Below are 114583 nucleotides of genomic sequence, written 5' to 3'. Positions count from 1 at the left end.
CTTTATTGTAGGTGGGCCAGTTGGAGATTTTGAACTTTTGCTTTGCCACGGAACGGTCTGCGTTGTCGGGAAGATGCGTGATCTGATCCTTCAACTCAGCAAAAGTTCGATTTATTCAACAAAGCCCATCAGAAGTGCATACAGGCCGTTACACTGGCTCAGAGTTTGAATACAAGATTATCGACCGTGCTCGTGAGTATGCATCATTTGGTGCATGGATCGTTCCACAAGGCTCTTCTGGTTTTGTGTACAGTGGTGCACAGTACTATGACAATAGTAAGCCATCTACTAAGTACCTACGTTTCATTAATGACACAGGTTTAGAATTGCATCCGGGTGTGGGTATCGATACTAGCATTTACAAAGATGAATGGAACGGTACTAAGGTTATATGTGAATCTGTTACTGTAGAATATTAAAAACGTGAGCATAAGCAAGTGGAACGCAAGATATTGTGTCTATAATTACTTATTGCACCACATGGTGTATTTCACACAGCAGGTAACTTGTATGGGTAAGAACCAACATGTAGTAACGCATCCTGATGGATGGGCTGTAAAAGGTGAAGGTAATGAACGAGCAACTTCTGTACATTCAACACAAGCTGAAGCTATCGAAGCTGCTCGTGAGATAGCTCGCCATCAACAAAGTGAATTGTTAATTCATGGGCGTGATGGTCAGATACGTGACAGAGATTCTTACGGGAATGATCCGTTCCCGCCAAAGGGTTGATTTACAAAAAGAGGCCATTCGGCCTCTTTTTTTACGTCGGTTTGAATGTTCCCATTGATAAACATATGCGTCCTTTCGTTTTTTAGCACAGGTTGAGAGCCGTTCATATGAATAGTGGGGGCCCCCGGAAGACATAAGCTGAACATCGCTCTCCTGGTATCCAGCAACCCTTATGCCAGGTTGCGGGTGGGGTAGCGTGAATGTGCCCTGCAATTACACCTTCTAAATTTAAGCGTAGATGCATTTAGAAATCTTGCATGACGCAGAAAATCAATTTCAATGACATATCAATAACTCATCCTGAAAAAGACGCTTTTTGCTTCGCCGGGACGTGAAGCTGTCATCGGGCTGTCACCAGATGGTAAGAGAAGGGTGGGAAAGTGAACGATTTGTGTCATATCGGGTAAAGAATTTGAGGCATGAGACCTACGACGGTAAACTGCACGGGCTGATTATTTGACAACGGGAATATGGATTGTGACTAAAATCAAACTTCTGGCACTCGGCGTGCTGATTGCGACCTCCGCCAGCGCGGCGCATGCCGATGGGAAGTTCACGCTTGGCGCTGGCGTCGGCATCGTTGAGCATCCGTACAAGCAGTATGATGCGGATGTTTATCCGGTGCCGGTCATTAGTTATGAGAGCGATAACTTCTGGTTCCACGGTCTGGGTGGGGGTTACTACCTGTGGAATGACACCAATGATAAGCTGTCGATAACGGCTTACTGGTCGCCGATGTACTTCAAGCCGGGCGACAGCGATAGCGAACAAATGCGTCGCCTGGATAAACGTAAATCAACCGTGATGGCCGGTCTTTCTTATGTCCACAACACGCCCTATGGTTTCCTGCGCACGACGATTGCCGGCGATACGCTGGATAACAGCAACGGCATCAACTGGGATCTCGCCTGGCTGTACCGCTACACCAACGGGAACCTGACGCTGACGCCGGGCATCGGCGTGGAGTGGAACAGCGACAATCAGAACGAATACTATTATGGTGTCTCGCAGCATGAGTCCCGTCGCAGCGGCATGCGCAGCTACGATCCGGACAGCAGCTGGAACCCGTATCTGGAGCTGTCGGCCAACTATCGCTTCCTCGGCGACTGGAGCGTATACGGTATTGCGCGCTACACCCGTCTGTCGGATGAAATTACCGATAGCCCGATGGTGGACAAATCCTGGAGCGGTCTGATCTCAACCGGGATCACTTACACCTTCTGATTGTGCATTATTACAGTGCGCTTTATGCATCAAAACAGGGCTTCGTGCCCTGTTTTGTTTTATGGTGGTGCAGGGCGCTAAGGAGGAGACGATGGTGAAAAAAACAGTATGCTTTGGCGAGCAGGCGGCAGTTCCGGCCATCGGGCTGGGGACCTGGTATATGGGCGAGAACGCGGCGCAGCGTCAGCAGGAGGTGGCTGCACTGCGCGCGGGCATCGACCATGGCCTGACGGTAATCGATACCGCTGAGATGTATGCCGACGGCGGGGCGGAGGAGGTGGTGGGCCAGGCGGTCCGCGGCCTGCGCGACCGGGTGGTGCTGGTCTCCAAAGTCTATCCCTGGCACGCCGGCGGCGCGGCGATGCGCCGCGCCTGTGAAAACAGTCTACGCCGGCTGCAGACCGACTATCTGGATATGTATCTCCTGCACTGGCGGGGCGATATCCCGCTAGAGGAGACGGTCGAGGCGATGGAAAGGCTGGTGGCCGAGGGTAAAATCCGCCGCTGGGGCGTCTCCAATCTGGACACCGACGATATGCAGGCGCTGTGGCGCACGGCGGGTGGCGAACGCTGCGCCACCAATCAGGTGCTCTATCATCTCGCGTCGCGGGGCATTGAATACGATCTCCTGCCCTGGTGCCAGCAGCACACCCTGCCGGTGATGGCCTATTGTCCGCTGGCGCAGGCGGGGCGCTTACGTGATGGACTTTTTCAGCATACCGATATCATCAAAATGGCTAACGAGCGGGGCGTGACGGTGGCGCAGCTGCTGCTGGCCTGGGTGATTCGTCATCCGGGAATGCTGGCGATCCCGAAAGCGGCCAGTATTGAACATGTGGTGCAGAATGCCGCCGCGCTTGATCTCGTTCTCAGCCCGCAAGAGCTTGCGCAGCTGGACCGCCTCTATCCACCGCCGCCGCGGAAAACCCGGTTGGATATGGTTTAACCCACAGCGCATCCTGGTGGAGAAGAGAAAAAGCCCCGTGATAAACGGGGCTTTTTGCGCTTAGCGTTTTTTCACGCTGATGGTTTGCGCCAGGCGAGACGGGGTCTCTTCACTGGCTTTCTGCGGCTGGGTCACGCAGCAGGTTTCGACGCACACGAAGGTTTTGTAGCCATCGTCCGGCATGTCGCCCATGCTGACGGACAGCGCCGGGCCCGGGTTCCAGGCCACCACGTTGTGCTGATGATGATGCACCACGTCGATAGTGCGACTGAGCGCGTCGTCGTGGATCACGCTGCAGCCTTCGGCGTCGAGATAGACGCGGTCGGTACGATCCGGGAAGGTCTGCACGCCGTTGCTCAGAACGCCTTCTTCGGCATTTTTCACTTTATCGATATAGCGCTCGCCAAGACCGCTCACTTTCACCGCCGCGATATCGCCGACGTTGAAGTAGCTGTGCAGGGCAGAGGTGGTCTCAAATTCGCCGTGGGCTTCCAGCTCGATTTCGCAGGTCTTGCCCAGCTTGAAGCGGGCATAGAGGGTGAACTCATGCGGCCACAGCTTCATGGTTTCGGCGCTGTTCTGCAGCGCAAAGGTCAACATCACGCCGCCGTCGTCTTCATCATGGCCTTCCAGGGTCCACGGCAGGTTGCGGGCAAAGCCGTGCGACGGCAGGCCCTGCTGCGCCGATGGGCCAAACCAGGGCCAGCAAATCGGCACGCCGCCGCGCAGGGCGACGCCCTGTTTAAACGGGGTGTTGTTGCTCAGCCACAGGACTTCTTCTTCACCGGCGGGTTTCCAGGAGAGCAGATGCGCCCCCTGCAGCGCCACAGAGGCTTTCACCTGCGGATGGTCGATGACAATCAGCTCCAGGTCGTCCAGCTGGCGACGGGAGATAACGGGCGAAATGGTTTCATTCACCGGGAGAGCAAAAATTTTATTTATCATTGTGCAATCCTATCTCTGCAGACAAAAAAAAGAGCGACCGAAGTCGCTCTTACAGATTACTTTTTCATCTCAACTTATTTGGAGATGTGGGCAATCAGATCCAGAACTTTGTTGGAGTAGCCAGTTTCGTTGTCGTACCAGGAAACCAGTTTAACGAAGTTGTCGTTCAGTGCGATACCCGCTTTAGCATCGAACACGGAAGTGCAAACTTCGCCGTTGAAGTCGGTAGAAACAACGTCGTCTTCGGTGTAACCCAGAACGCCTTTCATTGCGCCTTCAGAAGCGGCTTTGATAGCTTTCTTGATTTCTTCGTAGGACGCTGCTTTTTCCAGACGAACGGTCAGGTCAACAACGGATACGTTCGGAGTCGGAACGCGGAACGCCATACCGGTCAGTTTGCCGTTCAGTTCTGGCAGTACTTTACCTACTGCTTTAGCAGCGCCGGTAGAGGACGGGATGATGTTCTGAGCTGCGCCGCGGCCGCCGCGCCAGTCTTTGTGAGACGGGCCATCAACGGTTTTCTGGGTAGCGGTGGTAGCGTGGACGGTGGTCATCAGGCCTTCAACGATACCGAAGTTGTCGTTGATGACTTTAGCCAGCGGCGCCAGGCAGTTGGTGGTGCAGGATGCGTTGGAAACGATGTCCTGGCCAGCGTAAGTGTCGAAGTTAGCGCCGCGAACGAACATCGGGGTGTTGTCTTTGGACGGGCCAGTCAGAACGACTTTTTTCGCGCCAGCGGTGATGTGTTTACGAGCGGTTTCGTCGGTCAGGAAGATACCGGTTGCTTCAGCAACAACGTCAACACCAACTTCGTCCCACTTCAGGTTAGCCGGGTCACGTTCAGCGGTAACACGGATTTTTTTACCGTTAACGACCAGATGACCGTCTTTCACTTCAACGGTGCCGTCGAAACGACCGTGAGTGGAGTCATACTTCAGCATGTAAGCCATGTACTCTGCGTCTAACAGGTCGTTGATTGCAACGATCTCGATGTCAGAACGTTTCTGAGCAGCACGGAAAACAATGCGACCGATACGGCCAAAACCGTTGATACCTACTTTGATAGTCATATATTCCACCAGCTATTTGTTAGTGAATAAAAGGTTGCCTGTAAAATTACAAAAACCTTACGCAGCGTCAAGCGGAATCGTGTCAATCATTGCGACAAATCAATCCTGAGCAGACCTTTGCGCGATTGATTTGCCTCACTCTCCCTTTGAGCCCAATTCCATATGGGGGCTGCGCGCGGAATTTTAAAGGGCATTTAAGATAAAAACGTGATTTAAGTCACAATTATCTGGCTGCCTGTGGGCACCGGATAAGTTTAGAACAAAAGTGTACGCTTCATTGTTAATGTTTTGTTAGAATTGGGGCGAAAGTTGTCCATTGCAAAGCGAGATGTAAGCCCATGGCAAATAAACCCTCCCCGGAAGAGCTGAAAAACGGCTTGAGCGAAATGCAGTTTTACGTGACCCAACATCATGGCACCGAACCGCCTTTCACCGGACGGCTGCTGCACAACAAGAAAAATGGCGTGTATCACTGCCTGGTGTGCGATGCGCCGCTGTTCAACTCCCAGACCAAGTACGACTCCGGCTGCGGCTGGCCGAGCTTCTACGAGCCGGTAAGCGAAGAGGCCATTCGCTATCTGGACGACAGCTCCCACGGCATGCAGCGCATAGAGATCCGCTGCGGAAATTGTGATGCCCACCTCGGTCACGTGTTTCCGGATGGCCCGCAGCCGACCGGCGAGCGCTATTGTGTGAATTCGGCGTCGCTCAGCTTCACCGATGAGCAGAACGGCGAGCAGATCAAGGGTTGAAGAAACGATTCAGCAAATTATTCCAGGTGGAGGTGAGCGGAAGATGGATATTGAGCAAATTATCGACAGCATGACCCCGGAAGTGTATCAGCGTCTGGCGACGGCGGTGGAGCTGGGAAAATGGCCGGATGGCGTGGCGCTGACGCCGGAGCAGAAGGAAAATAGCCTGCAGCTGGTGATGCTGTGGCAGGCCCGGTATAACACCGACGCCCAGCATATGACCATCGATACTCGCGGGCAGATGGTGATGAAGAGCAAACAGCAGCTGAAGGAAGATTTCGGTATCGTGCCGAAGCCGATCGCCACCGTGAAGCTGCAATAAACCGCCGGCCGGCGGGGAGTCGTTCCGGCGTCAGGTGATCCGGCGCCGGAAGGGTCAGCGTCTACGACCGCGCCCGGCGGTCAGCCGCTTCGCTTACTTTTTGTTCATCATCGCTTTCAGGTCGGCAAACGGATTGTAGGTGGCCTCGCCGACGCTCTTTTGCGCATCTTCGCCGGCCACCACCGTGGAGCCATACTGATCGGCTTCGGTGTACTTGGAGTGTTCGTGATCGTGACAGTAGAGGCACAACATCTCCCAGTTACTGCCATCTTCCGGGTTATTGGAGTGGTCGTGATCGATATGGTGCACCGTCAGCTCGCGCAGATTGGAGTAGACAAACTCCCGCGAGCAGCGTCCGCATACCCAGGGAAAGAGCTTGAGCGCCTTTTCGCGGTAACCCACTTCCAGACGTGCGTAATTTTTGGGGATATAGGCCATGGCCCCCTGCCTCCTGTCAAACGGTTAAGCTGCGCCAGCCCCTGGCGCAGCGGATAACAGGCATCATAACCTATCCCGGGCGGCGCGATATACCTGCATTGCAGGCGATGCTGCCTGCGTCACGCCGCCCGGCGGCGACGATGCGGCGAAACAGCCGCGATTAGTGTTTGATCCCCAGGGATTCCGCCAGCTGGCGGGCCAGCTGGTTCTGGTCATCGGCGCCATACTCCCAGAACATCGCCCCGGCGAGGCCCTTCGCCTTGATGTAGTCCGCCTTGATGGCTACCGAGCGCGGGTTCTCATAGGAAAGGGCGAACAGCGGCTTGCCCTCCGCGGACTGCACCGACAGCCACGGAACTTTCGCCTCATCGTCCCAGTGCTCGGTAAAGCGTTTCTGCGGATCGTTGAGCAATTTGCCCACGATATCATTGTATTTCACGTAGGTGTCTTTGCTCAGGTCATAGCCCAGCGAGGCAAACAGCGCGATCTGCTGTGGACCAAAATAGGGCTGGGTGACCGGGTTCTTTTGCGCATCCGCTTTACTCCAGTCGATCCCCGGCTCGACCGCCCGTTTTGGTACCCGGCCATAAAAACCAATCCCGAGGTTCATCTGGCTGGGTTTAAGCCCGGCGGCCAGGTAATTGTTGACCACAAAATCGGCGCTGTATTTATCCGCCGCGGCGACCGTCGGCCAGTGGCTGGAGTCATACAGGTTCGAGTTGAAGTACTGCGTGCCGTAGGCCATGTCGTAGGTCATCAGGTTGATGTAGTTCAGCACCGGGGCCACCGCTTTGACATCCACCCAGCTTTTCGGGCTCTCGGCGTTGGCGCCCACGGCAATAGTAACCAGTTTCTTCGTACCAAACGCTGCGCGCAGCTCTTTTAACAGCGCGGTGAAGTTATCGCGATCGGCCGGTTGACTGGCAACCAGCCCCCACGCGCCGTTGACCGGAAACTCCCAGTCGAGGTCAATCCCATCCAGACCATATTTTTCAACAATTTCCTGCGCAGACTGAATAAACACCTTACGGGTTTCTTTGCTTGCCGCCGCGCCGGAGAAACCGCGCGCCCCCCAGCCGCCGACCGACAGCAGGACCTTGAGGTCCGGGTTCTGTTTACGCAGGGCAGGGAGCTTTTGCAGATCCGCCTGCACCTTTGGCGACAGCCAGATCTCGTGCAGATGGTCAGGATCCTTCAGGGCCGCATTGGTCTCGTCTTTTTCATCGTTATAGATAAGGCCAAACGAGTAGTTGAGATGGGTGATCTGCCGGACGTCCAGCTTGTCGATATCCCCGCCCGGCCCGGCAGTGACGTCGCCGCCGCCGTTGAAATAGCCGACGGACATCAGCGGTTGGGCAGAGAGCGCGGAAGCGCAAAGCAGGGGCAAGGCTGCCAGCAAGGGCAAACGTTTCATAGTGGTTCCTCTTTGACATAAAAAAATAACCGCGCCACGGAAATGGCGTGGCGAAAAAACAGCCTTGCCAGACTACCAGCAATAACTTGTTGAAACTGCGAGAGAGTTCAATTTATGGACGATAACGAAGCGGCAGAAGAAGACCCGGCGCGGAAGCGCCGGGTGAAGGATCAGGCGTGGGTTTCCCGCCAGTCATCAAGGGTATAGAGCGTGGCGCCTGCGGCGGCCATCTCCATAAACGCCTGGCTGCTGTCCTGCGGCTGAAGGTTCACCCCGCGGCAGCCGTCGGTAATGACGTTGACCGCGTAGCCGAGCGCCAGAGCATCCAACACGGTAAACTTCACGCAATAATCAGTGGCGAGGCCGAGAACGGTCAGCTCCACGATCCCCTGACCACGCAGCCAGCCGTCCAGTTCGGTTTTCTGCCGGTGACCGTTGTCAAAAAAAGCGCTGTAGCTGTCGATGACCCGGTTTTGCCCTTTGTGGAACACGGCGGCGATCGCCTGCTGCTTGAGCAGGGGATGCAGCGCCGCGCCTTCGCTGTGCTGAACGCAGTGATCCGGCCAGAAAGTTTGCGCCAGGCCGTCCAGGTCGCCCACAGTGTAGGGCTCCACCTGGTGCTGGCTGGCGAAGCTGCCGTGATCCGCCGGATGCCAGTCCTGACTGGCGACGATGGGCTCGCCGCGCGCCAGGCTCCAGTCGATAAGCGCGTTGGCCACCTCGACGGTGCTGTCGCCTTCGGGAACCGCCAGCGCGCCGCCGGCGCAGAAGTCGTTCTGCAAATCAACCAGTAACAGCGCTCGATGTGCCATACGTCCTCCTTAAGCTTCGTCAGGGGTCAGTTCGCCACGCAGATTCTGCTGCATCGCCGCGCGAATGGCGTCAACGTCCAGCTGCTGGCTCAGCAGATAGTGTAGCTTGGTCAGCGTCGCTTCCACCGTCATATCGAAACCACTGATGACTCCCGCCTGGGCGAGGGCATTGCCGGTGGCATAGCCGCCCATGTTCACTTTGCCGGACATACACTGCGTCAGATTGACCACCACAATGCCGCGCTGGCTGGCTTCCGCCAGCACCTGAATAAACTCGCCATTCTGCGGGGCATTGCCGACGCCGTAGGAGCGGAGGATCAGCGCTTTCACCGGCTGGCGCAGGAAATTACGCACCACGTCGGCGGAGATGCCGGGGTAAATCGTCACCACGCCAATCGGCTGCGGGGTAATGGGGTGGACAATCAGTTCCCCACGGCCCTGCGGCGCCGGCGGGGTACCGAGACGGCGAATATGGATCCCGGCCTCCAGCAGCGGCGCGAGGTTGGGCGAGGCGAAGGCGTCAAAGCCGTCGGCATGGGCTTTAGTGGTACGGTTGCCGCGGAACAGTCGATTGTTGAAGAACAGCGCCACTTCGTTAATCGGATAGTTGGCGGCGACGTACAGGGCATTGAGCAGGTTGATCTGGCCGTCGGAACGCAGCTCGGCCAGCGGGATTTGTGACCCTGTCACAATCACCGGTTTGCCGAGATTTTCCAGCATGAACGACAGCGCTGAGGCGGTAAACGCCATGGTGTCGGTACCGTGGAGGATCACAAAGCCATCATACTCCGCGTAATGGCTGCGGATATCGTCGGCGATGTGCTGCCAGTCCTCAGGGGTCATATCGGATGAATCCATCAGCGGATGGTATTCATGGATCGTGAAGTCCGGCATCTCCGGACGATGGAACTCCGGCATCAGCGCCAGCTGACGCTGCAGATGGCCGGAAACGGGTACATAGCCGTGTTCGGAGCGCTGCATACCGATGGTCCCACCGGTGTAGGCAACGTAAATCGATTTTTTTTGCATAGCATCGCTTAGGTTGGTCGTAGACAGGCGCAGTATAAAGAGACGGAGGAAAAAATACAGTGTTGGCCGCTCGCTTTGTGGCGGCGCTGGCAGGTGCGGAAAAAAGGCTGCCCCGTGAGACGGGGCAGCCGCTGCATATTAACGGATGTTGGCGCAGGTCAGGCAGAAGGCATATCGGTTCTGCGGGTCGTTGAACGCCGCCAGCTTGTCGCTTTCCGCTTTCACCGTCTCGGCCGCCGCGGCCACCGGCGCAGGCAGCCAGGCCTGAATGGCGGCCGGCAGTGAAGCGCGTACCGAGCCGGTCAGGCTGTCCAGCACCATCGAGAAGAAGGTTGGCTCTTCCTGATAGTAGTTAAGGTGCCAGGTTTTTAGCTTCGCCAGCTCGGCGGCTTTGGCCACCGCGTCGTCAAAATCGCCGAGGCTGTCGACAAGACCGTTGGCTTTGGCATCTTCCCCGGTCCAGACGTGGCCCTGGGCTATCTGGTCGATTTTCTCCGGCGTGCTCTTACGGGCGTTAGCCACCAGGGTGATAAAGCGCTGATAGCCGTTCTCAATACTCAACTGCATCAGCTGCTGCACTTCCGGCGGCAGCGCTTTGGTGCTGGAGATATCCGCCAGCGGCGACGTGGCGACGCCGTCGGTGTGGACGCCAATCGACCCGAGGGTATTTTCCACGGTGTTGATCACCCCAAAGATGCCAATGGAGCCGGTGAGGGTGCTTGGGTTCGCCACGATGTAATCCGCGGGGGTGGAGATCCAGTAGCCGCCGGACGCCGCCATGCCGCCCATTGAAACGACCACCGGTTTACCCGCGGCTTTGGCTGCCGCCAGCTCTTCACGAATGATTTCCGAGGCGGTCACGCTGCCGCCAGGGCTGTTCACGCGAAGAACGATGGCCTTAATTTTCGGATCGAGGCGCGCATCGCGAATTTGCGCTGCGGTGGTGTCGCCGCCGACGTTGCCCGGGGTCTCCTCGCCGTCCATGATGGCGCCGTTGGCGAAGATCACCGCGATAGCGGAACCCTGGTCAGACGGCGTCTTCACGTTGTAGTCGTAATAGCTAATCGCCCGATAATTGTTATCCGCTTTGCTCCAGCCAAACTGTTTGGTCAGCGCTTTTTCCACTTCCGTGGAGGTCGCCAGCTCATCCACCAGCTTATTGTCCAGCGCATATTTCGCCGTATCGCCGCCCACTTTACGCAGGCCATCGATAATGCCCTGGGCGCCCGGGAAGAGCTGCTGGGCGGTGATCTGCCGGTTGGCGGCAATGGTGTTGAGGTAGTTCTGCCACAGTTCGCCAATCCAGCGGCTGTCCGCTTCGCGGGCGGCAGGGGACATGTCATCGCGAATGAAAGGCTCGACGGCGGATTTATAGGTGCCGACGCGGAAGACATGGGTGGAGACTTTCAGCTTATCCAGCAGCGACTTGTAATACAGCCCGTTGGTGGCGAAGCCGTGGAGGTCTACCTCGCCCTGCGGCGAGAGCCAGATTTTGTTGGCAAAGCTCGCCAGGTAGTACTGGCCCTGGCTGTAGCTGCTGCCGACGGCATAGACCGGTTTGCCGCTGTCGCGGAATTCGCGCAGCGCTTTACCGATGTACTGCATGGACGGCTGATCGCCGCCGACGAAGTTTTTCAGATCCAGCACAATACCGGTGATATTACGATCATCCTTCGCCTGACGGATGGTCTGCACGATATCGAACAGAGAATTCTCCTGCAAACGGTCCGAGCTGGCGCCAAACAGCTGGCGGCCTATCACGCCGAGTTTGCTGCTGGCGGAAGGTTTATCCACCACCACGCCGGTAATATCCAGGAGCAGCGCGCCGCGGGCGGTATGTTCGCTGGTGGTGCTGCTGAACTGGCTCCAGATGCCGATACACACCAGCACCAGCACCAGGAAGATCGCATTGAGGGCCAGTTTGCGAATAAAGTTGAGTATCCGCCACGTCCATTTAAAAAAGCTGGCAATCAGTCGCCAAAGGGTTCGCATGTCTTCTCCCTAACGTTATCTAAAAATGGGCAGGCCGCAGGGGCCGCCGCGTCTGGCTATCCTAAAGAGTGAGCCGTCGGTTGTCAGCAGGAATCACCGACCGCGCTGTAACAAAATCCTTGTGCATGTTAATTTTATGAAAAATGACATCACAGGAGTTATACAGATGGATGCTCTCGACCTACTGCTTAATCGCCGCAGCGCTTCCCGCCTGGCGGAACCGGCCCCGGCCGGCGAACAGCTGGAAAACATTCTGCGCGCCGGGCTGCGCGCCCCGGATCATGGCACCCTGCAGCCGTGGCGCTTTTTCATTATCGCCGATGACGGCCGCGAACGCTTCAGTCAGCTGCTGGAAAAGGGGGCCAGGGAGGCCGGTCAGGATGAGAAGGGCATAGAGAAAGCCCGAAATGCGCCGTTCCGCGCGCCGCTAATCATTACCGTCGTGGCGCGTTGTGAAGACCACCCGAAGGTGCCGCGCTGGGAGCAGGAGATGTCCGCTGGCTGCGCGGTGATGGCGATGCAGATGGCGGCTCTGGCTCAGGGATTCAACGGCATCTGGCGCAGCGGAGCATTGACCGAGAGCCCGGTGGTGCGCGCCGGTTTCGAGTGCCGCGAGCAGGATAAAATCGTCGGTTTCCTCTATCTGGGCACGCCGCAGCTGAAAGCCTCAACCACCATTGCTCTGCCGGATACCGCGCCGTTTGTGACGCGATTCTGAGTCAGCGGGTGTTATGCCGGGATGCGGCTTGCGCCATACCCGGCCAACGCATCCGGCTCTGACTGTCTGTAGGCCCGCGCAAGCGCAGCGCCGCCGGGCAAGGACAGCGGGCACGGAGCCGATTTTGTGCCGGGTGGCGGCTGTCGCCTTACCCGGCCTACGTTCGTACGACCTGTCGTTAATTTATTCACTTTTCTTGCTGAAACTGCCGGTGCTGGCCGGAGCCCGGGGGTACAGGGGGCGGCGGCGACTGGCCGCCCCCTGTGCGCTCCCGGCGCCATGAGTGACATAACGCAGACGATTAACCGGGAGCGCAAACTACGCTGAAGCCACAGATAACATAAACAACCACACTGCAGTGCTTCCCCTCACCCTGGCCCTCTCCCGCAGGGAGAGGGAACCATCCGGCTGGCCGCGCAAGCGCAGCGCCGCCGGGCGATGGCAGCAAGCTCGGAGCCGCATCTATGCCGGGCGGCGGCTGGCGCCTGACCCGGCCTTCAAACCCTACCCTTCGAATCTATCGCGGTGTTTGTCGCCCGGACAAGGCGCGCCAGGCGCCGTATCCGGGAGTTCAACGGTGATGACGTTACTTCTGCGTTTTGGCGAATTCGTCTTTGGCTTTCTGCAATTGCTGCTGGAAGGCCGGGTTGGTGTGCAGCGTGGCGACCACCGCGGAGCCGACGATGCGCGCCGCATCGACATCGCTCTGCCAGTGATAGCCGCAGATCACCCGGCTCTCGCCAAGCTCATAGCCGCGCTTCAAAATTTCGTTCTGCCGCTGCGGGTTGATCTCCGCCAGCACCAGGGCGGTGGCCCAGCCGATGGAGGTATGCCCGGACGGGTAAGAGCCGTTTTTCGCCAGCTTGTCCTGCTCGGTGGTGTTGCAGGTGGAGACGCCGTAGAAGGCAAACGGCCGAATGCGCATATACTTCTCTTTCGCGCCGCGGGTCGCCAGATCGCCGGCGTCTTCAATCATATTGGTCAGCAGCTTATGGAGCTGCGGTGCGTCTTTTTCGGTGATCGGCGAACCGAAGGCGCTGGAGAAGGCGTTAGCCACGCCGCCCGCGCTGAGGTTGGCATCCTCTGCCGCCAGCTTCCCGCGCTCGGTGTTGCGCAGCAGGCGCCCCTGCTCATACATCGCCTGATCGTTTAAGAACGCAATACTGCCCACCGCCGGCGGCGGCGGCAACAGCGCCAGGCTGTCGATGGCCTGGGCATTGGTCAGATAGTAGAGATCGGGCTTGGTGGTGACATCGTTACCGGGGGGAACCAGTGCGAAGGCGTTAACGGAGAAAAAACTGGCCAGGCAAAGGGCAAGAACACGCTTTTTCATTAGAATTTCCTTACGTCATAATCATTCCAGAGAAGACAGTCCTGTGTTGTCACATTTCTGTCATCTTTAAGTAAAAGTGAAAATGGTCGGGAAAAAATTGCCGCGTCTCGCAAAAACGGCTTTTTGTCTGCTTAATGAGCAACCATACGCGATTTCAGACTGTCGTACTTACCACCCTGGCGTTTGGGCGCTAACATAGCGGGATTGCAATGACAGGAGATGTCCATGAGCGAGCAAGCCATTCGTTTAACGCAATACAGCCACGGAGCCGGTTGTGGTTGTAAAATTTCCCCGAAAGTGCTGGAAACCATCCTGCATAGCGAGCAGGCGAAGTTCGTCGACCCGAACCTGCTTGTCGGCAACGAAACCAGCGATGATGCCGCCGTTTACGATCTCGGTAATGGCACGTCAATCGTCAGCACCACCGACTTTTTTATGCCGATTGTCGATAATCCGTTCGACTTTGGCCGCATTGCCGCCACCAACGCCATCAGCGATATTTTCGCCATGGGCGGGAAACCGATTATGGCGATTGCCATTCTCGGCTGGCCGATCAACACCCTGGCGCCGGAAATCGCCCGCGAGGTGGTGGAGGGCGGGCGCTTTGCCTGCCAGCAGGCCGGGATCGCGCTGGCGGGCGGCCACTCCATTGACGCCCCGGAACCGATCTTCGGTCTGGCGGTCACCGGCGTGGTGCCCACCGAGCGCATCAAGAAAAACAGCACCGCGCAGGCGGGCTGCAAACTGTATCTCACCAAACCGCTGGGGATCGGCGTGCTGACCACCGCAGAGAAAAAATCGCTGCTCAAGCCGGAGCATCAGGGGCTGGCGACGGAGACCATGTGCCAGATGAACCTCGCCGGCGCCGCGTTTGCCGCTATCGACGGGGTGAAGGCGATGACCGACGTCACCGGCTTTGGCCTGCTCGGCCACCTCAGCGAAGTGTGCCGCGGAGCCGGCGTGCAGGCGCAACTGCGCTATGCCGATATCCCTAAACTGCCGGGGGTGGAGGAGTATATCGCCGCCGGCGCGGTGCCGGGCGGCACCGGGCGCAACTTTGCCAGCTACGGCCATCTGATGGGCGAGATGCCGACGGAGTGGCGCGATCTGCTCTGCGACCCGCAGACCTCCGGCGGTCTGCTGCTGGCGGTGACCCCGGAGGCGGAGGCGGAAGTGCAGGCTGCCGCGGCGGAGTTCGGTATTAAGCTGGCCGCCATCGGCGAGCTGGTGACCGCCCGCGGCGGACGACCCATGATCGAGATCCGTTGATTCGATGCGGTTGTTTATTGCAGAAAAACCGAGTCTCGGTCGGGCTATCGCCGATGTGTTGCCTAAACCGCATCGCAAAGGCGATGGCTTTATTGAGTGCGGCAACGGGCAGGTGGTCACCTGGTGTATCGGTCACCTGCTGGAGCAGGCGCAGCCGGACGTCTATGACAGCCGCTATGCCCGCTGGAATCTCACCGATCTGCCAATTGTGCCGGAGAAATGGCAGCTGCAGCCAAAACCTTCGGTCACCAAACAGCTGAATGTCATCAAGCGCCTGCTCGGCGAGGCCGAGGAGGTTATCCACGCCGGCGACCCCGACCGTGAGGGGCAGCTGCTGGTGGATGAGGTGCTCGACTACCTGCAGCTGGCGCCGGAGAAGCGTCAGCAGGTGCAGCGCTGTTTGATAAACGATCTTAACCCGCAGGCGGTTGAGCGGGCGATCAACCGCCTGCGCGCTAACAGCGAGTTTGTGCCGCTTTGCGTGTCGGCGCTGGCGCGGGCGCGCGCCGACTGGTTGTACGGCATCAATATGACCCGGGCCTATACCCTGCTGGGGCGCAACGCCGGCTATCAGGGGGTGCTCTCCGTGGGGCGGGTGCAGACCCCGGTGCTCGGCCTGGTGGTGCGCCGCGATGAAGAGATTGAAAACTTCGTCGCCAAAGACTTCTTCGATGTCAAAGCGCATATCGTCACGCCGCAGGAGGAGCGCTTTGTCGCGACCTGGGTGCCGAGCGAAGCCTGCGAACCTTACCAGGATGAAGAAGGGCGCCTGCTGCATCGTCCGCTGGCCGAGCACGTGGTTAAGCGTATTGAAGGCCAGCCGGCGCTGGTGACCGGCTATAACGATAAGCGCGATTCCGAACCCGCGCCGCTGCCGTTTTCGCTGTCGGCGCTGCAGATTGAGGCGGCCAAACGTTTCGGCTTCAGCGCGCAAAACGTGCTGGATATCTGCCAGAAGCTGTATGAAACCCACAAGCTCATCACCTATCCGCGCTCGGACAGCCGCTACCTGCCGGAAGAACATTTCGCCGGCCGCCATGCGGTGCTGAATGCGATTGCCGTCCATGCGGCGGATCTGCTGCCGCAGCCGGTGGTGGATCCGGAGATCCGCAACCGCTGCTGGGATGATAAAAAGGTCGACGCGCACCATGCGATTATCCCGACCGCCCGCAGCAGCCAGGTCAAACTCACCGATAACGAAGCGAAGGTCTACACCCTGATCGCCCGCCAGTATCTGATGCAGTTCTGCCCGGACGCGGTGTTCCGTAAATGCCAGATTGACCTCGAGATCGCCAACGGTAAGTTTGTCGCCAAAGCGCGTTTTCTGGCCGAGGCGGGCTGGCGGACGCTGCTTGGCAGCAAAGAGCGCGATGAAGAGAACGACGGCACGCCGCTGCCGGTGGTGGCCAAAGGCGATGAACTGCTGTGCGAGAGGGGCGAAGTGGTGGAGCGCCAGACGCAGCCGCCGCGCCACTTTACCGACGCCACGCTGCTGTCGGCGATGACCGGGATTGCCCGCTTCGTGCAGGATAAAGATCTGAAGAAGATCCTCCGCGCTACTGACGGCCTCGGCACCGAAGCAACCCGCGCCGGGATTATCGAGCTGCTGTTTAAGCGCGGTTTCCTGACTAAAAAGGGGCGCTATATCCACTCCTCGGAGGCCGGAAGGGCGCTGATTCATTCCCTGCCGGAGATGGCCGGTCGACCGGACATGACCGCCCACTGGGAGTCGGTATTGACGCAAATCAGCGAGAAACAGTGCCGCTATCAGGACTTTATGCAGCCGCTGGTGGGCACGCTGTATCAGCTAATCGAGCAGGCGCGCAGCACGCCGGTGCGCCAGTTCCGCGGTCTGGTGGCGCCGGGCGGGGCGAAAAAATCGTTCAGTAAAGGCAAAGCGAAAGGCAAAAAAGCGGCAGAGGATGCCGCGCCGCCGCCGCAATAACCTGCCCGGCGGCCGTGAGGAGGCCATTCCCCACGGCCGCCGTTTCTCCGCCAGACTGGTCAATGGTCTACACTAAACAGCCGGGAAGGGGGGGACGATCGCCCCGCAGAACGGGGGCGCCCATTGCCCTTCCCGATGCCTTGCTTAATTCTCTGACAGGCGATAAGGAGGACCCGTGAAATATATCGCTATCAGCCAACCGGGTGGCCCGGAGGTTTTACAGATCCGCGAAGGTGAGATCCCCACTATCGGGGAGCATGAGGTGCTCATCGAGGTGAAAGCGGCGGGCGTCAACCGGCCGGATATTCTGCAGCGCCAGGGTCTGTATCCCATGCCTGAGGGGGTTACCCCCGTGCCCGGCCTCGAGGTGGCGGGCGTGGTCGTGAAGGTTGGTGCGCAGGTTGCGGCCTTTGCCCCCGGGGATCGCGTCTGCGCGCTGACCAACGGCGGCGGGTATGCCGAATACTGCGCCGTCCCGGCAGGCCAGACGCTGCCGATCCCGGCTGGCCTCAGCTTTAGCGAAGCGGCCGCCATTCCGGAAACCTTCTTCACGGTGTGGGCGAACGTTTTCCAGCTCGGTAAGCTGCAGCCCGGCGAGAGCATTCTGATCCACGGCGGCGCCAGCGGGATTGGCACCACCGCGATCCTGTTGTGTCACGCGCTGGGGATGACCGTCTATGCCACCGTCGGCCAGGACGAAAAAATTGCCGCGCTGCGGCCCTACGCCACGGCGATCAACTACAAAACCGAAGATTTCGCTGAGAAAATTCATCAGCTGACCAACGATGAAGGGGTGGATGTCATTCTGGATATCGTGGGCGGCCCTTACTTTAACCGCAACCTGGGGCTGCTGAAAAAGGACGGGCGGCTGGTCATCATCGGCTTTATGGGCGGGCGAATGGCCCATGAGGTCGACATTCAGACCCTGATGCTCAAGCGGGCCACCGTCACCGGTTCCACCATGCGCGGCCGGACGGCGGCGGAGAAACAGGAGATTGCCGAGGCGCTGCGGCGCCACGTCTGGCCGCTGCTTGAGGCTGGGAAATGCAAGCCGATGATCTACGCCAGCTACCCGATGGCGGAAATTGCCGAGGCGCATGCCTGTCTGGACAGTGGTCAGCATCTGGGGAAAGTGGTGATCACGATGTCATCGTGAGAGACATCCCGGCGGGCAGCCGCCGGGATGGCGTGAGGGGAGGTTAAATCACGCCCTGGGCCAGCATGGCGTCCGCCACCTTGACGAAACCAGCGATATTGGCGCCGCGCACGTAGTTGGTCTGCTTCGCTTCACCGCCGTACTGCACGCAGGCGTGGTGGATATCCAGCATGATGTGATGCAGACGGGCATCCACTTTTTCCGCTTTCCAGCCCATGCGCGCGGCGTTCTGCGCCATCTCCAGACCGGACGTCGCCACGCCGCCGGCGTTGGCCGCTTTGCCCGGGGCAAACAGCACGCCAGCTTCAAGGAACAGATCGGTCGCGGCGATGGTGGTTGGCATGTTGGCGCCTTCCGCCACGGCCTTCACACCGTTGGCAATCAGCTGGCGAGCGGCGTCGGCATCCAGTTCGTTCTGGGTGGCGCAAGGCAGAGCGATATCCACCGGCACTGACCACGGCTGCTGGCCTTCGAGATAGGTGAGGCCAAATTCGCGGGCGTAGTCGGCCACCCGGCCGTGGGCACGCTCTTTGATGTCGATCAGGCGGGCCAGTTTTTCTTTGGTGAAGCCCGCTTCGTCAACGACGGTGCCGTTGGAGTCGGAGGCGGTGACCACCCGCGCGCCAAGCTCCATCGCTTTCTCAATGGCGTATTGCGCGACGTTGCCGGAGCCGGAAACCGCCACGCGAGCGCCTTCGAAGCCGAGGCCGTGACGTTTGAGCATCGCTTCGGTGAAGTAGATCAGGCCGTAACCGGTGGCTTCCGGACGGATCAGGCTGCCGCCGAATGAGAGGCCTTTACCGGTGAAGACGCAGGCGCTGTTGTTGGAGAGCTTACGCATCATTCCGGCCATAAAGCCGACCTCGCGGCCGCCGACGCCGATATCGCCCGCCGGTACGTCGGTATCCGGGCCCAGATGGCGATAAAGCTCGGTCATCAGCGCCTGGCAGAAGCGCATCACTTCGCCATCGCTCTTGCCTTTAGGATCGAAATCGCTGCCGCCTTTCCCGCCGCCCATCGGCAGCGTGGTCAGGGCGTTTTTGAAGGTCTGCTCGAAGCCAAGGAATTTGAGAATCGACAGGTTTACCGACGGGTGGAAGCGCATTCCGCCCTTATACGGGCCGATGGCCGAGTTGAACTGCACGCGCCACGCGCGGTTGACCTGGACCTGATTGCGGTCGTCCACCCACACCACGCGGAACTGGATCACGCGCTCCGGTTCCACCAGACGTTCCAGCAAAGCAAGCTGACGATAGCGCGGATTTTCCTCAAGGAAAGGCCACAGGGTGGTCATGACCTCCCGGACGGCTTGAGCAAATTCGGTTTGATGGGGATCGCGCTGTTGAACGCGGGTGAGAAAGCCTTCCAGAGTGCACGTCTGATCCATAGATATAAGTTCCCCTTATGGTTGTGGTTGCATGTATTTATTATGATTCGGTCCTTGAAAAAACCGATTTTCCGACTATAACACCGCTAATCCTTAGGCAAGCAAGGAAAAATTAAGCCGTCAGCAAAATTTATAATTGCCCGCCCGTCATAACTAAAAACGATGACGAGGCGGCGAGCGGATCAGCGGAGGGAAAGGGACGGGCGCCGGGCGATAAAGGCGTGCAGGAGGGGGATATCGGCCGGGGCGAGATCGAGGGTTAAGGCGTCGGCAGGAAGGCACCAGCGCAGCTGGCTGTGATAGTGGGCCAGCGGCACGCCCTGAAAATCCGGCACCCACCAGGCGTGCAGATGGATCTGACGACCGGAGACTTCCCGCTGATGGCTGGCGATATAGCATGCCGGGTGGGCGATGATGCCCATTTCCTCCTGGAGTTCCCGGGTCAGCGCCTGCGGTTGGCTTTCACCTGGCTCCACTTTGCCGCCGGCGAACTCCCACATTCCCGGCTGGTCGGCGTGGGGCGGGCGCTGCGCCAGCAGAATTTTGCCATCCTGTTCAATAATGGCGGCGACAACTTCAATCATTTTTAGCATAAGCATCAACGTTAATAAGGCCAAACTGGCCTATTATCACCGCCATAGACCTTCACTGACAACCGCCAACTCTGCTGGAGATCCTCGTGCTTGATAGCCACCTGCATCCTCGCCTCAAACCCCTCCTTAACGCTGTCGCCGGCGCGCTTGACCGCCCGGGTATTTCACCAGACAGGCTGACGCTGCTCGGTTTTGCCATCGGCGTGCTGGCTCTGCCATTTCTGGCATTAGGGTGGTATGGCGCGGCGCTGGCGGCCATTCTTCTCAACCGCCTGCTGGACGGCCTGGACGGCGCCCTGGCGCGGCGGCGCGGGCTGAGCGACGCCGGCGGTTTTCTCGATATCTCACTGGATTTTCTCTTCTATGCCCTGGTGCCGTTCGGTTTTATCCTGGCGGATCCGCAGAATAACGCCCTGGCGGGCGGCTGGCTGCTGTTTGCCTTTATCGGCACCGGCAGCAGCTTTCTCGCCTTTGCCGCGCTGGCGGCAAAGCACCAGATCGCCAATCCCGGCTATGCCCATAAATCGCTGCACTACCTCGGGGGGCTGACGGAGGGGACGGAAACCATCCTGCTGTTTGTCCTCAGCTGCCTGTTTCCGGCACATTTTGCCTGGCTGGCGTGGCTGTTTGGCGCGCTATGCTGGCTGACGACGGCGACGCGTATCGCCAGCGGCTACCAGACCTTAAAGCGGGTGGCGTGAGCGGGAAAGCGCGCGTCGCCGGCTGGTGGCGACGCGCTGGTGGGGGGGGGGGTACTGACTGCTTTCCGGGCCGCGCTCGCCGCGGGCGACCGGATTGTGCGGGTTGCTGCTCCATTCGTACCAGCCGCCGTCATAGACAGCGACGTGCGGCCAGCCCATGGCCCGGGCATACATGAAGGTTTCCGAGGCCCGCCAGCCGGTCCCGCAATAGAACGCCACCTGCTGGTTCGGCAGGATGTTCCACTGGCGCCACAGGGCAGCGATATCGTCGGCGCTGCGCATGGTGCCGTCCGGGTTATGGAAGTCTTCCATGTGCGTGGAGTCGCTTCCGGCATGGCCCCAGCGGGCGCCGGCGATATCGCCCTTCGGTTTGATATAGCTGTAGCCGCTGGTGGTGCCGATAAACTCCGGCCACGAGCGGACGCTGACCAGCGAGGCGTCCTGACGGTGGAGCAGGCCGCGGGCCTGCTCGGTATCCAGCATCAGCTGCGGCTGGCCGGGGATCGGCGCGCCAAAATCTGGCGCCGGCTGCGGCGTCGGCGGCATGCCGCGCTCCACCGGCAGACCGGCGTCGGACCAGGTCTGCCAGCCGCCGTCCAGCAGGCGCACGTCTTTGACGCCGGCGTACAGCATGATCTGCGCCACACGCGCCGCGGCGTAAACGTCGCGACCGTAGAGGATCACCGTGGTGTCATGGCGGATGCCGTGCTTCGCCAGCATCGCCTTCAGCTGCGCATCGGACACTTTATTCCACAGCGGTTCGCTCTCCACCTCATTGGTATCGATATAGCCCGCGCCCGGGATATGGCTCAGCAGATAGAGCTTCGGCGCCCCCCAGGCGGCCTCAACTACTTTCCAGTCGCCGGCCGGGGCGGCGGCCACGCTTTTCCCTTGCTGCAGGTCGTGCAACCATTGCGGATAAACCAGCTGTTCAAAGTGCGGCAGCTTTTGCAGACGGTCTCCCTGGCTCAGGGCGTCGCTCAGGGTGTTGAGCCGGGTGAAGCCCGCTTGTTTCAGTCGCGCCGCGACGCTGGCGTTATCCTCAGGACTGCCGTACAGCGCGAGGGGGGTATCGGCCTGGAGCTGGTGCTGCTTAGCCCAGCCGCGGAGCTGCTCGTCGCTCATGGCGCCGAGCCAGCGGGCGGAAAGATTCAGCGCCTGCGGCTCATGCCCTTCCGGGCCGTTGGCGCGCTGCGGCCAGCCGTTGTAATAAGCGCTCAGGCGGGTGTCGATGGCCACGCCGTGCTGCTGTTGCAGGTGGGAAAGAGTGAGCGCTGGCATGGTTTCAGCGGCGAAGGTGGTGGAAGCAGCAAGCCCCATGAACAGGGCGAGTGCGGTCAATTGAGAAACACGTTTCATCGAAATGCCCGACGGTAAAAAGTGGAGGGCGTATTCTCCGCTTGCCAGGCGTTGATTTCTTTGCGGTAACGCAGGTTTGCACGCTATTGCTCTTCATTGCCAGCGCTCCATCGTCAGGCAGCGCCCCGTCGGCGGACAGTCCTCGCGATCGTGGGTCACCAGGATCGCCGGAATGGCCTGGCGGGCCAGTTCCTCAAATACCCAGCGGCGGAACGCGGCGCGCAGGGCGGCATCCAGGCGGCTGAAGGGTTCATCCAGCAGCAGCGCTTCGGGGCGCGCCAGCAGGGCGCGCAGCAGACTCACCCGCGCCCGCTGTCCGCCGGAGAGCGTGGCCGGATCGCGCGCGGCGAAGCCATGCAGCCCGGCGCGACTGAGCGCCTGCTCCACCGCGGCTTTTCGCGCCTCGCCGCGCACGCTTTCCGGTAGCGCCAGCTGTAAATTTTGCCCGACGCTGAAATGGTCGAACAGCAACGGGTCCTGAAACAGGATGCCGATGCGCCGGCGCTCCGTGGGCAGCGTATCGCACCGCCGCCCGTTGAGCCACAGCTCGCCCTCGGTGCGGAAGTCGCCGGCCAGGGCGCCAATCATCCACGCAAACAGCGTCGATTTTCCGCTGCCGGAAGGGCCCATCAGCGTCAGCACTTCACCCGGGGCCACCGAAAAGTCGACCTCCCGCAGCAGCGGCTGACGGTTCACGCTTAGGGTCAGATGGTTTACGGTTAGCACTAGCGAAGTCCTCGTCGATAGCGGCCTGCCAGCCAGGCCAGCAGGGCCGTCAGGATAAAGCATACCGCCGGCAGCAGTAATTGCCACAGCGCCTGGGCGGCAAGCGTCTGCGCCTCGCCGCCGCTGCTGAGCGCCACCGCCTGGCTGGTGAGCGTCGGGATACGGCCTGCCCCCAGCCATAGCGTTGGCAGATACTGCGCGATGCTCACCGAGAAGCCCACCGCCAGGGCGGTCAGCAGTGGGCGGGTCAGCGAGGGCAGAGTCAACAGCCAGAAAATACGCGTGGGTCCCCAGCCGAGCGTGCGGGCGATCACCGTCATCCGCGGATCGTGCTGGCGCCAGGCCGGGCGCAAAATAAATAGCATCCACGGCACCACCCACAGCAGATGGCCCCACAGGACGGTCCACCATTCGCCGTCTAGCCAGGCGTACAGCGCCAGCCGGTACTGGCCATCGGCCAGCGGCAGGGCCGGCAGCACCAGCGGCAGCCAGACCCAGCCATCTCCCCGCTTCGGGCCGCAGGCCAGCCACAGCAGGCAGACGGCCGCGCCGAGGGCGCAAGCCATCAGCGCGAGGCCAAGGCTGTTGCCCAGGGCATCCATCTGCGGCGGCGCCGAGCGCGCCAGCCCCGCCAGCAATAGCGCGCACAGCAGGCCGCTCAGCGGCAGGGCACTCGCCAGCAGGCGGCCGGGCAGGGCGTGGGGATGGGGATGCCGAATGCCGCGCAGATCGGGCAGACGCCGACGCTGTAGCCGCCATCCGCCCCAGGCGACCAGCGCCAGCCCGCCGAGGATCGCCAGCAGCAGCAGGTTGGCCAGCGCCCCTTTCGCCTGCTGCATGTCATCGCCCTGGCTTAACCACTGCCACGCCAGCACGGCAAGGGTGGGCGGATTGCCGGGCCCCAGCACCAGGGCGACGTCTACCGTCGACAGGCTCCAGGCCGCGGCGGCCAGCAGCACCATGCCGAGGGCGGGCAGCAGCGCAGGCAGCACCAGCCAGCGCAGGCACTGCCAGCGGCCGTAACCGAGGCTCTTTAGCGCTGTCGCCTGGTCGGCGAGGCGCGCCTCCCCCAGCAGGCCGTAGATCACCCACAGCACAAAGGCGCTCTCTTTCAGGGCCATCGTCAGGCCAAGCCCGATGCCGTACCGGTTGACCGGCGGCGTCAGAAACGGCAACTGCTGCCAGAGCCAGCCCCCTTCGGCGAACAGCAGCAGCGCCGCCGTCGCCAGGGCGAGATGGGGCACCGCCAGCAGCAGCGGCAGACGGGAAGCCAGCCGCCGCCAGCGGGCCGAAGGCCAGAGGGCGGCGACGATGGTCAGGGCGATCAGCAGCGCGCCGCCGACGGATAACAGCGTGGAGACGAGGGTGGCGGCCAGCGCCTGGCCCAGCTGCGGGTCGGCGAACAGCGCCCGCCAGTGGGCCGGGGAGCGCGCAGCGCCCACCAGTTCCCCGGCGGCGGGGAGCAGCGGCAGATAGATCACCGCCATCGCCCCCCAGGCCAGCAGGATCAGTGGGTACCGTAGCGGCGCAGCCATTCCTGCTCCAGCGCGTCAACCCATGCCGCGTGAGGCTCGGCAAGCACCGGCGGCAGATCCTGCGGCAGGGCTGCCGCCAGCGCCTGGCGCTGGCCGTCAGGCAGACGCTGCGGATCCAGTACGCTCGGATCGCCCCAGACGGCGGCATCGGCCTTGCGCAATTGCGCCTCAGGGGAGAGCAGGAAATTGGCCACTACTTTGGCGCCAGCGACAGCGCGGGCGTTAGCCGGGATGGTAACGAAATGGACGTTGCCGAGGGTCCCCGCGGTAAAGCCGAAGCTGTAGCTGTCCGTCGGTAATTCGCCGCTGGCGGCTTTCTGCCGGGCGTGCAGCGGGTTAAACGTCAGCGACAGGCGGAGGGTGCCCTGGTTGAGCATGGCGTCCATCCGCGCCGGCGACGCCGGGAAATCCTTACCCGCCCGCCACAGCGTCGGGTGCAGCGCATCGAGATAGCGCCACAGCGGGGCGGTGACCGCCGAGAAGGTCGCCGTCTCCGGCGGCTGGCGCAGGGCGGCAGGCTGGTCGGTGAGGGCGATCAGCAGCTGCTCCAGCAGGGCGGTACCTGTAAAGTCCGGCGGCCGCGGGTAGGTCACGCTGCCGGGATGGGCTCTGGCGAAGGCCAGCAGCGCCTGCGGGCTGGTGGGTGGCTGCGGCGTTTGCCCGCGGCGGGCGATAAACGTCAACTGGGCGCTGCCCCACGGCGACTCCGCGCCCTCGGTGGCGACAGAAAAATCTTCCTGAACCGGTTTTTGCAGATCGACATAGCGCCAGTTGGGCAGCGATTCTGCCCAGCCGGTGAGCAGCAGGTTGGCCTGTTTTAGGGTGTGAAAGTTCTCGCCGTTGATCCACAGGAGATCCACCGACCCGCCGCGGCGACGGCCGGCCTGCGCCTCAGTCTGGATGCGTTTCACCGCGTCGGCGGCATCGGCGATAGGGACAATACGCAGGTCGATCGCGTAGTGGCGTTTGACCTCCTCGCTGACCCACGCCAGATAGCGGTTGACGGCCGGGTCTCCACCCCAGGCGTTAAACCAGACGGTCTGGCCGCGGGCTTCCGTCTGGGTCTGCCGCCAGCTGTCGTCGGCTTGAACCACCAGCGGCCAGAGAAGCAGCAGGCACAGACAGAGGCTGAAATCACGCAAACGGCGCATCGTTACTCCTTATGGTGCGGGGAAGAACCAGGTATCTTGCACAGCCCCTGGGCAGGGATCGCCATCGCGGCATTGAACCGCGCCGATAAATTTTGCAGGCCAATCAGGGCGGTCAGCTCGGTGAGCGCCCGGGCGTCAAAATGCGCGGCCATCGCGCTACGCAGGGCATCATCCACCTCCGGCGGCGTCTGGGTGGCGGCTTCGGCATAGGCCAGCGCCAGACGCTCTTTTTCGCTGAACAGCTTACTGCTGCGCCAGTCGGCGACCGCCAGCAGCTTGTCCTGGCTCCCGCTCCGCGCCGCGAGGGTCATGCTGGTGATATCGATGCAGAATTCGCAGTGGCACAGCTGGGCGATGCGGGCGCTGACCAGCGAGCGCAGCACCGGATCCAACGGCGAGCGGCGGCGTTCAATATAGCCCACGAACAGCGAAACCAGGTAAAACAGCCACGGGATCCGTCCCCACCAGCGAATGGGGCTCAGCACCTGGCCGTAATGCCGGCGGTGCAGCCAGGCCTGCGGACGAAGGATCAGGGGGACAGTATCCAGCGGGGGTAAGCTCATGGCGACGATCTCTTATGACGTTCACGGTAAATATTTTTGGCGATGGAGATGACCACCGCCAGGGCCAAAAGCAGCGAAAGGCCGGTGGCCAGCCAGAAGGCGCCTCCGGTCAGCAGGCTCCCGGCCCAGGAATAGACGATGGTCGCCGGCAGCTGGCCCACGCCGGTGGCCAGCATAAAGGGCCAGAAGCGCAGCGAGGTCAGTCCGGCGGCATAGCTGACCGGATCAAAAGGGACAAACGGCAGCAGGCGGCAGATCAGGATCGTCTGCGCGCCATAGCGGGCGAAATAGCCGTCGACGCTGCGCAGCACCGTGCGGCCGGTGAGCTTCTCCACCATCTCGCGCCCCAGCGCTCTGGCGATGCAAAAGCAGAGCCCGGCCCCGACCATGGCGCTGAACCACGACAGCATGCCTCCCCAGAAGGCGCCGAACAGCGCGGCGTTCGCCAGGGTGATCAGGAAGGCCGGCAGCGGGGCGACGATCGCCTGGAGGATCATTAGCGCAAAAGAGACCAGCGCCGCCTGCGTCCCCCAGGCGGCGATAAAGTTTTTGACATACTGGGGATCCAGCGACGCTAACGCCGTCAGGCTGTGTTGCAGAAAGGCTCGCCCGTCGGGGAACCACAGCCAGGCGGTCAGGCCGGCGACAGCCACCACGGCAAGGGCCAGCCTGGCGCGGCGCAGGTGACGGCGATCAGGTCGGGTCATGGCGCACCTCCTCGCCGGGCGTTGCCACACGGCGGGCGCGGGCAAACCGTTTGCCCATCTGCACCAGGGCAAACAGCAGCCCGCCGGCGAGGCTCAACTTGAGCGCGAAAGCGAGGGTCGCTCCTTCGCGGGCCAGTTCGCTGGCCATCACCGAATAGATGACCAGGCCCGGCAGGGTGGCCACGGCGGAGATCAGAGTAAAAGGCCAGAAGGGGATCGCCGTCAGGCCGTAGGCGTAATTCTGAATGTTGTAGGGAAAGAGTGGCACCAGGCGGGTGAGGATCAGGAAATCGCTGCCGCTGCGGGCGATACCGCGCTCAATGGCCTGGAAGACGGCGGTATGGCCTACATAGCGCTGCAGCAGATCGCGCCCCAGCCAGCGGGCGATCAAAAACGACAACGAAGAGGCGACGGTGGCGGCGGCAAACGAGAGCAGAGAGCCGGTCAGCGGGCCGAAAAGCACCCCGCCGGCGATCACCAGCAGGCTGCCGGGGATCAGGCACAGGGTGGCAATGATAAATAGCGCAACATAGACCAGATAGCCCCAGGCGCCATGATGGCGGAGGGTCTCCTGCAGCAGATGCAGGTGAGTCAGCAGATCGTGAAGACCAACGCGGTGGCTGATAACGGCCAGCGTGGCCGCCAGCGCGAGAAGTACCAGCCCTTTACCAATGGCCGGATGATGGCTTCTTTTTCATGAAGGGGTCTCCTGTACAGCCTGGACGCGGTGGACGTCAAAAAGTGCGCGCGACAGTATCCTGTTCCGACGACGGTCACAATGGTTTACCGTCGCTTTGTTGATTTTGCTCAGGAAATTCTGCCCCCCGCGCGGCGGGAGGCGAGAGAAGGACGTGACTTACGGCCGGAAGGTGGCCCACACCGGCGCGTGGTCGGATGGTTTTTCCATCCCGCGGATCTCATAATCGATCCCGGTCTCCACGCAGCGCTGGGCCAGAGGCTGACTGGCCAGCAGCAGGTCGATGCGCAGCCCACGGTTATCGTCAAAGCCTTTGGAGCGGTAATCAAACCACGAGAAGTGCTCATGATTGTCAGGGTTAGCCTGACGCCAGGTATCTACCAGGCCCCAGCCCAGCAGGCGATCCATCCATTCCCGTTCTTCCGGCAGGAAGGAACATTTGCCGGTGCGCAGCCAGCGTTTGCGGTTCTCTTCACCGATACCGATGTCGAGATCGGTAGGGCTGATGTTCATATCGCCCATGATCAGTACCGGATTCTCTTTGTTGAGCTCGCTCTCCAGGTAGTTCTGCAGATTCTGATAGAACGCCGCTTTGGCCGGGAATTTGGTCTCATGATCGCGGCTTTCACCCTGCGGGAAATAACCGTTAATCACCGTGACGTTACCGAAGGGCGACGGGATCTCCGCCATGATGATGCGGCGCTGAGCCTCTTCGCCATCGTTCGGGAAACCGCGGCGGACGGCAATCGGCGTCTCTTTGGTCAGCAGCGCGACGCCATAATGGCCTTTCTGGCCGTGATAAAAGACGTTATAGCCGAGTCTGGCGACCTCTTCGAGAGGGAACATGTCGTCGTGAACTTTGGTTTCCTGCAGGCCAATCACGTCCGGCTGGTGTTTTTCGACGATGGCGGCCAGTTGGTGTGGGCGGGCGCGCAGGCCGTTGATATTAAAAGAGACGAATTTCATAGTCGCTGCCACTGTGCAAGGTGAATAGTGCAGGGATGGTAGCAGAAATTCGCCAGGCTGGCTGCCATCCGATGCGTCATTCTGCCAATCGCTGCGCATGATCGTGCCGTGGGTGCCCCTTTTGCGGGCACGCCGCGCCAAAAAAGGGCAAATATCTACGATAAATTTCGCAGAAGATCACAATTACAGAATTATATCTTACCGTTGCATAACTTATCTTCTTTAATCACTGTTCATCCCCCTTTATCGGATAGTTATTCACTAAATATGCATTTTATATGAATAGCGTTAGGTTGTAACTCGTTGATATTGCGTTATCTCATCCGGTTTATGCATTTTTATCGCTGGCTGGCACGAACCGTGCAATCTACATTTACAGCGTAATAACTCATATTTATTAACATTATTGCTACTTTTAATTTACCGGAAGAGGTCGATATGTCTCAGTCAATTACGCGTAACCACTTTGATGAATGGATGATGCCGGTCTACGCGCCAGCGGCGTTTATTCCGGTGCGGGGCGCCGGGTCGCGGCTGTGGGATCAGCAGGGCAAAGAGTATATCGATTTTGCCGGCGGCATCGCCGTGAACGCGCTGGGGCATGCGCATCCGCGTCTGGTGCAGGCCCTCACCGAGCAGGCGGGCAAGTTCTGGCATACCGGCAACGGGTATACGAATGAGCCGATCCTGCGGCTGGCCAAAATGCTTATTGATGCCACTTTCGCCGACCGGGTCTTCTTCTGTAACTCCGGGGCCGAGGCCAATGAGGCGGCGCTCAAGCTGGCGCGTAAATATGCCCACGATCGCTTTGGCAGCGAGAAAAGCGGCATCGTCGCCTTTCAGAACGCTTTCCACGGGCGGACGCTGTTCACCGTTTCGGCGGGCGGTCAGCCGGCCTACTCCCGGGATTTTGCTCCGCTGCCGCCGCAGATCCAGCATGCGGTGTTTAACGATCTCGAGTCGGCAAAGGCCTTGATCAATGACCAAACCTGCGCGGTGATCGTCGAGCCGGTGCAGGGTGAAGGGGGCGTGGTGCCGGCCAGCGTCGAGTTTTTACGCGGCCTGCGTCAGCTTTGCGACCAGCACAACGCCCTGCTGATTTTCGATGAAGTGCAGACTGGGGTCGGGCGCACCGGCGAGCTGTACGCCTATATGCACTACGGCGTGACGCCCGATGTGCTGACTACCGCCAAAGCGCTGGGCGGCGGCTTCCCCATCGGCGCGCTGCTGGCCACAGAGGCCTGCGCCAGCGTGATGACCGTCGGCACCCACGGCACCACCTACGGCGGCAACCCGCTGGCGGGGGCGGTGGCCGGCGAGCTGCTGTCGATCGTCAACACTCCGGAAGTGCTCTCCGGCGTCAGACAGCGCCATCAGTGGTTTTGCGAACGTCTGCAGGCGATCAACGCCCGCTATGGCCTGTTCAAGGAGATCCGCGGCCTGGGGCTGTTGCTCGGCTGCGTGCTGAACGACGCCTGGGCCGGGAAGGCGAAAGCCCTCAGCAACCTGGCGGCGGAAGAGGGGGTGATGATCTTGATCGCCGGCGCCAACGTGGTGCGTTTCGCTCCGGCGCTGAACGTCAGTGAAGAAGAGGTGAACAGCGGTCTGGATCGCGTCGAGCGGGCCTGCGCGCGTTTCCTGGCGGGAGTCTCATCATGATGGTTATTCGACCGGTGGAGCCGGGCGATCTGCCCGGGCTGCTGAAGCTGGCAGCGGAGACCGGCGGCGGGCTGACCTCGCTGCCGGTGGATGAAGCGACCCTCGCGGCGCGGATCGCCCGCTCGCAGCAAACCTGGCGCGGCGAGCTGCCGAAAAGCGAGCAGGGCTATGTCTTTGTGCTGGAGGAGAGCGAGAGCGGCACGGTGGTGGGCATCTGCGCGATAGAGGTGGCGGTGGGCCTCAACGATCCCTGGTACAACTACCGGGTCGGCACTCAGGTCCATGCCTCGAAGGAGCTTAACGTCTACCAGGCGCTGCCGACGCTGTTTCTCAGCAACGACCACACCGGCAGCAGTGAGCTGTGCACCCTTTTCCTCGACCCGCAGTGGCGCAAAGAGGGCAATGGCTATCTGCTGTCGAAATCGCGCTTCTTATTTATGGCCGCTTTTCGCGAGCGCTTCAATGAGAAGGTGGTCGCCGAGATGCGCGGGGTGATTGACGAGCACGGCTATTCCCCGTTCTGGGAGAGCCTGGGCAAACGCTTTTTCGCCATGGAGTTTTCCCGCGCCGACTACCTGTGCGGCACCGGACAAAAGGCTTTCATTGCCGCCCTGATGCCCAAGCATCCGCTGTATATCGATTTCCTCACCCCCGAGGCGCAGGCGGTGATCGGCAAGGTCCATCCGCAGACCGCCCCGGCCCGGACGGTGCTGGAGAAAGAGGGATTCCGCTACCTGAACTACATCGATATTTTCGACGGTGGCCCGACCCTGGAGTGCGATATCGACCGGGTGCGGGCGATCCGCAAAAGCCGTCTGGTGACCACCGAGGCCGGCGAAACGCCACCCGGCGACTGGCCGTTGTGCCTCGTGGCGAACGAACAGTATCACCAGTTCCGCGCCCTGCTGGTGCGTGCCGACCCGGATGGCGACACCCTGACCCTCAGCGCCCGCGAGCTGGATATGCTGAAGTGTCATGCTGGCGACCAGGTGCGCATGGTGCGCTTGATCCCTGAGGAGAAAACCGCATGAGTCTGTGGATTAACGGCGAATGGCGGCCCGGCGATGGGCCGCGCTTCAGCAAACAGGATCCGGTCAACCTGAAGATTGTCTGGCAGGGCGAGGCGGCGGATGCCGGGCAGGTTGCCGAGGCGGTCGCGGCTGCCCGCCAGGCGTTCCCGGCCTGGGCGCGGCTGCCGTTTGCCGACCGCCAGGCCATCGTCGAAAAGTTTGCCAGCCTGCTGGAGGCCAGCAAGGCGGAGCTGACGGCGATTATCGGCGCCGAGACCGGAAAGCCGCGCTGGGAGGCGGCCGGGGAAGTGACGGCGATGATCAACAAGGTGGCGATCTCGGTGAAGGCGTATCACACCCGCACTGGTGAACAGCACAGCGATCTGCCCGATGGCGCCGCGACGCTGCGTCACCGGCCGCATGGCGTGCTGGCGGTCTTTGGTCCCTATAACTTTCCCGGCCATCTGCCGAACGGGCATATCGTGCCGGCGTTGCTGGCGGGCAATACTGTGGTCTTTAAACCCAGCGAATTAACCCCGCACAGCGGCGAAGCGGTGGTGAAGCTGTGGGAGCAAGCTGGCCTGCCCGCCGGCGTGCTCAACCTGCTGCAGGGCGGTCGGGAAACCGGCGAGGCGCTCAGCGGCCAGGCGGACATCGATGGGCTGCTGTTTACCGGCAGCTCGACCACCGGTTTTCATCTGCATCGCCAGCTGGCCGGGCAGCCGCAAAAGATCCTTGCGCTGGAGATGGGCGGCAATAATCCGCTGATCGTTGACGACCCACGGGACGTCGATGCCGCGGTGCATCTGACCATCCAGTCCGCCTTTATTACCGCCGGCCAGCGCTGCACCTGCGCCCGACGCCTGCTGGTCCGGCGCGGAGAGGCGGGGGATGCCTTCCTCTCCAGGCTGGTGACGGTCAGCCAACGGCTGATCCCCGCGGCGTGGGACGCCGAGCCGCAGCCGTTTCTCGGCGGGCTTATCTCTGAACAGGCCGCGCAGAAAGTGCATCAGGCCTGGCTGCAGCGGGTCGCTGCTGGCGCGGTCACCCTGCTGGAGCCGCGGTTATTGCAGGCCGGGACGTCGCTGCTGACGCCGGGGATTGTCAACATGAGCGACATGGCCCAGGTCGAGGATGAAGAGGTGTTCGGCCCGCTGCTTGGCGTCTGGCGCTACGATACTTTCGAAGAGGCGATTGCCCTGGCCAACGCCACCCGCTTCGGCCTCTCCTGCGGGTTAATCTCCCCGGAACGAGAGAAGTTCGATCGGCTGCTGCTTGAGGCGCGGGCCGGGATAGTCAACTGGAACAAACCCCTGACCGGGGCGGCGAGTACCGCGCCGTTCGGCGGCACCGGAGCCTCAGGCAATCATCGCCCCGGGGCCTGGTATGCCGCAGATTATTGCGCCTGGCCGATGGCCAGTCTCGAATCGCCGACCCTGACGCTGCCCGCCAGTCTCAATCCGGGGCTCGACTTCCGGGCCGGGGAGGCGTTATGACCGCCCGCGAAGTCAACTTTGATGGTCTGCCCGGACTGACCCATCACTACGCAGGGCTCTCCTTTGGCAATGAGGCCTCCACCCGGCACCGCTATCGGGTGTCGAACCCGCAGCTGGCGGCGAAGCAGGGGCTGAAAAAAATGAAAGCCCTTGCCGACGCCGGCTATCCGCAGGCGGTGATCCCCCCTCAGGAACGACCCAACGTGCCGCTCCTGCGTCAGCTGGGCTTTAGCGGCAGCGATGAGCAGGTGGTGGCCCGTGCGGCCCAGCAGGATCCGGATCTGTTGTCGGCGGTGAGTTCGGCCTCGGCGATGTGGGTGGCGAACGCCGCGACCGTCTGTCCCTCCGCCGATTCGCTGGATGGCCTGGTGCACCTGACGGTGGCGAATCTGCAGGATAAATTCCACCGCGCCAGTGAAGCCCCCACCACCGGGGCGCTGCTGCAGGCGATATTCCCGGACCGCACGCGATTTGCCATCCACCCGGCGCTGCCTGCCTCTGCCTGGTTTGGCGACGAAGGGGCGGCGAACCATAACCGTCTCGGCGGCGAATATGGCGCCCCCGGCGTCCAGCTATTTGTCTATGGCCGCCGTCGGGGAAGCGAGGAGGCGCCACGTCGCTATCCGGCGCGGCAAACCCTTGAGGCAAGCCAGGCGGTGGCGCGCCTCAATCAGGTCAATCCCCGCCAGCTGATCTTCGCCCGCCAGCATCCGGCGGCGATCGACAAGGGGGTTTTTCATAACGACGTCATCGCGGTGAGCAACCGTCAGGTCCTGTTCTGCCATGAGCAGGCCTTTGCCGACCAGGACGCGGTTTTGCAGCAGCTTGCGCAGCAGGTGCCGGGCTTTATCCCGTTGGTGGTTCCCGCCAGCCGGGTCACGGTGGAAGAGGCAGTTGCTACCTATCTGTTCAACAGTCAGCTGTTGAGCCGGGCGGACGGCAGCATGGCGCTGATCCTGCCCCAGGAAGCCCAGGCGCATCCGGGCGTGTGGAACTATCTTAATGAGCTGCTGGCCGCAGATAACCCCATCGCCGCGCTGCAGGTGTTTGATCTGCGCGAGAGTATGGCCAACGGCGGCGGTCCGGCGTGCCTGCGCCTGCGGGTGGTGTTGACGGCCGAGGAGTATCAGGCGGTCAATCCGCACGTCCTGATGAACGATACGCTGTTTGCCACCCTCAATGACTGGGTGGATCGCTACTATCGCGACCGCCTCACCCAGGCCGACCTCGCCGACCCACAGCTGCTGCGGGAAGGGCGCGATGCGCTGGATCGGTTGACCCAGATCCTGCAGCTCGGTTCGGTTTATCCATTTCAGCAATAAGGGGGCGCGGTGGAACACTTTCTGGCATTAACCCTGGCGGGGCGATTGCCCCATCACTTTCACGGCGAGACGGCCCATTTCCGCTGGCACTGGCTCGGCGAGGGGATCCTCGAGCTGACGCCGCATGCGCGCTGCGAGCGCGGGCTGGTGCTTTCCTGCGCCATCCATGGCAACGAAACGGCGCCGGTGGAGATTGTCGACCGGCTGGTGCAGCGGCTGGTCCGGGAGGCTCTCCCCCTGCGCTGGCGGCTGCTGGTGATCGTCGGTAACCCGCCGGCGCTGCGGGCGAATAAACGCTATTTGCACAGCGATATGAACCGGATGTTTGGCGAGCGCTGGCGGCAGTTCCCGGCCAGCGAGGAGACGCAGCGGGCGCAGCGGCTGGAGCAGGCGGTGGCCCGTTTCTATCGCGACCATGATGGTCCGCGCTGGCACCTCGATCTGCATACCGCGATCCGCGGGTCGCTGCATCCGCGCTTCGGCGTGCTCCCGGCCCGCGATACGCCCTGGGAGGAGGATTTTCTTCACTGGTTGGGCGGCGCCGGGCTTGAGGCGCTGGTGTTTCATCGCCAGCCGGGCGGGACCTTCACCCATTTCAGCTGCGAACGGTTCGCGGCGCTGGCCTGCACTCTTGAGCTGGGCAAAGCGCTGCCGTTGGGGGAAAACGATCTGACGCAGTTTGCCGCCGCCGAGGGGGCGATCTCCCGGTTGCTGGTGGGGGATCTGGCCATTGCCGACGCCCCGGCGCCGCTGCGCTACCGGGTGGTGCAGCAGATCACCCGCCATAGCGATGATTTCCGCTTGCATATGGCGGAACAGACGCTGAACTTCACCCCCTTCGCCCCAGGCACGCTGCTGGCGGAGGTGGGGGAGACGCGGTATGTGGTGGGGGCAGAGCCGGAGTATGTTCTGTTTCCCAATCCGGCGGTGGCCAGGGGGCTGCGCGCTGGCCTGATGCTGGAAAAATTATCCTGAGGGCAAGCCGTCCGCCGGGCGGCCTGCTTTATTTCGCGCGTCGTTATTCATCTTCTTATTTTTTCGTGCGCCAGTGTGAATTTGCAGATTATTCCTGGTAAAATGCTTTGTTTTTAATCGTCGCTCCTTTATACTCTCCATAATTCCTCTGCAAAACAGCAAGTTATTTATTTTTTATTGCAATTCTTCGTTCAAATTCCTTATTTTCTCCATAATTGGTGAGAAACTGTTTTTTACACTTTCATTGTTTTACTCTTGCTCTGACTAATTGACGATTAACGTCGTAAAGTTAATCTCGTCAACACGGCAACGCGCCGTAAGAATAACGTAAAGTAAGGATTGAATGATGAAGAAACTCACTGCACTGTTTGTTGCCTCTACTCTGGCTTTGGGCGCGGCTAACCTGGCACACGCCGCCGATACCACCACCGCGCCGAGCGACAGCAAGCCGATGATGATGCATCATAAAGGCGGCCCGGGTCAGCATGACATGATGTTTAAAGGGCTGAACCTGACCGATGCGCAGAAGCAGCAGATCCGCGACATCATGAAGAGCCAGCGCGAAAACATGAAGCGTCCGTCCCTTGACGAACGTCGCGCGATGCACGAGCTGATCGCCAGCGATACCTTCGACAAGGCGAAAGCGGAAGCGCAGATCGATAAGATGGAAGCGCAGCACAAAGCGATGGCGCTGTCCCGCCTGGAAACGCAGAACAAGATCTACAACATTCTGACCCCAGAGCAGAAAAAACAGTTCAATGCCAATTTTGAGAAGCATCTGACAGAACGCAACGCGCCGGCAGGTAAAATGCCTGCACCCGCTGAATAATGTAGCGCACTGAATCAAGACCGCCGGTCTTGCCCAATAATGCCATCAGGCGTTGGGCAGGGCCGGCGGTTTTTTCTTTCTGGTCTTTCAGCCAAGCGGATGCAACGGGTAGTTGCCGCTGAGCAGAGGCTTACAGAGGATTTTGTAACCATCCTGGTCGAATCCGGCGGGCAGGCGGGTCAGCGCAGCGGCCTCTTTGAGCGAGTCGACGGCTCCCAGCCACAGCCAGTTATGAATGACATGATACTGCGTCATATCCGGGCCGCGCTCCTCCAGCGCCACCGGTCCTGCCCACGGCCAGCACACCAGCTGCAGCTTGCTCATCTGCGCCAGCAGACGCTGACGGTGCGCCTCCACGCTCTCCTTTCCACAGCAGGCGCCGGCGCAGCGGCCGAGCGCGGATCGAAAACAGGCGCGGCCGCGGCTGAGCGGCTCCAGACCGAGCAGGCCGTAACAGAGGCGCTGTTCGTCAGCAAGGCTCTGCAGCATCTGCAGCGCCGCCCGCCGGTTGGCGAACAGACCATAGAGATGCTGCTGGTGCGAGAAATCAACCTCGCGGGCATAGACAATCTGCGGCCGGTCGTCCGCAAGCAGCCAGGCGCAGAGTTGCTTGTTACGCCGTAGCCGCTTGTTAAACAGCGGCTGCTGCTCTTTAATCAACCGCGCCTCCAGCAGCAGCGCTCCCAGCTCGCCAGCGGTGCGCTGCCAGGTGATACGCCGGGACTGACGCAGCATCGCCGCCTCTTCAGGGGTGCGCAGGTGGGAGAGCACCCGGCTGCGGAGGTTGACGCTCTTGCCGATATAGAGCGGCATCGTGTCGCTATCGCCGTGAAACTGATAGACGCCCGGCAGCTTCGGCAGTGTCTCCAGCCACGGGCGAAGGTGTTCGGGATATTCATAGATCGCCGCCGCCTCAAACTCCAGACGCGGGGCAGATTGCTTTCTGGCCACAATAACTCCTGATACTGTCTATCTATCCAGTATAGCAGGCGGTTTTTGCGGCGAAAAGCGCAAAAAACAACCCCGGCGCGGGCCGGGGCGGGGGAGGGACTATTTTTTCCAGAAATCGTCAAAGACGGTGATCGGTGGCCGACGCTTGTGTTCGGTTTTCAGATACCAGCCTTCGATCGTTTTGGCGATGCTGGGGTCCAGCGTTTTGCCTTCCAGATAGTCGTCGATATTCTCATAGGTCACCCCCAGCGCCACTTCATCCGGCAGGGAGGGGCGATCGTCTTCCAGATCGGCGGTCGGTAACTTCTTATACAGATGTTCCGGGCAGCCGAGATGGGCCAGCAGCTGTTTGCCCTGACGTTTGTTCAGCCGGAAGATCGGGTTGATGTCGGTGCCGCCGTCGCCATATTTGGTGAAGAAGCCGGTAATCGCCTCCGCTGCATGGTCGGTGCCGACTACCACCCCTTGGGTCATCCCGGCGATGCTGTACTGGGCTTTCATGCGCTCACGGGCTTTTTCGTTGCCGCGAACGAAGTCGCTCAGTTCGATCCCCGCTTCGCGCAGCGCCTGTTCGCTTGCCAGTACCGAGGCTTTGATATTCACCGTCAACACCCGGTCAGGCTGAATAAAGGCGATGGCATCCTGGCAGTCCTGCTCATCCGCCTGCACGCCGTAGGGTAAACGGACGGCGATAAACTGCAGGCTGCTGTCGCCCGTTTCGGCGCGCAGTTCATTGATCGCCATCTGGCACAGTTTCCCCGTCAGGGTCGAGTCCTGGCCGCCGCTGATACCCAGCACCAGTGATTTAATAAAAGGGTAAGTCTGCAGATAGGATTTCAGGAAATCGACGCTGCGACGGATCTCGTCTGCGGCATCGATCTGCGGCTTCGCGCCCAGCGCCTGAATAATCTCTTGTTGTAGCGTCATCGCGCCCTCCGAAAGTGAATCTGTTTGGCAACCTGTTGGCTTAAAGCTACCTCTTTGCCGCTGAAACGACAAGGACCGGGGTTTTGACTGCCGGAAAAGAAGGCAATCAATGACATAGGATTTCATTATAGATGCCACCGCGCAGGAGAAAGCGCCGGTCGGCGGCGGAGCGTCAATCCTGTTTACGTAATAACACACTCAGACATGATTTCGCTGTTCGGCTTGAAAAATAACACTATTTATTCCAGGCTTATCGTTACACAGTGGAAGAGAGGAACCAAAATGAAGAAAAGCTTAGCAGGAATACTGGGCGTCACCGTCGCGTTAACCTTACTCGCGGGCTGTACCGCTTACGATCGTACCAAAGACCAGTTTACCCAGCCGGTGGTGAAAGATGTGAAGAAAGGGATGTCGCGTCAGCAGGTGATGCAGATCGCAGGCAAACCTTCAACGGAAGTGACGATGGTCCATGCCCGCGGCACCTGCCAGACCTATATCCTCGGTCAACGAGATGGTAAAGTGGAGACCTACTTTGTGGCCCTCGACGAAACGGGGCACGTGATGAACTCCGGCTACCAGACCTGCGCCGAGTATGATACGGATCCGCGCAACGCTAAGTAAGCGCCCTACTGTTGACTGAGTTGTACGTAAGCCCGACCACTGGTCGGGCTTTTTTGTGAGTCCTGATGCTTATTTAATTGCGCGAATTATTTGGGTGAAAATGTGAGGGTAGTCAAAACCGGAGGTCAATGAGAGACAATTCTGTTCAACAGGGAATTATCACGACGGCTCAGCTTGCCGTATACTCAACCCATAAACAGAATTAACCGGATGTTACCAGTCTTACCGGCTCTCAGCGGTTATTGAAGGCCCTGGTCTCACACATTGAGGAAGCGTTCATGGAAAAGAAACACATTTATCTGTTCTGCTCGGCAGGCATGTCCACGTCACTGCTGGTCTCCAAAATGCGGGCGCAGGCGGAAAAATACGAAGTCCCGGTCATTATTGAAGCCTATCCTGAAACTCTCGCGGGTGAAAAGGGACCGGAAGCCGACGTTGTATTATTAGGGCCACAAATTGCGTATATGTTACCGGAAATTCAGCGCCTGCTGCCGAATAAACCGGTAGAAGTCATCGATTCTCTTCTGTATGGCAAGGTGGATGGTTTAGGAGTATTGAAAGCCGCCGTCGCGGCCATTAAGAAAGCTGCAGCACAATAATTTTAAATTTTAAAACTCGATGTATTTTGACGCCTGGCGGCATTCTGTTGCCGGACGTCAAAAAATAAAGAGTTTATTTTCCCGTCAAAGAGTAATTTCATACATCATCGCCGTAATAGTTTATTGCGGCTTTTAAGGGTATTGACTATGAGTAAAGTGATCGACTCGCTTGAAAAGGTACTCCTTCCTTTTGCAGTGAAAATAGGAAAGCAGCCGCATATTAATGCGATTAAAAATGGATTTATTAAACTCATGCCGTTGACCCTCGCCGGGGCCATGTTTGTATTAATTAACAACGTTTTTCTGAGCTTCGGCGAAGGCTCTTTCTTTTACTCCATGGGCATTCGCCTGGATGCCTCTACCATTGAAACCTTAAACGGTTTTAAGGCTATCGGCGGCAACGTCTATAACGGCACCCTCGGCATTATGTCGCTGATGGCGCCATTCTTTATCGGCTCCGCGCTGGCGGAAGAGCGCAAAGTCGACCCGATGGCCGCTGGCCTGCTGGCGGTAGCGGCCTTCATGACCGTGACCCCGTACAGCGTGGGCGAAGCCTATGCCGTCGGCGCCAACTGGCTGGGCGGGCAGAACATCATCTCGGGGATGATTATCGGTCTGGTTGTCGCGGAGCTGTTCACCTTCGTGATCCGTCGCAACTGGGTGATCAGACTGCCGGACAGCGTGCCGGGATCGGTATCGCGCTCTTTCTCCGCGCTGATCCCTGGCTTCTTGATCCTCTCCATCTTCGGCATTATCTCGTGGGCCCTGTCGAGCTACGGCAGCAACTTCCACCAGATCATCATGGACTCCATCTCTACGCCGCTGGCGGCGATGGGCAGCGTGGTCGGCTGGGCATACGTCATCTTTAACTCCCTGCTGTGGTTCTTCGGGGTGCACGGTTCGCTGGCGCTGACCGCGCTGGATAACGGCATCATGACGCCGTGGGCGCTGGAAAACATCGCCCTGTACAACCAGTACGGATCGGTTGATGCGGCGATCGAAGCGGGTAAACAGTTCCACTTCTGGGCCAAGCCGATGCTCGACTCCTACATCCTGCTGGGGGGTTCCGGGGCGACGCTGGGTCTGATTATCGCCATCTTTATCGCTTCCCGCCGCGCTGACCATCGTCAGGTCGCGAAGCTGGCGCTGCCGTCAGGCATCTTCCAGATTAACGAACCGATTCTTTTTGGCCTGCCGATCATCATGAACCCGGTGATGTTCATCCCGTTCGTGCTGGTCCAGCCGATTCTGGCGGCCATTACTCTCGCGGCCTACAGCCTGGGGATTATCCCACCGGTGACCAACCTGGCGCCGTGGACCATGCCAACTGGCCTGGGGGCGTTCTTTAACAGTAACGGCAGTGTCGCCGCTCTGCTGGTCGCCCTGTTCAACCTTGGCGTCTCCACCCTGGTCTACCTGCCGTTTGTGGTGCTGTCGAATAAAGCGCAGACCGTTATCGAGCAGGAAGAGAGCGAAGAAGACATCGCCAACGCACTGAAATTCTGATACCGCGCGGTACGGGCAACGTCCCGTACCGCCTGAGAAATGAGGGAAATATTATGTTTGATCTGGACAACATCGACGCGGTAGAGACCCCGGAAAACGACCTCGAAGAGGTGGTGATGGGGCTGATTATCAACTCCGGCCAAGCGCGTAGTCTGGCCTATGCCGCGCTGAAGCAGGCCAAGCAGGGGGATTTTGCCGCGGCGAAAACGATGATGGAGCAGTCGCGTCAGGCGCTGAGCGAGGCGCATCGGGTGCAGACCCAGCTTATCGAAAGCGACGAGGGCGAGGGGAAAATGAAGGTCAGCCTGGTGCTGGTGCATGCTCAGGATCACCTGATGACCTCCATGCTGGCCCGCGAGCTGGTAGCGGAATTGATTGAGCTGCACGAGAAGGTACAATAGGCCATCGCGACGATGAGGCAGCCCAGGATGATGACCACCGAGATCAGTACCGCCAGAGAACAGCAGTTGTTCAACGGGAAGAACTTTCATGTGGTCATCTATAACAAAACGGAAAGCGTGAGCGGGCTCCACCAGCATGATTACTACGAATTTACCGTCGTATTAACCGGGCGCTATTACCAGGAGATCAATGGCAAACGGGTGCTGCTGGAGCGCGGGGATTTTGTCTTTATCCCGATGGGTTCGCACCACCAGAGCTTCTATGAATTTGGTGCGACGCGCATCCTTAACGTCGGCATCAGCAGGCGCTTCTTTGAGAAACATTATCTGCCGCTGCTGCCGTTTGGCCTGGTGGCGTCGCAGGTCTACGCCGTGCAGAGCGCTTTTCTCGGCTACATTGAGTCGGTCATCGCCTCACTCAATTTTCGCGAAACGGAATTTGACGAATTTATCGAGCTGGTCTCCTTTTATGTCATTAACCGTTTACGTCACTATCGCGAAGAGCCGGTTGCAGACGTCGTCCCGCAATGGTTAAAAAATACCGTTGAGGCTATGCACGATAAACTGGAGTTTGGCGAGAGCGCCCTCGAGAATATGGTTCGGTTATCGGGAAAAACGCAGGAATATTTAACCCGGGCGACCCAGCGATATTATGGTAAAACGCCGATGCAGATAATTAACGATATCCGTATCAATTTTGCCAAAAAGCAGCTGGAAATTACCAACTATTCGGTGACGGATATTGCCTATGAATCAGGGTACAGCAGCCCGAGCCTGTTTATTAAAACCTTTAAAAAGCTGACCTCGTTTACACCGAGTAGTTATCGAAAACATTTGACCAGTATTAATTAAGCCCAGGCGGTATTAGCCGCCAGGCTTACACCATAACTAATTTAAGTTAACTGTCCGCATTTATGCGGAGAGCGGCCTGCGTCTACACGCAGCGTCTAAGGGAGAAAAAGATGAGCCAGAAATTAAAAGTCGTCACTATTGGCGGCGGTAGCAGCTATACCCCGGAATTACTGGAAGGTTTCCTGAAACGTTATCATGAACTGCCGGTGACAGAGCTGTGGCTGGTGGATGTGGAAGAGGGCCAGGAGAAGCTCGATATTATCCATGCGCTGTGCGAGCGGATGGTGGAAAAAGCCGGCGTGCCGATGAAGGTTTATAAAACGCTGGACCGCCGCGAGGCGCTGCAGGGCGCAGATTTCGTCACTACCCAGCTGCGCGTGGGCCAGCTGAAGGCGCGGGAAAAAGATGAGCGTATCCCGCTGAGCCACGGTTATCTTGGCCAGGAGACCAACGGGGCGGGTGGGCTGTTTAAGGGGCTGCGCACCATCCCGGTGATTTTCGACATCGTGAAAGATGTGCAGGAGATCTGCCCGGACGCGTGGATCATCAACTTCACCAACCCGGCGGGCATGGTCACCGAGGCGGTCTATCGTCACACCAGTTTCAAACGCTTTATCGGGGTGTGCAACATTCCCATCGGCATGAAGATGTTCATCACCGACGTGCTGCAGCTCAGCCCGAGCGATGAGCTGCACATCGACCTGTTCGGTCTGAACCACCTGGTGTTCGTCCGCGACGTGCTGGTTAACGGCGTCTCGCGCTTCGATGAACTGCTGGACGGCGTCGCCTCCGGCCGCCTGACCGCGAACTCGGTAAAAAATATCTTCGACCTGCCGTTCAGCGAAGGGCTGATCCGCTCCCTGCGCCTGATCCCATGCTCCTATCTGCTCTATTACTTTAAGCCAAAAGAGATGCTGGCGATTGAGATGGGCGAGTACTATAAGGGCGGCGCGCGCGCCCAGGTGGTGCAGAAAGTGGAGAAGCAGCTGTTTGAGCTGTATAAAAATCCGGATCTCAAGGTCAAGCCGAAGGAGCTGGAGCAGCGCGGGGGCGCCTATTACTCCGATGCCGCTTGCGAAGTGATCAACGCTATCTATAACGATAAGCAGACTGAGCACTATGTGAATATCCCGCATCATGGCCATATCGATAATATCCCGGCGGACTGGGCGGTCGAGATGAGCTGCACCTTAGGTCGCGATGGCGCGAAGCCGACGCCGCGCATCACCCATTTCGACGAGAAGGTGCTGGGGCTTATCTACACCATCAAAGGGTTTGAAGTGGCGGCCAGCCAGGCGGCGATCAGCGGTGAGCTGAACGACGTGCTGCTGGCGCTGAACTTAAGCCCGCTGATCCATTCCGATCGTGACGCCGAGCAGCTGGCGCGGGAGATGATTTTGGCCCATGAAAAATGGCTGCCGAACTTTGCGGTGACGATCGAAAAACTGAAAGCGTAACGGGAGCGGGTAATGGAACGCGTATTGATCGTCAATGCTGACGACTTCGGCCTCAGTAAAGGGCAGAACTACGGCATTATCGAGGCCTGCCGCAACGGCGTGGTGACATCGACTACGGCGCTGGTCAACGGCGCGGCTATTGACCACGCCGCCCAGCTGAGCCGCAGTACGCCGGAGCTGGCGGTCGGGATGCACTTTGTGCTGACGCTGGGCGAACCGCTGTCGGCCATGCCGGGGTTAACCCGCGACGGCCGGCTGGGCAAATGGATCTGGCAGCAGGCGGAAGAAGATAACCTGCCGCTGGAGGAGATTGCCCATGAGCTGGCGTGTCAGTACCGTCGTTTTATCGAACTCTTCGGTCATGAGCCGACGCATCTCGACAGTCATCACCATGTGCATATGATCGCTCCGATCTACCCCATCGTCGCGGCTTTTGCCCGCGACAAGGGCATCGCGTTGCGTATCGATCGCCAGGTAGCGGCGCAGAGCGGTCTCGATCCGCAGGCGGCGCGCAGCAGCGCAGGCTTCAGCAGCGAGTTTTACGGGGAAGCCGTCTCTGAGGCGCTGTTCCTGCAGACGCTGGACGCCTCAATCGCCCGCGAGGAGCGCTCTCTGGAGGTGATGTGTCATCCGGCCTTTGTCGACCAGACCATCATGGGCAGCGCCTACTGCTACCCGCGGCTGGGCGAGCTTGATGTGCTGACGTCCGCCTCGCTGAAAGCGGCCGTGGCCGACCGGGGTTATCGCCTGGGAACCTACCGCGACGTGTAAACCCGACGGGGAAAGGAAAGTGAGTCAAGCCCGGCACACCGTGCCGGGCTTTTTGCTACGCCGGTATAGCGGCGATTTTCGGGCTTCTCGACCACACCCGGTGGGCCGTCATCAGGGCGAGCAGTTTATCTGCCGCCGGGGTGTCGAGAGCATCGGTGACGATGACGCCCTCTTCGCCCTGGGCCGGGACCTGCAGAACCGACGTTAACTGCCGCGCATCGCCTGCCAGCAGGATCGGCTTCAGATGCTTATAGGCCTCCAGCAGGTAGTAGCGCGCGTCGCCGCTCTGGCTCAGGGCGCTGAGATCGCCGCCGGGCACCACCACGGCATCCACCGTCAGCGACGGGGAGCCGGCGAAGGTGCCGGCGATCGGCAGGGGAGAGCCATCGTCGGCGACGACTTCCCCCATCCGCGAATAGAGCAGTTTACTGTGCACGCCCCGGGCCTGTAGCGCCTGCAGGAGATGGACCAGATCCTGCGCCGAGGTACGCTCATTGAGCAGCACCGCCACCACACGACCTTTCACATCCCCTTCGGCATCCGCGTAGAGGCTGAGGGTGGGATCTTTCTCCACGCCGTTGACCGGGGAGGGCAGAGTGAGGCTGCGCTGCTCATCGCTCAGTTCGATACCTAAATTCGCCCCGACCGCTTCCGCCAGCCGGGTATCAATATGGGCCAGGTGATCGACCACCCGCTCGCGGATCCAGGTGCGGACCACTTTGCTAAGCTCGAAGCTGAAGCCATCGATAATATGCTGCTGCTCAATCGGCGTCTGGCTCAGCCAGAACAGACGCGGCTGGGCGTAATATTCGCCGAATGACGGGCTGCGCTGGCGGATCTTCTCGCCGTCGACGCGCTCGGCGAGGGACTCAAAACCGCCGCGTTTGGCGGCTGGCGGCGTCTCGCGCGGCCAGTTGTCGTTGATCGAGTTGGGTTCGTAGTTGGCCGGGTTGGTGTCAATCTCCATCCGGTGCATACCGTCGCGCTGGAAGTTGTGGTACGGGCAGGTCGGCCGGTTGATCGGGATTTCATGGAAATTCGGTCCGCCGAGGCGGCTTATCTGGGTATCGGTGTAGGAGAAGAGGCGCCCCTGCAGCAGCGGATCGTTGCTGAAATCGATGCCCGGGACGATATGCCCGGGATGGAAGGCCGCCTGTTCGTTTTCGGCAAAGAAGTTGTCCGGGTTGCGGTTGAGGACCATTTTGCCGACCCGTTGCACCGGCACCAGCGCCTCGGGGATCAGTTTGGTGGGATCTAACAGGTCGAAGTCAAAATCAAATTCATTCTCTTCGGGGATCAGCTGCAGGCCGAGCTCAAATTCCGGGTAGTCCCCGGCTTCAATGGCCTCCCACAGATCGCGGCGATGAAAATCGGGGTCACGGCCGGTCAGCTTCTGCGCTTCATCCCATACCAGCGACGCCTTGCCGGCGACCGGTTTCCAGTGGAAGCGAACAAAGGTGGCTTTGCCCTCGGCATTGATCAGGCGGAAGGTGTGGATGCCAAAGCCTTCCATGGTGCGATAGCTGCGCGGGATGCCGCGATCGGACATCGCCCACATCACGTTGTGCAGCGTTTCCGGCTGCAGGGAAACATAGTCCCAGAACGTATCGTGAGCGCTTTGTCCCTGGGGAATGGCCCAGTGGGGTTCAGGCTTCACGGCGTGGACAAAGTCGGGAAACTTCAGCGCGTCCTGGATAAAGAAGACCGGGGTGTTGTTGCCGACGAGGTCAAAAATCCCCTCATCGGTGTAAAACTTGGTGGCGAAGCCGCGAATATCGCGAACGGTGTCCGCCGACCCCGCGCCGCCCTGCACGGTGGAGAAGCGCACAAAGACCGGGGTGATTTTATCGGCTGCCGAGAGAAAATCGGCTTTGGTCAAGGCTGTCAGGCTTTTGTAGGGCTGGAAGTAGCCGTGGGCTGCTGAGCCGCGGGCATGAACGATACGCTCCGGAATTCGCTCGTGGTCGAAGTGGGTGATCTTCTCCCGCAGAATGAAATCTTCCAGCAGCGTTGGGCCGCGGGTACCGGCGCGCAGCGAGTTCTGATCGTCGGCAATGCGCACGCCCTGGTTAGTGGTCAGCGGATAGTCTTCTCCGCCTTTGCGCTGTGGCTCCAGGGCATCGAGTTTTTTGCTGTGGGTATCAGGCGTTTTCAGGCTGCCAGGGGCGGTCGGTTCAGCGCCAGGGGCGGTGGGTTTCGGCGTGGGGCGCCACTCCCTGTCATCCGGCGCCAGCGAGTCGAGACCCGGCTGTGCTTCCTCGCTGCCGTGGACCGGTGCCTGCTGGTGGTGAGGGTTTGGGTGCTTATCAGACATTGCTCGTCTCCTGCTTTCATTGCTAAAAGTGGTCGTTGATAAACCAAAACCCTTCTAACTATAGAACATTACGCTGCCTGCGCCCGGCAAGGGGGCAGGGAGTTATCCTAAAATGCGCATCGGCGGCAGGGGGGCGACGAACGGGGCCACGATCGGCTATGATAGAGGTTTCTGTTTCCCGCTTTGCTTAGTGAATCCATTTGTTATGAAACCATTGCGCCAACAAAATCGCCCTGTCATTAGCTACGTGCCGCGCGTGGAGCCTGCGCCCCCGGAACATGCCGTGAAAATGGACCATTTTCGCGATGTCTGGATTTTGCGCGGGAAGTATGTCGCCTTTCTGCTGATGGGAGAGCATTTTCGCCGTTCACCGGCGTTCAGCGTGCCGGAGTCGGCGCAGCGCTGGGCTAACCAGGTGCGTCAGGAAGGAGAGATTGAAGCCTGAGTCTGCTGCAGAAATAAAAAAACCGCTGATTATCAGCGGTTTTTTTGTGCTTACCGTTTAGCGATGCGCCAGTTCGGCTTCTTCTTCGCTATCGAAAATCGACTTGTCGGTCTGGCGCAGCCACTGGCTGGTCAGCGTCCCGGCGGTCATGGAGCCGTTAACGTTCAGCGCGGTACGTCCCATATCGATCAGCGGCTCGACGGAGATCAGCAGCGCCACGAGGGTCACCGGCAGGCCCATCGCCGGCAGGACGATCAGCGCGGCGAAGGTGGCCCCGCCGCCCACTCCGGCGACGCCCGCCGAGCTGACGGTGACGATGCCCACGAGGGTGGCAATCCACATCGGATCCAGCGGGTTGATGCCTACGGTCGGTGCGACCATCACCGCCAGCATGGCCGGGTAGATACCGGCGCAGCCGTTCTGACCAATGGTGGCGCCAAAGGAGGCGGAGAAGCTGGCAATCGACTCCGGTACGCCGAGACGACGGGTCTGCGCTTCCACGTTCAGCGGAATGGAGGCGGCGCTGGAGCGGCTGGTGAAGGCGAAGGTGATCACCGGCCAGACTTTACGGAAATACTTCAGCGGGCTGACGCCGTTAATCGCCAGCAGCAGGCCGTGGACGATAAACATGATGCCCAGCGCGATGTACGAGGCCACCACGAAGCCGCCAAGCTTGATGATATCCTGCAGATTCGACCCGGCAACCACTTTGGTCATCAGCGCCAGAACGCCGTAAGGGGTCAGCTGCATCACCAGACGAACCAGCTTCATCACCCAGCCCTGCAGGGTATCAATGGCGGTCAGGACGCGCTGGCCTTTTTCCACATCCTCTTTCAGCAGCTTCAGGGCTGCGACGCCGAGGAACGCCGAGAAAATGACGATGCTGATGATCGAGGTCGGGTTAGCCCCGGTCAGGTCAGCAAACGGGTTCTTCGGCACAAAGGAGAGGATCAGCTGCGGGACGCTGAGATCGGCCACTTTACCCACGTAGTTGCTCTGAATGGCGTTCAGACGGGCGGTCTCAGCGCTGCCCTGGACCAGTCCCTCGGCGGTGAGGCCGAACATGTTAGTCACCAGCACGCCAACCAGAGCGGCGATCAGGGTGGTGAACAACAGAGTACCGATGCTCAGGAAGCTGATTTTCCCCAGCTGCGAGGCATTGTGCAGGCGGGCCACCGCGCTAAGGATTGACGCGAAGACCAGCGGCATAACGATCATTTGCAGCAGCTGGACATAACCGTTGCCGACGATATTAAACCACTGGATGGAATCCTTCAGCACCTGGCTGTCAGACCCGTAGATCAGCTGTAGCGCCAGACCAAAGATCACGCCAATCGCCAGGCCGACCAGGACCTTCCTGGCCAGGCTCCACTGTTTATGGCGAGTTTGCCCAAGCGCAAACAACAATACGGCGAACACGACTACGTTCGCTATTAATGGAAAGTTCATCCCCGTTCTCCTGATATTTTTATAACCCGGGCTGGTGGATAACCAGCTCTTATGACCGCAAGGTTAGCAGAAGGCGTTATCAAGGACTTATATTCAAATGGAATGGGTTATAACCAAAAGGTGTTTTCTGCCGGTTTATCGCCCACTCTGGTGACTTATGAAGCGATTGAAGGTGATCTGCAGGGAATTAATCACCCCGGAAGACCAGCGTATCGCGGTGTTGTCCGCCAGCGTCTGCGGCATCCAGACGGCATAGACGAACAGCGCCATGCATAAGGCGCGCTCCAGCTGGTTGCCTTTGCGCGGCGCAAGGATCGGTAGCCGAAAGCGCCAGCGGCAGGGCCACAGCAGCGGCACCCCGGCTGGGGTGAGCATATCGGCAAGGATGTGGCTGAGATAGCCCAGCACCAGGCCCTGGAGGGCGTCCGCCGGGACAATCCAGCTGTCAGGCACCTTGAGGTAGAATAGCGTCAGCGCACCAAACACCGCCAGCAGGCTGTGGGTGAAGCCGCGGTGGCCAAAGGCCCGCGCCACGGGCTTTGAGATCCAGCTCAGCCGCTGGCCAAGAAACGACTTTGGGTGATCGATGTCCGGCAGCAGGCAGGTCAAGACCGCGGAGGGCACAATATGCCACCAGTCGCCCTGCGCCAGCACCGGCGTTAACTCTGCGTTTTTGGCAAATACTGCGCAGGCGATTGAAAAGAAGAGATGGCCTTCCGCCGTCATGATAACACACCCTAAACTGTCGATTCATACAGTATAGGGTTTTTATACAGTGCACGGAAGAGGTGACGGTGTAACTCTTTGTCACAAATTCTCAGCGCGCCAGCCATCCGCCATCGACGGCCAGGGTATAGCCGTGAATATAGTCGGCGGCAGACGAGGCGAGAAACACCACCGGCCCCTGCAGGTCACCCGGCACACCCCAGCGACCGGCGGGGATACGCTCAAGGATTGCCTGGTTGCGCTCCTCATCTTCGCGCAGCGCCTGGGTGTTATTGGTGGCCATATACCCGGGCGCAATGGCGTTGACGTTGATACCCTGACCAGCCCATTCGTTAGCCAGCAGGCGGGTCAGCCCCAGCACGCCGCTTTTCGAGGCGGTATAGGAGGGGACGCGGATCCCGCCCTGAAACGAGAGCATCGAGGCGATGTTAACGATTTTCCCGCCTTCACCCTGGCGAATGAACTGCCTGGCGACCGCCTGGCAGAGGAAAAAAACTGCTTTCAGATTAAGATCGATCACCGCATCCCAGTCACTTTCCGTGAAGGTCAGGGCATCATGGCGGCGGATAATCCCGGCGTTGTTGACCAGAATATCGACCCGGCCCATCGCCGCCACCGCCTGCTCGACCAAAACGGTCATATCATCCTGTTGGCTGAGATCCGCCTGAATGGCATGAAAGCGGCGGCCCAGCGCCTGAACCTGCGCGGCAGTGTCGTGGGGAATTTTGCGGTTGATGCCGACGATATTGCATCCGGCCTGCGCCAGGCCCAGCGTCATTCCCTGTCCCAGGCCAGTATCGCAACCGGTCACGATGGCGACCTTACCCGTCAGGTCGAAGGCGTTCAGTACCATATTCACCTCTGTGTGCTGATCTTCAGGCGTACGATAACGCCACCTGTAACCAGCATAGAGGCAGGAAAACAAAATTACAATTAAAATGAAACGACGTTTTGATTTACTTTGCTGGCGGGTGACGGCGATCGCGTCATCCGCCAGCGGCCTTACCCGAGCAGCGTCTCGACGGTCAGGGCCTGCAGTGACGGCAGCTTGACGTCCGCCAGCACGAAGCGCGGGTCGCGGCTGTTCTCTGCTTCCGGCACGACGATAGCGCGCATGCGCGCAGCTTTGCTGGCGATCATGCCGTTGACCGAGTCCTCCAGCGCGACACAGCGCTGTGGGTCGACCCCGAGGGCGGCGGCGCAGTTGAGATACACCTGCGGGTGCGGTTTGCTCCAGGGCAGGTGCTCCGCCGAGGCGAGGGCATCAAACTGGTCGCGCAGCTCGAACATATTGAGCACTTTCTCCAGCATCACCAGCGGCGAGGCTGAGGCCAGCCCTACCTTCAACCCCTGGGTTTTGCACAGGGCCACCGCCTCGCGCACCCCCGGCAGCAGCGGACGTGAGGCTTCCACCAGTTCGATGGCGCGACGGATAATGCGCGCGGTGGCTTCTGCGCGGTCTACGCCGCGCCACGGCTGCTGCGCGTACCACAGATCCACCACCAGGTCGATTCGCAGACCCAGCAGGTCGGGCAGTTCATCGCGGCGGCGGGTATCCACCCCCAGGCTCTCCATGACCTCGACCTCCGCCTGATCCCAAAGCGGCTCAGAGTCAATCAGCAACCCGTCCATATCAAAAATCGCAGCCTCAATGCGGCGCTTCGCTGACATATGTCCTTCTCCTGTTGCGTAATCAGATAAACGAATCGGCATTCATGGTATATCATACCGCGCGTTATTGGGCGAAATTCGCCGTGGAAGATAGACTTATACCCGACACATTCGGGTAAGCGAGGGGCGCCTGCGCCACGCAACGGGCGGCAGGCGAACCACTAACGCGTCTTTAACAAGGGGAACTCATGACGTACCAACAAGCTGGACGCATTGCGGTCATCAAACGTATTTTGGGATGGGTCATCTTTATTCCCGCCGTGCTGTCGACGCTGATTTCTGTCCTCAAATTTATGTATGAGCACAGTGAAAAGAAACCCGGCATTGACGCGGTGATGATGGATTTTGCGCACGTCATGATTGAGATGATGCGCTTTAACACGCCGTTCCTGAACTTTTTCTGGTACAACTCACCGCTGCCGGATTTTCACCATAGCCTGAACATCGGCTTCTGGATTATCTTCATTCTGGTGTTCGTCGGGATGGCGCTGCAGGCCTCCGGCGCGCGGATGGCGCGGCAGGCGAAATTTCTCCGCGAGGGGATTGAGGATCAGCTGATACTCGAGCAGGCGAAAGGCGCGGAAGGGTTAACTCGCGAGCAGCTCGCCGAACGCATTGTGGTGCCGCGACATACGATCCTGGTGCAGTATTTCCCGCTGTACGTGCTGCCGGTGATGGTGATTGTTATCGGCTACTTCTTCTTCTCGCTGCTGGGCTTTCTCTAAGCCAGGTGCCCGGTTAGCCGGGCGCCATCTTATTCCGCTGGCAGAGGGCGGGGTTTACCCTGATTATCGACGGCAACGTAGATAAACAGCGCTTCCGTCGCCTTGTAGCGCTGGCCAATCGGTTCTGAAGAGACTTTTTTCACCCACACTTCGATGTTAATGGTCACTGAGGTATTGCCGCGCTTCACGCAGCGGGCATAGCAGCACACCACGTCGCCTACGGCCACCGGGCGTAAAAAGGTCATCCCATCCACGCGCACGGTCACCACGCGACCCTGGGCGATCTCTTTGGCCATAATGGCGCCGCCGATATCCATCTGCGACATCAGCCAGCCGCCAAAAATGTCCCCGTTGGCATTGGTATCTGCCGGCATTGCCAGGGTGCGTAAAACCATTTCGCCCTTCGGGGCGAGATCTGTTGTTGTCATGCTCTACTCTGTTGTGGTCAAAGACGATCAGCGGGATGCTACTATGAAAACGGCGTAGAGAGAATAGGGCTGGCGCCCGCGGAGGCGGGCGCAGTGGTTCAGAAAGAGAGGGTCACTCCGGCGTAATACGCGCGTCCAGGCTCATTGTAGGTCGAGGCGCCGGCATTTTCGCGATACAGTTGCTTATCAAAGAGGTTACTTATGCCGGCATTCAGGCGAATATCCCGGTTGAGCTGATACTGGGTGCCGATCCCCACGATGGAATAGGCGCCAACCTCGGTGGTGGCAAGGGTTCCGGTTTCGTTGCGGATCTCTGCATACTGACGCGGCTTCTGACGGCCATAAAGCGTCCAGTTGACATTCGCAGACAGGGCGTCGTTTACCTGCCAGTCGAGCATCGTGTTAACGGTATATTTCGGGATAACCGACAGCGGGTTGCCTGTCTCTTTACTTTCAGATTTGAACATCCAGGTGGCATTGGTCCGCCAGCTTAGGATATCAGCCAGCACCGGGATCAGCATATTGCCTTCCAGCCCCTCGACTACTGCTTTGCCGCCGTTCTGCCATTGCAGGATATTATTGCCGCTGGAGGTATAGCCCAGCACCTCGGTTCCGGAGACGATTTTGTTTTTGTAATCGTTGCGGAACCAGGTGACCCCGGCAGCGTAGCCATTAAGGTTAAATTCGATACCGATCTCTTTGTTAATACTGATTTCCGGGTCGAGGTCAGGGTTGCCCAGCAGATAGCAGCTGCCTTCGGCGATAGTGTTTGGACAACCGTTGCCGCGGGTGGAGAGCAGATAGCCTTCACTGGATTGATAAAGGTTAGGCGCTTTAAACACCCGCGCGATACCGGCCTTCAGCGTGAACATATCGCCCAGCGCCTGAGACAAATTGAGGCTTGGGCTCCAGTTGCTGCCAAACTGATTATGATAATCGAAACGAATGCCGGGGATCAGGTTGGTGCCGGGCACGGCTTCGATATTATCTTCCAGATAGATACCGGTGAGGGTGGCGCTGTTTTTGGTACGACGTTGCGCAGGGTCGCCGGAGATCCCAGGGATAGTCTCCCCGTTGCTGTTAGTGGCCTGCATCGATGCCGGGTCGTCGAGCTGATCATGGTTCCATTCCATGCCCAGCGTCAGCGTCTGATCCGCCAGCCAGAAGAAAGGCACATTGAATTCGGAGGTAGTACGCCAGGATTCCAGTCGGCTGGTGGCATAATCCTCACTGTTGATCATGCCTTCGACGCGGCCGGTGGAGCCTTCCTGCAGGCGGGTATTGTTGGTTTTCTCGTAGTAAACCCCCGCTTTGGACTGGCCCCAATCCCAAAGACCGTTGTAGGTCAATCCCCAGGACTGGCGATAGAGGCGATTCGTTTCGTGTCCGTACAGGGAATCCACCAGCCCGTTCGGGCTAAGATTGCCGTTGCTGTACTGGGTATCACCGGCATATATATTCCCCTGACGGCTATAGGCGTAGCTGAAATCGAGAATTTGCTGCGGGGTCATTTTCCATGACAGCAGGGCGTTAATATCTTTATTGCGTACCCCTTCGCGTCCCGCAGCGTAGGAGCCGTTTTGCGCATGGTTAATATCCCAGGCGTCGGGTTCCGTTTTATTGATATTGCCATACAGGCGCATTGTCAGCGCTTCGCCGGCCAGTGGGCCGCTGAGATTGAAGTTAGCGCGATTAGTCGTGCCTTCCTTGTTGTTTTCCGGCTGATTGGTAAAAAAAGACAGGGAACCGTGCCAGTTGTTGGTCGGGCGTTTGGTAATAATGTTGACCACTCCGCCGGCCGCACCGGAACCATAACGCGCGGCTGCCGGGCCGCGGAGGACTTCAATTCGCTCGACCATCTCGGCAGGGACCCAGTTGCTGTCGCCCCGGGTATCGCGTTCGCCGCGCCAGCTATAGCGAACCGAGTTACGTGACGTGGCCGGTACCCCATCTATCAGGATCAGGGTGTTCTCCGGCCCCATGCCGCGGATATCAATCTGGCGGTTGTTGCCCCGACTGCCGCTGGCGCTGTTGCCGGTCAAATTCACCCCGGGCATTTTACGGATGATGTCTGAGAGATCGTTGACCGGTGGCTGTTTTGCAATATCATCTGCCGTGATAATCGACACCCCGGGCTGTTGCTTGAGCGCCTCTTCCGCCGTACTGCGCACAATCATTGTTTCGGTATCTTGTTCTGACTCTTCTGCAAAGGCGTTAGGGGCAAGGAGACTGGATATGACCAGCGCCAGGGTCGTGGGGACATAATATTGCGGCGATCTCATGTAAATATCCTTTTCAAAACAATTCAAAATGAGATCGAGAATATTAATGATAACAATTATCATTGCAATGTAACGTAATGAATCTCCATAAAATCCTCACAATTAGCGCAATTTTTTACGCTGCCGAGTGAAATCGTGAAGGGAGCCTGCGCTGTGGGGCCGGGAAGCTGTCAGGTTACGCGCGGAGGTGGTGGTGGCAGGGACGGTTGGCCAGCGCAGCAAGGCTACCCGGGGCGAGCGCGGCGCGCGGGTGGCGCGCCGGTGGAGGCGTTAGTGGTGGTCGTCCTGCGGCATATGACGGTAGATGTAGATCCCGCTCAGCAAGGTAAAGACCAGCGTGAGGGCAGTTAAACCGAAGACCTTAAAGTTAACCCAGATATTCTGCGGCAACCAGAAGGCGATATAGATATTAGCCAGTCCGCAGAGGATAAAAAACGCCGCCCAGGCCAGGTTAAGGCGCGACCAGACCTGCTGCGGCAGGGTCAGCTCTTTACCCAGCATGCGCTGGATAAGCGGCTTTTTCATCACCCACTGGCTGAAGAGCAGCGCGCCGGCGAACAGCGCATAGATCACCGTCACCTTCCATTTAATAAACTCATCATTGTGGAAGAAGAGGGTTAATCCACCGAAGACGGCCACCAGCACGAAGGTGATCAGCGCCATTTTTTCGATTTTACGGTAGCGCACCCAGCTGTAGATCAGCACGATGGCGGTCGCCACAATCAGCGCCGTGGTGGCGGCGTAGATATCGTAAAGCTTGTAGAAGGCGAAGAAGACCACCAGCGGTAAAAAATCCAAAAACTGCTTCATACATCGATCCCGTCTGTCAGGACGGACCGGGAAATTCCCCGGTCCAGGTTAAAATTAGCTACGGATAAGCATATACACGCGGAATAAATAGATCAGCAACAGGGCGGAAATCAGGTTGCTGAGGGTGTTGATGACCACCGCGCCGACGTTTGGCGTCAGGGCGGCAAAGCTGGAAGCGAACAGCAGCAGCAGGGTTTTCGCCACCAGCCAGCCGATAATGGCCGGCGCCACCAGCCGCAGATTGGCCCACGCCAGGCGCATGCTGCTGCGCATGGCGCCGAGGATGCCCATTTTGTCCTGCACCAGCATGATCGGCGCAAAGGCCAGCACAATGGCCAACAGGACGCCGGGCACCAGCACTAACATCATCCCCATCTGCACCAGGAAAGTGGTGAAGAGGATCAGCAGCAGCAGCTTCGGCAGCACCGGCGCCGAGGCGCCGATGGCGCGCAGGGCGCTGACACGATGACCGGCAGAGACCAGCTGGATGAGCAGCAGGACGCCGCCGGCGAGGATCGCATTGCCCACCAGACCCGAGAAGGTTGATGCCGCCGAGGCGCGCAGCAGAACCTGCTGCTGCTCCGGCGTCATATTCTGCACCAGCTCGAACAGGCCTGCGCTACCGGCGAGGTTGTCGCCTTCGCTGAGTATCGACAGCTGCTCGTCGCTGGGTGAAAAGGCATGGCCAAGTACTACCGTAATGAACGCGCACAACAGCGCAATCAGCAAAATGGTAATGAACTGATTACGAAAAAAATTCCCGGTGTCACGGTAGACGGACTTCGCCGTGATAGACATGCATTCTCCTTGAGTGTCGCAGGTGTTAACTAGCCGGCGATTGTACCGCAAATCCTTCCGTCGTAGCACTCTCTGCGCCGGTCAGGGCAGGTATATCTTTGTAAAGAGGCCGCAATGGCGGCAGCCCATAGCGCGCTCGCGCCCGGTTGCAGGCGTCGTTTTCCTCGCCGTTTTCCCCGGACATGGCGAATTCGCGACATGGCGAAGGACGATTTTCATAGATAGTGCAGTGGACGGCGTCGCCGATCTCGCCCGATAGCGCCGCGCAGCGGCTCTGGCGTTGATTAGTGCCGCTCATACAGCGCAGGAAGGGGGTCAGCGGCTCGGTCAGCGCGGCGGGCACCAGGCCGCCCGCGTCGTCGGCTTCCGCCCAGTAGAAAGAGACTCGAAAATACGCACAACAGGCACCGCACGTCATGCACGGGTTGATTTCACTCATAATTACACCTGAAAAAAACGCATCAACACAGATTGTCGGCAGTTAACTTATCCAGCCGCCTCAGCGGCGGCAAGAGGGGCAGAAATAATTTTTTTTGCGAAAAGTGAAAATTGATGTGCGAAGGATTTAGCGTATTGCGATCGGTATCAAAAATTAATCTGGATCAATAAATGTTAAATCTAAGGTTTTAGTGTGATCTAAAACAGATCAAACGTAACTCGTTATAGGTATATTTGGCCGCGCTGAAAAACCATAATGAGGAAGTGGATATGAAGAAGTTAGCAGCGGCGGCATTGATTCTAAGCACTCTTACTACCGGCAGCGTCTGGGCGCATGAAGCGGGTGAATTTTTCATTCGTGCCGGGACCGCCACCGTCCGACCGACGGAAGGCTCTGACAATGTGCTGGGCAGTCTGGGCAGTTTCAACGTCAGTAACAATACTCAGCTGGGTTTAACCTTTACCTATATGGCGACCGATAACATCGGTGTGGAACTGCTGGCGGCTACGCCGTTCCGCCATAAGGTTGGTACCGGGCCAACCGGCACCATCGCTACCGTCCATCAGTTGCCACCCACCCTGATGGCGCAGTGGTACTTTGGCGATGCGCAAAGCAAGGTGCGTCCGTACGTGGGGGCGGGGATTAACTACACCACCTTCTTTAATGAAGACTTTAACGATACCGGCAAGGCGGCCGGGCTTTCCGATCTGAGTCTGAAGGACTCCTGGGGCGCGGCAGGACAGGTCGGCCTCGATTACCTGATTAACCGTGACTGGCTGCTGAATATGTCGGTGTGGTACATGGATATCGATACCGATGTGAAATTCAAAGCCGGCGGCGTGGACCAGAAAGTCAGCACCCGCCTGGATCCGTGGGTGTTTATGTTCTCCGCAGGCTATCGGTTCTAACGCCTGCTGCAAACTGGCCAGCGGACGGCCAGTCTGTTGCCTCCTCACCCCTCCCTGCGATAAACCTTCGCCTGCGGATCACACTTCAGTCCACTGGCGCAGCAGGTTGTGATACATATTGAGCAGGGAGAGGACCTCTTCCCCGTCGCCAAAGCGGGTTTTGAGAGACTGGATCGTGCGGTCCAGGTCGTAGAGCATCGCGCGCTGCTTATCGTCGCGGACCATCGACTGGATCCACAGGAAAGAGGCCTGGCGAACCCCGCCGGTGACCGGGGTGACGCAGTGCAGGCTACTGGCGGGATAGAGCACCAGATGTCCGGCCGGGAGCTTCACCCGGTGCTGGCCATAGGTATCTTCAATCACCAGTTCGCCCCCTTCATAGCTTTCCGGCTCGCAGAGGAACAGCGTCGCCGAGAGGTCGGTCCGCATCCAGCCCGCCTCGCCGTTCTGGCGCACCGCGCCATCGACATGAAAACCGTAGGTCTCTCCCGGCCCGTAGCGATTAAACAACGGCGCGGAAATTGTCCGCGGCAGCGCGGCGGAAAAAAACTGCGGATGGCCGCGCAGCGCGTCGAGTACGGCTGCCTGCAGACGGGCATACAGCGGCGTGCGGGTATCGATCTGCTGGTTTTGTTTGACGGTCGCCCCCTGGCTGCCGACGGTAACCCGCCCGTCAACCCATTCGGCCTGCGCCAGCAGGCGGCCATATTCAGCCACCTGGTCCGCCGTCAGCACGTCAGGAATGTGATACATCATTGCGGTGTTCTCTCAAAAAGATGGGGCGCGATGGCCCCACGTACAGACTCAGAAATGGACATTCGCCGTCAACATAAAGGTACGGGGTTCGCCCGGATGATAGCGATAGCCGCTCTTGTTGATGGAAGCCACGTAATCGGTATCAAACAGGTTGTACATATTGAGCTGCAGATCGAGATTGCTGTTGACCCGATAGCCCAGTTTGGCGTCGGCGACCCAATAGCCCTCGGTGTGATCCGGGGTACCCACCGCGCCATCGCTGCCCCGGCGCAGGCTTCCGACATAGCGCACGCCGCCGCCGACGGACAGATCGCTGGTTGCCTGATACTGCGTCCACAGCGTAAAGGCATGTTTCGGGGTGTAGGCCAGCGCGGAAGAGCCATCCTGCGCCACATTCTGACCCTCTGTCACCGTGGCATGTTGCTGGGTGTAGCCGGCGATGATTGTCCAGTCCGGGGTCAGGTTCCCGGTTGCGGAGAGCTCATAGCCTTCCACGCGCTTTTTGCCGTACTGCGACCAGGTTCCGTCATCGTTGGCGGCCACTTCGTTTTCAATATCGGTGCGGAATAACGCCGCGCTGAGCAGCAGGCGCTTGTCGAGGATCTGCCACTTGGTGCCCAGTTCGCTGGATTTCGCTTTCTGCGGTTTAAAGTCGGTCCGGTTGGCGCTGTTGCCGCTACCGCTGGCAGCCAGCGCGAAGCTGCTGCCCCCCGGCGGTTGCTGCGAGATGGCATAGTTGACGTAGATATTGCCCTGCTCGGTTAAGCGATACAGCGCCCCGGCCTTCCAGTTAACCAGGTTACCGGATTTAGCGGTATCGACAGTGGTGACCGGGCTGCCGGTCGACTGTCCTGGCGGGCAGGCGACAGCCCCGCGTCCGCTGCCGCCGCAGGCGGTGGCGCTGTCATATTTGGTATGGTAACTGTCGAGACGCAGCCCACCGTTGACCTCAACCCGATCGGTCAGCGCCAGCGTATCAAAGGCATAGATACCGAAGGTATCGGTCTGGCCGTTGGCGTTCGCCCCGTTTCTGTCCAGCCCGCCAATCGACAGGCTGCTCACCGGATGATAGAGATTCACCGCCGGAGCGGTCAGGGCGTTGACGCCATAGTTAGTCTGGTTTTCCCGGGTAAACTCCACGCCGGCACTGACGTCATGGCCTATCGAACCGGTATTGAAGGTCGAAGTGATATTGGTCTGGTTGGTCAGAATGCGGTTGCTGACATCTTTGGTATTAACCAGACGTGACCAGCTCCAGGTATTGACGTCATTGATGTCGGGGGCGGTGATATTGCTCGCGCCGCCCATCACCGCGGTCAGGAGATACTCCTGCTTCACACGCGACCAGCGGGTGGTATTGCGCACGGTGGTATTGTCCGTCAGATCGTGTTCAAAGCGCAGGGTGCCGCTGTCGGTGGTGGATTTATCGTAATCGGAGTCGGTGCCATAGAAATTGCTGGTATCGACCTTACCGGCGGAATTGAGGGCGGCATACTTCGGCGAAGGCGCCGAATAGCCCGGCAGGCCGACGGTGGGGATCCCGCCATCCGGGGTGTTATTCTGCCGGACGTGGAGATAGTTCAGATACAGACGGGTGGGCGTATCGAGGCCGAAGGCCAGGGACGGGGCAATGCCGTAGCGCTCGTTCTCAATCTTATCCCGGCCGGCGTCGTGGGTTTTTTCGCCCATCAGGTTGAGGCGAAACGCGGCGTTGTCGCCGAAGGCCTGGTTAAGGTCAAGGGTACCCCGACGCGACCAGGCGCTGCCGATGCTGGCGGATCCGTCGATCCCGGAGTCAAGGCGCGGCTGCTTGCTGATCATATTGATCGAGCCGGAAGGGGCGCTGCGGCCATAGTCCGTGCCGGCGGGCCCTTTGATGACTTCCACCTGCTGGGTATTGAAGGTATCCCGCGTCACGCTGCCGATATCGCGAATGCCGTCGACATAAATACTGTTGGAGGTGTCCACGCCGCGCATAAAGATGGCGTCCCCGGTGGTTGAGCTGCCATTCTCCCCGGCGTAAAACGCCCCGACGCCGGGGACGTTTTTGAGGGCGTCAGTCAGGTTGGTGACGCCCTGATCTTTAATGACCTGTTCGGGGATCACGGTGATGGTGCGAGTGGTATCCACCAGTGGTTTATTGAACTTGGGATCGGCGGAGGCTCCGGGAGAATAAAGCGAAGGCGGGGAGGCTTCCACCACCAGCGTCTCTTCATTATTTTTGACTGATTTTTCGGCTGCCATGCCGGTTGCCGGCGCGGCTCCCAGACACAGACCCGTAAACAATGCCAATGAGTTGAAACTGCCAAACGGCAGAGAAGCGTTTTTTTCCATGATAAATGCAGGCTTATTTTTTGTTATTAGCACATATCACGCCGCGCAAAAGCGACGTTATTCGTCGTCTGGCTTGCGCTGACCCGGCGTGATTCTATAAATGATAAAAAGAATAGTTATCATTCGCCTTAATATTTACACAGAAAAGTTGACGTTTAAACTGATTTCTTCACCACCGTTTACAAATTTCATAAATTTTGAACAAAAAAGGCGGGTGACCTCGGTAAATGCGGCAGGGCAACGCGGAATATAGCGCGGTGACCTTGGATAACAGACGCCGGGCGGGCGCCGAAGGGCGCCCTGAGGCTGGCGTCCCGGCGGGCTTACCAGGGCACCGTGCGGCCGTGGCCATCCAGATACTCCAGTCCCGGGCGCCGCCCGCCGTTTCGGCCTTAGCACTTCGGCGATGATCGGAACGTTAACTCGCTTGCGGCACGTGACCGGCGATCCCCTGCTGGTGCGGGCCGGACGCAAAATGGTGTTCACCCCGCATGCGCAGCGGATCCGCAGCAAAACGCACAGTGTGCTGAGCGATTTGCGCGCGGTGCTCAATCCCGTTTACCGCCGCGGCGGCGATAGATGCAGAGCGCTATGTCGCCTGGGGACATGTTATCGTTTCCCGGCATGGGATCGTATATGGGCTGGTGGATGACCAGCTGGCAGAGCGGGGCGGGGGCTGTACCGGCGCATCGCCGCCGTCGTGCCGGGCTTCAGCGCCGCGCTGGGGCTGGTGCCGGCCTCCTGCGTGCGTCATCCTTCGCCGCAGGGGATAGTAAGTTTTCCGCTGCCGGTCAGCACCGGGGTGATTACGGTGTGGCAGGCGTGGCGTCCGCGCCTGGAGCAGGCCCCGGCCACCGCTGGCTGTGGCAGCGGGTGCGAGAGGTGTGTCGCGAGTAAAAAAAAGCCCGCACAAGTGCGGGCAAAAATACTGGAAGCAATGTGAGCAATGTCGTACTGAATACCTGAGTTATTCACTCAACTATTCAGTGATGAGAAAGATAATATTTCTCATTTAAGATATCAACCCCATCTTTTGTGCGGAAGCGATTTTTATCCGAGGGTGAAAACCGTACGCTTCTGGCTGTCGTCCTGCGGCCAGGCCGCCGCGATCTCCTGCAGCGGCCGCGGGGTGGTGGCGATGGTCAATTTCCCCGGCACCGCCGCCTGCAGCATTTCGCCGGTCGCCGCCAGCAGCTGCGGCATCGTCAGGCTACCGATCCCGCTACCCATCAGCAGGAGCGGGGCGGAACGCAGAACCGCGCCATTTAACGCGATATCGGCGCCAGCCAGGGACCCCACTTGCACATAGCGCACCGGCCTGCCGGCCGGGGTATATTTGGCCAGGGCCGGCAATAATAATTCCGCGCTGTGTCCCCACAGATAATCGATGACCACATCGATCTGCGCGGCGCTGACCGCTGAAAACTGTGCAGTTAACGTCTTATCATCCGCAGTTAACTGAATACATTCATCGGCGCCGATCGCCGCCAGCGACTGCGCATTGCGTCCGGTCGCAATGATTTTTTTTGCGCCCAGGTAGCGGGCAATCTGCACCGCCAGCTGACCGGCGCTTCCGGTGGCGCCGTTAATCAGCACCGTTTCGCCGGCCTGAAGCTGGGCGCGAGTCACCAGAGACGCCCACGCGGACATGCCGGGGTTGGCCATCGCCGCCGCCGGGATATCATCGAGCTCATCCGGCAGCGGCAGGCAATTCTGCAGGGCGACCGGCGCCCGCTGCGCCATACTGCCGAAGGGGGCAGTGAGGAAGGCGAAGTAGACGCGCTGGCCCTGGGATGTAGTGCCGACGCCATCGATCCCGGGTACAAAAGGCAGATTGCCGTCGAAGCTGTAATGGCGTCCTGATGCCCGGGCCTTGACCACATGGCTCATCGCGGCGGCGCGGACGTCAATAAGCGTCTGGCCGGGCGCGGGCTGCGGCTCGATGAAATCGGCCCAAACCGGGCCTTCTGCGAGATCAAAAACCACGCCTGCTTTCATAAATTATCTCCTGTCGGGAATTATGTGTAAAATACACATATTGTTTTGCAGCACTATACGCGGAAAATTAATACATGCAAGATGCACATAATGGCTACGACATTACCGACTTTCACGGCGCGCTGCTGGATATCATCAGCGTGATGAACCAGCCGGTGCGCGACGAGCAGATCCTCCAGGCAGCTGGCGTCAAGCTGGAACAGATGCTGTTTCCGCTGCTGGTGGCGGTAGGGCGCTATGGCCCGGTGGGGGTGGTTGAGCTGGCGGATCATTTAGGGCGCGATTACACCACCGTCAGTCGTCAGGTGAAGAAACTGGAAGCCCAGGGGCTTGCCGGTAAGCAACCGAACCGTCATGACCGACGGATCAGCGAAGTGACGCTTAGCGCCAGGGGACAACAGATGATCGACAGGATCGCCGTCGCGCGGCGGCGGTTAATGAATCAGGTGCTGGCGCAGTGGCCGGAAGATGAAGTGCAGGCGCTGTTTCGCTTAACGCGCAAATACGCCGACAGTTTGCAGAAATCATCGCCGCCTGGCGCGATGCCAGGCGGCTGACGGTCAGGCGGTTTTGGTCGCCGCCTTCAGGCTCTGGACGAAGGCTTTCAGCTCGTCGAGCATGGTTTGCGGCTCATCAAGATGACGTTCGATGATTTTGACGATGGCGGAACCGGAGATCGCCCCGGCGGCCCCGGCGTCAATGGCGGCGCTCACCTGCTCCGGCGCGGAGATTCCAAAGCCCTGCAGCGGCGGCGCAGCGTGATATTCCGCCAGCTTCTCCACCAGATGGTGCAGCGGCAGCGCAGCGCGATTTTCCGCACCCGTCACCCCGGCGCGCGACAGCAGATAGGTGTAGCCGCGGCCATAAGAGGCGATCTGGCGCAGTAAATCGTCATCCGCGTTGGGCGGGCAAATGAAAATTGGCGCGATGTTATGGCGCATCGCCGCCTGGCGGAACGGGGCGGACTCTTCCACCGGCACGTCGGCTACCAGCACCGAGTCGACGCCGACGCGGGCGCACTGGGCATAGAACTCATCGATACCCGGGCTGAAGACGAGGTTGGCGTACATCAGCAGGCCGATTGGGATCGTTGGATGCTTCTGGCGGATCGCCGCCAGCATCTCAAAGCACTGCGCCGGGGTTACCCCCGCGGCGAAGGCGCGCAGGGCCGCGCCCTGGATGGTCGGGCCGTCCGCCAGCGGGTCGGAGAAGGGGATCCCCAGCTCAAGGGCATCGGCGCCGCCTTCGATCAGCGCATCGATAATTTTCAGCGACTGCTCCGGTCCCGGATCGCCAAGGGTGACAAAGGGGACGAAAGCGCCTTCCTGGCGGTTTTTCAGTTGGGCAAACAGCGTCTCATAGCGTTCCATCAGATTTCCCCTCGCGCTTTCAGGATGTCGTGTACGGTGAAAATGTCTTTATCGCCGCGGCCGGAGAGGTTAACCACCAGCAGCTGCTCTTTTTCCGGGTTCTCGCGCATCATTTTCAGCGCATGGGCCAGAGCGTGAGAGGACTCCAGCGCCGGGATGATCCCTTCGTGGCGGGAGAGCGCTTTAAACGCCTCCAGCGCTTCGTCATCGGTGATCGACACATAGTCGGCGCGCCCGGTGCTGTTCAGAAACGCGTGCTGCGGCCCAACGGACGGGAAGTCCAGCCCGGCGGAAATGGAGTAAGATTCCTCGATCTGGCCGTCGGCGGTTTGCATCATCGGCGACTTCATCCCGAAGTAGATCCCCACACGACCATGCTTCAGCGGCGCGCCGTGCTCCCCGCTTTCGATACCGTGCCCGGCAGGCTCCACGCCGATCAGGCCGACGCGGGTTTCCTCGATAAAATCAGCGAACATGCCGATGGCGTTTGACCCGCCGCCGACGCAGGCGATCACCGCGTCCGGCAGACGGCCCTCTTTTTCGAGGATCTGCGCTTTGGTCTCTTCGCCGATCATGCGCTGGAATTCACGTACGATGGTCGGGAACGGGTGCGGACCGGCGGCGGTGCCCAGCATATAGTGCGCCTTCTCGTAGCTGCCGGACCAGTCGCGCAGCGCCTCGTTACAGGCATCTTTCAGCGTGGCGGAGCCGCTATGCACCGGGATCACCTCGGCGCCCATCAGGCGCATACGGAAGACGTTCGGCGACTGGCGCTCGACGTCCTTGGCGCCCATGTAGATACGGCATTTCAGACCGAGCAGGGCGCTGGCCAGCGCTGAGGCGACGCCGTGCTGACCGGCGCCGGTCTCGGCGATAATTTCGGTTTTGCCCATCCGTTTGGCCAGCAGAGCCTGGCCCAGCACCTGGTTGGTTTTGTGCGCGCCGCCGTGCAGCAGATCTTCGCGTTTCAGGTACAGGGTAGTGCGGGTCCCTTCGGTCAGGTTCCGGCATTTGGTCAGGGCCGTCGGACGACCGGCGTAGTTTTTCAGCAGGTCGGTGAATTCCGCCTGAAAGGCCGGGTCCTTCTGCGCGCTGACAAAGGCCTCTTCCAGCTGGCGCAGGGCGGGCATCAGGATCTGCGGCACATACATGCCGCCGAATTCGCCGAAGTAGGGGTTCAGTAAAGTGCTCATTATTGCTCCTTAATATGCGCGCAGCGTCTGGAAAACGGAGGCCAGCTTGCTGGCGTCTTTAATCCCGGGTTGCGACTCTACGCCTGAATTGAAATCGAGTCCGGCACAGCCGCTTTTGGCCGCTTCCACACAGTTATCGGCGCCGAGGCCGCCAGCCAGCATGACGTTGCGCAGGTCCTGGCCCTGCAGCAGGCTCCAGTCAAAACGCTGGCCGCTGCCGCCCTGGCCGTTGTCGAGCAGATACTTATCGACATGGCGGAGTGTACGGGACGGCAAGGTTTCGCCAACGCTCAGCGCTTTCCAGATGCGGACGCTATCCGCGAGGGCGTCGCGCAGCGCGTCGATATAGGCCTGGTCTTCATCACCGTGCAGCTGTACGGCGGCCAGCTCCAGGGCCTGGGCGCGGGCGACCACCTCATCCAGCGGCGCATTGCGGAAGACGCCGACGTACTGCAGCGGCGCGGCGGCGATCACCGCTTTAGCCTGGGCGTCATTTACCGCCCGCGGCGAGGTCGGGACGAAGATCAGCCCACCGTAGATGGCGCCAGACTCCCAGGCCACCTGCGCATCCTGCGGGCGCGTCAGGCCGCACACTTTGTTCTCGCCGAGCAGCACGCGCTTGACCGCCGCTTCCAGATCCGCCTGCTCCATCAGGGCGGAGCCGATCAGGAAGCCATTGGCGAAGTGGCTCAGCTCACGCACTTCGGCATAGGTATGGATGCCGGATTCGCTGATCACCGTGACATCCGGGCCGAGACGCGCCGCCAGCTGACGGGTGCGGTTGAGGTCAATCGACATATCGCGCAGGTCGCGGTTGTTGATGCCCACCACCTTCGCCTTCAGGGCGATGGCGCGCTCCAGCTCCTCATCATTGCTGACTTCGGTGAGCACGCCCATATTCAGGCTGTGAGCCACCGCCGAGAGCTGACGATACTGTTCATCGTCGAGCACCGACAGCATCAGCAGGCAGGCGTCGGCCTGATAGTAGCGCGCCAGGTAGATCTGGTAAGGGTCGATGGTGAAGTCCTTACACAGGATCGGCTGCGGCGCGACCTTGCTGACAATCGGCAGAAAATCGAAGCTGCCCTGGAAATATTTCTCATCACACAGCACCGAGATCGCCGAGGCGTAGTGTTTGTAGATGCTGGCGATCGCCGCCGGATCGAAATCTTCGCGAATCAACCCCTTCGACGGCGAAGCCTTTTTGCACTCGAGAATAAACGCGGTGCGGGTGCCGGCCAGCGCGTCATAGAAATTGCGCTGCGTCGGGACGACCTCATTCTGAAAACTGGCTAACGGTTGTTGTTGTTTGCGGGCTTCCACCCAAATCGCTTTGTCGGCAACGATTTTTGCTAAAACGGTCTGCATTCTTTACCCTCTTGCCGCTAAGGCGGTCACTCTGTCATAGGCCGCGCCGCTGTGCAGCACATCCAGTACCTGCTGAGCGTTAGCTTTCAGATCTTCATGCCCGTGTAAACGCATCAACATGGCGACGTTGGCGGCGACGGCGGCTTCGTGAGCGGCTTCACCTTTACCTTGTAGCAAGCGCGTCAGAATGTCACGGTTTTCTTCCGGCGTGCCGCCCGCCAGCTGCGCCTGATGGTAAGGCGTCAGGCCGAAATCGTCGGCGGTCAGCTGATAGCTTTTAATTTCCCCGTTATGCAGCTCGGCGACCACCGTGGGCGCATGCAGCGAGACTTCATCCATCCCGCCGCTGTGCACCACGGCAGCGCGCTGATAACCGAGTACGCGCAAGGTTTCCGCAATCGGCAACACCAGTTCCGGGCTGTAGACGCCAATCAGCGCCAGCGGCGGATGCGCCGGGTTGATCAGCGGGCCCAGCACGTTAAACAGAGTACGGGTCTTCAGCTGCTGACGGACTGGCATCGCGTGGCGGAAACCGGTGTGGTACTTCGGCGCGAACAGGAAGCAGACGCCCAGCTCATCGAGCGCCGCGCGGGATTTATCAGCGTTCATATCGAGATTAATGCCGAAGGCCGCCAGCAGGTCAGAAGAGCCTGATTTACTGGAAACGCTGCGGTTGCCGTGCTTCGCCACTTTCAATCCACAGGCAGCGGCGACAAACGCGCTGGCGGTGGAGATATTAATGCTGTTGCTGCCGTCGCCACCGGTGCCGACGATGTCGGCAAACAGGTAGTCCGGGCGCGGGAACGGCGCGGCGTTTTCCAGCAGCGCGGTGGCGGCGCCGGCAATTTCCTGCGGCTGCTCGCCGCGCACTTTCATACTGACCAGCGCGGCGGCCAGCTGTTCAGGCTTCACTTCGCCGCGCACGACGGCGGAGAACAGCTGGTGGCTCTCCTGCTGGCTCAGGGTTTCCGCCTGGTACAGCTTCTCAAGGATCGGCTGGAGGGTGTTGGTATGCTCCAGCTTCTGCAGCGCCCAGGCCAGGGTCTGCTCCAGCAGTCGCGCGCCCTGGGTGGTGAGGATCGATTCCGGGTGGAACTGGAAGCCGCACACCCGATCCGCATCGTGACGCACCGCCATCACCATGCCATTGAAATTGGCGTTAATCGTCAGCCCGGCAGGAATATTGCTGCCGACCAGCGAGTGGTAGCGCGCCACCGGCAGCGGGTTAGCCAGACCGGCAAACATCGCCTGGCCGTCGTGCTCAATGCTGGAGGCTTTACCGTGAAGGATCTCGCCCGCCTGGCCGACATAGCCGCCGTAGGCTTCGACAATGGCCTGGTGGCCGAGGCAGATGCCGATGATCGGCAGCTTGCCCCGCATGCGGGTCAGCAATTCCGGCATGCAGCCGGCTTCGCTTGGCGTACCCGGGCCAGGGGAGAGCATCAGCACCGGATTGTCCATGGTGCCCAGACGCTCAATCAGCGCCTGCGCCGGAACGGAGTTACGGTAAATCACCACGTTATGGCCGTTGGCGCGCAGCTGGTCTGCCAGGTTATAGGTGAAAGAATCGATATTATCGAGCAGCAGAATGTCAGCCATCAGAAAATCTCCTTCGCGTGATGGGCCTGGGCAATGGCGCGCAGCACCGCGCGGGCTTTATTTCGGGTCTCATCCGCTTCCGACTGGGGAACCGAGTCGAGCACAATGCCGGCTCCGGCCTGGACGGTAGCGATACCCTCCTGCACGTAGGCGGAACGGATGACGATGCAGGTGTCGAGGTCGCCGTGGGCAGTGAAATAGCCCACCGCGCCGCCGTAGCTGCCGCGTCGTTTACCTTCGGCGGCGGCAATCAGCTGCATGGCGCGAACCTTCGGCGCGCCGCTGAGAGTGCCCATGTTCATGCAGGCGCGGTAAGCGTGCAGCACATCGAGATCCTGACGCAGTTCACCCACCACCCGGGAGACCAGATGCATCACGAAGGAGTAACGGTCAACCTTGGTTAAATCGGCGACATAGCGGCTGCCCGGGGTACAGATGCGGGCCAGATCGTTGCGCGCCAGGTCCACCAGCATCAGGTGCTCGGAAAGCTCTTTGTGATCGGTACGCATTTCCAGTTCGATACGGCTGTCGAGATCGCGATCCAGCGAACCGTCGGCGCGGCGGCCGCGCGGCCGGGTGCCGGCGATGGGGTAGATCTCAATCTGACGGCTGACGGCATCGTACTTCAGCGAGCTTTCCGGCGAGGCGCCGAACAGGGTGAAATCGTTGTCCTGCATAAAGAACATATACGGGCTGGGGTTGCTCTTCTTCAGCACATCATACGCGGCCAGCGGCGACGGGCAGGGCAGCGAGAAGCGGCGGGAAGGGACCACCTGGAAGATTTCCCCGGCGCGGATCGCGCGCTGCATTTTGCGCACCACCGCGCCGTACTCTTCATCGCTCTGGTCAACGTCGCAGCGCATTTCGGCCACGGTAGTGACCGGCAGCGGCGCCGGCGGCTCGTTCAGCTGCTGGCGCAGCTGGCTCAGGCGCTGCTCCAGGCGCTGTTTTTCACTCTCCAGCGGCGTGAACAGGCTCGCCTGGATGCGGGTATGCTTGGTCTGATGGTCGATGACCAGCAGGGTCTCCGCCAGATAGAAGCAGTAGTCCGGGCAGGCGGTGTCGCTCTGCAGGGGCGGCAGATCTTCAAAGCCGGCCACCAGGTCATAGGCGAACAGGCCGCCGAAGAACATCGCTTCACGCTCGTTGGCAGGGACGGTCACCAGCTCCTGCAGCAGACGGAAGGCGTCAAACACTGACAGCGAGCAGAGGCGGGCGTCTTCATCGAGCAGGGAACTGACCGCCGGGAAGGTCAGGATCCGGCCGTTGGGCTGGCGCTGATTGGCGATCCCGGAGGGCAGCGCGCCGTCCAGCAGCTCCAGCAGCGCGGCGCCGTTGGCGGAGAGGGCCTGAATGGTGACAGTGTCACCAAGAGCGGTGATGCGCAGCGCGCTGTCCACCAGCAGCAGGCTTTTTAAGTCATCTTTGCTGTCGATGTCAGCCGATTCCAGCAGCAGCGTGGCCGGACGGGCGCCGCACAGTTGGTGGAATAACGCCGTCGGGTTCTCCCGGTAGATGGCGTCGCTGGTGAGAAGCTCGAGTGCCGGTTTGGATGTTTGCATTATTGTTCTCGCCTGTTCGTATTATTTTTGTCCAATAAAAAGCCCGCTCATTGGCGGGCCGGGTATCTGTATGCTGAATGCAAAACGCGATCACGCCGCCCGTTATCAGGAGGTGCGCCACCAGCTGTGCAGAGTGATAAAGTGCATTTTCATCGTGATACCCCTTCATGTGAACTTGCGTACTAGTTAACTAGTTCAATGGAATAAAGTCAACCCTTGTTTGCAGATTTTCTCTGCCTGTCGGTATGATAATGCGCTTATTTACGTTGATGTCCAGCAGGAGTCCTTTTGAGCGACAGCCAATACGCAGTGATTTACGATCTGCACAGCCATACCACCGCCTCTGACGGGCGGCTGACTCCGCAGGAACTGGTCCATCGCGCCCATGAAATGCGCGTAGGCACGCTGGCGATCACCGACCATGACAGCGTGGCGGCGATCCCCGCGGCCCGGGAGGAGATCGCCCGCGCCGGATTACCCTTGACCCTGGTGAACGGCGTCGAGATTTCCACCCTCTGGGAGAATCACGAGATTCATATTGTGGGTCTCAATATTGATATTGCGCACCCTGCGATGACCGCCCTGCTGGAGGAGCAGAAAGCGCGGCGCCAGCAGCGCGGCCAGATGATTGCCGAGCGTCTGGAGAAGGCGCGCATCCCCGGCGCCTGGGAAGGGGCGCTGCGGCTGGCGGACGGTGGCGCCGTCACCCGCGGCCATTTTGCCCGTTTTCTGGTGGAGGCCGGCCACGCGAAGAACATGGCGGAGGTCTTCAAAAAATACCTTGCCCGCGGGAAAACCGGTTACGTGCCGCCGCAGTGGTGTACAATAAAACAAGCAATTGATGTCATTCATCATTCTGGCGGTAAGGCGGTGATAGCCCATCCCGGGCGTTACGATCTTTCCGCCAAGTGGCTTAAGCGGCTGTTGGCCCACTTCAGCGAGCAGGGCGGTGATGCCATGGAAGTGGCCCAGTGTCAGCAGGCGCCCCATGAACGCGCCCAGCTGGCCGCCCTGGCCGTGCAGTTTGGTCTTCTGGCGTCGCAGGGTTCCGATTTCCATCAGCCCTGCGCGTGGATCGAACTTGGCCGTAAGCTCTGGCTCCCTGCCGGCGTGGAAGGCGTCTGGCACAGCTGGGAAGCGGCCACCGAATAAAAATTGAGAGGGAAGTATGAGCCAGTTTTTTTATATCCATCCGGATAACCCGCAGGCGCGGTTGATTAACCAGGCGGTGGAGATTGTGCGTAAGGGCGGGGTGATCGTATATCCTACCGACTCCGGCTACGCGCTGGGCTGCAAAATTGAAGACAAGGGCGCGATGGAGCGGATCTGCCGCATCCGTCAGCTGCCGGACGGCCACAACTTCACCCTGATGTGCCGCGACCTGTCCGAACTGTCAACCTACGCCTTTGTGGACAACGTGGCGTTTCGCCTGATGAAAAACAATACGCCGGGCAACTACACCTTTATCCTCAAAGGAACGAAAGAGGTACCGCGCCGGCTGCTGCAGGAGAAGCGTAAAACTATAGGTATGCGCGTCCCGTCCAACCCCATCGCTCAGGCGTTGCTTGAGACCTTAGGCGAACCGATGCTCTCTACCTCGCTGATGCTGCCCGGCAGCGACTTTACCGAATCCGACCCGGAAGAGATCAAAGATCGTCTGGAGAAAGTCGTGGACCTCATTATCCACGGCGGTTTCCTGGGGCAGCAGCCGACCACGGTTATCGACCTGACGGAAGATACCCCGGTGGTGCTGCGCGAAGGCGTGGGCGACGTGAGGCCGTTTCTCTGACACTACCTGCCGGGCGGTGCCTCATGCGCCGCCTGGTACCCTCTCTTTTCTCCCCGACGGCACGACCATCATCCACAGCGCCACGCAGACCAGCAGCGCGCCGAGAATTAACCCACTCTCCACAATCTCTCCAAGAAAAAGATAGCCCCACAGCACCGCAAAAGGCGGGATCAAAAAGGTCACGGACAGTGAACGCAGCGGTCCAATATCAGCGATCAGGCGGAAATAGAGGATATACCCTGCCGCCGTGCAGACGACACCCAGCATAAGCATTGCCATCCACGGCAGGCCCTGACCCCAGTCCACAGCCAGCCCATGCCCGCAGGACCAGAGAAAGAAGGGGCATAAAAACAGCGTGGCGCCGATTTGGCTGCCCAACGCGACGCGCTCCGCTTCGAGGCCGCCGCGCTGTTGGATCCAGCGGCGGGTCAGAAAGCCGGCCAGGCCATAGCAGGCGGTGGCGGTCAGACAGGCGCCGACGCCCGGCAGCAGCTGGGCGGCGCCGAGGCCGGTAGTCGGGCGCGCGATCACCGCCACGCCAATAGCGCCCAGCGCCGCGCCAGCGCCTTTGCGCAGGGTCAGCGGTTCCGCAAAGCAGAGTGCGCCAATCAGCACCCCCATCATCGGCGCCGTGGCGTTGAGCGTGGCGGAGTACCCTGCCGGTAGCCATTGCGCGGCAAGGCAGTACATCAGAAAAGGGAGGCCGGAATTGATGACCCCCAGCTTCAGAGTGGCGATGAATTTACCCTCATACCCGCCCCATTTTCCGCGCGCGCCGGCCAGCAACCCTAAAGCGACGGCGGCGAACAGCACGCGCAGAAAGGCGCTGTTTACCGCGCCGAAAGCCGGGGTGGTGATGCGCATAAACAGAAAGCTGGCACCCCAGAGGGCGGCAAGCAGCAGCAGGCGACCACAGTCGATAACACGCATGATTGACTCCTTGTGAACGGTAAGGAAGCTAACTGTAGAGCTCTCGTGCAATGGCCGACAAACGCGTTATGCTTACATGATTAAGTTTTTCTTAACTGAGGTTCTATAGCCATGAAACTCCCGCCGCTGAATGCGTTGCGCTGTTTTGAGGCGGCGGCGCGGCTACTCAGCCTGAAGCTGGCCGCCAGTGAACTTTGCGTCACACCCAGCGCTGTCAGCCAGCAGATTGCCCGCCTGGAGGAGGCGCTGAATGTCCCGCTATTTATCCGTACCCCCCGACGGTTACAGTTAACGGAGTTGGGGGAGATCTACCTCCGGGCCGTGCAGCCCGCGTTTCATCAGATAGCTGCCGCCACCCGGCGTCTGCAGGTGCCCCCGGGGCCGGAAAAAGTGACTGTCAGTTGTACCAGCGGCTTTGCTATTCAATGGCTGCTGCCGCGGCTGGCTGATTTTGAACAGCGCTATCCACAGATAGAGATCCTGATCGGCACCACCAACCGGCGAGTGGATTTGCTGAGCGAAGAGATCGATTTTGCCGTGCGGCATGGCGTCGGGGGCTGGCCGGAACTGCAGGCTTATCGTCTGCTGGATGACGATCTGATGCCGGTCTGTAGTCCGCAGCTGATTGCTCCGCACCAGACCCTCGCCGATGCCAGCGATCTGCTAGAGTATCCGCTGCTGCACGATGAACATCGTGAGGACTGGGCGCTGTGGTGCGAGGCCGTGGGGCTGGAAGCGCACCGCGCGCGCCGTGGCCCGGTGTTCACTGATTGCAACGGCGTAACGGAGGCGGCATTAGCCGGTATGGGGATGGCTTTACTGCGACGTTCATTCATAGCGCCTGCGCTGACGCAGGGGCGGCTGGTGAATCCTCTGGCGCAGCCCATCGCCTGTCCGCTGGCCTATCATCTGGTTTACCACGAGACCGCGCTGCTGGCCCCTGCCAACCGCTGTTTTCGTGACTGGCTGCTCGCCCAGCGCTCTGCCGTCGCGCAAGAGCAGGCGTAGCGCAGGGAGGCGCTCTCTGTCCGACTAAGACCAACACAGGTGAGGGTAGACAGGTGAATAAGGAAAATCTGTTCCATACTAAAGGCGCGGTGTGGCGAACAGAAGCTTTCCCGGCGAAGTTAGTGTAGTATGTTCGGCCACGAATACGGGCTCGCGGCGAATGTTTTGCGCATGCCGGCGAGACTTTACGTAAAAAGTATATACGTAACAATGAGTTGCTGATACAGGCCTCATTGTTTCATAAAGCATACCAGACGCCTGGGAAGGCGACACCTTAAGGAAGCTCAATGAGCGAGAAACTGCAAAAAGTGCTGGCCCGCGCCGGCCACGGCTCCCGCCGTGAAATTGAAGCGAAAATCGAAGCTGGCCGCGTCAGCGTCGACGGCAAAATCGCCACCCTCGGCGACCGTGTGGAAATCGTCCCCGGTTTAAAAATTCGTATCGATGGCCATCTGATCTCGGTGAAAGAGTCCGCCGAGCAGATCTGCCGCGTGCTGGCGTACTACAAGCCGGAAGGCGAACTGTGCACCCGTAACGATCCGGAAGGACGCCCGACGGTGTTCGATCGTCTGCCTAAACTGCGCGGCGCGCGCTGGATTGCCGTTGGTCGTCTGGACGTCAACACCTGTGGCCTGTTGCTGTTCACCACCGACGGCGAACTGGCAAACCGCCTGATGCACCCGAGCCGTGAAGTCGAGCGTGAGTACGCCGTTCGCGTTTTCGGCCAGGTAGATGAAGATAAGCTGCGCCAGCTGTCGCGCGGCGTACAGTTAGAAGATGGCCCGGCGGCGTTTAAAACCATCAAATTCACCGGCGGTGAAGGGATTAACCAGTGGTACAACGTCACCCTGACCGAAGGGCGTAACCGCGAAGTGCGTCGTCTGTGGGAAGCGGTCGGCGTGCAGGTCAGCCGCCTGATCCGCGTACGCTATGGCGATATTCTGCTGCCGAAAGGCCTGCCGCGCGGCGGCTATACCGAGCTGGACCTGGCGCAGACCAACTACCTGCGCGAACTGGTGGAACTTACTCCGGAAACCAGCTCCAAGGTCGCCGTTGAAAAAGATCGTCGCCGGTTGAAAGCCAATCAGATCCGCCGGGCGGTGAAGCGTCACAGCCAGACCAGCGCTAACCCGCGCCAGGGTAATAACAGCAACCGCCGTTCCAGTACCCGCAATAAGACCAACGGTTAATGTTGCGCGTTCCGGTGGTTTTGCGCCGGAACGCGGACTTCCTTTCGCCGTATCCGGTCCTCAGTAGTCAATCCCCATCTGCGCTTTAATGCCGGCATCAAAGGCATGTTTCACCGGGCGCAGCTCGCTGACGGTATCCGCCATTTCAATAATATCGCGATGACAGCCGCGGCCGGTGATGATCACCGACTGGTGGGCAGGACGCTCACGCAGAGCGCTCAGCACCGCCTCCAGCGGCAGGTAATCGTAGGCCACCATATAGGTCAGCTCGTCCAGCAGCACCAGATCGAGCTGGTCGTCGGCAAGCATACGGCGGGCATGTTCCCAAACCGCCAGACAGGCGGCGGTGTCGCTGTCGCGGTCCTGAGTGTTCCAGGTAAAGCCTGTCGCCATCACCTGAAATTCGACGCCGTGGGGCTCCAGCAGATTACGCTCGCCGTTAGGCCAGGTCCCCTTGATAAACTGGATCACGCCGACTTTTTTGCCGTGGCCGACGGCGCGGGTCGCGGTGCCAAAGGCGGCGGTAGTTTTTCCTTTGCCGTTGCCGGTAAAGACCATCACAATGCCGCGCTCGTCCTGGGCCGCCGCCACCCGGGCATCCACTTTATCTTTCAGCCGCTGCTGGCGTTCGCGGTAGCGTTCATCACTCATTGGGCAATTCCTGGTTTACGCCCCGGTTGGGCGTCGAAGGTCATTCCCGTCTTGCGACGACTGTCGTCGCCCATCAGCCACAGATAGACGGGCATAATGTCAGCGGGGGTTTTCAGTTTCAGCGGATCTTCCGTCGGGAACGCGCTGGCGCGCATGCCGGTGCGGGTGCCGCCGGGGTTGATACAGTTCACCCGCAGGTGGCGGCTTTGGTACTCGTCGGCCAGCACCTGCATCATCCCTTCGGTGGCGAATTTGGAGACGGCATAGGCGCCCCAGTTGGCGCGACCCTGACGACCGACGCTGGATGAGGTAAAGACCAGCGAACCAGATTCGGAACGGAGTAATAAAGGAAGAAGCGCCTGGGTCAGCATAAAGGTGCCATTGACGTTCACCTGCATCACCTGCTGCCAGACCTCCGGTTTCTGTTCATCCATCGGGCAGATGTCGCCGAGCAAGCCAGCATTGTGCAGCACGCCGTCAAGGCGGGGATAGTGGATGCTGATCTGCTGCGCCAGCTGCTGGCAAGCCTGCGGCGTGCAGGTGAGCAGGTCGAGAGTAAACCAGCGGGGAGGAATACCGCCCTCACGCTCAATCTCCTCGGCGACGGCGCGCAGTTTGTCGTCGTTGCGACCCAGCAGGATAACGCTGGCGCTGTAGCGGGCGTAGGTCAGGGCCGCTTCACGACCAATTCCATCGCTGGCCCCGGTGACCAGAATGATGCGATCTTTCAGCAAGTGGCGTTGCGGTTGATAATGCACGGCGACTCCTTTGGCGATCGGCTCTCGATCGCGCTTCATCTTTGGTATCTCACTTTTGCGCTGTTATGCCTGAAAGCGCCCGCCATTGCAATCGGCGAAGCGGAAAGTATTCACAAAATTAATATCTTGCAACGATTTCAGCCTCGCCTAAAAAAACGGAATCCGCTGCGCAGAGGACACAAAGCACAAAGACTTCTCGCCAGGGGCTGATGTACACTGTGAAGCAACGTCAGTGCTTTACACAAGGTGAAAACGTGGAATTACTTGCTCAATATGGCTTATTTTTAGCCAAGATCGCGACCGTTGTCGTCGCTATCGCGGTGATTGCCGCTATTATCGTCAACCTGGCCCATCGCAAGAAACAGCGCGGTGAGCTGCGGGTAACGAATCTTAGCGAGCATTATAAAGAGATGAAGGAATCGCTGGCGGTGGCCCTGCTGGACGGCCCGCAGCAGAAGCAGTGGCATAAGTCGCAGAAGAAAAAGCAAAAACAAGAGGCGAAGGCGGCGAAAGCGCGGGCGAAGTTGGGTAATACCGAGCCGGAAGGCAAGCCGCGCGCCTGGGTGCTGGATTTCAAAGGCAGTATGGATGCTCATGAAGTCACCAGCCTGCGGGAAGAGATCACCGCGGTGCTGGCGGCGGCGAAAGCGCGCGATCAGGTGGTGATTCGTCTGGAAAGCCCCGGCGGGGTGGTGCACGGCTACGGGCTTGCAGCATCGCAGCTGCAGCGCTTGCGCGACAAACAGATCCCGCTGACGGTGGCGGTCGACAAAGTGGCGGCCAGCGGCGGCTATATGATGGCCTGCGTGGCGAACAAAATTGTCTCGGCGCCGTTTGCGATCCTCGGCTCTATTGGCGTGGTGGCGCAGATCCCAAACCTGCACCGTTTCCTGAAGAACAAAGATATTGATATCGAACTGCATACCGCCGGACAGTACAAACGAACGCTCACGATGCTGGGTGAAAACACTGAAGAAGGACGGCGCAAGTTTCGCGAAGACCTTAATGAGACGCACCATTTGTTCAAGGATTTCGTCCAGCGGATGCGCCCGGGCCTTGATATTGAGCAGGTGGCCACTGGCGAGCACTGGTACGGGGTACAGGCGCTGGAAAAAGGGCTGGTGGATGCGGTTGAAACCAGTGATGAGCTGCTGCTGGGACTCATGGAGAGCCACGAGGTTATCGGAGTGCGTTATCAACAGCGTAAGAAAATGCTCGACCGCTTCACCGGTAGCGCGGCGGAGAGCGCCGATCGACTGCTGCTGCGCTGGTGGCAGCGCGGACAGAAGCCGCTGATATAGATGATAAAACGCGAGGCTCTGCCTCGCGTTCTCATTTAGGGCGGTCTTAATCTCCGCCGGTCTTAATCGACCAGGTGATATTTGTCCGACAGCTCATGGGCGAGGTACTTAAACATATTAAATACCGCTGTACTCTTCGGCGTCGGCAGACCCTGCTCATCAAGATAAAACTCACCGCTAAACACCAGGACATTGTTGCGCTGAACGACGTCGGTAGCTTCGATACCGGCTAACGTATCCTCATGTTCGCGAATAAGTTTGTTGGCTTTTTCGAGCAGCGTCTGGCGATCGATTGGTTGGGTTGTACCTTGCATAACGGACTCCTCTTTTTCTCCACGCGTAGTTTACGCCGCGCGGCGGCACGGGGCAAATTTTCCATGGACAAAACAAGGGTAATCGTAACCAGTGGAGAAACAGCCGTTTACTGGCGTGATTCGCTTTTGCATGCTAATAAAGTTGCGTAACGAATTTTATCAGGTACAGTGTGACGCTTTCGGCGATCTGGCAACAGATTTGCTTGACATTCGGCCAAAAATTCTTCGTGCTATGTCACCTGACGAAAAAAGGTCAGTAAACTCAAGCGCCTGGTTTTACGGAGATGAAACAGGTGTTCTGGGTTGATATTCACCGACGGTGCCGCAACATATGAGGCAGTCGCCAGTGGAGGGTGTATGAATGTGCGATGTATTCCTGGATGAATCAAATTAGGTAAAGGTGAATATGGGTAAAGCTCTCGTTATCGTTGAGTCCCCGGCAAAAGCCAAAACGATCAATAAGTATCTGGGTAATGACTACGTGGTGAAATCCAGCGTCGGTCATATCCGCGATTTGCCGACCAGTGGATCAGCTTCCAAAAAGAGCACCGACTCTACCGCCACCAAAGGGGCTAAAAAGCCTAAAAAGGACGAACGTGGTGCTCTGGTTAACCGCATGGGCGTGGACCCATGGCATGACTGGAATGCGCACTATGAAGTACTTCCGGGTAAAGAAAAGGTAGTTTCAGAACTCAAACAGTTGGCGGAAAAAGCTGACCACATCTATCTCGCAACCGACCTTGACCGCGAAGGGGAAGCCATTGCCTGGCACCTGCGGGAAGTTATCGGCGGCGATGAACAGCGTTACAGCCGCGTGGTGTTCAATGAGATCACCAAAAACGCCATTCGTCAGGCTTTCGAAAAGCCGGGCGAACTGAATATCGATCGGGTTAACGCCCAGCAGGCGCGTCGCTTTATGGACCGCGTGGTGGGTTATATGGTTTCGCCGCTGCTGTGGAAAAAAATCGCCCGTGGTCTTTCTGCCGGGCGCGTACAGTCCGTCGCGGTCCGCCTGGTGGTGGAGCGTGAGCGTGAAATCAAAGCATTCGTCCCGGAAGAGTACTGGGAAGTTGATGCCAGCACCACCACGCCGGGCGGCGACGCGCTGCCGCTGCAGGTGACCCATAAGGACGATAAGCCGTTCCGTCCGGTCAGCCGCGATGAGACCATGGCGGCGGTATCGCTACTGGAAAAAGCCAGCTACAGCGTACTGGAGCGGGAAGACAAGCCGACCAGCAGCAAGCCGGGCGCGCCGTTCATCACCTCCACCCTGCAGCAGGCGGCCAGCACCCGTCTCGGCTTCGGCGTGAAAAAGACCATGATGATGGCTCAGCGCCTCTATGAGGCGGGGCACATCACCTATATGCGTACCGACTCCACCAACCTGAGTCAGGATGCGCTGAACATGGTTCGCGGCTACATCAGCGACAAGTTTGGTAAAAAATATCTGCCGGAAAGCGCGAATCAGTACGCCAGCAAAGAAAACTCACAAGAAGCACACGAAGCGATTCGTCCGTCTGATGTGAACGTGCTGGCGGAAACGCTGAAAGATATGGAAGCGGATGCGCAGAAGCTGTATCAGCTGATCTGGCGCCAGTTTGTCGCCTGTCAGATGACGCCGGCGCAGTACGACTCCACGACGCTGACCGTGGCGGCGGGCGATTACAAACTGAAAGCGCGCGGTCGTACCTTACGCTTTGACGGCTGGACCAAAGTGATGCCGGCCCTGCGCAAGGGCGATGAGGACCGGACTCTGCCGCTGGTCAAACAGGGCGACCAGCTGAGCCTGGTCGAGCTGACGCCTGCCCAGCACTTTACCAAACCGCCGGCTCGCTTCAGCGAAGCCTCGCTGGTTAAAGAGCTGGAAAAACGCGGTATCGGTCGTCCGTCCACCTATGCCTCGATTATCTCCACCATTCAGGATCGTGGTTACGTGCGAGTGGAAAACCGTCGTTTCTACGCGGAGAAAATGGGCGAGATCGTCACCGACCGACTGGAAGAGAACTTCCGCGATTTAATGAACTACGACTTCACCGCGCAGATGGAAGATCGTCTCGATCAGGTGGCTAACCACCAGGCCGAGTGGAAAGAAGTGCTGAACCACTTCTTTGGCGATTTTACCGCCCAGCTGGAGACGGCGGAGAAAGATCCGGAAGAGGGCGGCATGCAGCCGAACCCGATGGTGCTCACCAGTATCGACTGTCCAACCTGCGGCCGTAAAATGGGCATCCGTACCGCCAGCACCGGCGTTTTCCTCGGCTGTTCGGGCTATGCCCTGTCGCCGAAAGAGCGCTGCAAAACCACCATTAACCTGGTGCCGGAAAACGAAGTCCTCAACGTGCTGGAAGGCGATGACGCCGAAACTAACGCGCTGCGCGCCAAACGCCGCTGCCAGAAGTGCGGTACGGCGATGGACAGCTACCTTATCGATCCCAAGCGTAAACTGCACGTCTGCGGTAACAACCCGACCTGCGATGGCTATGAGATTGAAGAGGGCGAGTTCCGCATCAAGGGCTATGACGGTCCGGTAGTGGAGTGCGAGAAGTGCGGCTCCGAGATGCACCTGAAGATGGGGCGTTTTGGGAAGTACATGGCTTGTACCAACGACGAGTGTAAGAATACGCGTAAGATCCTGCGCAATGGCGAAGTGGCGCCGCCGAAGGAAGATCCGGTGCCGCTCCCGGAGCTGCCGTGCGAGAAGTCTGACGCCTATTTCGTGCTGCGTGACGGGGCCGCGGGCGTCTTCCTGGCGGCAAACACCTTCCCGAAATCACGGGAAACGCGTGCGCCGCTGGTGGAAGAGCTGTACCGCTTCCGCGACCGTCTGCCGGAAAAACTGCGTTATCTCGCCGATGCGCCGCAGCAGGATCCGGAAGGCAATAAAACGCTGGTGCGCTTTAGCCGTAAAACGAAGCAGCAGTATGTGGCGTCCGAAAAAGAGGGCAAAGCGACCGGCTGGTCAGCCTTCTTTATCGACGGCAAATGGACGGAAGCTAAAAAGTAACTGACCATTATCAGGCAGGAAAAGGGCGCTTTTCCTGCTCTGGCGGCCGGCAGGGGCCATGGATGCCTCTGCCGTGTCGTTTTCCTTTCTCTCCGCGCTTTCCGCCCCCTTATAACCACCTATATTATTTTTCGTTACCGGCTATACACTGTTGGTATAAATGATATAGTGGTTATAGTTAATGCCTTTTTTATTATTAAAACGTCTTATACATCATCGCTTTCAGGATGCGTTGCGGCGCCACTATGGCCAACTGCCGGGAGGCCTGGCCTTCACAGGCGACAAGTTGCCTGAACGTAAAGTGTATTAAGCGGCTTCATTTTACGCGCAAACGGATATCAGCATGAAACTACAACAGCTTCGCTACATCGTTGAGGTGGTTAACCATAACCTGAATGTTTCATCCACCGCCGAAGGGCTTTATACCTCCCAGCCAGGCATCAGTAAGCAGGTGCGTATGCTGGAAGATGAGCTCGGCATCCAGATCTTTGCCCGCAGCGGCAAGCATTTGACTCAGGTGACCCCTGCCGGGCAGGAGATCATCCGTATTGCCCGCGAGGTGTTGTCGAAAGTCGATGCCATCAAATCTGTCGCCGGGGAGCATACCTGGCCGGACAAGGGGTCGCTGTATGTGGCGACCACCCATACCCAGGCGCGCTATGCCTTGCCGGGGGTGATCAAGGGCTTTATTGAACGCTATCCGCGGGTGTCGCTGCATATGCATCAGGGTTCGCCAACCCAGATCGCTGAAGCCGTGTCGAAAGGCAACGCCGACTTCGCTATTGCTACTGAAGCGCTGCATCTGTATGACGATTTGGTGATGCTGCCATGCTATCACTGGAACCGGTCGATCGTGGTGACGCCGGAGCATCCTCTGGCCTCCAGGGGCTCGGTGTCAATAGAAGAGCTGGCGCAGTATCCGCTGGTAACCTATACCTTTGGCTTCACCGGCCGTTCGGAACTGGATACCGCGTTTAACCGTGCGGGCCTGACGCCGCGCATTGTCTTTACCGCCACCGATGCCGATGTCATCAAAACCTATGTTCGCCTGGGACTCGGGGTAGGGGTGATTGCCAGTATGGCGGTGGATCCGGTCTCCGATCCGGACCTGGTGAAGCTGGATGCGAACGGTATCTTCAGCCACAGCACCACTAAAATAGGCTTCCGCCGTAGCACTTTCTTACGAAGCTACATGTATGATTTTATTCAACGTTTTGCACCCCATTTGACCCGGGATGTGGTGGATACCGCGGTGGCCTTGCGGTCGAATGAAGATATTGAAGCGATGTTCAAAGATATAAAACTACCGGAAAAATAACCCTGTAAAAAATAATGGCATTCCCTGTGGGGAGTGCCATTAACTAGCATGGTCTTTATTTAACAACTTAAACCTCGAATCAATCACAAAATTAATAATTTCTCGCAACACGTTTGTCATTATGCCCACCGCGATCAAATAACCGGTTAAATATATTCCATCAGACCTAATTTAGCTGGATTAATCTTTTATCCATAATTAAGATTTATCTGTACCTGATGATTTGAGCAATTGGTGGTGACAATATGATAAGTAATCTCGATTACATGAAACTGGCGATGTCATACGAAAATGACAAAACCGAAATCGATCCCGTTCTGCGTAGTCGCGTATGGGGCGTAGTGTTGGTAGGGCTGGCGATGTTCTGGAGTATCATCGCGCTCACCATCTGCAACATCTGGATTGTCAGCTAAAGCTGTAGGTCATCGTTGTAGATACATGTCATTTTTATGACAGTGAAAGGAAACTGTAATATAAAATCAGTGACCGGCAATACAGGGAGAATATATTTTGCCGTGGGATTCATCCAACCTGAAATCAATCACAAGAGCTAATCAGCCAACAGGCAATGATTAGCTCTTTTTTTGTCCTCGTGTACTAATACAATATCGCTTAAACGACTCCTCTGCACTATTTTGGTGCTATTTCCTCTGCGCTCTGATAATTGCCTTTTTATCCCTCTCCGTCCTATCGCATTTAGCAATTTGGGTTGTTATCAAAGTGTTATGCCCAGCATGTGTTATCTTTAATGGAGACCCTGAGGAGAATCGGGGTATGCCATCCCTGAGATAAAGGAGGAGCTATGTCGTCAACCCTACGAGAAGCCAGTAAGGACACGCTGCAGGTCAATGAGAAAACCTGGCATTACTACAGTCTGCCGCTGGCGGAGAAGCAGCTGGGCGATATCAGTCGACTGCCCAAGTCGCTGAAGGTGCTGATGGAGAACCTGTTGCGCTGGCAGGACGGTGACTCGGTAACTGAAGAAGATATTCGTGCCCTTGCCGGTTGGCTGAAAAAGGCCCATGCCGACCGGGAGATCGCCTACCGTCCGGCTCGCGTCCTGATGCAGGACTTTACCGGCGTGCCGGCGGTAGTGGATCTGGCCGCCATGCGCGAGGCGGTGAAACGCCTGGGCGGCGATACCGCGAAGGTGAACCCGCTTTCGCCGGTCGACCTGGTGATCGACCACTCGGTGACCGTCGACCGCTTCGGCGACGACGAGGCCTTCGAAGACAACGTCCGCCTGGAAATGGAGCGGAACCACGAACGCTACGCATTTTTGCGTTGGGGGCAGCAGGCCTTCAGCCGATTCAGCGTGGTGCCGCCGGGCACCGGGATTTGCCACCAGGTCAACCTGGAATATCTCGGACGGGCGGTGTGGAGCGAAGAGGTGAACGGAAAGTGGATGGCGTGGCCGGATACCCTGGTGGGCACCGACTCCCATACCACCATGATTAACGGGCTCGGCGTGCTGGGCTGGGGCGTGGGCGGGATTGAAGCGGAAGCCGCCATGCTCGGCCAGCCGGTGTCGATGCTGATCCCGGACGTGGTCGGCTTTAAGCTCAGCGGCAAATTGCGCGAAGGTATTACCGCTACTGACCTGGTGCTGACGGTCACCCAGATGCTGCGCCAGCACGGCGTGGTCGGAAAATTTGTCGAGTTCTACGGTGACGGTCTGGATACCTTGCCCCTGGCCGATCGCGCCACCATCGCCAATATGGCGCCAGAGTATGGCGCCACCTGCGGTTTCTTCCCGATCGATGACGTGACGCTCAGCTATATGCGTCTCAGCGGACGCAGCGAAGAACAGGTAGCGCTGGTGGAAGCCTATGCCAAAGCGCAGGGCATGTGGCGCCAGCCGGGCGATGAGCCGGTCTTTACCAGTACCCTGGCGCTGGATATGGGCAGCGTTGAAGCGAGCCTCGCCGGGCCGAAGCGGCCGCAGGATCGCGTGGCGCTCGGCGATGTGCCGAAAGCCTTTGCCGCCAGCGGCGAACTGGAGGTTAACCACCTTCAGCGTCAGCGCCAGCCGGTGGCGTATACGCTGAACGGGCATCACTATTCGCTGCCGGATGGCGCGGTGGCCATTGCGGCGATCACTTCCTGTACCAACACCTCCAACCCCAGCGTACTGATGGCCGCTGGCCTGCTGGCGAAAAAAGCCGTCGAACGCGGCCTGCAGCCGCAGCCGTGGGTGAAAGCTTCCCTGGCCCCTGGCTCGAAAGTGGTGTCAGATTATCTGGCCCATGCTGGCCTGACGCCTTACCTCGACCAGCTCGGCTTCAATCTGGTGGGGTATGGCTGTACCACCTGTATCGGTAACTCCGGTCCGCTGCCGGAACCGATTGAAGAAGCAATCAAAAAAGGCGACCTCACCGTCGGGGCGGTGCTCTCCGGCAACCGTAACTTCGAAGGGCGTATCCACCCGCTGGTGAAAACCAACTGGCTGGCCTCGCCGCCGCTGGTGGTCGCTTACGCGCTGGCGGGGAACATGAACATCGATCTCACCCGCGAGCCGCTGGGACAGGGCAGCGACGGTGAGCCGGTCTATCTGAAAGATATCTGGCCGAGCGGGGAGGAGATTGCCCGGGCGGTGGAACAGGTCTCCACGGAGATGTTCCGCAAAGAGTACGCGGAAGTGTTTTCCGGTACTGAGGAGTGGAGGGCGATCAAGGTGGAGGCGTCAGATACCTACGACTGGCAGGAAGATTCGACCTACATTCGCCTGTCGCCGTTCTTTGACGAGATGGGCGTCGAGCCGCTGCCGGTGGAGGATATTCACGGCGCGCGGATCCTCGCCATGCTGGGCGATTCAGTGACTACTGACCACATTTCGCCGGCAGGAAGCATCAAAGCCGATAGTCCGGCAGGCCGCTATCTGCAGGAGCATGGGGTTGCCCGGCGCGACTTTAACTCCTACGGCTCCCGTCGCGGTAACCATGAGGTGATGATGCGCGGCACCTTCGCCAATATCCGCATCCGCAACGAAATGGTGCCGGGGGTGGAAGGGGGGATGACCCGCCATCTGCCGGACCGCGAACCGGTGGCGATATACGATGCGGCGATGCTGTATAAAGCCGAGGGGATACCGCTGGCGGTGATTGCCGGTAAGGAGTATGGCTCGGGTTCCAGCCGCGACTGGGCGGCGAAGGGGCCGCGCCTGCTGGGGATCCGGGTGGTGATCGCCGAGTCCTTCGAACGTATTCACCGCTCCAACCTGATCGGGATGGGTATTCTGCCGCTGGAGTTCCCGCAGGGCGTCACCCGTAAAACGCTACAGTTGACCGGTGAAGAGCGGATTGATGTCAGTAATCTGCAGTCGCTACAGCCTGGCGCCACGGTGCCGGTGACCCTCACCCGCGCTGACGGCTCGCAGGAGGTGATCGCCTGCCGGTGCCGTATCGACACGGCGACCGAGCTCACCTACTACCGCAACGACGGCATCTTGCACTACGTCATCCGCAATATGCTGTAAAACGAAGGGCCAGCATCGCTGGCCCTCTCTTTACTCTGTCGCCGGTATTATTCCGCCGGCTTGCTGTTGAGCAGGTGGCCCATCTTGGCGGCTTTAGTGTCGAGATAATGGGCGTTTTTCGGGTTGCGTCCGACGATCAGCGGCACGCGCTCCACAATGTTAATCCCGGCTTCGCTGAGGATTTCCACTTTTTTCGGGTTATTGGTTAACAGTCGCACCTGCTCTACGTTGAGCAGTTTGAACATATCGGCGCACAGGGTGAAGTCGCGTTCATCGGCGGCGAAGCCAAGCTGATGGTTCGCTTCGACAGTGTCATACCCCTGATCCTGCAGCGCGTAGGCGCGGATCTTATTCAATAAACCAATGTTGCGACCTTCCTGACGATGATAGAGCAGGATCCCCCGGCCTTCTTCGGCGATATGCGACAGGGCCGCCTCCAGCTGAAAGCCGCAATCACAGCGCAGGCTAAACAGGGCATCGCCCGTCAGACACTCTGAATGAACGCGGGCGAGCACCGGCGCCTGCCCTGAGATATCGCCGTACACCAGCGCGACATGATCCTGTCCGGTTGCCAGTTCTTCAAAACCCACCATCAGGAAATCGCCCCAGGGGGTTGGCAGTTTGGCTTCTGCCACACGTTTAAGCTGCATGTGATTCTCCAGATTCTGTCAGCACCTGAATGTGCTTTCTGTTTACCGCTATTTTGCCACAACGCCGGGACGTTCTCCTAATCGCGAACGGTTAGCCGCGCGGAAAGCGCACAAACGATCTACTTTCCGCTATGATGTTCATCTACAAAGAGAAGGAGAGAAAATGCTGTTGATTGCCCGACGAACCGCTCTTGCGGCGGCGCTGCTTCTGGTCATGCCCCTCACGGTCTGGCTGTCTGGTTGGCTGTGGCAGCCAGGACTACCGGTGGCATGGCTGAAAAGCCTCTGGTGGGTGACGGAAACGGTGACCCAGCCGTGGGGAATCATCACCCATGTTGTGCTGTGCGCCTGGTTTCTCTGGTGCCTGCGCTTTCGCCTGCGCGCGGCGCTGATCCTGTTCCTCATTCTTGCCGCCGCCATCCTGGTGGGACAGGGGGCCAAATCCTGGGTCAAGGCGCGGGTCCAGGAGCCGAGACCGTTTGTCATCTGGCTGGAAAACACAAGGCAGGTGCCGGTGACGCAATTCTACGCGTTAAAGCGCAAAGAACGCGCTAAACTGGTGCATGAGCAGCTGGCGCAGGCGCAGGACATCCCGCCGTTTTTACGCAAACACTGGCAGAAAGAGACCGGGTTTGCCTTCCCGTCAGGCCATACGATGTTCGCCGCCAGCTGGGCGCTGCTCGCTGCCGGGCTGTTGTGGCCGCGTCGGCGCTGGGGCACGATCGCGGTACTGCTGGCGTGGGCGACGGCGGTGATGGGCAGTCGCCTGGCGCTCGGCATGCACTGGCCGCTGGATCTTATTGTCGCCACGCTGATTTCCTGGGTGCTGGTCACGGTGGCCTGCTGGCTGACGCAGCGTCTTTGCGGGCCGCTCTCGCCGCCGGGGGAAGAGGCGCAGGATATTAAAAAAAGGATGCCTGAAGCGGAATAATGTTGATTTTAGCGGCATCCGACCGCATATCCTGTAGAGTTGCCGTGCTTTTTCGTTCCACCGCTGCGGCGAAAATGATACTTTATAGGGCTGAAAGCGGGCTTTTTTCGCGCAACCCACAGAACGGGAAGTCATGTGAAATATTTACTCATTTTCTTACTGGTATTAGCAATCTTCGTCATTTCAGTGACGCTGGGGGCGCAGAATGACCAACAGGTCACTTTCAACTATTTGCTCGCTCAGGGTGAATTCCGCATTTCGACGCTACTGGCGGTGCTGTTTGCCGCAGGCTTTGCCATCGGCTGGCTGATCTGCGGCCTGTTCTGGCTGCGGGTGCGCGTCTCGCTGGCGCGCGCGGAGCGGAAAATTAAGCGCCTTGAGCACCAGATTGCCCCTGTCAGCCCGGCGGCTGTCGACGCAGGCGTGCCTGCGGTGAAGGAATAACCTCTTATGCTGGAGTTGTTGTTTCTGCTTTTACCCGTTGCCGCCGCCTACGGCTGGTACATGGGGCGCAGAAGTGCACAACAGTCCAAACAGGACGACGCGAGCCGCCTGTCACGGGATTACGTGGCGGGGGTGAACTTCCTGCTTAGCAACCAGCAGGATAAAGCCGTCGATCTGTTCCTTGATATGCTGAAAGAGGATACCGGTACCGTTGAGGCCCACCTGACGCTCGGCAACCTGTTCCGCTCGCGCGGTGAGGTCGACCGCGCGATCCGTATCCACCAGAGTCTGATGGAAAGCGCATCGTTAACCTACGATCAGCGCCTGTTGGCCGTCCAGCAGCTGGGGCGCGACTATATGGCCGCCGGGCTGTATGACCGTGCGGAAGACATGTTCAAACAGCTGGTGGATGAGACTGATTTTCGCCTCGGCGCGCTGCAGCAACTGTTGCAGATCTACCAGGCGACCAGCGACTGGCAGTCGGCTATCGAGGTGGCTGAGCGGCTGGTGAAGCTGGGCAAAGAGAAGCATCGTGGCGAAATCGCCAACTTCTGGTGCGAACTGGCCCTGCAGCAGATGGCGGCCAACGATCTGGATAAGGCGATGGCGCTGTTGAAGAAAGGCGCCGCCGCGGACCGCAACAGCGCCCGGGTGTCGATCATGATGGGTCGGGTGTGGATGGAGAAGGGCGACTACGCCAAAGCGGTGGAAAGCCTCGAGCGGGTTATCGATCAGGATAAAGAGCTGGTGGGTGAGACGCTGGAGATGCTGCAGACCTGCTATCAGCAGCTCGGCAAAGCCGATGAATGGGAAGTTTTCCTGCGCCGCTGCGTGGAGGAGAACGCCGGAGCGACCGCCGAACTGATGCTGGCGCAGATCCTTGAGCAGCGGGAAGGCGTCGAAGCGGCGCAAAACTACGTCACCCGGCAGCTGGAACGCCACCCGACCATGCGCGTCTTCCATAAGCTGATGGACTACCATCTCAATGAAGCGGAAGAAGGACGGGCGAAAGAAAGTCTTGGGGTGCTGCGAAACATGGTCGGCGAACAGGTGCGTAGCAAACCGCGCTACCGTTGCCAGAAATGCGGCTTTACCGCTCATACTCTCTACTGGCATTGTCCGTCCTGCCGCTCCTGGGCGACCATCAAACCTATTCGCGGCCTCGACGGCCAGTAAGGTCAAAAAAACAGACGCTTTAGTTACAACATACTTATCATTTCTTTCCCGTCGCCGCCTGCAGCCCCGGCATCGCCGTCGTCCGCGCAGGGCAAAACAGCAGCCTGTTATTTTGTTAGCTTCACAGGTAGAATGCTGCCCGTTTACCTTTTTTGCGCCCTCTGGCGCCCATCAACACTAAGGTCTGGTCATGACGTCAACAGCTATCCCATCTTCCCGCGCTGTCACTTCCTCTCCCGTTGTGGTTGCGCTTGACTATGATAATCGCGATAAAGCGCTGGCATTTGTCGACCGCATCGACCCGCGCGACTGCCGCCTGAAGGTGGGCAAAGAGATGTTCACCCTGCTGGGACCGCAGTTTGTCCGCGATCTGCATCAGCGTGGGTTTGAGGTGTTCCTGGACCTTAAGTTTCACGATATTCCCAACACCACCGCCCGCGCGGTGGCGGCGGCGGCCGAGCTTGGCGTATGGATGGTGAATGTCCATGCCTCCGGCGGCGCACGGATGATGACCGCGGCACGCGAAGCGCTGCTGCCTTTTGGTCAAGACGCGCCGCTGCTCATCGCCGTCACCGTCCTTACCAGCATGGAGTCCAGCGATCTGCAGGATCTGGGCATTACCTTATCTCCGGCTGATTACGCGGCGAAGCTGGCGGCGCTGACCCAACGCTGCGGCCTCGACGGGGTGGTGTGTTCAGCTCAGGAGGCGGTACGCTTTAAGCATGAGCTGGGACAGGCGTTTAAGCTGGTCACCCCGGGTATCCGTCCGCAGGGCAGCGACGCTGGCGATCAGCGGCGGATCATGACGCCTGAGCAGGCTCAGGCGGCAGGGGTGGACTATATGGTCATTGGCCGCCCGGTTACCCAGTCGACCGATCCTGCCGCGACGCTGCGGGCGATCAACGATTCTCTGCGCAAGGGGGCATAATGAGCGATTCCAACAGCCGCCTGGTCTACTCCACCGAAACCGGGCGTATCGACGAGGCGAAACCGGCGCCGGTGCGCCCGAAAGGCGACGGCATAGTGCGGATCCAGCGCCAGACCAGCGGCCGCAAGGGCAAGGGCGTCTGTCTGATTAGCGGGATTGATGCCGACGATGCGGCACTCACTGCCCTGGCGGCAGAGCTGAAGAAGAAATGCGGCTGCGGCGGCGCGGTGAAAGAGGGTGTGATTGAGATCCAGGGCGACAAACGGGATTTACTTAAGGCGCTGCTAGAAGCGAAAGGGATGAAAGTGAAGTTAGCTGGCGGCTAATCGTTTTTTCAACCCTAATTAATGGCCAGGTGAAATAACAAGGCCGCGGTGAATGCCGCGGCCTTGAATGATTTAACGTGCGTAAGTCAATTCGTATGAATTATTCTTTTATTTCGTCAGGTAATTATATTATTTGCCGACCTGGTGACCAATAATACCACCGACTGCTGCGCCACCCAGGGTACCGAGTGCGCTACCGTCAGTTAACACCGCACCGCCGATGGCGCCGGCGCCTGCACCGATTGCAGTGTTACGATCGCGTTTAGACATGTTAGAGCAAGCGCTCAGAGACATTGCTACAGTGACAGCCAGAACAACAGCAGCCATTTTTTTGCTCGTTGAAGTCATCATTTTTTTCTCCTGAATAATCTATTCATGGATTACGGCGCTCCTTTAAGCATAGCCTGATAAAGCAGCTTTAGGGCAATTCCATGAAGTTAGGGTGCGCAGGTATCACGAAAATCACGCAGGTGATAGTCACTTCCTGTTATATCGCTAATAATAATTCTACTTTTTTTTAAATTTATCGTCAGGTAAAAAATCTTAATTACCGGCTCGGAATACTCTCAGAGCGTAATTTCGCCCCGTTCGGCGTGGTGGCAGGGCACGGGGCGGGTGGAATATCAGATGTACGGCACAATATCGACGGTCAGGCCGCTGCGCAACAACTGCTCACGGCAGTCGTTCGGCAGACGATCGTCGGTGATAACGCGATTAAAGCGGCCGGCTGGGCCAAGCGGATAGGGGTGCACCGCGCTGAATTTTGAGCTGTCGCTGAGGATAATCGCTTCGCAGTGCTTCTCCAGAACGGCGTTAACCACGTCCGCACGCATCATATCGCGGCCGGTAAAGCCGGTTTCCGCCTGCCAGCCATCGATCCCGATGAAGGCCTTACTGAAATGCACCTGTTGAATGAACTGGCGGGTCAGTGGGCCAACCATACTTTCACTGCGTTTCTGGTAAATCCCGCCCAGCAGGATCACCTCTCCCGGCGTCTCTTTCAGCAGATGGGCGATATAGCTGCTGACGGTGATGATGGTGATATCGCCGCGTTCAGCCAGGGTGCGCGCCAGCAGGGCGTTGCTGCTGCCGTTTTCGATAAATACCGTTTCGCCGGCATTCACCAGCGCCGCGGCGCGGCTGGCCAGTTCACGCTTAATGGCGAAATGGGTCATCATGCGGGTTTCGACATCTTCACTGTCCAATGGGACGGCGTAGCCATGGGTGCGGCGCAGATAGCTCTGCTTCTCCAGCAGGTTTAGATCCTGACGGATGGTGACCTCTGAGACACCGGTCATCTTCGCCAGATCGGCGACGCTCATGCGGCCTTTATCGATGACCACTTGCAAAATACTTTGTTGTCGGGCGTTCATAGCAACATCACTGTTAGGGGGCTATACGGCGAGCAACCGGTCAGCATCGCCGGTTGCGGCATGTGGGCGATAATCAGATTTCCCAGGGCGCTTTGGGTGGTTTGTTTTGCTCGGCGTCGTCTGCCGCCAGCGCCAGCAGTTCCGCTTTGAGGATCTCCAGATTATGGATCGCAGAGTGGTAATCACCGGCAACCAGAATATCCAGCACGGTATCGATACGTTGGGCGAGCAGGTGGGCATTCACATCTGACATGGCATTATCCTGGTAACAAAAACGAATGAAATCAATGATGCTAAAAATGGGTGAAAAAGAGAAGCGAAAAAAACGCACAACCTTAATCGTTGCGACGGAAATGACGGGACAGGGAGGAAAGAAGGAGCGGTTCCCGAAGGAACCGCTGTGAAGAGACGTCAGGCTGCAGGACGAGCAATGATGCTACGCGTTTCCATGCGGACTTCAGCGATAGTGACATCGATAACATCGGTCACCTTGTAGACCACTTCTCCCTTGATCTGCACGGTGCCGTTTTCCTGGCTGCAGACCAGTTCGTCGCGCACGGCGTGGAGGAACGGGGCCGGAATAAAGGCGACCGCGCCATTGTCCACCAGACGTACGCGCATTCCACCGCGGCTGATGTCGATGATCTCCGCCGCAAAGCGGGTGTCGGTACCGGCTTTATCGTTGAGGAAACGGGCATACAGCCAGTCGGCGACATCGCGTTCGGCCATGCGGTTGAGACGACGGCGCTCCGACATCTGCACGGTGGCTTCATCCTGTGGGCGCGCAATGGTTTCGCCTTTGATGATGGCCTTCAGCAGACGGTGGTTGATCATGTCGCCATACTTACGGATCGGCGAGGTCCATGTGGCGTAGGCCTCAAGACCAAGACCAAAGTGGGGGCCCGGCTCGGTGCTGATTTCAGCAAACGACTGGAAACGACGTATGCGGCTGTCTAGGAAACCGGTCGGCTGAGCGTCCAGTTCGCGGCGCAGCTTGCAGAAACCTTCCAGGGTGAGCACTTCCGTCGGATCAACGTGTACGTCGTGGGTCTTCAGCAGGGCCGCCAGCTGTTCGGTATTCGCCGGGTCGAAGCCGGTGTGGACGTTATAAACGCCGAAGCCAAGCTTGTCGCGCAGCACGCGGGCGGCACAGATGTTGGCGGCGATCATCGACTCTTCGACAATACGGTTGGCAATACGACGCGGCTCCGCGACGATGTCCAGCACTTCGCCTTTTTCGCCGAGGACGAAACGGTAATCCGGGCGGTCTTTAAACACCAGCGCGTGGGTCTGACGCCATTCGCTGCGGCGCTGACACACGTCCTTCAGCAGCGTAATTTGCTGCGCGATCGCCTCGCTGCCCGGCTGCCAGCTGCCGCGGCCTTCCAGCCAGTCAGAGACATCGTCATAGGCCAGCTTGGCTTTTGATTCGATGGTAGCGGCAAAGAACTCGATATTGTCTTCGATGGTGCCATCGGCCGCCAGAGTCATCCGGCAGGCCAGCACCGGGCGCACTTCATTGGCACGCAGGGAACACAGGTCGTCTGACAGTTCGCGCGGCAGCATCGGGATGTTGAAGCCCGGCAGATAGTTGGTAAAGGCGCGTACTTTTGCGGCGTTATCCAGCTTGCTGCCTTCGGCAATCCACGCGGTCGGGTCAGCGATCGCCACCGTCAGCAACAGTTTGCCATCGGCGCCAGATTCGACATACAGCGCATCGTCCATATCTTCGGTACTGGCGCTGTCAATGGTGACGAAGTCGAGGACGGTCAAATCGCGGCGAGTCAGCCCTTCGTCAAGCATCTCGGTGGCGACGCCGTCCGGTGCCTCTTTCTCAAGATTATGGCGCGCCAGCGTCACCCACCACGGGACGAAGTGATCGTCGCTGAAGGTGATGAACTGGGTCAGCTCCGCGTAAAATCCGCGGTCGCCTTTTAATGGATGACGGCGCATTTCTGCGACGGCCCAGTCACCCTGTTTGAAATCATGCTCAACGCCACGGGCGGCGCGGCAGGGAATGGCGTCTTTCAGCAGCGGATGGTCAGGAACGATAGCGAGGCGATCGTCTTTCTTCTGGACTTTACCGACGAAACGGGTCAGGAAGGGCTCAACCAGCGATTCCGGTTCGGCGCTTTCGCGTTCTTTTTCAGAATGGATCACCGCAACGATACGGTCGCCATGCATCACTTTTTTCATCTGCGGCGGCGGAATGAAGTAGCTCTTCTGAGCGTCCACTTCGAGGAAGCCAAAGCCCTTTTCCGTGCCCTTAACGACCCCTTCCGCGCGCGGCGTCTGGGAATGCAGTTGCTGTTTAAGCTGCGCTAGCAGCGGGTTATCCTGAAACATAATTAGGTATTTTCGTGGCTAAAAGAGCGGCTGACATTTTTACGCGATTATGCCTGTCGCAGCAAGCGCTGTTTCAGCAATTTACGTCTGCTGACGCACATAGCCGAGGGCGATTTTCAGACGATTCATCCAGCCGCATAGTCCGCTCCAGGTTAACAGATCGATCGCCTGTTCCGCTGAGAGTCCATATTCGCCGAGGGGTGTTAACTGGGCGGCGCTAAACCGGTCCGGGGAGCGGGTTAACAACTGTACCGCGGTAACGAGCGCGCGCGACCGCGGATGCTGCCCAAGCCAGCGATGGAGAGCCTGATCGCCCTCGCGCAAATGGCTGCCGAACGCTTCTTCACCGTGCCAGTGGGAGAGCCAGGCGTCAAAACAGGTGGCGCTGCCATTGGTGCGCGCGGTGAGTAAGGCGACCTGCGGGCCAAAGGTACCGTTGCCGCTGAGCTGGCGTAACAGCGTCTCCAGAGGCGCCATCAACTGCGGGTCGCAGGCCAGCAACGGAGCCAGCGGGCCCAGGCCGGGCAGTGACTGCCAGCTGGCGATACGCCGCTGGCGCTCGTCATCGGCATACTGCAGATCGGGATCCTCAATGTCGGTTACCCACTCTCCTGGTGGGTTGACGAACAGGTCGGCGGGCGCCTCCTCTTGCTGCGGCATACCGGGGATCCAGCGCACCGGGAAGCCCTGGGCCGCCTGCAGCACGGCAATCGCCCGCGCCTGGAAGCCGACGAAACCGATAATCTGGTTGATCAGGATAATATCCCGACTGGTCAGGCCCACTTCGTCCAGCTGGCTGCGGGAAAGGGCGTTAATGACGGAGGGTGAACCGGCGAGCTGACGAGCGTATTGGGTGATCTGCGCCAGACGACGGTTGCTCTCGCGCGAAGAGTCGGGCCCCGGCAGGGGCGCCAGGCGGGCGGCATAGTGGTTACACAGCCGCTGGACGCCGTAGACCTGGGCGACGGTGAGCGCAGTGCTCAGGCGATCGTAGGCGGTAAAGGTTTGCAGGCGGCTCACCGCCACCTGGTCGGGAAACAGCCGCTCGGCCAGCTGGCGCGCGGGGCGTAGCCAGCCTGCGTGGGCGTGTAGCCAGGCGTCCGGCAGCGTCAGGTCCAGCAAAAAGCGGTCTTCAACATGGGCGGCTTCAGGGACGAGCGGCAGGACATCCACCGGGCAGATTGTTGACTGGGTTTCGTGATACCAGTGGTTTTTGCCATTCACGCGGCGTGGCTCCATGGGCTTTCCTTGTTCGGTATGTGGCGAACCGCCGTTCCGCGGATCGTTTATGCAGAACTATCCTGGCGTAACCCGGAAGCAGGAGAAAATATTGATACGTGCTAACAAATAGCCGATTGGAATAACAGGGGGTGCACAAGGCCTCGGAAGAGAGAGCCCTCCTCACCGGGGCGAGGAGGGTAAGGAACTTATTTCAGTTCCAGCTCGTTCATGGCGGCGATGCTGAACCCGCCATCAACGTGAACGACTTCACCGGAGATACCCGCAGACAGGTTGGAGCACAGGAAGGCTGCGCTGTTACCCACGTCTTCAATGGTGACGGTGCGACGGATCGGGGTGACCGCTTCGCAGTGCGCCAGCATTTTACGGAAATCTTTGATACCGGACGCGGCTAGGGTACGGATCGGACCGGCGGAGATAGCGTTGACGCGAACGCCTTCCGGACCCATCGCGTTCGCCATGTAGCGCACGTTAGCTTCCAGAGAGGCTTTCGCCAGACCCATGACGTTGTAGTTCGGGATCGCGCGCTCGGCGCCCAGGTAGGAGAGCGTCAGCAGAGCAGAGCCCGGGTTCAGCATTGTGCGGCAGGCTTTGGCCATCGCCACGAAGCTGTAGGCGCTGATGTCGTGCGCGATTTTGAAACCTTCGCGGGTGACCGCGTTGACGTAGTCGCCGTCTAACTGGTCAGCCGGGGCATAACCGATAGAGTGGACGAAACCATCGAATTTTGGCCAGACTTTTTCCAGCTCGGTGAACAGCGCGGTGATGCTTTCGTCTTCAGCAACGTCGCACGGCAGCACAATGTCAGAACCCAGCGCGGCAGCAAACTCTTCAACGCGACCTTTCAGTTTTTCATTCTGATAGGTGAATGCCAGTTCCGCGCCTTCGCGGTGCATTGCCTGCGCAATACCGTAGGCGATGGACAGTTTGCTGGCGACGCCAGTGATCAAAATGCGCTTACCGGAAAGAAAACCCATAGCTTTAATCCTTATCGTTATTGCTTATTTTTACTTTAACAATCATAACGTTAACATTGTTATTTCAAAATAACTCAAATTTAGCCAGGAATTATATCCCACTGACGACCCCTTGTGTCACGATATTTTTCAGCCGGCCCGCGCCGCGCGGGGCAAAAGCCGATCGTGATGGCTCAAGTATACCCTTTTCTCAGCTGATTATTTGAGCGCAATCGTCGCCAGCAGGAGGCGCCCATCGGCACCGAGAGGCCGCAGCTCGCCCGGGGCGTTGCCGCGCCAGCAGAGACCGCTGCCGGCGGCGCAGCGCCGCCCGGCCAGATCCCACTCCCCCTGCAGCACATAAGCGACGCCTTCGGTGGCAGGGCATTGCAGATCGCTAACGACCTGAACCGTCGCCGACGCGCGCCCGCGCTGAGTCATGACATTGAAGTCCAGCCCTGGCGCAACGATCCCGACGCTGGACAGTGCCCATTCGCCGGGGAACGCCCACGGCTGCCAGAGCGCCAGCGGATGGTCGATCTCCTCCCCGCGCAGCCGCAGCGGTTGCCCCGCCAGCAGGACGATCGTCCGGTCGACGCCGGGAAAGGGGGAGAAAGGGCCGTCGGCCTGCAGGGTGGCAATGCTCGCGCGCCAGAGAAAAGGGGCGTCGGGCGACGGCACGCAGACTATCTCCCGGGTTTCGCCTCCGCCGTTTTTCCACGGGGTGACAGGGAGCGTCGACAGCTGAAAAGGGACCATCATGGGCAGCACACCTCAATTAATCGTCTGTGGCGGCGAGAATAAACGCCGCCATTGCCGAAATTATTTACTTTTTGAAATACAAATATTTTACATCATCGTCACAAAAACAGGGTGCTCGCCACGCGAACGCTTGTCAATGCTTGTATATACATGAACGACTAAGTGAGGCGTCATTAATAACTTAAGTGAGGAATCTATGTCTTCGTTTTCGTCTACAGATGGGCAGTCAAAGAGCAATAATGCTGGAATCAGTGAAACGCGGTCGATTGATTACATTCCCGAAAACGAACGGCATGGGCACCCGTTTAGCCAGTTCACCTTGTGGTTCGGCGGTAACCTGCAAATAACGGCGATAGTAACCGGCGCGCTGGCCGTTGTGCTGGGCGGGGATGTAGTGTGGTCGCTGATCGGGCTTCTGCTGGGCCAGGTGCTGGGTGCGGCGGTGATGTCCCTGCATGCGCTGCAGGGGCCGCGGCTCGGATTGCCCCAGATGATCCTCAGCCGCGCCCAGTTTGGCGTATATGGCGCGGTGGTGCCGCTGGTGTTGGTCTGCGTCATGTATATCGGCTTTTCTGCCAGCGGCACCGTGCTGGCCGGACAGGCGATGGCCAGGCTGCTGAATATCAGTAACGTAGCCGGGATGTTGATCTTCAGTGCGATTATTATCGTTATTGCGGTCCTCGGGTATAAAGTGATCCATAAGCTGGGCAAACTGGCGAGTATCGTCGGGATACTGGCCTTCGTTTATATGTTCATCACGCTACTGCTCTCCGCTGACCTCAGCGCACTGGCGCAAAATAGCCATTTTTCTCTGCCGATGTTTTTATTAGCCATATCGCTCTCCTCATCGTGGCAGATCGCCTTTTGCCCCTATGTTTCCGACTATTCGCGCTACCTGCCGCGCGATGTCTCCGCCGCCAAAACATTTAGCTCGGTGTTTTTCGGCACCGTGTTGGGCACACAGACGTCAATGACCCTTGGCGTGCTGACGGCGGCCATTGCCGGCAGCGCCTTCCCCGGTCACGAGGTGAGCTATCTGGTGGGATTAGGCAAGAGTCAGGGGATGGCCATGGTTATCTATTTCGCCATCTGCTTTGGTAAAATCACCTTCACAACTCTCAATGCCTACGGCAGTTTTATGTCGCTGACCACCATTGTTTCCGCCTTCCGTCGGCAGACCGTGCTGTCGCAAAAGTGCCGGATTGCGTTCGTGGTGCTGATGGTGGCGGCTTCCTGCATTATTGCGCTGCTCAGCGAACCCGCGTTTTTAAAGCATTTCACCCATTTTCTGCTGTTTCTGCTGGTGTTCTTCGTCCCGTGGAGCGCCATTTGTCTGACGGATTACTATCTTATCTCGAAAGGCGCCCTTGATATTCCGGCGCTCAGCGACCCGCATCAACGCTACGGTTTCTGGAACCTGTACGCGATTACCCTGTATATCGTCGGCGTGCTGATCCAGTTGCCGTTTATTGAGAACCCGTTGTTCCATGGTTCACTGACGTGGATATTCGCCGGAAACGACGTGTCGTGGATGATTGGCTGGTTCGGCACTGGGGGACTTTACTACGCGCTGCGCCGCTTTGATCGCCGGTCGCTGCCGGCGGAAAGTCTCTTCCCATCTGCCTGAATGGCAAGGGGGGCGGCCAGCGAGCCGCCCCTACGAACTTATTTGCCGTCTTTGCGCCAGGCGTCGGCGGTGAGAGCCTCACCGAAATGGCCGGCAATCAGACGTCGGGTCAGGTCGTGCAGCGGTGAGGCCAGCACATCGGCGGTGCTGCCGCGCTCAACCACTTCCCCGTTATGCATCACCAGCACCTGATCGCTGATGTGCTTCATCATGCCCAGGTGCTGGGTGACATAGATGTAGGAGATGCCCTGTTTCTCCTGCAGCTCCAGCATCAGGTTGATGAGCTGGGAGCGCATCGACATATCCAGCGAGGCCAGCGCCTCATCGCAGACGATGACCTTCGGGCGCAGGATCAGCGCCCGGGCGAGGCCAAGACGCTGCTTCTGACCCGGGGCCAGCATATGGGGATAGTAGCTGACGTGGTCCGGCAGCAGGCCGACCATGCGCAGGGTGTCGATGATCTGCTTCTGTCGCGCTTCGGCGTCGAGATCGGTATTCAGCCGCAGCGGAAAATCGAGGATCTGCGAGATGCGCTGGCGCGGGTTTAGCGACGTCGACGGATCCTGAAAGATCATGCGAATTTTCTGGCTGCGGTAGGAGTAATCCCCGAAGGTCAACGGATGGTCGTCGATCAGCACCTCGCCGCTGGTGGGCTCCACCATGCCCGCCAGCATCTTCGCGAGGGTGGATTTTCCGGAGCCATTCTCGCCGATAATCGCCAGCGTCTGCCGTTCGCGCAGGGTAAAACTCAGCGGCTTAACCGCCTCCACCGTCTGGCGGTGAAACCAGCCGGTGCGGTAGCGAAAGGTCTTACTGAGTTGGCGCACTTCCAGCAATGTTTCGACCATTTCACTCTTTCTCCATGTTCAGCGGGAAATGACAGGCGTACAGGTGATTGCGCACCCCGGTAAGACGCGGCGTTTCAATACACTCGCGCTGGGCGTACGGGCAGCGGGGCCCCAGCCGGCAGCCGATGGGCAGCTGCTCCAGCAGCGGGATCGCCCCCGGCAGGGTGTTGAGGCGGCTTTTATGCGGCATGGCGCTGCCAAAATCCGGGATAGCGCGGATTAACGCCTGGGTGTAGGGGTGATGCGGCAGGGTGATCAGCTCTTCGCTGGGCCCGCTCTCCACCGTCTGCCCGCAGTACATGACGTTGATTTTATCCGCCCATTTGCTGAGCATCTGCAGGTCGTGGCTGATCAGCAAAATGGTGGTGTTGTTGTTCTGGTTGAGCCGCGTCAGCAGGCGGATAATCTGCGCCTGAGTCGTTGGCTCCATGGCGTTGGTCGGCTCATCGGCGATCAGCAGGCGTGGCTGGTTGGCCAGGGCGATGGCAATCATCACCTTCTGGCACTCGCCTTCGGTCAGCTGATAGGGGAAGCTGCGCATGGCGTCTTTGTGATCTTTAATTCCGACGCGGTGCAACAGCTCGATGGCCCGACGCTTGCGCCAGCCCAGCCGCTGCCACCAGCGCCCTTTGTAGGTCCAGCCGGGGATACTCTGGATCAGCTGCTGGCCGATGCGCTCAGAGGGATCGAGGCACGACTGCGGCTCCTGGAATATCATTGACACGTTGTGGCCGATCAGCTTTCGGCGCTCGCGGTTCGACAGCCGCAGCAGGTCGATGTCGTCGAAGCGCATGCGGTCGGCCGTGACCCGCCAGTTGTCCTTTGTCACGCCGCAGATAGCTTTGGCGATCAGGCTCTTTCCGGAGCCGGATTCCCCGACCAGGCCACGGATTTCGCCTTCGGTCAGGGTCAGGCTGACGCGATCGACGGCTTTCACCCAGCCTTCGTTGGTTTTAAATTCGATGGTTAAGTGACGAATATCGAGTAACGGCATTATTCTACCCCGGCAATGATCGCCCGGCGAATACCGTCGCCCAGCAGGTTGACCAGCAGTACGCTGAGCATAATCGCGGCCCCGGGCAGCATCACGGTCCACGGCGCAACATAGATAAGCTCCAGCGCATCGCCCAGCATCGCTCCCCATTCCGGCGAAGGCAGCTGAGCGCCGAGGTCAAGAAAGCCCAGCGCGGCGATATCCAGAATAGCCATCGACAGGGCGCGGGTGATCTCGGTCACCAGGCCGGAGGCGATATTGGGCAGAATGGCGAACAACAGAATATTCAGCGTCGACGCCCCGTCGAGGCGGGCGGCGATGATGTACTCTTTCTCCAGCTCATCGTGGACCATGCTGTAGACGGAACGCACCATCCGCGGCAGCAGCGCCAGCCAGACGGCAAACATCGCATGGCTGAGGTGCGGCCCGGCAAAGGCGACGACGATGATGGCCAGCAGTAGCGAGGGGATGGAGAGCAGGGTATCGAGGATATGGTTCATCACCGCCGAGCGCAGGCCGTGGGTCGACCCGGCAATGACGCCCAGCACCAGGCCAAACAGCGTGGCGCCGAGGGTGACGACAAAAGCGCCGCCGACGGTCGGCGCCGCGCCGCTCAGCAGCCGGCTGAGCACATCGCGCCCCAGGTCATCGGTCCCGAGGAAGAAAGAGACTTCGCCATAGCGCGACCACGATGGCGGCAGCAGCTGGTAGCCGAGGAACTGCTGGTCGATGCCGTAGGGGGCGAACCAGCCGCCGAAGACGCAGAGCAGCAGCAGCCCTGCGCAGCCGTACAGGCCGATCATCGCCGTGGTGTCGCCATAGAATTTACGCCATACGGTGCGCAGCGCGCCGGGCGGACGCTTTTCCAGATAAACGCTATCGTAGGGCATACCATTCCTTATGTTTCAGTGGGTTAGCCATGGCACCGAGAATATCGGAAATCACGTTGACAATAATCACCAGCGCGCCAATCACCATTACTCCGGCGGAGATCGCCGCGTAGTCCTGCTGACGAATGGCGTTGATCAGCCAGCGGCCCAGTCCGGGCCAGCTGAACACCATCTCGGTGATCATCGCCAGGGTGAGCATGGTGGAAAACTGCAGGCCGAGGCGCGGGATCACCGGCGGCAGGGCGTTGTGCAGCACGTGGCGCAGTAGAATTTTGCGTCGCGACACGCCGCGGGTGGCGGCCGCCTTGACGTAGTTGGTGTCATAGACCTCGCTGGTGCTAATGCGCATCAGGCGGATCACTTCGGTAGTAGGGGCTACCGCCAGGGTCAGCACCGGCAGCACCATATGCCGGGCGGCGCTGACGATCATCTCATGGCGCCACGGTGAGTCCGAAAGCCAGGCGTCGATCAGCGCGAAACCGGTGACGTTTTTCACCTCATACAGCAGGTCGAAGCGGCCGGAGACCGGAAGCCAGCCGAGGGTCAGGGAGAAGAAGAGGGTCAGGAGCAGCGCGAGCCAGAAGACCGGGATCGAAAAACCGACCAGCGCAACGGCGCTGATCAGGGTATCGGGCCATTTGTTGCGCATCACGCCGGCGATCATCCCCACCGGAATGCCAATCAGTAGGGCAAAGCCGAAGGCGAGGATGCACAGCTCCATGGTCGCCGGGAACACCTCGCGCAACTGATCGGAAATCAGCTGGCCGTTGATGCTGGAGACGCCAAAATCCCAGTGTAGTACCCCTTCAAACCAGAACAGCCACGCATTCCACAGGGTCGCGCCCTGCAGCGGGGCATGGGGGGTGAAGTAGCTCAGGCTGAAGCCGACAAAGGTCAGAAAAAAGAGGGTGACCAACAGCAGCAGCAGACGGCGCAGGGTAAAAATAATCATGGTTTTTTCACCTCTTCGGTTTTCTCCCGCGATACGCCAGCGAAGGAAGCGTTACCGAAGGGGCTAAGCACCAGACCTTTCATATCATAGCGATAGGCCTGCAACCGCAGCGACGAGGCCAGCGGCAGGACCGGCAGTTCACGGGCGAGGATGCGCTGGGCCTCTTTGTAAGCGTCCATCCGCGAGGAGAGCTGTTGCGAGAGCAGCGCTTTTTGCAGCACGTCATCAAATTCCCGGTTACACCAGTGGGCAAAGTTGGTTTGCGAGGCGATCGCCGCGCAGCTCAGCAGCGGCCGGAAAAAACTGTCCGGATCGTTACTGTCCGTCGCCCAGCCGGAGAGCGTCAGGTCATGGTTCATGTCCATCAGCCGCGCCTCCTGGAAGCGCCCCTCCACCGGCATGATGATTACTTTGACGCCAATCTGCGCCATATCTGCCTGGATCAGCTCGGCTGTTTTCAACGGGCTGGGGTTCCACGCCTGCGAGCTGGTGGGAACCCACAGCTTGAGGGTAAGATTTTCCAGCCCCAGCGCCTTCAGACGAGCACGAGCCTCCTGGGGATTATATTCGGTAATCTTAGCGTCGTTATCGTAGGCCCAGGAGGCGCGCGGCAGCATCGACGCCGCCGTCTCCGCGGTGCCGTAGTAGATGGATTGCATCAGACGCTGGTTGTTGATGGCCAGCGCCAGCGCGTGGCGTACCTCCGGGTTGTCCAGCGGCGGCTTGGCGGTGTTGAAGGCCAGCCAGGCAATGTTCATCCCCGGACGCAGCGTCAGGCGCAGGCGCGGGTCGTCACGCAGGATCGTCAACTGGCTGGCGGCCGGCCAGGCCAGCACGTCGCATTCGCCGGTCAGCAGTTTTGACAGGCGGCCGGTACCGCCGGAGCCGAGGTCGACCACCACCTGCGGCATCAACGGTTTGCCGCGCCAGTACCCGGGGTGGCGCTGAAGGCGAACATACTGTCCGGAGCGGTACTCGGACAACTGGAACGGGCCGGTGCCCACCGGCTGGCGATCGAGCTGTTCCTGACGATCGTCCTGCGTTAAGCGGGCGGCATATTCGGCGGAGGTAATCGACGCATAGTGGGTGGCAAGATGCCAGAGGAATGAGGCATCCGGCCGCTTGAGGCGAAATTCCACGGTCTGATTATCGAGCTTGCGGACGCTTTCCACGCTGTCGGCAAACTGCAGGCTGTCGAAATAGGGGAAGCTGCTGCCGTTGACGTTGTGCCAAGGATGATCGCGGTTAAAGATGCGGCCAAAGGTAAAGATCACGTCATCGGCGTTGAAATCCCGCGTCGGGGAGAACCATGCCGTGCGTTGAAACGGGACGTGGCGACGCAGGTGAAAACGGTAGGTGGCGCCGTTATCAAGGACTTCCCAGCTCTCCGCCAGCTCGGGGACCAGCCGATAGGTATAAGGGTCGACGTCAAGCAGGCGATCGTAGATCTGCGCAGCCAGCGTATCGACGATCAGTCCGCTGCTCACTTTCTGCGGATTAAAGGTATTCACCTGGCCGCTGACGCAATAGACGAAACCGCTGTCGCGAATATCGGCGCGGTCGGGAAGCGCAGGGGCGGCAAAAGCCTGCCCACACAGCAGGGAAACCGCTGCCAGGAGAGATGACAATTTCAGGCGCATATTTTCTGTTTGATTATAGAGTTGAACTCTATCTTATTAAGATTCATAGACATTCACCACCGCCTTCAACAAGCCTGAGGGATAATGCGGTTACCGGGGGCGTATAGTATTCAGTCAATTGATTAAAATAGTCGCGGAACCGAGTCTGTATAATGAAACATGGTAACTTTTTATCGCCGATATCGCCAGTCAGCTCTGTTTGGCCGCGGTTGACCGGACGGTGGAAGCGACGCTAACGCCGAGGATAAATTCAGTATAGCGGGGAGAAAGCAGATGGTCCGACGGGCGGCTAACCCTACCCGTCGGGTGTAATAAAGGAGCGGAACGTCTTTGCTTATTGTGACAACGTCACTTTTTGGTAATCCATATTCCGTAAGTCCTCCAGCAGCCCGGGGCCGACCGGCTGCCACTGCAATCGCTCGCGGGTCCATGCCGAGCTGGCGCGCAGCTCAAGGGTGGTAAAGGGGGCAAACCAGCCGAACCAGGCGTCGGCCTGCGTCTCATCCAACTGGGTCAGCGGCAGATTTAAACCCCGGGCGATGACTGCGGCGATCTCTCGTAACGCGATCCCCTCTTCAGCCACCGCATGGTAGCGTTCGCCCGCAGCGCCCTGCAGCAGGGCGCTGACGTAAAGGCGCGCGACGTCATCGACATGGGCGGCGGACCAGCGGTTGTTCCCCTCGCCAAGCAAGGCCACCGCGCCGCTGGCGACCGCGCGCTCGATATAGCAGGTCAGCAGCCCCTGGCGCACGGTGTCATGCACCTGCGGCAGGCGAACCACCCGGACGTCCACTCCCGCCTCCAGCAGCTGCTGGCCGGCGAGCTCTGAAGCGGTGCGCGGGCTGGGGTGCGCTGCGTTAAAGCACGACTCGCGGGCCGGGGCGCCGCTCCCGTCGTCGCCCATCAGCGTGCCGGAGGTGATGACCAGCGGCCGCTCGCTGCCGCGCAGCGCCTGGCCCATGGTCAGGATCGCCTGGCGGTCTTTCTCGCAGTTGGCGGCAAAGCGGCTGAAGTCGTGGTCGAAAGCGGTATGGATCACCGCGTCGGCGCGCTCGACGCCCGCCAGCAGCGAATCGGGGGCATCCAGCGTGCCGCGATGCACCTCGACGCCTGCCGCTTCCAGGGCCTGCGCCGTAGCGTCGCTGCGCGCGAGGCCGATAACCTGATGACCCGACGCCTGTAGCGCCGGAAGAATACGCGAGCCGATAAATCCGCTCGCGCCGGTAAGAAATATACGCATCATGAACCTCCTGAACGGGTTTTCAGGCGTATCCTACCCACGATGTCATACTATAAAAGTAGAGACATTATCGGGGTATAAATTCTAACAGGCAGACTCACAGGCAGATGATGAACACTTCTGACAATCATGCTTTAGGTGATTTTCTCCGCGCCAGGCGTCAGCGTCTCGACCCGGCGACGTTTGGCTTCCCGGCGGGACGCCGGCGCACGCCGGGCCTGCGTCGTGAAGAGGTCGCCCAGCTGGCCAGCATCAGCCCGACCTGGTATACCTGGCTTGAACAGGGCCGCGGCGGGGCGCCTTCCCGCGAGGTGCTGGAGCGGATCGCCCGCGGTCTGCGGCTGACCACCCCGGAGCGCGAACATCTGTTTATTCTCGCCTTCGGTCATCCGCCGCAGACCCGTTTGACGGTCACGGATGATATGACGCCGCGGCTGCAGCGGGTGCTTGACGCCTTCACCATTCCGGCGATTATCCGTACCGCCAGCTGGGACGTGATCGCCTGGAACACGGCGGCGGCCAGGGTGCTGACCGACTACGGCCAGCTGCCGCTGGCGGAGCGCAACGTGCTGCGCCGCCTGTTTACCCGGCCTGAGGCCCGCTGCACCCTGGAGGACTGGCAGACGGTTGGGCAGCTTATCGTTAACGCCTTCCGCGCCGACGTCACGCGAATGGGCGCCACGAAAGAAACTGACCAGCTGATCGCGGAGCTCAGCCAGCAAAGCGTCGAGTTCGCCCGTTTCTGGCAAAGCCATGACGTCGCCGGCCACGGCGAAGGCTATAAGCGCATTAACCACCCGCAGATGGGCCCGCTCGATCTGGAGTTCACCTCTTTTGCCGTGGAAGGCCGTCCCGATCTGTCGCTGCTGGTTTTCAATTCGGCGACGACGGAGAGCCAGCGCAAAATTCACGGTTTGCTTCAGGCGTCAGGATCCTCGCCGGGGGAGAGCTGAGGGGTAAATTCGTACAGCGCCAGGGCGTTGCTCTCCAGCGAGTCGACCCGCAGCCAGTGGCCATCGAGCCGGGCCTCATCCACGCTGAGCGCCGGACGAGCCTGATGCATCAGCCACTGATAATCTTCGGCGTCGGGGCCGCTGCGGCTGCGAAAGGCGTCCACCAGCGGGAACAGCGCGCCGTGGTGCTGATCGAACAGGTGCTGTTTGACGCGCCAGCGGCCCTTGAGCCCCTGCAGCCGCACACTGTACGGCTGGCTGAAGCGTTGAATAAAAGCCGCTTCGCTGGAGAGCCAGGGGTTGTAGACCACCGTATTGCGCAGCAGTAGCTGGTAGTGCCCCTGATGATGGAGCAGCAGCAGGTTTTTGTCGTGGAACAGGATCTCGCCGCGCAGCCGTCGCCAGAGCCACAGCACCCAGTAAACCGGGCGCGGCAGCCCGTGCAGGTAGTGCAGCGCCAGGCTTGAGGTATCCAGCTTGCCGTTGGCGCGGGCTTCGCCCTGAAGGCCGGAATTTAACCAGAAGCCCGCCAGCCAGACCTGGTCAGCGACCCCCAGCAGATTATCCATCAACAGCGCGCCGCGAAAAAAGCGCCCGTTAGTATCCCGCGTATCGCCGGTCAGCGTATTCCACGAGAGCAGCCATAGCGGCAGGTTGAGCTGACGTTGACGCAGGGCGCTGTGGATCTGCCGCAGCTTATGCGCCGGATAGTGCTCGCTGGAGGCCAGACTGCTGCTGTCCGCCTGTGCCAGATCGAGCTGTTCGTTGGCATCCGCCTGGCAGGCGAGAAAATCGGCTTCCGCCAGCAGCGGCGAGTGGAACAGGGGATCGTCCCCGGGCGCGCTGGCGGCAAAGCGGTGCCAGATCCCCAGCTGCGGCTGCGGCAGAAGACGGTGAAGAACCTCGCGCTGCTGCCGCCAGGCGGCCTGGCGGGCCGCTTCGCTCGCCTGCGGCGACCAGTGCCAGACAAAGCGCCAGCTGCTGAGCGTCGCCGGCGGAAAATGGTTGGCAGCGAGTTGCAGGAAGCGCTGCAGCAGGTCGCTGCGAGTGGTGACCCCGGTATGCAGGATCACCTGCCAGCCCATCACCGCCAGCCAGCTGAAGATCTGCTGCAGGTTGTACCAGCAGGCGTAGCCAGCCATCTGCGGATCGTCCCAGCCGGTGCCGAACAGGCGGCTGCTGAGAAAGGCGTCGTTGATATCGATGGCATACACAGGCAGGACGCGGTGCAACTGCTCCAGCTCGCGGCGCACGTCCTCCCGCAGCAGATCGTCCAGCTCGCGCACGGTCACCACCATCCGGGTATGGCGCAGCACTGCGGCGCGTGCCGGTCGCTGGTGCAGGTTGATCTCCCGGGTTTGCGGCGGATTGATCAGCAGCGGCTGGCTCTCCCTGTCGGGTGGTTCCGGCTCATTAAGGCGGGCGTAGAGCCGGTCCACGGCCACCGGCTGCCAGCGATCTCCCTGCGGCGGGCGCGGTCGGCCAGGCTCCCGGGGGGACTGCTCGCGATACTGGCGCGGCGTCACGCCATGGTGGCGCTTAAACAGATCGCTCATCATTCGCGTGCTGGCGAACCCCTGTTCGCGGGCAATTTGCTGAACGGGTTTGCGGGTGGTTAACAGCTGGTCGGCGGCGTGGCGCAGGCGCAGCGCGGTGAGGTACTGAACAAAACTGACCCCAACCTCCTTGTGAAACAGGCGTGACAGCCAGGCCTCGGAGACAAACTCTGCGGCCGCCACCTCCTGTAAAGAGAGACGGCGCTGATAGTTGGCGTCGATCCGCGCCACCACGCTGGCTATCCTCCGGCTCCATTTTTCTGAATCGCGCCGCGGCGTGGAGACGATGGGCTGGCTGAAGCGCGTGGCCAGCAGCAGCGCTATCTCGCTCAACCAGCGGTTGGCCTCCAGCCGGTAATGGCCGGGATGATTGACCAGACCGCTCACCAGCAGCTGGCGCATCAGGCGGCGCAGGCCGTCATCGGCATCCCGGGTGCGCGGCGATATCTGGTAGTCGACGGCAAAAAAAGTGGTGTCGAGGCGGGCCAGCCAGCTGGCGGCGAGGGTCAGGATCATCACCGCGTTGCCCCCGGCGCTGCGCAGGCTCCAGCGACGGTTGCGGTTAACGATCGCCAGCTCGTCGACGGCAAGCTGCTGCGGCGCACCTTCCGCCTCCGTTAGATTTACGCTCCCTTCCAGCACCCACAGCAGCGTCAGCAGATCGCTTTCCGGCTGGCTCAGCTGACGCACATCGCGCACGGTGACGCTAAAGTCGCCTGAATGCTGCTCCACATGGCTCTCCTCTGTCGACAAAAAGCAACCGGTTGTTTTTTGTCATAACCGATATGTATGAAAAACACTCATTGATTTCTCGTCAATATAAAACAAAAAACCGCGCCTGAAAGCTGTTTCACCCGCATAAACTCGAAAGTGTCGTGCAAACACAACACAGGAATAAAAAAAATGACACATCCGTTGCTTGAAGCCTTGCAGGTCAACGAGGCGCAATTTATTGCCTTACGTCGCCGGTTCCACCAGCAGCCGGAGATCGGCTTTGAAGAGCATCAGACCAGCAGCGAGGTCGCCCGACTGCTTGGCGAGTGGGGATACGAGGTTCACCGCGGCCTGGCGGGCACCGGAGTGGTGGGCACGCTGCGCGTCGGCCACGGAAAAAAACGCCTCGGCCTGCGGGCCGATATGGATGCGCTGCCGATGCAGGAGCGGAGCGGGAAGCCGTGGGCAAGCCAGGTCGAAGGGCGCTTTCACGGCTGCGGCCATGACGGGCACACCACTACGCTGCTCTACGCGGCTGAATATCTGGCGCGCACACGCCAGTTTAACGGGACGCTGCAGCTGATTTTCCAGCCCGCGGAAGAGTTACTGTACGGTGGGCGGGTAATGGTCGAGGACGGTCTGTTTGACCAGTTTCCCTGCGACGCCATCTTCGGCCTGCACAATATGCCGGGTCAGCCGCTGGGTAAAATCGGCCTGCGCGACGGGGCGATGATGGCCTCCTCCGATACGCTGCATATTGAAGTGAAGGGCGTTGGCGGCCACGGCGCGGTGCCGGAGCATACGGTGGATGCCACGCTGGTGGCCTGCCATATTACCCTCGCGCTGCAGTCCATCGTCTCGCGCAATATCACCCCGTTTGAGCCGGCGGTGGTGACCGTCGGCAGCATCCAGGCCGGACATGCGCCCAATATCATTAACGATCACGTGCTGATGAAGCTCACGGTGCGCACCCTCAATGAGCAGGTACGTGAAACCGTGCTGCAGCGGATCCATGACATTGCCGTGGCCCAGGCGGAGAGCTTCAACGCCACGGCCACGCTGACCCACGTCAACGGCAGCCCGGTATTGCGTAACGATCCGGCGGCAAACGCTATGGTGCGGGAGGTGGCGACAGTGCTGTTTGGCGCAGAGCAGGTGGGCGAGGTGAAGCCGTTTATGGGCAGTGAAGATTTCGCTTTCATGCTGGAGCAGCACCCCCACGGCAGTTATTTCACTATCGGCGCTGGCGACGAGCCGGATCGCTGCATGGTGCATAACCCGGGCTATGACTTCAACGACGCGCTGTTGCTGACCGGCGCGGCGCTGTGGTGCGGCCTGACGGAACACTATCTGCGTTAATCACCGGAAACGGGAGGGCCATGCAATGAGCACTGTCACCGTAAGCGACACCCCCTTTGTCGGCAGCGATCGTCTGCTGGTAGGGATTGTGCTGAGCGTTTTAACCTTCTGGCTGTTTGCCCAGTCGGTGATTAACGTCGTGCCGGCGATGAAAAGCAGTCTTGATATTTCCCTTGAGACCCTAACCCTGGCCGTCAGCCTCAGCGCGCTGTTCAGCGGCTGTTTCGTGGTGGCCAGCGGCGGTCTGGCGGACAAGTTTGGCCGCATGCGGATGACCACCCTCGGACTGGGGCTGAGCATCATCGGCAGCGCCATGCTGGTACTGGCCCAGGGGCCGGGGCTGTTCCTCGCCGGCCGGGTGCTGCAGGGACTGTCGGCGGCGTGCATTATGCCGGCGACGCTGGCGCTGATTAAGACCTGGTACCAGGGACGCGCGCGTCAGCGGGCGGTCAGCTTCTGGGTCATCGGCTCGTGGGGCGGCAGCGGCCTGTGCTCTTTCGTTGGCGGAGCTATCGCCACCGGCCTGGGCTGGCGCTGGATCTTCGTCTTCTCCATTGCCGTCGCTCTGCTGGCGCTGTTTTTGCTGCGCGGCACGCCGGAGAGCCGCAGCGCCAGCGCCAGCCAGCATAAGCTGGACGTTGGCGGCCTGCTGAGCCTGATCGTCGGGTTGGTGCTGGTGAACCTGTTTATCAGCAAAGGCCACGGCTGGGGTTGGGCCAGTCCGCTGTCGTTGAGCATGCTGGCGGGGGCGCTGATCGCTGGCGCGGTGTTTATTCGCAGCGGGCTGCGCAAAGGCGAGGCGGCGCTGATCGATTTTGCGCTGTTTCGCAACCGGGCCTACGGTGCGGCGGTGCTGTCGAACTTTCTGCTCAACGGGGCGATTGGCACCATGATGATCGCCAGCATTTGGCTACAGCAAGGGCACCACCTGACGCCGCTGGAGAGCGGAATGATGACCCTCGGCTATCTGGTCACCGTCCTGGCGATGATCCGGGTCGGCGAGAAGCTGCTGCAGCGCTATGGCGCCCGGCTGCCGATGATGGCCGGCCCGGTGCTGACCGCCATCGCCATCGGCCTGATATCCTGCACCTTCCTCGATAAGGCGCTGTATATCGGCGTGGTATTCGCCAGCAACGTGCTGTTCGGCCTCGGCCTGGGCTGCTACGCCACGCCGTCAACGGATACGGCGGTGGCCAACGCGCCGGAGAACAAAATTGGCGTCGCCTCGGGGATCTACAAGATGGGCAGCTCGCTGGGCGGGGCGATGGGCATTGCCGTGACAGCGTCACTTTTCGCGCTGTTTTTGCCGCTGGGCATGGCCCATGCCGCCCAGTATGCCCTGTGGTTCAACGCCGCCTTATGCCTGGGGGCGATGGCGGTGAGCGCGCTGCTGCTGCCGCGCACTTCTCACAGCTGATGCTTTTTCAGCAGCGCGCGGAGCTGGTGATAGGTTAACCCCAGCAGCTCCGCCGCCTGCTTCTGATGATACTTCGCCTGCTGCAGACTCCGCTGCAGCAGGCGTTTTTCCTGCTGTAGCTGAAAATCGCGCAGATCCAGCGGCAGGGCGGGCAGCTCGTCCCCGGACGCGGTCTCCGGCTCGGAGGCGGCGGTCTGACGGAAAGGGTTGAGGATAATGGCGTCCAGCTCGTGCTCGCTGTCTCCGTGGCGATAGACCGAGCGCTCGACGACGTTCTTCAGTTCACGAATATTCCCCGGCCAGCGGTAGCCGAGCAGCGTGGCGGTGGCACGTTCGCTGAATCCGGGAAACAGCGGCAGGCCGAGCTCGCGGCACATCTGAATGGCAAACTGGTTGGCGAGCAGCATGATATCGCTCTGCCGTTCGCGCAGCGGCGGGAGCTGCACCACGTCGAAGGCCAGACGGTCGAGCAGGTCGGCGCGAAAGTGGCCTTCCTCCACCATGCGCGGCAGGTCAGCGTTGGTGGCGCACACCAGCCGGACGTTAACCTGCAGCGGCTGGCTGCCGCCCACGCGCTCCAGCTCGCCATATTCAATCACTCTTAACAGCTTCTCCTGCACCAGCATTGGGGCTGTCGCCAGCTCATCGAGAAACAGCGTCCCGCCGTCGGCGCGCTCGAAGCGCCCGGGATGGCGCTTGCTGGCGCCGGTGAAGGCCCCGGCTTCGTGGCCGAATAGTTCCGAATCGAGCAGATTGTCGTTCAGCGCCGCGCAGTTCAGCGAGATAAACGGCCCCTGCCAGCGGGCGGAGAGGTAGTGCAGACGGTTGGCGATAAGCTCTTTCCCGGTACCGCGCTCGCCGATGACCAGCACCGGCTTATCCAGCGGAGCCAGTCGGGAAACCTGTTCCAGCACCTCGAGAAAGCTGTTGGCCTCGCCCAGCAGATTATCCTTGTACTGCGCCATGATGAATTTCGCCATTAAATAGTGGGATTAACCAGGTGACTGTAGCAATGCCCTGCGCAATTCGCAACCACTCTGTTTAAAATCAATAAGATAAAAAGTTGGCACGCCATTTGTATTAGCTAACCCACAGGTGAATGCCTGCAACCAGAACTATGAGGACTGAAATTATGGGTATTTTTTCTCGTTTTGCCGACATCGTGAACGCCAACATCAACTCCCTGCTGGAGAAAGCGGAGGACCCGCAAAAGCTGGTGCGTCTGATGATCCAGGAGATGGAAGACACGCTGGTTGAGGTACGTTCCACGTCGGCCCGCGCGCTGGCCGAAAAGAAACAGCTGACCCGTCGTATTGAGCAGGCGGTCGCCCAGCAGGCGGAATGGCAGGAAAAGGCCGAGCTGGCCCTGCGCAAAGAGAAAGAGGATCTGGCCCGGGCGGCGCTGATCGAAAAACAGAAGCTGACCGACCTTATTGCTCAGCTGGACCACGAAGTGCAGCTGGTGGATGAAACGCTGGCGCGGATGAAGAAAGAGATTGGCGAGCTGGAGAACAAACTCAGCGAAACCCGCGCTCGTCAGCAGGCGCTGGCGCTGCGTCATCAGGCGGCGAGTTCGTCGCGCGATGTGCGTCGCCAGCTGGACAGCGGTAAACTGGATGAGGCGATGGCGCGCTTTGAATCCTTTGAGCGTCGCATCGATCAGATGGAAGCGGAAGCGGAGAGCCACCGCTTTGGCAAGCAGCAGACGCTGGATCAGCAGTTTGCCGAACTGAAAGCGGACGATGAAATCAGCGAGCAGCTGGCGGCGTTGAAAGCCAAAATGAATCAGTCCAACCAGTAAGTACGATTGCGCGGCGCGGCGTTGCGCCGCGGCTCACCCCCTGTAAGGAGTACACATGAGCATGCTTTTTCTCGCCATTCCGCTGACGCTGTTTGTGCTGTTTGTTCTGCCGGTCTGGCTGTGGCTGCACTACAACAATCGCGGCGCCAACGGCAGTCTGACGCAAAATGAGCAGCAACGGCTGCTGCAGTTGACCGATGACGCGAAGCGGATGCGCGAGCGCATTCAGGCGCTGGAAGCGATCCTGGATGCCGAACATCCGAACTGGAGAGACAAATAATGGCTGGACTGGATCTGAATAAAAAACTGTGGCGTATTCCGCAGCGCGGGATGGTGAAGGGCGTCTGCGCGGGCATTGCTCAGCATCTTGACGTCCCGGTGAAGCTGGTGCGCCTGATTACCGTGCTGGCGATGATTTTTGGCCTCTTTTTCTTCGTCCTGGTGGCCTACATCATTCTGACCTTCGCCCTGGACCCGATGCCGGACAGTGAGCTGTACGGCCATAAAGCGCCGAGCAATGGCGATCTGTTGGCCGCCGTGGATGCCGAACTGGCCTCCGGCGAACAGCGTCTGCGTGAGATGGAACGGTACGTCACCTCCGACACCTTTACGCTGCGCAGCCGCTTTCGTCAGCTGTAAACCCTGTTGTTAACGAGTGAGGCAACGCATGAATAGCAAATGGCAACGCGCCGGGCAGCAGGTGAAGCCCGGTCTGAAAATCGTCGGTAAGCTGGCGCTGCTGACCGCGCTGCGTTATGGCCCGGCGGGCGTTGCCGGCTGGGCGGTCAAATCGGTCGCGCGGCGGCCGCTGAAAATGCTGCTGGCGGTGGCGCTAGAGCCGCTGCTCAGCCGGCTGGCCAACCGCGTCACGCGCGGGATGAAATAACGCCGCCGTGGGGAAGGCGCAAAAGGATTAACGTTGTCCTGCTTATTCCCGGCGGATAGCTTATGATGACGAGACACACCTTCAGGGCATAACGGACTGGCGATGAAGCGACTGAAAACTGAACTGAATGCGCTGGTCAACCGCGGGGTTGACCGGCATTTACGCCTGGCGGTTACCGGCCTGAGCCGCAGCGGCAAAACGGCGTTTATTACCGCGCTGGTCAACCAACTGCTAAATATTCACACCGGCGCCCGCCTGCCGCTGCTGAGCGCCGCGCGCGAAGAGCGACTGCTTGGGGTCAAGCGCGTGCCGCAGCGGGACTTCGGCATTCCGCGATTCACCTACGATGAAGGGCTGGCCCAGCTGTACGGCCAGCCGCCCATGTGGCCAACCCCGACGCGCGGCGTGAGCGAGATCCGTCTCGCGCTGCGCTACCGTTCCAATGACTCCCTGCTGCGCCACTTTAAAGACACCTCCACGCTGTATCTGGAGATTGTCGACTATCCGGGGGAGTGGCTGCTCGATTTACCGATGCTGGCGCAGGATTATCTGAGCTGGTCGCGGCAGATGACCGGACTCCTGCAGGGACAGCGTGCAGCGTGGTCGGCCCGCTGGCGGCAGCTCTGCGCCGGGCTGGATCCGCTGGCTCCTGCCGACGAGGCCCGTCTGGCCGACATCGCCGCCGCCTGGACGGACTATCTGCACGCCTGTAAGCGTGAAGGGTTGCACTTTATCCAGCCCGGGCGCTTTGTCCTGCCCGGCGAAATGGCCGGCGCGCCGGCGCTACAGTTCTTCCCATGGCCAGACGTCGACGCCGTCGGCGAAGCCAAGCTGGCGCAAGCTGATAAACACAGCAACGCCGGCATGCTGCGCGAACGCTATAAGTACTACTGCGAAAAGGTAGTGAAGGGGTTCTACAAAGAGCACTTCCTGCGCTTCGACCGGCAGATTGTGCTGGTGGACTGCCTGCAGCCGCTCAACAGCGGGCCGCAGGCGTTTAACGATATGCGCCTGGCGCTGACCCAGCTGATGCAAAGTTTCCATTACGGGCAGCGCACCTTATTTCGCCGGCTGTTTTCGCCGGTCATCGACAAGCTGCTGTTCGCTGCCACCAAAGCCGACCACGTCACGGTGGATCAGCACAGCAATATGGTGTCGCTCCTGCAGCAGTTGATCCAGGATGCGTGGCAGAATGCCGCCTTCGAGGGGATCAGTATGGATTGCCTGGGGCTGGCGTCCATTCAGGCGACCCAGAGCGGGCTGATTGAGCTGAACGGCGAGAAAATTCCCGCCCTGCGCGGCAATCGGCTGAGCGACGGCCAGCCGTTGACCATCTATCCCGGCGAGGTGCCGGCGCGCCTGCCGGGCCAGGCCTTCTGGCAGCAGCAGGGCTTTCAGTTTGAAAACTTTCGTCCGCAGGTCATGGATGTCGATCGGCCCTTGCCGCACATTCGCCTCGACGCGGCGCTGGAATTTTTGATTGGAGATAAACTGCGATGAGCGAACCGTTAAAACCGCGGATTGATTTTGATGGCCCGCTGCAGGCGGAAAAAACGCCGCCGCTGAAAAGCGCTCGCGCCTTCGACCGACTGGAAGCCGATAACTTCGCGCCGGCGCGTCTGGTGACCGGCGAAGAGGAAGAGGGGGCGGCAGAGGCGGTGGTGGAGTCAGTGCTGCGGCCGAAACGCAGTCTGTGGCGGCGGATGGTCAGCGCTGGCCTGGCGATCTTCGGCGTCAGCGTCGTGGCGCAAGGGGTGCAGTGGACCGCCAACGCCTGGCAGACCCAGGACTGGATTGCGCTGGG

111 protein-coding genes, 2 pseudogenes and 1 other annotated feature (1 of these 114 running past the window's edge) are annotated in these 114583 nt (G+C 59.6%); of the genes and pseudogenes, 54 read left to right on the top strand and 59 right to left on the bottom strand.

Annotated elements, in window-relative coordinates; all coding sequences use genetic code 11:
* The coding region (locus tag MKS11_RS18900; RefSeq protein ID WP_236904630.1) for a hypothetical protein at positions 1-94 on the bottom strand (94 nt) is incomplete at its 3' end.
* Positions 95-510: 416 nt separating this feature from the next.
* Here MKS11_RS18900 and MKS11_RS18895 point away from each other — a divergent pair.
* The 3 genes from MKS11_RS18895 to MKS11_RS18885 all read left to right on the top strand — a co-directional run bounded on the left by MKS11_RS18895 (position 511) and on the right by MKS11_RS18885 (position 2902).
* A complete protein-coding gene (locus MKS11_RS18895) occupies positions 511-732 on the top strand; it encodes a DUF2188 domain-containing protein (protein WP_186474232.1) in 222 nt (73 codons plus the stop codon).
* 477 nt (positions 733-1209) lie between these two features.
* On the top strand, positions 1210-1956 hold the full coding sequence (locus MKS11_RS18890; protein WP_004203780.1) for a MipA/OmpV family protein: 747 nt from the start codon (positions 1210-1212) through the stop codon (positions 1954-1956).
* 91 nt (positions 1957-2047) lie between these two features.
* On the top strand, positions 2048-2902 hold the full coding sequence (locus tag MKS11_RS18885) for an aldo/keto reductase (RefSeq protein ID WP_023317989.1): 855 nt from the start codon (positions 2048-2050) through the stop codon (positions 2900-2902).
* Between the two features lie 60 nt (positions 2903-2962).
* Here MKS11_RS18885 and MKS11_RS18880 read toward each other — a convergent pair whose 3' ends face one another.
* Complete coding sequence (locus MKS11_RS18880) at positions 2963-3847, bottom strand: D-hexose-6-phosphate mutarotase (RefSeq protein ID WP_004203783.1); 885 nt, start codon at positions 3845-3847, stop codon at positions 2963-2965.
* 74 nt (positions 3848-3921) lie between these two features.
* Entirely contained in the window at positions 3922-4917 is a 996-nt protein-coding gene (gene gapA, locus MKS11_RS18875; RefSeq protein WP_004203784.1) for a glyceraldehyde-3-phosphate dehydrogenase, read from the bottom strand.
* A gap of 338 nt (positions 4918-5255) precedes the next feature.
* Between gapA and msrB the strand changes: the two genes are divergently transcribed.
* Together msrB and MKS11_RS18865 are read left to right on the top strand one after the other, a co-directional pair.
* The gene (msrB, locus tag MKS11_RS18870) at positions 5256-5669 is read left to right on the top strand and encodes a peptide-methionine (R)-S-oxide reductase MsrB (protein ID WP_004203786.1); all 414 of its coding nucleotides are present in this window, start codon (positions 5256-5258) and stop codon (positions 5667-5669) included.
* Positions 5670-5712: 43 nt separating this feature from the next.
* Complete coding sequence (locus MKS11_RS18865; protein WP_004203787.1) at positions 5713-5991, top strand: YeaC family protein; 279 nt, start codon at positions 5713-5715, stop codon at positions 5989-5991.
* A gap of 93 nt (positions 5992-6084) precedes the next feature.
* Here the strand turns inward: MKS11_RS18865 and yajD are convergent, their stop codons facing one another.
* The 5 genes from yajD to sppA form a co-directional block, all read right to left on the bottom strand.
* On the bottom strand, positions 6085-6429 hold the full coding sequence (gene yajD, locus MKS11_RS18860; protein WP_002901254.1) for an HNH nuclease YajD: 345 nt from the start codon (positions 6427-6429) through the stop codon (positions 6085-6087).
* A gap of 160 nt (positions 6430-6589) precedes the next feature.
* Entirely contained in the window at positions 6590-7843 is a 1254-nt protein-coding gene (locus MKS11_RS18855; RefSeq protein WP_004203789.1) for a glycoside hydrolase family 18 protein, read from the bottom strand.
* A gap of 170 nt (positions 7844-8013) precedes the next feature.
* Positions 8014-8655: a bifunctional nicotinamidase/pyrazinamidase gene (pncA, locus tag MKS11_RS18850; protein WP_004203790.1), complete on the bottom strand. Its 642-nt coding sequence runs from the start codon at positions 8653-8655 to the stop codon at positions 8014-8016.
* Between the two features lie 9 nt (positions 8656-8664).
* Entirely contained in the window at positions 8665-9684 is a 1020-nt protein-coding gene (gene ansA / locus MKS11_RS18845) for an asparaginase (RefSeq protein ID WP_004203791.1), read from the bottom strand.
* A 138-nt stretch (positions 9685-9822) separates the two neighbouring features.
* A complete protein-coding gene (sppA, locus tag MKS11_RS18840) occupies positions 9823-11676 on the bottom strand; it encodes a signal peptide peptidase SppA (protein ID WP_049117586.1) in 1854 nt (617 codons plus the stop codon).
* Positions 11677-11842: 166 nt separating this feature from the next.
* Here sppA and MKS11_RS18835 point away from each other — a divergent pair, with 166 nt between their 5' ends.
* Positions 11843-12394 carry an NAD(P)H nitroreductase gene (locus MKS11_RS18835; RefSeq protein WP_004176531.1) on the top strand — a complete coding sequence of 184 codons (552 nt, stop codon included), beginning with the start codon at positions 11843-11845 and terminating at the stop codon, positions 12392-12394.
* 586 nt (positions 12395-12980) lie between these two features.
* Here the strand turns inward: MKS11_RS18835 and phoC are convergent.
* Entirely contained in the window at positions 12981-13727 is a 747-nt protein-coding gene (gene phoC, locus MKS11_RS18830) for an acid phosphatase PhoC (protein WP_004203793.1), read from the bottom strand.
* Between the two features lie 225 nt (positions 13728-13952).
* On the opposite strand from phoC, the gene selD reads away from it, so the two are divergent.
* The 3 genes from selD to MKS11_RS18815 all read left to right on the top strand — a co-directional run bounded on the left by selD (position 13953) and on the right by MKS11_RS18815 (position 18097).
* The gene (gene selD / locus MKS11_RS18825) at positions 13953-14996 is read left to right on the top strand and encodes a selenide, water dikinase SelD (protein ID WP_023318002.1); all 1044 of its coding nucleotides are present in this window, start codon (positions 13953-13955) and stop codon (positions 14994-14996) included.
* Positions 14997-15000: 4 nt separating this feature from the next.
* Entirely contained in the window at positions 15001-16941 is a 1941-nt protein-coding gene (locus MKS11_RS18820; protein WP_004203795.1) for a DNA topoisomerase III, read from the top strand.
* A gap of 175 nt (positions 16942-17116) precedes the next feature.
* Entirely contained in the window at positions 17117-18097 is a 981-nt protein-coding gene (locus MKS11_RS18815; protein WP_004203796.1) for an NAD(P)H-quinone oxidoreductase, read from the top strand.
* Positions 18098-18140: 43 nt separating this feature from the next.
* Here MKS11_RS18815 and gdhA read toward each other — a convergent pair whose 3' ends face one another.
* Entirely contained in the window at positions 18141-19484 is a 1344-nt protein-coding gene (gene gdhA / locus MKS11_RS18810; protein ID WP_004203797.1) for an NADP-specific glutamate dehydrogenase, read from the bottom strand.
* Positions 19485-19666: 182 nt separating this feature from the next.
* On the bottom strand, positions 19667-20077 hold the full coding sequence (locus MKS11_RS18805) for a pyrimidine (deoxy)nucleoside triphosphate diphosphatase (protein ID WP_025999077.1): 411 nt from the start codon (positions 20075-20077) through the stop codon (positions 19667-19669).
* Between the two features lie 86 nt (positions 20078-20163).
* Between MKS11_RS18805 and MKS11_RS18800 the strand changes: the two genes are divergently transcribed.
* Positions 20164-20778, top strand: coding sequence for a CDP-alcohol phosphatidyltransferase family protein (locus MKS11_RS18800; RefSeq protein WP_004203800.1), 615 nt, complete (start codon positions 20164-20166; stop codon positions 20776-20778).
* Positions 20779-20832: 54 nt separating this feature from the next.
* Here the strand turns inward: MKS11_RS18800 and MKS11_RS18795 are convergent.
* The 7 genes and pseudogenes from MKS11_RS18795 to MKS11_RS18765 form a co-directional block, all read right to left on the bottom strand.
* Positions 20833-22137, bottom strand: a pseudogene (locus MKS11_RS18795) (sulfurtransferase); the annotation flags it as partial.
* Between the two features lie 93 nt (positions 22138-22230).
* Positions 22231-22863 (bottom strand): ATP-binding cassette domain-containing protein, encoded by a 633-nt coding sequence (locus MKS11_RS18790; RefSeq protein ID WP_284109648.1) that lies wholly within the window; start codon positions 22861-22863, stop codon positions 22231-22233.
* On the bottom strand, positions 22863-24398 hold the full coding sequence (locus MKS11_RS18785; RefSeq protein ID WP_087771641.1) for an ABC transporter permease subunit: 1536 nt from the start codon (positions 24396-24398) through the stop codon (positions 22863-22865). The genes MKS11_RS18790 and MKS11_RS18785 overlap by 1 nt, the downstream gene beginning before the upstream one ends.
* Positions 24371-25549 (bottom strand): ABC transporter substrate-binding protein, encoded by a 1179-nt coding sequence (locus tag MKS11_RS18780; RefSeq protein WP_087771642.1) that lies wholly within the window; start codon positions 25547-25549, stop codon positions 24371-24373. The genes MKS11_RS18785 and MKS11_RS18780 overlap by 28 nt, the downstream gene beginning before the upstream one ends.
* Positions 25550-25551: 2 nt before the next feature.
* Positions 25552-26112: a carboxymuconolactone decarboxylase family protein gene (locus MKS11_RS18775; protein WP_043521274.1), complete on the bottom strand. Its 561-nt coding sequence runs from the start codon at positions 26110-26112 to the stop codon at positions 25552-25554.
* On the bottom strand, positions 26109-26819 hold the full coding sequence (locus MKS11_RS18770; RefSeq protein WP_017898589.1) for a TVP38/TMEM64 family protein: 711 nt from the start codon (positions 26817-26819) through the stop codon (positions 26109-26111). Before MKS11_RS18770 ends, MKS11_RS18775 begins: the two co-directional genes overlap by 4 nt.
* On the bottom strand, positions 26806-27444 hold the full coding sequence (locus MKS11_RS18765; protein ID WP_227523454.1) for a TVP38/TMEM64 family protein: 639 nt from the start codon (positions 27442-27444) through the stop codon (positions 26806-26808). Before MKS11_RS18765 ends, MKS11_RS18770 begins: the two co-directional genes overlap by 14 nt.
* Here MKS11_RS18765 and MKS11_RS18760 point away from each other — a divergent pair.
* Entirely contained in the window at positions 27376-27519 is a 144-nt protein-coding gene (locus MKS11_RS18760; RefSeq protein ID WP_017898588.1) for a hypothetical protein, read from the top strand. The two genes, MKS11_RS18765 and MKS11_RS18760, sit on opposite strands and share 69 nt — an antisense overlap.
* Positions 27520-27675: 156 nt before the next feature.
* Here MKS11_RS18760 and xthA read toward each other — a convergent pair whose 3' ends face one another.
* Complete coding sequence (xthA, locus tag MKS11_RS18755; RefSeq protein ID WP_004203811.1) at positions 27676-28482, bottom strand: exodeoxyribonuclease III; 807 nt, start codon at positions 28480-28482, stop codon at positions 27676-27678.
* A gap of 438 nt (positions 28483-28920) precedes the next feature.
* Between xthA and MKS11_RS18750 the strand changes: the two genes are divergently transcribed.
* From MKS11_RS18750 to spy, 6 genes are all read left to right on the top strand, one after another.
* On the top strand, positions 28921-30141 hold the full coding sequence (locus tag MKS11_RS18750) for an aspartate aminotransferase family protein (RefSeq protein WP_004203812.1): 1221 nt from the start codon (positions 28921-28923) through the stop codon (positions 30139-30141).
* Positions 30138-31172 (top strand): arginine N-succinyltransferase, encoded by a 1035-nt coding sequence (gene astA, locus MKS11_RS18745; protein WP_032437637.1) that lies wholly within the window; start codon positions 30138-30140, stop codon positions 31170-31172. The genes MKS11_RS18750 and astA overlap by 4 nt, the downstream gene beginning before the upstream one ends.
* Positions 31169-32647, top strand: a complete 1479-nt coding sequence (gene astD, locus MKS11_RS18740) for a succinylglutamate-semialdehyde dehydrogenase (protein WP_017898661.1) — start codon at positions 31169-31171, stop codon at positions 32645-32647. Before astA ends, astD begins: the two co-directional genes overlap by 4 nt.
* Positions 32644-33969, top strand: a complete 1326-nt coding sequence (gene astB, locus MKS11_RS18735; protein ID WP_065904694.1) for an N-succinylarginine dihydrolase — start codon at positions 32644-32646, stop codon at positions 33967-33969. The genes astD and astB overlap by 4 nt, the downstream gene beginning before the upstream one ends.
* A 9-nt stretch (positions 33970-33978) precedes the next feature.
* Positions 33979-34944, top strand: coding sequence for a succinylglutamate desuccinylase (gene astE, locus MKS11_RS18730; protein ID WP_087771644.1), 966 nt, complete (start codon positions 33979-33981; stop codon positions 34942-34944).
* Positions 34945-35287: 343 nt separating this feature from the next.
* Complete coding sequence (spy, locus tag MKS11_RS18725; RefSeq protein ID WP_072096650.1) at positions 35288-35773, top strand: ATP-independent periplasmic protein-refolding chaperone Spy; 486 nt, start codon at positions 35288-35290, stop codon at positions 35771-35773.
* Between the two features lie 87 nt (positions 35774-35860).
* Here the strand turns inward: spy and cho are convergent, their stop codons facing one another.
* Both cho and nadE read right to left on the bottom strand, forming a co-directional pair.
* Positions 35861-36724 carry an excinuclease Cho gene (gene cho, locus MKS11_RS18720; RefSeq protein ID WP_064150251.1) on the bottom strand — a complete coding sequence of 288 codons (864 nt, stop codon included), beginning with the start codon at positions 36722-36724 and terminating at the stop codon, positions 35861-35863.
* Positions 36725-36823: 99 nt separating this feature from the next.
* Positions 36824-37651: an ammonia-dependent NAD(+) synthetase gene (gene nadE / locus MKS11_RS18715; RefSeq protein ID WP_004203821.1), complete on the bottom strand. Its 828-nt coding sequence runs from the start codon at positions 37649-37651 to the stop codon at positions 36824-36826.
* A 282-nt stretch (positions 37652-37933) separates the two neighbouring features.
* Here nadE and osmE point away from each other — a divergent pair, with 282 nt between their 5' ends.
* From osmE to chbG, 8 genes are all read left to right on the top strand, one after another.
* A complete protein-coding gene (osmE, locus tag MKS11_RS18710; protein WP_049116281.1) occupies positions 37934-38272 on the top strand; it encodes an osmotically-inducible lipoprotein OsmE in 339 nt (112 codons plus the stop codon).
* Between the two features lie 278 nt (positions 38273-38550).
* Positions 38551-38871 (top strand): PTS N,N'-diacetylchitobiose transporter subunit IIB, encoded by a 321-nt coding sequence (gene chbB / locus MKS11_RS18705; protein WP_002901547.1) that lies wholly within the window; start codon positions 38551-38553, stop codon positions 38869-38871.
* Between the two features lie 19 nt (positions 38872-38890).
* Positions 38891-39007 carry a hypothetical protein gene (locus MKS11_RS18700; protein WP_032425961.1) on the top strand — a complete coding sequence of 39 codons (117 nt, stop codon included), beginning with the start codon at positions 38891-38893 and terminating at the stop codon, positions 39005-39007.
* An 11-nt stretch (positions 39008-39018) separates the two neighbouring features.
* Positions 39019-40377, top strand: a complete 1359-nt coding sequence (gene chbC, locus MKS11_RS18695) for a PTS N,N'-diacetylchitobiose transporter subunit IIC (RefSeq protein ID WP_004203823.1) — start codon at positions 39019-39021, stop codon at positions 40375-40377.
* Positions 40378-40430: 53 nt separating this feature from the next.
* Entirely contained in the window at positions 40431-40778 is a 348-nt protein-coding gene (gene chbA, locus MKS11_RS18690) for a PTS N,N'-diacetylchitobiose transporter subunit IIA (RefSeq protein ID WP_004203824.1), read from the top strand.
* Between the two features lie 27 nt (positions 40779-40805).
* The gene (chbR, locus tag MKS11_RS18685; RefSeq protein WP_004203825.1) at positions 40806-41630 is read left to right on the top strand and encodes a transcriptional regulator ChbR; all 825 of its coding nucleotides are present in this window, start codon (positions 40806-40808) and stop codon (positions 41628-41630) included.
* A 110-nt stretch (positions 41631-41740) separates the two neighbouring features.
* The gene (locus MKS11_RS18680; RefSeq protein WP_043521257.1) at positions 41741-43087 is read left to right on the top strand and encodes a 6-phospho-beta-glucosidase; all 1347 of its coding nucleotides are present in this window, start codon (positions 41741-41743) and stop codon (positions 43085-43087) included.
* Between the two features lie 12 nt (positions 43088-43099).
* The gene (gene chbG / locus MKS11_RS18675; protein WP_043521254.1) at positions 43100-43858 is read left to right on the top strand and encodes a chitin disaccharide deacetylase; all 759 of its coding nucleotides are present in this window, start codon (positions 43100-43102) and stop codon (positions 43856-43858) included.
* A 55-nt stretch (positions 43859-43913) separates the two neighbouring features.
* Here chbG and katE read toward each other — a convergent pair whose 3' ends face one another.
* Positions 43914-46172, bottom strand: a complete 2259-nt coding sequence (gene katE, locus MKS11_RS18670; protein WP_053810532.1) for a catalase HPII — start codon at positions 46170-46172, stop codon at positions 43914-43916.
* Positions 46173-46362: 190 nt separating this feature from the next.
* On the opposite strand from katE, the gene cedA reads away from it, so the two are divergent.
* On the top strand, positions 46363-46617 hold the full coding sequence (gene cedA / locus MKS11_RS18665) for a cell division activator CedA (protein WP_008807754.1): 255 nt from the start codon (positions 46363-46365) through the stop codon (positions 46615-46617).
* Positions 46618-46674: 57 nt separating this feature from the next.
* Here the strand turns inward: cedA and MKS11_RS18660 are convergent, their stop codons facing one another.
* The 4 genes from MKS11_RS18660 to hxpB form a co-directional block, all read right to left on the bottom strand.
* A complete protein-coding gene (locus MKS11_RS18660) occupies positions 46675-48066 on the bottom strand; it encodes an L-cystine transporter (RefSeq protein WP_017898666.1) in 1392 nt (463 codons plus the stop codon).
* Positions 48067-48201: 135 nt separating this feature from the next.
* Entirely contained in the window at positions 48202-48792 is a 591-nt protein-coding gene (locus tag MKS11_RS18655; RefSeq protein ID WP_032455865.1) for a metal-dependent hydrolase, read from the bottom strand.
* A gap of 91 nt (positions 48793-48883) precedes the next feature.
* The gene (gene kduD, locus MKS11_RS18650) at positions 48884-49645 is read right to left on the bottom strand and encodes a 2-dehydro-3-deoxy-D-gluconate 5-dehydrogenase KduD (RefSeq protein WP_064150247.1); all 762 of its coding nucleotides are present in this window, start codon (positions 49643-49645) and stop codon (positions 48884-48886) included.
* 149 nt (positions 49646-49794) lie between these two features.
* Entirely contained in the window at positions 49795-50463 is a 669-nt protein-coding gene (gene hxpB, locus MKS11_RS18645) for a hexitol phosphatase HxpB (protein ID WP_048294543.1), read from the bottom strand.
* Between the two features lie 188 nt (positions 50464-50651).
* Here hxpB and MKS11_RS18640 point away from each other — a divergent pair, with 188 nt between their 5' ends.
* The gene (locus MKS11_RS18640) at positions 50652-51188 is read left to right on the top strand and encodes a YniB family protein (protein ID WP_004203839.1); all 537 of its coding nucleotides are present in this window, start codon (positions 50652-50654) and stop codon (positions 51186-51188) included.
* 29 nt (positions 51189-51217) lie between these two features.
* Here the strand turns inward: MKS11_RS18640 and yciA are convergent, their stop codons facing one another.
* The 5 genes from yciA to MKS11_RS18615 all read right to left on the bottom strand — a co-directional run bounded on the left by yciA (position 51218) and on the right by MKS11_RS18615 (position 55945).
* Positions 51218-51616, bottom strand: a complete 399-nt coding sequence (gene yciA, locus MKS11_RS18635; RefSeq protein ID WP_002901629.1) for an acyl-CoA thioester hydrolase YciA — start codon at positions 51614-51616, stop codon at positions 51218-51220.
* A 98-nt stretch (positions 51617-51714) separates the two neighbouring features.
* Entirely contained in the window at positions 51715-53898 is a 2184-nt protein-coding gene (locus MKS11_RS18630) for a TonB-dependent siderophore receptor (RefSeq protein WP_087771659.1), read from the bottom strand.
* Positions 53899-54168: 270 nt separating this feature from the next.
* On the bottom strand, positions 54169-54708 hold the full coding sequence (locus MKS11_RS18625) for a septation protein A (protein WP_004203842.1): 540 nt from the start codon (positions 54706-54708) through the stop codon (positions 54169-54171).
* A 54-nt stretch (positions 54709-54762) separates the two neighbouring features.
* Positions 54763-55506, bottom strand: coding sequence for a YciC family protein (locus tag MKS11_RS18620; RefSeq protein WP_004203845.1), 744 nt, complete (start codon positions 55504-55506; stop codon positions 54763-54765).
* Between the two features lie 25 nt (positions 55507-55531).
* Positions 55532-55945: a YkgJ family cysteine cluster protein gene (locus tag MKS11_RS18615; protein ID WP_004203847.1), complete on the bottom strand. Its 414-nt coding sequence runs from the start codon at positions 55943-55945 to the stop codon at positions 55532-55534.
* A 269-nt stretch (positions 55946-56214) separates the two neighbouring features.
* Here MKS11_RS18615 and ompW point away from each other — a divergent pair, with 269 nt between their 5' ends.
* The gene (gene ompW, locus MKS11_RS18610; RefSeq protein WP_004203849.1) at positions 56215-56853 is read left to right on the top strand and encodes an outer membrane protein OmpW; all 639 of its coding nucleotides are present in this window, start codon (positions 56215-56217) and stop codon (positions 56851-56853) included.
* 78 nt (positions 56854-56931) lie between these two features.
* Here ompW and ybiX read toward each other — a convergent pair whose 3' ends face one another.
* Together ybiX and MKS11_RS18600 are read right to left on the bottom strand one after the other, a co-directional pair.
* Entirely contained in the window at positions 56932-57609 is a 678-nt protein-coding gene (ybiX, locus tag MKS11_RS18605; RefSeq protein WP_048294545.1) for a PKHD-type hydroxylase YbiX, read from the bottom strand.
* 48 nt (positions 57610-57657) lie between these two features.
* Positions 57658-59943: a catecholate siderophore receptor Fiu gene (locus tag MKS11_RS18600; RefSeq protein WP_049093155.1), complete on the bottom strand. Its 2286-nt coding sequence runs from the start codon at positions 59941-59943 to the stop codon at positions 57658-57660.
* Positions 59944-60307: 364 nt separating this feature from the next.
* On the opposite strand from MKS11_RS18600, the pseudogene MKS11_RS18595 reads away from it, so the two are divergent.
* Positions 60308-60840: pseudogene (locus MKS11_RS18595) on the top strand (LysR family transcriptional regulator); the annotation flags it as partial.
* A gap of 153 nt (positions 60841-60993) precedes the next feature.
* Here the strand turns inward: MKS11_RS18595 and MKS11_RS18590 are convergent.
* The gene (locus tag MKS11_RS18590) at positions 60994-61941 is read right to left on the bottom strand and encodes a zinc-binding alcohol dehydrogenase family protein (protein ID WP_087771646.1); all 948 of its coding nucleotides are present in this window, start codon (positions 61939-61941) and stop codon (positions 60994-60996) included.
* 74 nt (positions 61942-62015) lie between these two features.
* Here MKS11_RS18590 and MKS11_RS18585 point away from each other — a divergent pair, with 74 nt between their 5' ends.
* Positions 62016-62498, top strand: a complete 483-nt coding sequence (locus MKS11_RS18585; RefSeq protein ID WP_017898672.1) for a MarR family winged helix-turn-helix transcriptional regulator — start codon at positions 62016-62018, stop codon at positions 62496-62498.
* Between the two features lie 3 nt (positions 62499-62501).
* Here MKS11_RS18585 and trpA read toward each other — a convergent pair whose 3' ends face one another.
* Genes trpA through MKS11_RS18560 form a run of 5 tightly spaced genes read right to left on the bottom strand, consistent with a single transcriptional unit; the run spans position 62502 to position 69033 of the window.
* Positions 62502-63311, bottom strand: coding sequence for a tryptophan synthase subunit alpha (gene trpA / locus MKS11_RS18580; protein ID WP_004203859.1), 810 nt, complete (start codon positions 63309-63311; stop codon positions 62502-62504).
* Positions 63311-64504, bottom strand: a complete 1194-nt coding sequence (trpB, locus tag MKS11_RS18575; RefSeq protein ID WP_004203860.1) for a tryptophan synthase subunit beta — start codon at positions 64502-64504, stop codon at positions 63311-63313. Before trpB ends, trpA begins: the two co-directional genes overlap by 1 nt.
* Before the next feature lie 9 nt (positions 64505-64513).
* Complete coding sequence (trpCF, locus tag MKS11_RS18570) at positions 64514-65872, bottom strand: bifunctional indole-3-glycerol-phosphate synthase TrpC/phosphoribosylanthranilate isomerase TrpF (protein WP_004203862.1); 1359 nt, start codon at positions 65870-65872, stop codon at positions 64514-64516.
* 3 nt (positions 65873-65875) lie between these two features.
* The gene (trpD, locus tag MKS11_RS18565; protein ID WP_004148109.1) at positions 65876-67471 is read right to left on the bottom strand and encodes a bifunctional anthranilate synthase glutamate amidotransferase component TrpG/anthranilate phosphoribosyltransferase TrpD; all 1596 of its coding nucleotides are present in this window, start codon (positions 67469-67471) and stop codon (positions 65876-65878) included.
* Positions 67471-69033: an anthranilate synthase component 1 gene (locus MKS11_RS18560; protein WP_004203864.1), complete on the bottom strand. Its 1563-nt coding sequence runs from the start codon at positions 69031-69033 to the stop codon at positions 67471-67473. The genes trpD and MKS11_RS18560 overlap by 1 nt, the downstream gene beginning before the upstream one ends.
* 33 nt (positions 69034-69066) lie before the next feature.
* Positions 69067-69162, bottom strand: a sequence feature (Trp leader region).
* Positions 69163-69321: 159 nt separating this feature from the next.
* Here MKS11_RS18560 and rnm point away from each other — a divergent pair.
* Both rnm and MKS11_RS18550 read left to right on the top strand, forming a co-directional pair.
* Positions 69322-70185 (top strand): RNase RNM, encoded by an 864-nt coding sequence (gene rnm / locus MKS11_RS18555; RefSeq protein WP_004203866.1) that lies wholly within the window; start codon positions 69322-69324, stop codon positions 70183-70185.
* 16 nt (positions 70186-70201) lie between these two features.
* Positions 70202-70822, top strand: a complete 621-nt coding sequence (locus tag MKS11_RS18550) for an L-threonylcarbamoyladenylate synthase (RefSeq protein WP_002901738.1) — start codon at positions 70202-70204, stop codon at positions 70820-70822.
* A 21-nt stretch (positions 70823-70843) separates the two neighbouring features.
* On the opposite strand, the gene MKS11_RS18545 is transcribed toward MKS11_RS18550, so the two are convergent.
* Positions 70844-71752: a DMT family transporter gene (locus tag MKS11_RS18545; RefSeq protein WP_004203867.1), complete on the bottom strand. Its 909-nt coding sequence runs from the start codon at positions 71750-71752 to the stop codon at positions 70844-70846.
* Positions 71753-71863: 111 nt separating this feature from the next.
* Here MKS11_RS18545 and gcvA point away from each other — a divergent pair, with 111 nt between their 5' ends.
* Both gcvA and rluB read left to right on the top strand, forming a co-directional pair.
* Positions 71864-72760, top strand: coding sequence for a transcriptional regulator GcvA (gcvA, locus tag MKS11_RS18540; protein WP_043521236.1), 897 nt, complete (start codon positions 71864-71866; stop codon positions 72758-72760).
* Between the two features lie 287 nt (positions 72761-73047).
* The gene (gene rluB / locus MKS11_RS18535; RefSeq protein ID WP_004203870.1) at positions 73048-73950 is read left to right on the top strand and encodes a 23S rRNA pseudouridine(2605) synthase RluB; all 903 of its coding nucleotides are present in this window, start codon (positions 73048-73050) and stop codon (positions 73948-73950) included.
* A gap of 60 nt (positions 73951-74010) precedes the next feature.
* On the opposite strand, the gene cobO is transcribed toward rluB, so the two are convergent.
* The gene (cobO, locus tag MKS11_RS18530; protein WP_004203871.1) at positions 74011-74601 is read right to left on the bottom strand and encodes a cob(I)yrinic acid a,c-diamide adenosyltransferase; all 591 of its coding nucleotides are present in this window, start codon (positions 74599-74601) and stop codon (positions 74011-74013) included.
* Positions 74598-75359 carry a YciK family oxidoreductase gene (locus tag MKS11_RS18525; RefSeq protein WP_004203872.1) on the bottom strand — a complete coding sequence of 254 codons (762 nt, stop codon included), beginning with the start codon at positions 75357-75359 and terminating at the stop codon, positions 74598-74600. The genes cobO and MKS11_RS18525 overlap by 4 nt, the downstream gene beginning before the upstream one ends.
* A 254-nt stretch (positions 75360-75613) precedes the next feature.
* On the opposite strand from MKS11_RS18525, the gene sohB reads away from it, so the two are divergent.
* Positions 75614-76660, top strand: a complete 1047-nt coding sequence (sohB, locus tag MKS11_RS18520; RefSeq protein ID WP_032455874.1) for a protease SohB — start codon at positions 75614-75616, stop codon at positions 76658-76660.
* Positions 76661-76722: 62 nt separating this feature from the next.
* Here sohB and MKS11_RS18515 read toward each other — a convergent pair whose 3' ends face one another.
* Positions 76723-76974, bottom strand: a complete 252-nt coding sequence (locus MKS11_RS18515; RefSeq protein ID WP_002901761.1) for a YciN family protein — start codon at positions 76972-76974, stop codon at positions 76723-76725.
* Positions 76975-77380: 406 nt separating this feature from the next.
* Between MKS11_RS18515 and topA the strand changes: the two genes are divergently transcribed.
* The 4 genes from topA to acnA all read left to right on the top strand — a co-directional run bounded on the left by topA (position 77381) and on the right by acnA (position 84771).
* Entirely contained in the window at positions 77381-79978 is a 2598-nt protein-coding gene (gene topA / locus MKS11_RS18510) for a type I DNA topoisomerase (protein WP_043521232.1), read from the top strand.
* A 343-nt stretch (positions 79979-80321) separates the two neighbouring features.
* Positions 80322-81296: an HTH-type transcriptional regulator CysB gene (cysB, locus tag MKS11_RS18505; protein WP_004203875.1), complete on the top strand. Its 975-nt coding sequence runs from the start codon at positions 80322-80324 to the stop codon at positions 81294-81296.
* Positions 81297-81541: 245 nt separating this feature from the next.
* A complete protein-coding gene (locus MKS11_RS18500) occupies positions 81542-81709 on the top strand; it encodes a YmiA family putative membrane protein (RefSeq protein WP_017898677.1) in 168 nt (55 codons plus the stop codon).
* Positions 81710-82098: 389 nt separating this feature from the next.
* The gene (acnA, locus tag MKS11_RS18495) at positions 82099-84771 is read left to right on the top strand and encodes an aconitate hydratase AcnA (protein WP_004203876.1); all 2673 of its coding nucleotides are present in this window, start codon (positions 82099-82101) and stop codon (positions 84769-84771) included.
* Between the two features lie 47 nt (positions 84772-84818).
* Here acnA and ribA read toward each other — a convergent pair whose 3' ends face one another.
* Positions 84819-85421, bottom strand: coding sequence for a GTP cyclohydrolase II (gene ribA / locus MKS11_RS18490; protein ID WP_004203877.1), 603 nt, complete (start codon positions 85419-85421; stop codon positions 84819-84821).
* A gap of 163 nt (positions 85422-85584) precedes the next feature.
* Here ribA and pgpB point away from each other — a divergent pair, with 163 nt between their 5' ends.
* The 5 genes from pgpB (at position 85585) to yciH (ending at position 89226) form a co-directional block, all read left to right on the top strand.
* On the top strand, positions 85585-86352 hold the full coding sequence (gene pgpB / locus MKS11_RS18485; RefSeq protein ID WP_004203878.1) for a phosphatidylglycerophosphatase B: 768 nt from the start codon (positions 85585-85587) through the stop codon (positions 86350-86352).
* Between the two features lie 135 nt (positions 86353-86487).
* Positions 86488-86796 (top strand): LapA family protein, encoded by a 309-nt coding sequence (locus MKS11_RS18480; protein ID WP_002901780.1) that lies wholly within the window; start codon positions 86488-86490, stop codon positions 86794-86796.
* Between the two features lie 6 nt (positions 86797-86802).
* Positions 86803-87972, top strand: coding sequence for a lipopolysaccharide assembly protein LapB (gene lapB / locus MKS11_RS18475; protein ID WP_004203879.1), 1170 nt, complete (start codon positions 86803-86805; stop codon positions 87970-87972).
* A gap of 190 nt (positions 87973-88162) precedes the next feature.
* Positions 88163-88900: an orotidine-5'-phosphate decarboxylase gene (pyrF, locus tag MKS11_RS18470; RefSeq protein ID WP_023318037.1), complete on the top strand. Its 738-nt coding sequence runs from the start codon at positions 88163-88165 to the stop codon at positions 88898-88900.
* Positions 88900-89226, top strand: coding sequence for a stress response translation initiation inhibitor YciH (gene yciH / locus MKS11_RS18465; RefSeq protein WP_004203881.1), 327 nt, complete (start codon positions 88900-88902; stop codon positions 89224-89226). The genes pyrF and yciH overlap by 1 nt, the downstream gene beginning before the upstream one ends.
* 129 nt (positions 89227-89355) lie before the next feature.
* Here the strand turns inward: yciH and osmB are convergent, their stop codons facing one another.
* The 7 genes from osmB to MKS11_RS18430 all read right to left on the bottom strand — a co-directional run bounded on the left by osmB (position 89356) and on the right by MKS11_RS18430 (position 95902).
* Positions 89356-89574: an osmotically-inducible lipoprotein OsmB gene (gene osmB / locus MKS11_RS18460; RefSeq protein ID WP_002901783.1), complete on the bottom strand. Its 219-nt coding sequence runs from the start codon at positions 89572-89574 to the stop codon at positions 89356-89358.
* A gap of 275 nt (positions 89575-89849) precedes the next feature.
* The gene (locus MKS11_RS18455; protein WP_004203882.1) at positions 89850-90599 is read right to left on the bottom strand and encodes a DNA-binding transcriptional regulator YciT; all 750 of its coding nucleotides are present in this window, start codon (positions 90597-90599) and stop codon (positions 89850-89852) included.
* A gap of 73 nt (positions 90600-90672) precedes the next feature.
* On the bottom strand, positions 90673-90852 hold the full coding sequence (locus MKS11_RS18450) for a hypothetical protein (RefSeq protein ID WP_004203883.1): 180 nt from the start codon (positions 90850-90852) through the stop codon (positions 90673-90675).
* Between the two features lie 158 nt (positions 90853-91010).
* Positions 91011-92945 carry an exoribonuclease II gene (locus MKS11_RS18445; protein ID WP_048294558.1) on the bottom strand — a complete coding sequence of 645 codons (1935 nt, stop codon included), beginning with the start codon at positions 92943-92945 and terminating at the stop codon, positions 91011-91013.
* 81 nt (positions 92946-93026) lie between these two features.
* Complete coding sequence (locus tag MKS11_RS18440) at positions 93027-94184, bottom strand: carboxymuconolactone decarboxylase family protein (protein WP_004203887.1); 1158 nt, start codon at positions 94182-94184, stop codon at positions 93027-93029.
* 188 nt (positions 94185-94372) lie between these two features.
* Positions 94373-95161, bottom strand: a complete 789-nt coding sequence (gene fabI / locus MKS11_RS18435) for an enoyl-ACP reductase FabI (RefSeq protein WP_004203888.1) — start codon at positions 95159-95161, stop codon at positions 94373-94375.
* A 198-nt stretch (positions 95162-95359) separates the two neighbouring features.
* The gene (locus MKS11_RS18430; RefSeq protein ID WP_087771647.1) at positions 95360-95902 is read right to left on the bottom strand and encodes a HutD family protein; all 543 of its coding nucleotides are present in this window, start codon (positions 95900-95902) and stop codon (positions 95360-95362) included.
* Between the two features lie 247 nt (positions 95903-96149).
* On the opposite strand from MKS11_RS18430, the gene MKS11_RS18425 reads away from it, so the two are divergent.
* Positions 96150-97529 (top strand): cytosine permease, encoded by a 1380-nt coding sequence (locus MKS11_RS18425; RefSeq protein WP_162574791.1) that lies wholly within the window; start codon positions 96150-96152, stop codon positions 97527-97529.
* A gap of 38 nt (positions 97530-97567) precedes the next feature.
* Here MKS11_RS18425 and sapF read toward each other — a convergent pair whose 3' ends face one another.
* The 6 genes from sapF to MKS11_RS18395 form a co-directional block, all read right to left on the bottom strand.
* A complete protein-coding gene (gene sapF, locus MKS11_RS18420) occupies positions 97568-98377 on the bottom strand; it encodes a putrescine export ABC transporter ATP-binding protein SapF (protein WP_004203898.1) in 810 nt (269 codons plus the stop codon).
* A gap of 1 nt (position 98378) precedes the next feature.
* Positions 98379-99371, bottom strand: coding sequence for a putrescine export ABC transporter ATP-binding protein SapD (gene sapD / locus MKS11_RS18415; protein ID WP_004203899.1), 993 nt, complete (start codon positions 99369-99371; stop codon positions 98379-98381).
* A complete protein-coding gene (gene sapC / locus MKS11_RS18410; protein WP_004151901.1) occupies positions 99371-100261 on the bottom strand; it encodes a putrescine export ABC transporter permease SapC in 891 nt (296 codons plus the stop codon). The genes sapD and sapC overlap by 1 nt, the downstream gene beginning before the upstream one ends.
* Positions 100248-101213: a putrescine export ABC transporter permease SapB gene (sapB, locus tag MKS11_RS18405; protein ID WP_032455880.1), complete on the bottom strand. Its 966-nt coding sequence runs from the start codon at positions 101211-101213 to the stop codon at positions 100248-100250. Before sapB ends, sapC begins: the two co-directional genes overlap by 14 nt.
* Entirely contained in the window at positions 101210-102853 is a 1644-nt protein-coding gene (gene sapA, locus MKS11_RS18400; protein WP_032455881.1) for an ABC transporter substrate-binding protein SapA, read from the bottom strand. Before sapA ends, sapB begins: the two co-directional genes overlap by 4 nt.
* 334 nt (positions 102854-103187) lie before the next feature.
* Positions 103188-104096, bottom strand: a complete 909-nt coding sequence (locus MKS11_RS18395; RefSeq protein WP_284109646.1) for an SDR family oxidoreductase — start codon at positions 104094-104096, stop codon at positions 103188-103190.
* Between the two features lie 107 nt (positions 104097-104203).
* Between MKS11_RS18395 and MKS11_RS18390 the strand changes: the two genes are divergently transcribed.
* On the top strand, positions 104204-105046 hold the full coding sequence (locus MKS11_RS18390; RefSeq protein WP_080837582.1) for a helix-turn-helix transcriptional regulator: 843 nt from the start codon (positions 104204-104206) through the stop codon (positions 105044-105046).
* Here the strand turns inward: MKS11_RS18390 and MKS11_RS18385 are convergent.
* Positions 105013-107334, bottom strand: a complete 2322-nt coding sequence (locus tag MKS11_RS18385) for a helix-turn-helix domain-containing protein (protein WP_087771649.1) — start codon at positions 107332-107334, stop codon at positions 105013-105015. The genes MKS11_RS18390 and MKS11_RS18385 overlap by 34 nt on opposite strands.
* Positions 107335-107505: 171 nt before the next feature.
* On the opposite strand from MKS11_RS18385, the gene MKS11_RS18380 reads away from it, so the two are divergent.
* Positions 107506-108675, top strand: coding sequence for a M20 aminoacylase family protein (locus tag MKS11_RS18380; protein ID WP_064794785.1), 1170 nt, complete (start codon positions 107506-107508; stop codon positions 108673-108675).
* A gap of 25 nt (positions 108676-108700) precedes the next feature.
* A complete protein-coding gene (locus MKS11_RS18375) occupies positions 108701-110092 on the top strand; it encodes an MFS transporter (RefSeq protein WP_064177923.1) in 1392 nt (463 codons plus the stop codon).
* On the opposite strand, the gene pspF is transcribed toward MKS11_RS18375, so the two are convergent.
* Complete coding sequence (pspF, locus tag MKS11_RS18370) at positions 110083-111072, bottom strand: phage shock protein operon transcriptional activator (RefSeq protein ID WP_074437468.1); 990 nt, start codon at positions 111070-111072, stop codon at positions 110083-110085. The two genes, MKS11_RS18375 and pspF, sit on opposite strands and share 10 nt — an antisense overlap.
* A gap of 152 nt (positions 111073-111224) precedes the next feature.
* Here pspF and pspA point away from each other — a divergent pair, with 152 nt between their 5' ends.
* The 6 genes from pspA to MKS11_RS18340 all read left to right on the top strand — a co-directional run.
* On the top strand, positions 111225-111893 hold the full coding sequence (gene pspA / locus MKS11_RS18365) for a phage shock protein PspA (protein WP_004203910.1): 669 nt from the start codon (positions 111225-111227) through the stop codon (positions 111891-111893).
* A gap of 55 nt (positions 111894-111948) precedes the next feature.
* Positions 111949-112173 carry an envelope stress response membrane protein PspB gene (gene pspB, locus MKS11_RS18360; RefSeq protein ID WP_002901911.1) on the top strand — a complete coding sequence of 75 codons (225 nt, stop codon included), beginning with the start codon at positions 111949-111951 and terminating at the stop codon, positions 112171-112173.
* Entirely contained in the window at positions 112173-112532 is a 360-nt protein-coding gene (gene pspC / locus MKS11_RS18355; protein WP_004203911.1) for an envelope stress response membrane protein PspC, read from the top strand. Before pspB ends, pspC begins: the two co-directional genes overlap by 1 nt.
* Positions 112533-112560: 28 nt before the next feature.
* A complete protein-coding gene (gene pspD, locus MKS11_RS18350) occupies positions 112561-112779 on the top strand; it encodes a phage shock protein PspD (RefSeq protein WP_002901915.1) in 219 nt (72 codons plus the stop codon).
* Between the two features lie 102 nt (positions 112780-112881).
* Positions 112882-114279 (top strand): YcjX family protein, encoded by a 1398-nt coding sequence (locus MKS11_RS18345; RefSeq protein ID WP_114267593.1) that lies wholly within the window; start codon positions 112882-112884, stop codon positions 114277-114279.
* Positions 114276-114583, top strand: partial view of a YcjF family protein gene (locus tag MKS11_RS18340; protein WP_053810517.1) — the beginning only. 754 nt of this gene lie beyond the right edge of the window; 308 of the gene's 1062 nt are visible here — the first part of the coding sequence; the start codon lies at positions 114276-114278; its stop codon lies beyond the right edge, outside the window. Before MKS11_RS18345 ends, MKS11_RS18340 begins: the two co-directional genes overlap by 4 nt.

The sequence above is a fragment of the Klebsiella sp. K5-45 genome (genome assembly GCF_030128605.1).
Classification (GTDB): domain Bacteria; phylum Pseudomonadota; class Gammaproteobacteria; order Enterobacterales; family Enterobacteriaceae; genus Klebsiella; species Klebsiella quasipneumoniae.
The sequence above is the reverse complement of the archived record's forward strand: the minus strand, read 5'-3'. Positions and strand labels throughout refer to the sequence as shown.

Coding starts and splice junctions, on each gene's coding strand:
- MKS11_RS18895 (WP_186474232.1), top strand. CDS start 511: ATGGGTAAGAACCAACATGTAGTAACGCATCCTGATGGATGGGCTGTA.
- MKS11_RS18885 (WP_023317989.1), top strand. CDS start 2,048: ATGGTGAAAAAAACAGTATGCTTTGGCGAGCAGGCGGCAGTTCCGGCC.
- MKS11_RS18880 (WP_004203783.1), bottom strand. CDS start 3,847: ATGATAAATAAAATTTTTGCTCTCCCGGTGAATGAAACCATTTCGCCC.
- gapA (WP_004203784.1), bottom strand. CDS start 4,917: ATGACTATCAAAGTAGGTATCAACGGTTTTGGCCGTATCGGTCGCATT.
- msrB (WP_004203786.1), top strand. CDS start 5,256: ATGGCAAATAAACCCTCCCCGGAAGAGCTGAAAAACGGCTTGAGCGAA.
- MKS11_RS18865 (WP_004203787.1), top strand. CDS start 5,713: ATGGATATTGAGCAAATTATCGACAGCATGACCCCGGAAGTGTATCAG.
- yajD (WP_002901254.1), bottom strand. CDS start 6,429: ATGGCCTATATCCCCAAAAATTACGCACGTCTGGAAGTGGGTTACCGC.
- MKS11_RS18855 (WP_004203789.1), bottom strand. CDS start 7,843: ATGAAACGTTTGCCCTTGCTGGCAGCCTTGCCCCTGCTTTGCGCTTCC.
- pncA (WP_004203790.1), bottom strand. CDS start 8,655: ATGGCACATCGAGCGCTGTTACTGGTTGATTTGCAGAACGACTTCTGC.
- ansA (WP_004203791.1), bottom strand. CDS start 9,684: ATGCAAAAAAAATCGATTTACGTTGCCTACACCGGTGGGACCATCGGT.
- sppA (WP_049117586.1), bottom strand. CDS start 11,676: ATGCGAACCCTTTGGCGACTGATTGCCAGCTTTTTTAAATGGACGTGG.
- MKS11_RS18835 (WP_004176531.1), top strand. CDS start 11,843: ATGGATGCTCTCGACCTACTGCTTAATCGCCGCAGCGCTTCCCGCCTG.
- phoC (WP_004203793.1), bottom strand. CDS start 13,727: ATGAAAAAGCGTGTTCTTGCCCTTTGCCTGGCCAGTTTTTTCTCCGTT.
- selD (WP_023318002.1), top strand. CDS start 13,953: ATGAGCGAGCAAGCCATTCGTTTAACGCAATACAGCCACGGAGCCGGT.
- MKS11_RS18820 (WP_004203795.1), top strand. CDS start 15,001: ATGCGGTTGTTTATTGCAGAAAAACCGAGTCTCGGTCGGGCTATCGCC.
- gdhA (WP_004203797.1), bottom strand. CDS start 19,484: ATGGATCAGACGTGCACTCTGGAAGGCTTTCTCACCCGCGTTCAACAG.
- MKS11_RS18805 (WP_025999077.1), bottom strand. CDS start 20,077: ATGCTAAAAATGATTGAAGTTGTCGCCGCCATTATTGAACAGGATGGC.
- MKS11_RS18785 (WP_087771641.1), bottom strand. CDS start 24,398: ATGGCTGCGCCGCTACGGTACCCACTGATCCTGCTGGCCTGGGGGGCG.
- MKS11_RS18780 (WP_087771642.1), bottom strand. CDS start 25,549: ATGCGCCGTTTGCGTGATTTCAGCCTCTGTCTGTGCCTGCTGCTTCTC.
- MKS11_RS18775 (WP_043521274.1), bottom strand. CDS start 26,112: ATGAGCTTACCCCCGCTGGATACTGTCCCCCTGATCCTTCGTCCGCAG.
- MKS11_RS18770 (WP_017898589.1), bottom strand. CDS start 26,819: ATGACCCGACCTGATCGCCGTCACCTGCGCCGCGCCAGGCTGGCCCTT.
- MKS11_RS18760 (WP_017898588.1), top strand. CDS start 27,376: ATGGCGGAGGGTCTCCTGCAGCAGATGCAGGTGAGTCAGCAGATCGTG.
- xthA (WP_004203811.1), bottom strand. CDS start 28,482: ATGAAATTCGTCTCTTTTAATATCAACGGCCTGCGCGCCCGCCCACAC.
- MKS11_RS18750 (WP_004203812.1), top strand. CDS start 28,921: ATGTCTCAGTCAATTACGCGTAACCACTTTGATGAATGGATGATGCCG.
- astA (WP_032437637.1), top strand. CDS start 30,138: ATGATGGTTATTCGACCGGTGGAGCCGGGCGATCTGCCCGGGCTGCTG.
- astD (WP_017898661.1), top strand. CDS start 31,169: ATGAGTCTGTGGATTAACGGCGAATGGCGGCCCGGCGATGGGCCGCGC.
- astB (WP_065904694.1), top strand. CDS start 32,644: ATGACCGCCCGCGAAGTCAACTTTGATGGTCTGCCCGGACTGACCCAT.
- spy (WP_072096650.1), top strand. CDS start 35,288: ATGATGAAGAAACTCACTGCACTGTTTGTTGCCTCTACTCTGGCTTTG.
- nadE (WP_004203821.1), bottom strand. CDS start 37,651: ATGACGCTACAACAAGAGATTATTCAGGCGCTGGGCGCGAAGCCGCAG.
- osmE (WP_049116281.1), top strand. CDS start 37,934: ATGAAGAAAAGCTTAGCAGGAATACTGGGCGTCACCGTCGCGTTAACC.
- chbB (WP_002901547.1), top strand. CDS start 38,551: ATGGAAAAGAAACACATTTATCTGTTCTGCTCGGCAGGCATGTCCACG.
- MKS11_RS18700 (WP_032425961.1), top strand. CDS start 38,891: ATGTATTTTGACGCCTGGCGGCATTCTGTTGCCGGACGTCAAAAAATA.
- chbC (WP_004203823.1), top strand. CDS start 39,019: ATGAGTAAAGTGATCGACTCGCTTGAAAAGGTACTCCTTCCTTTTGCA.
- chbA (WP_004203824.1), top strand. CDS start 40,431: ATGTTTGATCTGGACAACATCGACGCGGTAGAGACCCCGGAAAACGAC.
- chbR (WP_004203825.1), top strand. CDS start 40,806: ATGATGACCACCGAGATCAGTACCGCCAGAGAACAGCAGTTGTTCAAC.
- MKS11_RS18680 (WP_043521257.1), top strand. CDS start 41,741: ATGAGCCAGAAATTAAAAGTCGTCACTATTGGCGGCGGTAGCAGCTAT.
- chbG (WP_043521254.1), top strand. CDS start 43,100: ATGGAACGCGTATTGATCGTCAATGCTGACGACTTCGGCCTCAGTAAA.
- katE (WP_053810532.1), bottom strand. CDS start 46,172: ATGTCTGATAAGCACCCAAACCCTCACCACCAGCAGGCACCGGTCCAC.
- MKS11_RS18660 (WP_017898666.1), bottom strand. CDS start 48,066: ATGAACTTTCCATTAATAGCGAACGTAGTCGTGTTCGCCGTATTGTTG.
- MKS11_RS18655 (WP_032455865.1), bottom strand. CDS start 48,792: ATGACGGCGGAAGGCCATCTCTTCTTTTCAATCGCCTGCGCAGTATTT.
- kduD (WP_064150247.1), bottom strand. CDS start 49,645: ATGGTACTGAACGCCTTCGACCTGACGGGTAAGGTCGCCATCGTGACC.
- hxpB (WP_048294543.1), bottom strand. CDS start 50,463: ATGTCAGCGAAGCGCCGCATTGAGGCTGCGATTTTTGATATGGACGGG.
- MKS11_RS18640 (WP_004203839.1), top strand. CDS start 50,652: ATGACGTACCAACAAGCTGGACGCATTGCGGTCATCAAACGTATTTTG.
- yciA (WP_002901629.1), bottom strand. CDS start 51,616: ATGACAACAACAGATCTCGCCCCGAAGGGCGAAATGGTTTTACGCACC.
- MKS11_RS18630 (WP_087771659.1), bottom strand. CDS start 53,898: ATGAGATCGCCGCAATATTATGTCCCCACGACCCTGGCGCTGGTCATA.
- MKS11_RS18625 (WP_004203842.1), bottom strand. CDS start 54,708: ATGAAGCAGTTTTTGGATTTTTTACCGCTGGTGGTCTTCTTCGCCTTC.
- MKS11_RS18620 (WP_004203845.1), bottom strand. CDS start 55,506: ATGTCTATCACGGCGAAGTCCGTCTACCGTGACACCGGGAATTTTTTT.
- MKS11_RS18615 (WP_004203847.1), bottom strand. CDS start 55,945: ATGAGTGAAATCAACCCGTGCATGACGTGCGGTGCCTGTTGTGCGTAT.
- ompW (WP_004203849.1), top strand. CDS start 56,215: ATGAAGAAGTTAGCAGCGGCGGCATTGATTCTAAGCACTCTTACTACC.
- ybiX (WP_048294545.1), bottom strand. CDS start 57,609: ATGATGTATCACATTCCTGACGTGCTGACGGCGGACCAGGTGGCTGAA.
- MKS11_RS18600 (WP_049093155.1), bottom strand. CDS start 59,943: ATGGAAAAAAACGCTTCTCTGCCGTTTGGCAGTTTCAACTCATTGGCA.
- MKS11_RS18590 (WP_087771646.1), bottom strand. CDS start 61,941: ATGAAAGCAGGCGTGGTTTTTGATCTCGCAGAAGGCCCGGTTTGGGCC.
- MKS11_RS18585 (WP_017898672.1), top strand. CDS start 62,016: ATGCAAGATGCACATAATGGCTACGACATTACCGACTTTCACGGCGCG.
- trpA (WP_004203859.1), bottom strand. CDS start 63,311: ATGGAACGCTATGAGACGCTGTTTGCCCAACTGAAAAACCGCCAGGAA.
- trpB (WP_004203860.1), bottom strand. CDS start 64,504: ATGAGCACTTTACTGAACCCCTACTTCGGCGAATTCGGCGGCATGTAT.
- trpCF (WP_004203862.1), bottom strand. CDS start 65,872: ATGCAGACCGTTTTAGCAAAAATCGTTGCCGACAAAGCGATTTGGGTG.
- trpD (WP_004148109.1), bottom strand. CDS start 67,471: ATGGCTGACATTCTGCTGCTCGATAATATCGATTCTTTCACCTATAAC.
- MKS11_RS18560 (WP_004203864.1), bottom strand. CDS start 69,033: ATGCAAACATCCAAACCGGCACTCGAGCTTCTCACCAGCGACGCCATC.
- MKS11_RS18550 (WP_002901738.1), top strand. CDS start 70,202: ATGAGCCAGTTTTTTTATATCCATCCGGATAACCCGCAGGCGCGGTTG.
- MKS11_RS18545 (WP_004203867.1), bottom strand. CDS start 71,752: ATGCGTGTTATCGACTGTGGTCGCCTGCTGCTGCTTGCCGCCCTCTGG.
- gcvA (WP_043521236.1), top strand. CDS start 71,864: ATGAAACTCCCGCCGCTGAATGCGTTGCGCTGTTTTGAGGCGGCGGCG.
- rluB (WP_004203870.1), top strand. CDS start 73,048: ATGAGCGAGAAACTGCAAAAAGTGCTGGCCCGCGCCGGCCACGGCTCC.
- cobO (WP_004203871.1), bottom strand. CDS start 74,601: ATGAGTGATGAACGCTACCGCGAACGCCAGCAGCGGCTGAAAGATAAA.
- MKS11_RS18515 (WP_002901761.1), bottom strand. CDS start 76,974: ATGCAAGGTACAACCCAACCAATCGATCGCCAGACGCTGCTCGAAAAA.
- topA (WP_043521232.1), top strand. CDS start 77,381: ATGGGTAAAGCTCTCGTTATCGTTGAGTCCCCGGCAAAAGCCAAAACG.
- cysB (WP_004203875.1), top strand. CDS start 80,322: ATGAAACTACAACAGCTTCGCTACATCGTTGAGGTGGTTAACCATAAC.
- MKS11_RS18500 (WP_017898677.1), top strand. CDS start 81,542: ATGATAAGTAATCTCGATTACATGAAACTGGCGATGTCATACGAAAAT.
- acnA (WP_004203876.1), top strand. CDS start 82,099: ATGTCGTCAACCCTACGAGAAGCCAGTAAGGACACGCTGCAGGTCAAT.
- ribA (WP_004203877.1), bottom strand. CDS start 85,421: ATGCAGCTTAAACGTGTGGCAGAAGCCAAACTGCCAACCCCCTGGGGC.
- pgpB (WP_004203878.1), top strand. CDS start 85,585: ATGCTGTTGATTGCCCGACGAACCGCTCTTGCGGCGGCGCTGCTTCTG.
- lapB (WP_004203879.1), top strand. CDS start 86,803: ATGCTGGAGTTGTTGTTTCTGCTTTTACCCGTTGCCGCCGCCTACGGC.
- pyrF (WP_023318037.1), top strand. CDS start 88,163: ATGACGTCAACAGCTATCCCATCTTCCCGCGCTGTCACTTCCTCTCCC.
- yciH (WP_004203881.1), top strand. CDS start 88,900: ATGAGCGATTCCAACAGCCGCCTGGTCTACTCCACCGAAACCGGGCGT.
- osmB (WP_002901783.1), bottom strand. CDS start 89,574: ATGACTTCAACGAGCAAAAAAATGGCTGCTGTTGTTCTGGCTGTCACT.
- MKS11_RS18455 (WP_004203882.1), bottom strand. CDS start 90,599: ATGAACGCCCGACAACAAAGTATTTTGCAAGTGGTCATCGATAAAGGC.
- MKS11_RS18450 (WP_004203883.1), bottom strand. CDS start 90,852: ATGTCAGATGTGAATGCCCACCTGCTCGCCCAACGTATCGATACCGTG.
- MKS11_RS18445 (WP_048294558.1), bottom strand. CDS start 92,945: ATGTTTCAGGATAACCCGCTGCTAGCGCAGCTTAAACAGCAACTGCAT.
- MKS11_RS18440 (WP_004203887.1), bottom strand. CDS start 94,184: ATGGAGCCACGCCGCGTGAATGGCAAAAACCACTGGTATCACGAAACC.
- fabI (WP_004203888.1), bottom strand. CDS start 95,161: ATGGGTTTTCTTTCCGGTAAGCGCATTTTGATCACTGGCGTCGCCAGC.
- MKS11_RS18430 (WP_087771647.1), bottom strand. CDS start 95,902: ATGATGGTCCCTTTTCAGCTGTCGACGCTCCCTGTCACCCCGTGGAAA.
- sapF (WP_004203898.1), bottom strand. CDS start 98,377: ATGGTCGAAACATTGCTGGAAGTGCGCCAACTCAGTAAGACCTTTCGC.
- sapD (WP_004203899.1), bottom strand. CDS start 99,371: ATGCCGTTACTCGATATTCGTCACTTAACCATCGAATTTAAAACCAAC.
- sapC (WP_004151901.1), bottom strand. CDS start 100,261: ATGCCCTACGATAGCGTTTATCTGGAAAAGCGTCCGCCCGGCGCGCTG.
- sapB (WP_032455880.1), bottom strand. CDS start 101,213: ATGATTATTTTTACCCTGCGCCGTCTGCTGCTGCTGTTGGTCACCCTC.
- sapA (WP_032455881.1), bottom strand. CDS start 102,853: ATGCGCCTGAAATTGTCATCTCTCCTGGCAGCGGTTTCCCTGCTGTGT.
- MKS11_RS18395 (WP_284109646.1), bottom strand. CDS start 104,096: ATGATGCGTATATTTCTTACCGGCGCGAGCGGATTTATCGGCTCGCGT.
- MKS11_RS18390 (WP_080837582.1), top strand. CDS start 104,204: ATGAACACTTCTGACAATCATGCTTTAGGTGATTTTCTCCGCGCCAGG.
- MKS11_RS18380 (WP_064794785.1), top strand. CDS start 107,506: ATGACACATCCGTTGCTTGAAGCCTTGCAGGTCAACGAGGCGCAATTT.
- MKS11_RS18375 (WP_064177923.1), top strand. CDS start 108,701: ATGAGCACTGTCACCGTAAGCGACACCCCCTTTGTCGGCAGCGATCGT.
- pspF (WP_074437468.1), bottom strand. CDS start 111,072: ATGGCGAAATTCATCATGGCGCAGTACAAGGATAATCTGCTGGGCGAG.
- pspA (WP_004203910.1), top strand. CDS start 111,225: ATGGGTATTTTTTCTCGTTTTGCCGACATCGTGAACGCCAACATCAAC.
- pspB (WP_002901911.1), top strand. CDS start 111,949: ATGAGCATGCTTTTTCTCGCCATTCCGCTGACGCTGTTTGTGCTGTTT.
- pspC (WP_004203911.1), top strand. CDS start 112,173: ATGGCTGGACTGGATCTGAATAAAAAACTGTGGCGTATTCCGCAGCGC.
- pspD (WP_002901915.1), top strand. CDS start 112,561: ATGAATAGCAAATGGCAACGCGCCGGGCAGCAGGTGAAGCCCGGTCTG.
- MKS11_RS18345 (WP_114267593.1), top strand. CDS start 112,882: ATGAAGCGACTGAAAACTGAACTGAATGCGCTGGTCAACCGCGGGGTT.